The sequence below is a fragment of the Limisphaerales bacterium genome (genome assembly GCA_014382585.1).
Lineage (GTDB): Bacteria > Verrucomicrobiota > Verrucomicrobiia > Limisphaerales > UBA1100 > JACNJL01.
The window spans coordinates 1-100,534 of sequence record JACNJL010000030.1 but is presented as its reverse complement, the minus strand read 5'-3'; the positions used below and the strand labels follow the sequence as shown (position 1 = coordinate 100,534).

65 protein-coding genes and 2 pseudogenes are annotated in these 100,534 nt (G+C 59.0%); 50 read left to right on the top strand and 17 right to left on the bottom strand.

Annotation, left to right across the window (positions count from 1 at the left end; genetic code table 11):
* Window positions 1-23 precede the first annotated feature (23 nt).
* From H8E27_05760 to H8E27_05735, 6 genes are all read left to right on the top strand, one after another.
* Window positions 24-2,447, top strand: a complete 2,424-nt coding sequence (locus H8E27_05760; GenBank protein ID MBC8325113.1) for a DUF1592 domain-containing protein — start codon at window positions 24-26, stop codon at window positions 2,445-2,447.
* Window positions 2,448-2,462: 15 nt separating this feature from the next.
* Window positions 2,463-3,818 carry a DUF1552 domain-containing protein gene (locus H8E27_05755; protein MBC8325112.1) on the top strand — a complete coding sequence of 452 codons (1,356 nt, stop codon included), beginning with the start codon at window positions 2,463-2,465 and terminating at the stop codon, window positions 3,816-3,818.
* 323 nt (window positions 3,819-4,141) lie between these two features.
* Window positions 4,142-4,603, top strand: a complete 462-nt coding sequence (tnpA, locus tag H8E27_05750; protein MBC8325111.1) for an IS200/IS605 family transposase — start codon at window positions 4,142-4,144, stop codon at window positions 4,601-4,603.
* 625 nt (window positions 4,604-5,228) lie between these two features.
* Complete coding sequence (locus tag H8E27_05745) at window positions 5,229-6,518, top strand: hypothetical protein (protein MBC8325110.1); 1,290 nt, start codon at window positions 5,229-5,231, stop codon at window positions 6,516-6,518.
* 15 nt (window positions 6,519-6,533) lie between these two features.
* Window positions 6,534-7,799, top strand: a complete 1,266-nt coding sequence (locus H8E27_05740; GenBank protein MBC8325109.1) for a hypothetical protein — start codon at window positions 6,534-6,536, stop codon at window positions 7,797-7,799.
* Between the two features lie 16 nt (window positions 7,800-7,815).
* Window positions 7,816-9,078 (top strand): hypothetical protein, encoded by a 1,263-nt coding sequence (locus H8E27_05735; GenBank protein ID MBC8325108.1) that lies wholly within the window; start codon window positions 7,816-7,818, stop codon window positions 9,076-9,078.
* 41 nt (window positions 9,079-9,119) lie between these two features.
* On the opposite strand, the gene H8E27_05730 is transcribed toward H8E27_05735, so the two are convergent.
* Window positions 9,120-10,592 carry a CRTAC1 family protein gene (locus tag H8E27_05730; GenBank protein ID MBC8325107.1) on the bottom strand — a complete coding sequence of 491 codons (1,473 nt, stop codon included), beginning with the start codon at window positions 10,590-10,592 and terminating at the stop codon, window positions 9,120-9,122.
* Between the two features lie 13 nt (window positions 10,593-10,605).
* Entirely contained in the window at window positions 10,606-11,871 is a 1,266-nt protein-coding gene (locus tag H8E27_05725; GenBank protein ID MBC8325106.1) for a molybdopterin-dependent oxidoreductase, read from the bottom strand.
* A 281-nt stretch (window positions 11,872-12,152) separates the two neighbouring features.
* Here H8E27_05725 and H8E27_05720 point away from each other — a divergent pair, with 281 nt between their 5' ends.
* The 14 genes from H8E27_05720 to H8E27_05655 all read left to right on the top strand — a co-directional run bounded on the left by H8E27_05720 (window position 12,153) and on the right by H8E27_05655 (window position 29,429).
* On the top strand, window positions 12,153-13,538 hold the full coding sequence (locus H8E27_05720; GenBank protein MBC8325105.1) for a DUF1501 domain-containing protein: 1,386 nt from the start codon (window positions 12,153-12,155) through the stop codon (window positions 13,536-13,538).
* 162 nt (window positions 13,539-13,700) lie between these two features.
* Window positions 13,701-16,118 (top strand): DUF1592 domain-containing protein, encoded by a 2,418-nt coding sequence (locus H8E27_05715; GenBank protein MBC8325104.1) that lies wholly within the window; start codon window positions 13,701-13,703, stop codon window positions 16,116-16,118.
* A 1-nt stretch (window position 16,119) separates the two neighbouring features.
* Window positions 16,120-17,403 (top strand): DUF1552 domain-containing protein, encoded by a 1,284-nt coding sequence (locus H8E27_05710; protein MBC8325103.1) that lies wholly within the window; start codon window positions 16,120-16,122, stop codon window positions 17,401-17,403.
* A 95-nt stretch (window positions 17,404-17,498) separates the two neighbouring features.
* Window positions 17,499-19,628, top strand: coding sequence for a sulfatase-like hydrolase/transferase (locus H8E27_05705; GenBank protein MBC8325102.1), 2,130 nt, complete (start codon window positions 17,499-17,501; stop codon window positions 19,626-19,628).
* Window positions 19,629-19,673: 45 nt separating this feature from the next.
* Entirely contained in the window at window positions 19,674-19,889 is a 216-nt protein-coding gene (locus tag H8E27_05700; GenBank protein ID MBC8325101.1) for a ribbon-helix-helix protein, CopG family, read from the top strand.
* Window positions 19,886-20,299 (top strand): putative toxin-antitoxin system toxin component, PIN family, encoded by a 414-nt coding sequence (locus tag H8E27_05695; protein MBC8325100.1) that lies wholly within the window; start codon window positions 19,886-19,888, stop codon window positions 20,297-20,299. Before H8E27_05700 ends, H8E27_05695 begins: the two co-directional genes overlap by 4 nt.
* A 165-nt stretch (window positions 20,300-20,464) precedes the next feature.
* Entirely contained in the window at window positions 20,465-20,662 is a 198-nt protein-coding gene (locus tag H8E27_05690; protein MBC8325099.1) for an amidohydrolase family protein, read from the top strand.
* A gap of 43 nt (window positions 20,663-20,705) precedes the next feature.
* Window positions 20,706-22,190, top strand: coding sequence for a sulfatase-like hydrolase/transferase (locus H8E27_05685; protein ID MBC8325098.1), 1,485 nt, complete (start codon window positions 20,706-20,708; stop codon window positions 22,188-22,190).
* Window positions 22,191-22,202: 12 nt separating this feature from the next.
* Window positions 22,203-23,786, top strand: a complete 1,584-nt coding sequence (locus H8E27_05680; GenBank protein ID MBC8325097.1) for a sulfatase-like hydrolase/transferase — start codon at window positions 22,203-22,205, stop codon at window positions 23,784-23,786.
* Between the two features lie 23 nt (window positions 23,787-23,809).
* Window positions 23,810-24,787: a PmoA family protein gene (locus H8E27_05675; GenBank protein ID MBC8325096.1), complete on the top strand. Its 978-nt coding sequence runs from the start codon at window positions 23,810-23,812 to the stop codon at window positions 24,785-24,787.
* A 24-nt stretch (window positions 24,788-24,811) separates the two neighbouring features.
* Window positions 24,812-26,191, top strand: a complete 1,380-nt coding sequence (locus tag H8E27_05670) for a sulfatase-like hydrolase/transferase (GenBank protein ID MBC8325095.1) — start codon at window positions 24,812-24,814, stop codon at window positions 26,189-26,191.
* Window positions 26,192-27,688: a sulfatase gene (locus H8E27_05665; protein MBC8325094.1), complete on the top strand. Its 1,497-nt coding sequence runs from the start codon at window positions 26,192-26,194 to the stop codon at window positions 27,686-27,688.
* A complete protein-coding gene (locus tag H8E27_05660; GenBank protein ID MBC8325093.1) occupies window positions 27,685-27,966 on the top strand; it encodes a hypothetical protein in 282 nt (93 codons plus the stop codon). The genes H8E27_05665 and H8E27_05660 overlap by 4 nt, the downstream gene beginning before the upstream one ends.
* Window positions 27,967-27,983: 17 nt before the next feature.
* On the top strand, window positions 27,984-29,429 hold the full coding sequence (locus tag H8E27_05655) for a hypothetical protein (protein ID MBC8325092.1): 1,446 nt from the start codon (window positions 27,984-27,986) through the stop codon (window positions 29,427-29,429).
* Between the two features lie 14 nt (window positions 29,430-29,443).
* On the opposite strand, the gene H8E27_05650 is transcribed toward H8E27_05655, so the two are convergent.
* Window positions 29,444-30,700 carry a PQQ-binding-like beta-propeller repeat protein gene (locus tag H8E27_05650; GenBank protein ID MBC8325091.1) on the bottom strand — a complete coding sequence of 419 codons (1,257 nt, stop codon included), beginning with the start codon at window positions 30,698-30,700 and terminating at the stop codon, window positions 29,444-29,446.
* 324 nt (window positions 30,701-31,024) lie between these two features.
* Window positions 31,025-32,782, bottom strand: a complete 1,758-nt coding sequence (locus tag H8E27_05645) for a sialate O-acetylesterase (GenBank protein MBC8325090.1) — start codon at window positions 32,780-32,782, stop codon at window positions 31,025-31,027.
* 138 nt (window positions 32,783-32,920) lie between these two features.
* On the opposite strand from H8E27_05645, the gene H8E27_05640 reads away from it, so the two are divergent.
* From H8E27_05640 to H8E27_05630, 3 genes are read left to right on the top strand one after another with little or no spacing between them, the layout of a single operon-like run.
* Window positions 32,921-35,413, top strand: coding sequence for a DUF1592 domain-containing protein (locus tag H8E27_05640; protein MBC8325089.1), 2,493 nt, complete (start codon window positions 32,921-32,923; stop codon window positions 35,411-35,413).
* Entirely contained in the window at window positions 35,413-36,762 is a 1,350-nt protein-coding gene (locus tag H8E27_05635) for a DUF1552 domain-containing protein (protein ID MBC8325088.1), read from the top strand. Before H8E27_05640 ends, H8E27_05635 begins: the two co-directional genes overlap by 1 nt.
* Window positions 36,763-36,810: 48 nt before the next feature.
* Window positions 36,811-38,154 carry a right-handed parallel beta-helix repeat-containing protein gene (locus tag H8E27_05630; protein MBC8325087.1) on the top strand — a complete coding sequence of 448 codons (1,344 nt, stop codon included), beginning with the start codon at window positions 36,811-36,813 and terminating at the stop codon, window positions 38,152-38,154.
* Window positions 38,155-38,170: 16 nt separating this feature from the next.
* Here the strand turns inward: H8E27_05630 and H8E27_05625 are convergent, their stop codons facing one another.
* A complete protein-coding gene (locus tag H8E27_05625; protein MBC8325086.1) occupies window positions 38,171-39,148 on the bottom strand; it encodes a hypothetical protein in 978 nt (325 codons plus the stop codon).
* Window positions 39,149-39,153: 5 nt separating this feature from the next.
* Between H8E27_05625 and H8E27_05620 the strand changes: the two genes are divergently transcribed.
* The 27 genes and pseudogenes from H8E27_05620 to H8E27_05490 all read left to right on the top strand — a co-directional run bounded on the left by H8E27_05620 (window position 39,154) and on the right by H8E27_05490 (window position 84,363).
* On the top strand, window positions 39,154-40,287 hold the full coding sequence (locus H8E27_05620) for an exo-alpha-sialidase (GenBank protein ID MBC8325085.1): 1,134 nt from the start codon (window positions 39,154-39,156) through the stop codon (window positions 40,285-40,287).
* A 19-nt stretch (window positions 40,288-40,306) separates the two neighbouring features.
* Window positions 40,307-41,164, top strand: coding sequence for a hypothetical protein (locus H8E27_05615; GenBank protein ID MBC8325084.1), 858 nt, complete (start codon window positions 40,307-40,309; stop codon window positions 41,162-41,164).
* A gap of 71 nt (window positions 41,165-41,235) precedes the next feature.
* Window positions 41,236-42,579, top strand: coding sequence for a DUF1501 domain-containing protein (locus H8E27_05610; protein ID MBC8325083.1), 1,344 nt, complete (start codon window positions 41,236-41,238; stop codon window positions 42,577-42,579).
* A gap of 189 nt (window positions 42,580-42,768) precedes the next feature.
* A complete protein-coding gene (locus tag H8E27_05605) occupies window positions 42,769-44,670 on the top strand; it encodes a prolyl oligopeptidase family serine peptidase (protein ID MBC8325082.1) in 1,902 nt (633 codons plus the stop codon).
* Window positions 44,671-44,713: 43 nt separating this feature from the next.
* Window positions 44,714-45,157: a RidA family protein gene (locus H8E27_05600; protein MBC8325081.1), complete on the top strand. Its 444-nt coding sequence runs from the start codon at window positions 44,714-44,716 to the stop codon at window positions 45,155-45,157.
* Window positions 45,158-45,221: 64 nt separating this feature from the next.
* Window positions 45,222-46,718 (top strand): sulfatase-like hydrolase/transferase, encoded by a 1,497-nt coding sequence (locus tag H8E27_05595; protein ID MBC8325080.1) that lies wholly within the window; start codon window positions 45,222-45,224, stop codon window positions 46,716-46,718.
* Window positions 46,719-46,737: 19 nt separating this feature from the next.
* Window positions 46,738-49,318 (top strand): annotated as a pseudogene (locus H8E27_05590) (sulfatase-like hydrolase/transferase).
* A 265-nt stretch (window positions 49,319-49,583) separates the two neighbouring features.
* The gene (locus tag H8E27_05585) at window positions 49,584-51,104 is read left to right on the top strand and encodes a sulfatase-like hydrolase/transferase (protein ID MBC8325079.1); all 1,521 of its coding nucleotides are present in this window, start codon (window positions 49,584-49,586) and stop codon (window positions 51,102-51,104) included.
* 22 nt (window positions 51,105-51,126) lie between these two features.
* A complete protein-coding gene (locus H8E27_05580; GenBank protein MBC8325078.1) occupies window positions 51,127-51,870 on the top strand; it encodes an acetyl xylan esterase in 744 nt (247 codons plus the stop codon).
* Between the two features lie 25 nt (window positions 51,871-51,895).
* A complete protein-coding gene (locus H8E27_05575; GenBank protein MBC8325077.1) occupies window positions 51,896-54,070 on the top strand; it encodes an NPCBM/NEW2 domain-containing protein in 2,175 nt (724 codons plus the stop codon).
* A gap of 52 nt (window positions 54,071-54,122) precedes the next feature.
* The gene (locus H8E27_05570) at window positions 54,123-55,562 is read left to right on the top strand and encodes a sulfatase-like hydrolase/transferase (GenBank protein MBC8325076.1); all 1,440 of its coding nucleotides are present in this window, start codon (window positions 54,123-54,125) and stop codon (window positions 55,560-55,562) included.
* 43 nt (window positions 55,563-55,605) lie between these two features.
* Complete coding sequence (locus H8E27_05565) at window positions 55,606-57,732, top strand: arylsulfatase (GenBank protein ID MBC8325075.1); 2,127 nt, start codon at window positions 55,606-55,608, stop codon at window positions 57,730-57,732.
* Window positions 57,733-57,767: 35 nt separating this feature from the next.
* Complete coding sequence (locus H8E27_05560; GenBank protein MBC8325074.1) at window positions 57,768-61,673, top strand: PDZ domain-containing protein; 3,906 nt, start codon at window positions 57,768-57,770, stop codon at window positions 61,671-61,673.
* A gap of 16 nt (window positions 61,674-61,689) precedes the next feature.
* Window positions 61,690-63,690, top strand: a complete 2,001-nt coding sequence (locus H8E27_05555) for a sulfatase-like hydrolase/transferase (GenBank protein ID MBC8325073.1) — start codon at window positions 61,690-61,692, stop codon at window positions 63,688-63,690.
* Between the two features lie 37 nt (window positions 63,691-63,727).
* Window positions 63,728-65,281, top strand: a pseudogene (locus H8E27_05550) (arylsulfatase).
* 453 nt (window positions 65,282-65,734) lie between these two features.
* Window positions 65,735-67,303: a sulfatase gene (locus H8E27_05545; GenBank protein MBC8325072.1), complete on the top strand. Its 1,569-nt coding sequence runs from the start codon at window positions 65,735-65,737 to the stop codon at window positions 67,301-67,303.
* Window positions 67,304-67,452: 149 nt separating this feature from the next.
* Window positions 67,453-69,273: an arylsulfatase gene (locus tag H8E27_05540; GenBank protein MBC8325071.1), complete on the top strand. Its 1,821-nt coding sequence runs from the start codon at window positions 67,453-67,455 to the stop codon at window positions 69,271-69,273.
* Window positions 69,274-69,325: 52 nt separating this feature from the next.
* On the top strand, window positions 69,326-70,780 hold the full coding sequence (locus H8E27_05535; protein MBC8325070.1) for a sulfatase: 1,455 nt from the start codon (window positions 69,326-69,328) through the stop codon (window positions 70,778-70,780).
* A complete protein-coding gene (locus tag H8E27_05530) occupies window positions 70,781-72,190 on the top strand; it encodes a neutral/alkaline non-lysosomal ceramidase N-terminal domain-containing protein (protein MBC8325069.1) in 1,410 nt (469 codons plus the stop codon).
* A 46-nt stretch (window positions 72,191-72,236) separates the two neighbouring features.
* The gene (locus H8E27_05525) at window positions 72,237-73,100 is read left to right on the top strand and encodes a ThuA domain-containing protein (GenBank protein MBC8325068.1); all 864 of its coding nucleotides are present in this window, start codon (window positions 72,237-72,239) and stop codon (window positions 73,098-73,100) included.
* 149 nt (window positions 73,101-73,249) lie between these two features.
* Window positions 73,250-76,060 (top strand): c-type cytochrome, encoded by a 2,811-nt coding sequence (locus H8E27_05520; protein ID MBC8325067.1) that lies wholly within the window; start codon window positions 73,250-73,252, stop codon window positions 76,058-76,060.
* Between the two features lie 170 nt (window positions 76,061-76,230).
* Window positions 76,231-77,478 (top strand): PQQ-binding-like beta-propeller repeat protein, encoded by a 1,248-nt coding sequence (locus H8E27_05515; GenBank protein ID MBC8325066.1) that lies wholly within the window; start codon window positions 76,231-76,233, stop codon window positions 77,476-77,478.
* Window positions 77,479-77,480: 2 nt separating this feature from the next.
* Window positions 77,481-79,007 carry a calcineurin-like phosphoesterase C-terminal domain-containing protein gene (locus H8E27_05510; GenBank protein ID MBC8325065.1) on the top strand — a complete coding sequence of 509 codons (1,527 nt, stop codon included), beginning with the start codon at window positions 77,481-77,483 and terminating at the stop codon, window positions 79,005-79,007.
* Window positions 79,008-79,185: 178 nt separating this feature from the next.
* The gene (locus H8E27_05505) at window positions 79,186-80,652 is read left to right on the top strand and encodes an arylsulfatase (GenBank protein MBC8325064.1); all 1,467 of its coding nucleotides are present in this window, start codon (window positions 79,186-79,188) and stop codon (window positions 80,650-80,652) included.
* A gap of 13 nt (window positions 80,653-80,665) precedes the next feature.
* A complete protein-coding gene (locus tag H8E27_05500) occupies window positions 80,666-82,810 on the top strand; it encodes a S9 family peptidase (protein MBC8325063.1) in 2,145 nt (714 codons plus the stop codon).
* 9 nt (window positions 82,811-82,819) lie between these two features.
* A complete protein-coding gene (locus H8E27_05495) occupies window positions 82,820-83,857 on the top strand; it encodes a Gfo/Idh/MocA family oxidoreductase (protein MBC8325062.1) in 1,038 nt (345 codons plus the stop codon).
* The gene (locus H8E27_05490; protein MBC8325061.1) at window positions 83,854-84,363 is read left to right on the top strand and encodes a hypothetical protein; all 510 of its coding nucleotides are present in this window, start codon (window positions 83,854-83,856) and stop codon (window positions 84,361-84,363) included. The genes H8E27_05495 and H8E27_05490 overlap by 4 nt, the downstream gene beginning before the upstream one ends.
* An 8-nt stretch (window positions 84,364-84,371) precedes the next feature.
* Here the strand turns inward: H8E27_05490 and H8E27_05485 are convergent, their stop codons facing one another.
* The 12 genes from H8E27_05485 to H8E27_05430 form a co-directional block, all read right to left on the bottom strand.
* The gene (locus H8E27_05485; protein ID MBC8325060.1) at window positions 84,372-85,775 is read right to left on the bottom strand and encodes a sulfatase; all 1,404 of its coding nucleotides are present in this window, start codon (window positions 85,773-85,775) and stop codon (window positions 84,372-84,374) included.
* 111 nt (window positions 85,776-85,886) lie between these two features.
* Entirely contained in the window at window positions 85,887-87,434 is a 1,548-nt protein-coding gene (locus tag H8E27_05480; protein MBC8325059.1) for a sulfatase, read from the bottom strand.
* 49 nt (window positions 87,435-87,483) lie between these two features.
* Window positions 87,484-88,167 carry a leucine-rich repeat domain-containing protein gene (locus H8E27_05475; protein ID MBC8325058.1) on the bottom strand — a complete coding sequence of 228 codons (684 nt, stop codon included), beginning with the start codon at window positions 88,165-88,167 and terminating at the stop codon, window positions 87,484-87,486.
* A 6-nt stretch (window positions 88,168-88,173) separates the two neighbouring features.
* Window positions 88,174-89,931, bottom strand: coding sequence for a hypothetical protein (locus H8E27_05470; protein ID MBC8325057.1), 1,758 nt, complete (start codon window positions 89,929-89,931; stop codon window positions 88,174-88,176).
* Between the two features lie 144 nt (window positions 89,932-90,075).
* Window positions 90,076-90,483 (bottom strand): PIN domain-containing protein, encoded by a 408-nt coding sequence (locus H8E27_05465; GenBank protein MBC8325056.1) that lies wholly within the window; start codon window positions 90,481-90,483, stop codon window positions 90,076-90,078.
* Window positions 90,464-90,694, bottom strand: coding sequence for a hypothetical protein (locus H8E27_05460; GenBank protein ID MBC8325055.1), 231 nt, complete (start codon window positions 90,692-90,694; stop codon window positions 90,464-90,466). The genes H8E27_05465 and H8E27_05460 overlap by 20 nt, the downstream gene beginning before the upstream one ends.
* Before the next feature lie 45 nt (window positions 90,695-90,739).
* Entirely contained in the window at window positions 90,740-92,080 is a 1,341-nt protein-coding gene (locus H8E27_05455) for a hypothetical protein (protein MBC8325054.1), read from the bottom strand.
* Between the two features lie 9 nt (window positions 92,081-92,089).
* Complete coding sequence (locus tag H8E27_05450) at window positions 92,090-93,544, bottom strand: DUF1501 domain-containing protein (protein MBC8325053.1); 1,455 nt, start codon at window positions 93,542-93,544, stop codon at window positions 92,090-92,092.
* Between the two features lie 156 nt (window positions 93,545-93,700).
* Complete coding sequence (locus H8E27_05445) at window positions 93,701-95,971, bottom strand: PSD1 domain-containing protein (protein ID MBC8325052.1); 2,271 nt, start codon at window positions 95,969-95,971, stop codon at window positions 93,701-93,703.
* A 65-nt stretch (window positions 95,972-96,036) separates the two neighbouring features.
* Window positions 96,037-96,954 (bottom strand): hypothetical protein, encoded by a 918-nt coding sequence (locus tag H8E27_05440; protein ID MBC8325051.1) that lies wholly within the window; start codon window positions 96,952-96,954, stop codon window positions 96,037-96,039.
* A gap of 62 nt (window positions 96,955-97,016) precedes the next feature.
* Entirely contained in the window at window positions 97,017-98,729 is a 1,713-nt protein-coding gene (locus tag H8E27_05435) for a sulfatase-like hydrolase/transferase (protein ID MBC8325050.1), read from the bottom strand.
* A 54-nt stretch (window positions 98,730-98,783) separates the two neighbouring features.
* Complete coding sequence (locus H8E27_05430) at window positions 98,784-100,340, bottom strand: arylsulfatase (protein ID MBC8325049.1); 1,557 nt, start codon at window positions 100,338-100,340, stop codon at window positions 98,784-98,786.
* Window positions 100,341-100,534: the final 194 nt, after the last annotated feature.

Here is a 100,534-nt window from a genome sequence, read left to right as displayed (position 1 = left end):
TTGGTGGGTTAGCCTGACCTTGCATGCGGATCACGGCCGCCATTTTTCTTTTCACACTCGCGGCCCTCAGCCAAGCGGCCGAGCCGTTTGATGGGTTTTTTCAAAAGCACTGCATCGCTTGTCACGGTCCCAAGAAGTCCAAGGGCGATTTGCGGTTGGATCAATTGTCGCGCGACTTCAAATCCGGCGTGGACGGTCAGGTCTGGGCCGAGGTCGTGGAGAAAATCAATGCCGGCGAAATGCCGCCGGAAGATGAACCGCAACCGACCGCTGATGAAATCGGTAAGGTGATCGGCCTACTGGATGCCCGCATCCGTGAAGGCCGCGCTGCGCGCATGGCCGCGCGACCGGCGGTGGCGCATTACCGACTCAGCCGGCAGGAATACCAGAACACCGTCTACGATCTGCTCGGCGTGCGCTACGATCCGGCCAAGCCGGGTGAGTTGAACGAAGACACGCTCTGGCACGGCTACGAGCGCATCGGTTCGCAGCTCTCGCTTTCGCCCTCGCATATGGATCGTTACTATCGCGCAGCCGAAATCGTACTGGACCGCGCCTTCCCCGCCACAACCGGCGAGGCCCGCAAGGTTCGCAAGACGGCCGCGGAGTTGCGCTATGGCGGCGGGCAGAAACAACAGGAGGCCCTCAACCGGCTCGGCATCAAGCGGCCCCTGCGTTACCTGCTCTTTCCCGGCCGGGTGCAACCCGCCTTGTCCTCCAATTGGCTGGGCAAGACAGGCCCGGAACATAGCGGGCTTTACAAACTCCGCCTGCAAGCGAGCGGCATCCGCCCGCCCGGCGGCCAGCCGGCTCACTTGAGCATCGGCGCGCGCACCAGCGAAGAAACCGTGAATGGCCTGCTCGAGCTGGACATCACGGCGTCAGAAGACAAACCGCAGGTTTATGAACTCGAGGTGTTTCTGGAGATGCCGACCCAGCTGCATTTCGCCGTGGTGGCCACGGATGTGATTGACCGCCGCGGCGGCGCGGCCTTCCGCAACGCCATTGCCAGCCGCGATGCCTACATCTTCACGCACAGCAGCGAGACGCTGCTCCTGAATCCCAACGCGCCGCAGATGTTTGACGACAAGGGCAACGGCATTTTCTCCACGGTGATTCTGGACTGGGTGGAATGGGAAGGCCCGCTGGTGACCGACGCGGAAAAATCCCGCCGCCACGGCGTGCTGCCGCCCGAGGAGGCCACCGCCGAGGTCGTCGCCGAACACCTCCAACGCTTTGCCGAACGCGCCTGGCGCCGGGCCGTGCAACCGGAGGAGCTGAAGAATTATTTGGGCTCCTACCAAGCGGCCATCAAGGACGGCGAGAAACCGGCCGCCGCCTATCGGACCGCCTTGCAGGGGGTGCTGACATCCCGCCATTTCATTTACCTCGTGGAAGGCGCCCCCCAACCCCGCGAGCGGCTCTCGGATCAGGAACTGGCTTCGCGGCTTTCCTATTTCCTCTGGAGTTCCATGCCCGATGACGCGCTGTTCACCGCCGCCCAAGAAGGCGCCCTTCAAGGCGATGGCCTGAAACAAACCGTTAACCGAATGCTCTCGGATGACCGGATCAACCGTTTCATCGACGACTTCTCGCGCCAATGGCTGCAGCTGCATCGCGTGGGCATGTTCCCGCCGGACAAGAAACTCTACCCCGGCTACGACGATTGGCTGGAGACCAGCATGCGCCATGAGCCGGTCGAATATTTCCGCGAACTGCTCACCAAGAACCTCGCCATCGAAAGCCTGCTTGATTCGAACTGGACGATGGCCAACGCCCGGCTCTGCGATTTCTACGGTCTGCCCGAGCCGAAGATCGGTGGTTTCCAACGCGTGGCGCTCAAGCCCGAGGATCATCGGGGCGGTTTACTGACGATGGGCGCCGTGCTCGGCCTCACTTCGGACGGCACCCGCCATCGCCCAGTGCATCGCGGTGTTTGGATCAGCGAAACGATTTTCAACAAAACCCCGCCGCCGCCGCCGGCCAATGTCGACCCCATCGAGCCCGTGCCACCCACCGGCAATAAGATTACCATCCGGCAACGCATTGAGGCGCACGCCCAGAACGCCAACTGCGCCGCCTGCCATCGCACTATCGATCCGCTTGGGCTCGCCTTTGATCAATACGACGCCATCGGCCAATGGCGCACCCACGAGCACGTACCCACCGGCGTGGGCAAAGATCCCCGAGTCGATGCCTCCGGTGTGATGCCTAATGGCCGGAAGTTTGCCGATTCGGTTCAGTTTAAACAACTGCTGCTCGAGGAGCGCGACACGATCGCCCGGGCCTTCATCGAGCACCTTTGCACCTACGCGCTGCGCCGCGTGCTGACAGTGGACGACCGCGATGACCTCGATTTAATTGCCGCTGAGGCCAAGAAAAACCAATACCGCGTCAGGGACATCGTCCGCGCCGTGGCACAATCCGATTTAATTCGAAAACGTTAACCCAGAAAAAAGATCATGAGCAACCTTCAGACCCAATCCTGGCTAATCGACCGCCGCCACGCCCTCCGCGCCATGGGCACGTGTATCGCCCTGCCGATGCTCGAATGCATGATCCCGCTCAAGGCCAAGGAGAAAACTGAGACGCCGCGCCGCAGCGCCTTTATGTACCTCGCCAACGGCGTGCATTCACTGAATTACCAGATCACCAAGCCGGGCAAGGACTACACCTTCTCCCGTTCGCTCAAGCCTCTGGAGAAATTCCGCAACGTGATCACGCCGGTCAGCGGCCTGCACCATCCCGGCAGCCTGGGGCATCACCACAACTGCATCGACATCTTCCTGACCGGCGCCAAGATCGGCGCGGCGCATCGCAACTCCATCTCGGTGGATCAGCAAATGGCGCAGGTCAGCGGCCAGCACACACGCTATTCCTCCATGGAAATCGCGCTCACCGGCGGTTCTCTGGCCTGGACGCCGGATGGCGTTCAGCTTCCCGCCATGCGCCGCTGCAAACAGATTTTTGCCTCCCTCTTTGAAGAACCCAAAGGCGGCATTGCCGCCCAACGGAAGGCCCTTCGCCGCAAGGCCAGCGTGCTGGATGACAACCTCGCCGAGGTGCGCGCGCTGTCCCAGAAGATGGGCACAGCCGACAAGGGCCGCCTCGACCAATACCTGACCTCCGTGCGCGAAGCCGAGATTCGCACCCGCCGCGCCGATGCCTGGCTTGATACTCCCTTGCCCAAGATTTCCGCAGCGGATCGCCAACGCACCAATCGCGACGTCGCTAAAACTCAGGCGGGCGATTATTTCCGCACAGTCTATGACCTCATGGTGCTCGCCTTTCAAACGGACGTCACCCGCGTGGCCACCTTCAGCCTCGGTGGCGAAGGCGATGCTTTTGCCATTCCAGAAATTGGCATTACCGAATCGCGCCACCAACTTAGCCACCACGGCGGCGATGAGGGCTACATGGAGAAGCTGACCAACTACGACACCTTCGCCATCGAGCAGTTTGGCTACTTCCTCACGCGGCTGTCGGAAACCAAGGATCTGAATGGCAAATCGCTGCTCGGCTCAACCATGTCGCTCTTCGGCAGCGGCATGTCCTACGGCCACAGCCACGGCAACGCCAACCTGCCGTTGGTGCTCGCCGGCGGCACGGACCTCGGCCTGAAGCACGGTAGCCACATCGATTTCAACCAAGGCCACTTCGACGGCTACACTCTCGATAAGCCCGGCGACCACTACCGCCTCTGCAGTCGCCCCGCGAACACAGATGCCCACATGAGCAACCTCCTCCTTCTCATGGCCCAGAAGATGGGCGTGGAAACGGACCAGTTTGGCGACAGCAACAAAGTATTGGCACTATGAACGAGCGCCCCGTTAGGCCGCGAAGCTTCAAGCATTCGATAGCCTCAACATCATCGAACTCAAATCGTTGTTCATCACCGCTGTGTTTAGTCGCGAAGCGACGTCAGCCTATAGCTGCGGAATGGAACCCACATCGTTGTGCGCCGCCGCTGCATTCATTCGCAAAGCAACGCCAGCCTACAGCTGCGCAATGGACTCCACATCGTTGTGCGTCGCAGCTGCATTTAGTCGCGAAGCGACGTCAGCGTATAGCTGCGGGTGCCAACCCGCAGACCACCAACCCCAAAAACACATAGCCGCGAAGCGGCGACAGCGAACGAACCATGGGTAGCTTCACACATCTAACATACCATATCGTTTTCGCAACCAAGTATCGGAAACGAACCATCAAGGGCGAGTTCCAGGAACGACTCTACAAATACATGGGCGGTACGCTTCGCGCAAAAAAAGGAAACCTGATCGAGATCGGTGGTGTTGAAGATCACGTTCACCTACTTGCGAATTTGTCGTCTTCGCTTGCCGTAGCGGATGTAATTCGAGACCTCAAATCGGGTTCGTCGAAATGGATGCATGACGAGTTGAACATCGGCGGGTTCGAATGGCAAAAAGGATATGGCGCATTCACCGTCAGTGGGGATCGAGTCGAAGCGGTTCAGAAATACATTCAGAACCAGGAGGAGCATCACCAGACACAGACGTTTCAGGAAGAGTATATCGATTTCCTGCAACGTCACGGCATCGAGTTTCAATTAGAACATCTGTTTGAAAATGAACAAAATGGATAGCCTGCATTTCTCACGAAATTTCGTCGCGAGACGCAGCGAACGGCCTCAAGTCAAGGCGCACGCAGCGCAGGACGCCGAGCTGGGTTGGGCACCCTGCCCAAGGGCGAGGCAAGCGCAACGCAGGCAGGGTGCGACTTTTTCAACCGCGCTAGCGGAGGCAGCGTTTAGCCCACGGCGAAGCCGTGGGTTCCACCCTCAAAATCAAACGTTAGCCGCGAAGCGGCGACAGCATCCCCATTCGCTGCCACCGCTTCGCGGTTTGCAAACAATGTTGGTCTCTAATCTGCGGGCTGATAGCCCGCAGCTATTTGCTGCCGTCGCTTCGCGACTCAACACATACGGGCCTTCCCCCGTGCCTTCAGATTTCCACAAAACGCCCCCAATTTCCGCAGCAAGCGGCAGTAATCAATCCTGAGAAATGCAGAATAACACCCAACCACTGTCGCCGCTTCGCGGCTTAAAGATTTTTTGCTCGGTTATCTGCGGGCTGATGCCCGCAGCTATGCGCTGTCGTCGCTTCGCGACTCGGTGCGTGCGGTCAATGTGTGCGCTTCGGGTGACCACATCCCTCAACGGGCTCGCGAGCGCAGCTGCATGCGGTCATCACTTTGCGATCGCATTCGGAATGGAAAGACAGACGCTTGGGTCCTCCAAGTGCTTGATCGCGCTGTGCCTCGGGGCGGTCCTTTTGGCGGTGCCTGTTTCCGCCGAGGAAAAACCGTTCCGGCCCGTGGCGGGGCAATTTCCACCGCTGGAGAAGGCCCACGCCTACCGCGGCGAATTGGTTTTCGTGGACCATGCCAATCGTCGCGGCAGCCTTCGCGTTGAGGGTTCAGGCAAATTTTACAGGAACGATCCCCATCCGTTTGCCATGTTGCCCTACGGGATTGTCCGCTATCATGACGCGCCGGCCGATCTTCGTGATGTTCCGCTGGGCACTGTTCTTCATGCTCATGGGTTCCTGCCGCCGGACCCCAAGACCTCCGCCGTGCCGGTGTTGCCGGTGAATCACAAGGACAAGGACGCCGGCCATTATCGGGGTACCGGCATTTTCCCCGCGGAAAACCATGTGCTCCTGCTCGAAGATGAACCCAGCCATTGCAGACGCAACGGCTTGGTCTGGAAGCTCAACGAAGTGGAGGTCAAGGGCAACCTGGGGATGATCTTGGCAAGCCGCGAAGCCAAAACGGGCAAGACTGAAAAGGGCGAACCGGAAAAAATGACCTTCGACGCCGCCACCCGAATCTGGCGCGGGCGTGAGTCCATTCGGATCTCGGATCTGATCGCCGAAAAACACTGGCCGACAAACGGGAAGAAAGATCTCGGAGGGCAAACCGTCCTGCTCGGCATCACTTGGAAGCCGGCGCCCGGGGATGGCCTCAGTGGCGCTTTCACTCGTTTCCACATATCGGACATCTGGCTGGACGACGCCTCCATCGCGCACGCAGCCCATTTTCAGACTGAGAAACATAAAAGCTTTATCCGAAGCCGTTGGATGCCCGCCCTGGTCGATGACATTGCGTATGGCAAGTTTGGGCGGGCCACCGTGTCCGCCACCCTGTTCGGCGGCATGGATCCATCGCTTTACGCCGACTTTCAGAAAGGGGTCGAGGGACAAATCAATGGAGCCGAAAACACCTTGAAACACACCGCCGGCCACTATGGTCCCGGTCATGTGGCCTCCAATGGCAAAATCCTTGAGGTCACCCGGACTTCCAAACCAATCCCCATGGGCAGCAGCGGCATCCAAATCCAGTTTGAAACCGACCTCATCATCGAAGGCATTCGCCCCGGAAGAGTGGTCCGAATCCGCCCGCAAAGCTGGCCCAAGATGCAGATTCCCCGAGAGGAATATCTGTTCAACAACAGCCCCGAAAACCGGTTCCCGACACCGGCCATCTTCCCGAAATATTAACCCCTAGGATCGACCATGGCTCCGCATCAACTGGCCCGCAGACTCGCCGCACTCTCCTTGAGCCTGCTCGTGCTGGCATTTCCCGCGCACGCTGAAGACCAACCTTTTCGACCCAAGCCGGGCCAATTCCCTTCGCTCGCTCAGGCGCATGGCTTCCGCGGTGAACTGACCTTTGTCGACCACGCCAACCGCCGCGGCAGTCTCCGGATCCAGGGCGCAGGCACCTACTTCCGTAACGCGCCGCACCCCTTCGCCATGTTGCCTTACGGCGTCATTCGCTATCAGGGCGCGCCGGCCGGTTTGCGGGACATCCCCATCGGCACCGTACTCCATGCCCGGGGCTTTCTCCCGCCGGATCCCAAACTCTCTTCTGTGCCAGTCTTCCCCGTCAACAACCGGAACAAGACCGCCGGCTACAGCGGCAAAGGTATTGCCCCGGCCGAGAACCATCTCATCCTGTTGGAAGACGAACCCAGCTTCTGCCAACGCGAAGGCAAAATTTGGAAGCTCCAGGAAGTGGAACTGAAGCTCAACACAGGGAAAATCATCGCTCGCCGCGAAGCCAAAATCGGCGGCAATAAAGGCGAAGAGGAAACCTTAACCTTCGATGCCGCCACCCGCATCTGGCGCGGACGCGAGAAGCTCGCGGTCGCCGATCTCATCGCGGAGGGCATCTGGCCAGCCAGCGGCAAGAAAGCCCTCGGTGACCAAGCCGTTCTACTCGGCATCACCTGGAAACCCACCGCGAGCAACATCTTTACCCGCTTCCATATCTCAGATATCTGGCTGGACAACGTCGCCATGCAACGCGCCGCCCGCAACCAGACCGAGACCCACAAGGCCTTCATTCGCACGCGCTGGATGCCCGGCTGGATCGATGCGGTGGAGTACGGCAAGTTTGGGACCGCCACGGTCACCGCCACCCTGTTCGGCGGCATGGACGAATCGCTCTACGCCGATTTCAAGAAGAACACGCCCGCTCTGATGAACGCCGTGGAGAGCAACCTCAAGCACACGCACGGCGCCTACAGCCCAGCGCACATGGCGAGCAAAGGCCCCATCCTCGAGGTCACCAAAATAAAAGGCGAAATCCCTCTGGGCAGCAGCGGCATTCAGATCCAGTTTAAGACCGATCTCATCATCGAAGGCATTCGCCCCGGGCGCATTATCCGCGTCCGCCCTTGGAACTGGCCCAACGTCAACATTCCCCGCGAGGAATACCTCGGCGGCAACAGCCCCGAAGAACGCTTCCCCACCCCGGCCATCTTCCCGAAATACTGACTCAAGGGAGCCCATCATGAAACCCACGCTCCCTCTCCTGGTTGCTTTGCTTGCGCCCCTGAACCCGCTGCTCGCTGAGGACGCGCCGTTCCGGCCTGAACCTGGAAAATTCCCCCCGCTGGAAAAGGCCCATTCCTACCGAGGCGAATTAACCTTCGTGGATCATCCCAACCGTCGCGGCAGTATTCGGATCCAAGGAAACGGCAGGTTCCGCTTCACCGGCCCATCGCCCTTCGCCCTGCTTCCCTACGGCACGGTTCGTTATCATGGAGCCCCGGCCGATCTCAGAGATATCCCGTTGGGCACGGTCATGTATGCGCATGCCTTTCTCCCGCCGGACCCGAAGATTTCCTCCGTGCCGGTCCTGCCGATCGATAACCGCTTAAAGAAACTAGGCAACGCCGGCATCGGCACGGCCCCGGCCGAGAACCACGTGCTGCTACTCGAAGACGAACCCAGCCATTGCCAGCGGCATGGATTGGTTTGGAAGCTCCAGGAAGTCACCCTCAAAAACCAAGCCGGCTTCATCACCGCCCGACGCGAACGCAAAGCAGGCGGCGGCCAGGCCCATGAGGAAACGTTGACCTTTGACGCCGCCACCCGCTTTTGGCGAGGCCGCGAACGCCTGAACGTACAGGACCTGATCGCCGAAAAAATCTGGCCAGCCAACGGCAAGCGAACCCTCGAAGACCAAACCGTCCAGCTGGGCATCACCTGGAAACCCACTCCCGGCGGCGTCTTCATGCAGTTTCACATCTCAGACATCTGGCTGGACGAGGCCGCCATGGAACGCGCCACTGAAACCCAAACCGAAACCCACAAGGCATTCATCAAAAGCCGCTGGATGCCCGGTTGGATTGATTCCGTCGAGTACGGTAAATTTGGCCACGCAACAGTCACTGCCACGCTCTTCGGCGGCATGGATGCCTCGCTCTATGCCGATTTCAAAAAAGGCCAACGCGCCATGCTCGCTTCCGCCGAGAACACCCTGAAACACTGGGCAAGCGGCACCGCCGGAACCGCCCAGATGGCGAGCAAAGGAATTTTAGCCAATATCACCAAGGCGAAAGGAAACGTCCCCTTGGGAAGCAGTGGCATCCAAATCAGCCTGCAAACCGATCTTGTTACCGAAGGCTTCCGGCCCGGAAGAATCGTGCGCATCCACCCCAGCAGCTGGCCCATCCTCGAAGTCCCTCGTGATGAATACCTCCACGACGCCCGCACCACCCACCAAGACCGCTTCCCCACCCCCGCGATCTTCCCGAAATACGAACGTTGATGAGACCGGTGGCGGGTCCGGATATTTTTAAGAAGTAGGCGTTACTTCGCCTCAAACGCCACTCGATGATGTTGGTTCACCGCCAGCTCCTTCGTCATTGTTTTCCTGCCGCCGGGCCAGGTGATTTCGATGGTGACGGGCGCCTTGTGGAGGCCGAGGCCGAAGTGAAGGCGGGGGTCGTTTTGGTTGCCTTCGCCGGTGCCGGTCTCGACGTGGCGCGTTAAAATCTTGTCGCCGAGTTTGATGCGCGCGATGGCGCCGACGGCGGAGCGATTGATGGTCTTGCCATCGCCGGCGAGGGTGAGCGTGAGCCAGTTGCCCTTGCGGTTTTCGTTGAGGAATATTTTACCGGCAGTGCAGAGGTCGAGGTCGCCGTCGTTGTCGATGTCGCCCCACGCGGCTTGATAGGTGGCGCCAAGTCCGCCGACCTTCTCGGGCGCGGTGACGTTGCGGAATTTCCAGTTGCCGTCGTTGGCGTAGAGCACGGGGAAATTCTTGATGCCGTAGCTGCCCACGGCGTAGACGGTGGTGAAGTAGAGGTCGAGATCGCCATCGTTATCGAAGTCGCCGAGTGTGGGCGAGGCGAAGGACTCCTGCCACGCGAGGCCGGCGCCGGCGGATTTATCCTCAAACTTAAAACCGCCCTTCGGCCCGAGGTTGCGCAGAAACTCCGGGCGATCCTGCACCTTCGGCGGATGACTGAAGTTGCCGACGAACAAGTCGAGATGCCCGTCGTTGTCGAGGTCGCCGAACGCCGAACCGATGGTGTGTCCGCTAATGCCGTACCGGATGCCGCCCGTGTAATTGATGACCGCCTTGGGCTTGCCCGCCGCGCCAAAGGCCGCCGCGACATTCTCCAGCTTGCCCTTGCCGTCGCCGCGCCACAGGTGGTTGGGCTGCAGGCGATAGTTGGAAACAAACACATCCACGTGCCCGTCCTCATTAAAATCCGCCGCCGTCACGCCACGCGCGGAGTAGTTGCCCTTCGCCGAGCGCCAGTGCTCCTTGAACCCGTCCGGCCCGTTCAGAAAAATCGCGTCCGGGTTCACGGACTTCTGCCAAATCTCGTAGCCGCCCACGAAGAGGTCCAGCCGCGCGTCATTGTTGATGTCCAGCCAAACCGCCCCGCGTGAGTTCACTGTGGGCAGCTTGGGAAATTTCACCGGCACAAACTTCCCATTGCCCGTGTTGCGATGCAGCGACCCGCCGCCGGTGAATTGAAACAAGTCCAAGTGCCCGTCATTATCAAAATCCGCGAAAATCACCTCGCCCCCCGGCGCACCGCTCTCCTTCGCCTCGACAAACTTTTTCCCGCCCACGTTGCGCCACAGCTTGCCCGCAAACAAATCCACAAACCCGTCCCCATCAAAATCCCCAAATGCCGCCTTACCTCCGCCGGCAAACCCCCACTCCTTGCTCACATCCCGAAACTGCGCCTGCACTGCATGACTCAACACCAACGCGGCGGAGAGCAGAATCGTCCCTCGAATCCAATGATTGTTTTTCATTTTCATGTTTCTTTCAAATTCAACCCTCCACCGTCAGCTGCGCTTTTGAAATGGCATTGCGGCCGGATTTTTTAAACGGACGCGGCAGCGGCTGGGCGATGCCTTTGTTGTCAATGGTCCGGCAATACACATCGTACTCGCCGGGCTTCAAGCCTTTCAACAGCGTGGCCCAGTGCGCGAGCGTGTAACGTTGGGGCCAATGCTTGGGGCGGCCGGCATCGGTGAAGTTCGAAACGCCCGCGGGCAGTTTGCCGCCGGGCAATTCCTCGCCCCAATGCGTCGGGGCCGGCAGCAGCTGCGCATCGCGCCATGGCGCCTTGGTGAGGTACGGATCCTCAGCCGGCCAGGCTTTGCCGCGGGGCAGCACGCACACCTGAACGTTGCTCACGCCGCCCACGCCCACCTGCGCCATGCCAGTGACGGCCACAGGCGCGCCGGCCTTTTCGCGGCGCGGCAGATAGATGAACCGCGCCATGGATTTCATCCACGTATCGACGTCGTTGTTGCCGCCGGCGTAGGTGTCATTGGCAAACGGTTCGTTGGTGAGCACCACACTCTTAAGCCACTTCACGTTTTTGAATCCGTACGCCTCAGGGATGATCATCCGCACCGGCCCACCGCGCTTGCCGCTGAGCCATTGGCCGTTGAGCTTGTAGCACAGAATCACCGGCAGATCGCCGGGCGGATCCTCCAGCACCCGCCCGATCGGCAGCGAGCCGCGGAACATCTGCTTCGGATCGTCATTGTGATGCCCGTAAAAAAACACGCGGCGCACATTCGCCTTGGGCTGCGTGCGCCACAACACCGTTCGCAACGGCACGCCTTCCCACAGGCCCATCCCCAGCGGCTTGCTCATGTTCAGGCAGGAAATCACTTTCAAGAATTTCACCGAATGCCGCTCGGCCAGCTGCATCAGCGTGGGAAAATCCAGCGCGTTGCCGGCCGCGCGCGAGAGCGGGTTGCCGAGCTGCGCGTTGCTCTTCGGATCGGCCATCACGTCGAGCTTCCACGTCTTGCGCTCCAGCCCCACCTCCAGCCGTTTCTCCAGCGGCAGCTTGTACGGCAGCGGATTGCCCCGCTCCACCGTGCCGAATTCCGCCGCCACCGTCAGATACTCCAAATCCGCCGCCGCCTCGGCAATCAACTTGGCATCTGCAGCCTCATCGGCAAACAACGCCCGCCCGCCCATCGCCGTCACTCCCGCGGTACCCAGTTGGAGAAAGAAACGCCGCGTTACGTCGCGGTGTTGTTGAAAGAGTTCAGGAGATAAGGGAGTGGTTTTCATCAGGATCAGTGGCTGGAATTGTAGTTTCCGGTCTTCCACACGCAACTCGAATTGATACTTGCTCGCCGATCACATTGTTCAGTTCCAATGACGGTGAATACAACCAGTTGTCTCCATTGACCGAGGAACAGACGACGGACAGGGAACTGATTATTAGCTCGGGCATCTTCATTTGCGCTGAATATCTTGCTTTTTTGTGTCTTCTAAATATTGCGTGAGCAGGGTTTTTCGAAACTGGATTGATGGTTTCTGAAAACGAATCATATGTGCACAATCGAAAAATGAGCGAGCATTGCAATCAATCCGAGCACTCCGATAGTGGGATTGCCCCTCTCTTTAGTCCGGCGGGCGGCGACTTGCTGCGTGTCAATTCGCGCCGGTGGTTTTTGCAAACGGGGCTCACTGGTATGGCGGGACTTTCATTGCCGATGCTGTTGCAACAGCGTGCGGCAGCGGCGAAGGCGGGTAAGCCGAAGCGCAAAAAAAACGTTATTCTGTTTTGGCTGTCAGGCGGGCCGAGCCACATTGATATGTGGGATCCCAAGCCTGATGCGCCCAGCGAAATCCGCGGGCCGTTTGGTAGTATTCCCACTCGGCTGCCCGGCGTGCGCGTAAGCGAGCATCTGCCGTTGACCGCCAAGCTAATGGACAAGCTCACCCTCTTGCGCGGAGTGGATTGCAGCGCGAGCAACCACACGCCAATCACCATGCAGGCCGGCAATCCGCTGGCGCGCCGCACCAACGACGGCAAGGATGGCGGTGGCTATCCTTCTATGGGCTCCATCGCGGCAAAGTTTCGCGGGCCGAATCATCCAGGTATGCCGGCCTTTGTGGGCCTCGCCGATTCGTGGCGTTCGGATGTTTGGGAGGCCGGCCACTTGGGTGGAGATTTCGCGCCGGTGAAAGGCAAAGACCTGGCCGGCCGCCTTGCATTGCCTGAGGGCTTCTCCACCACGCGCCTTCGCGAACGCGGCTCGTTGCTTGGTCAGCTCGATCGTATGCATCGTGATCTCGACAACAATCCTACCGTCGCGCAGCTCGATCATTACACGCAACAAGCGCTCGACACGGTTCTCTCCGGCCGCGCCAAGCGCGCTTTCAATCTCGATGAAGAGACCGTTAAGATGCGCGATTTTTATGGGCGCGATAGCATCGGCCAAAAGGCACTGCTCGCTCGCCGCCTCGTCGAAGCCGGCTCGACCTTTGTGCTCGTCAGCGGCGCGTGGGGCTATTTCGACCATCACGGCGACGAAGTTCGTTGGGGCGGAATCACGAAGGGGCTCAAGCCGCTAATGCCCCGTGTCGATCGCACCTTGAATGCCATCGTCACCGACCTTGAGCAACGCGGCCTCCTCGACGACACGTTGATTATAATGATGGGCGAATTCGGTCGATCCCCCGTCATGACCAAAACCGCCGGACGCGGCCATTGGGCGCGCGTCATGTCGATGGTCATGGCCGGCGGCGGTCTCAACCACGGCCGCGTCATCGGCAGCACCGACCGCAAGGGCTACGACGTCGCTACCCGTCGCGTCGGCCCGAGCGACCTTGCCGCCACCGTTTTCCAACACCTCGGCATCGATCTCAATTCCCACTGGACTAACGCGCAAGGCCGCCCCATCCCCATCGTCACCGAAGGCGGTCAGCCAATTTCAGAATTATTTTAACACTGTTCGCAGGGACAAACGCGGGCGATTCTGGTTGCCACTCGCTTGTGGCGCGTCATCCTTTCCCGACCCATGAAAAACATTCATTTCATTCTAATGCTGGCGGGAGGTTGCCTTGCGTGCTTGATCCACGCCCTTTAGTCGCTAGGCTCAGGGCCGTTTATGCGAAGTGCGATTTTCATTGTGTGCCTGCTGAGTGGTGCGGCCGCTTGGGCTTTTGACAAGCCGACGGCGGCGTTTTTGGAGGCGCATTGTTTTGACTGCCACGGCGAGGGCGCGGCGAAGGGCGGGTTGGATCTGGAGAAGCTCGGGCGCGATCTTTCGGATCCGGCGGTGTTTGCAAAATGGGAACGGCTTTTTGATCGCGTGACGGCGGGCGAGATGCCCCCGGCGAAGGTGACGGATCGACCGGAGGCGAAGGAACTGGCGGCGTTTCGGGCGGCACTGGGACCGCGACTGGTGCAGGCGCACGCGGCGGCGAAAGGGACGGTGTTGCGCCGGCTCAATCGGCGCGAGTACGAGAATACCATGAACGACCTCTTCGGCATATCGCTGGAGCTGGAGGAGATGCTACCGGAGGACGGGCGCTCGCATGAATTCGACAACGTCGGCCAGGCGCTCGGCATTTCCATGCAACACATGCAGCGATACCTGAAGGCGGCGAATGTGGTGTTGGACAACGCGATTGCCCGGACGCCGGAGAAGCCCAAGCCGGATAAGATCGTGGGGCGCTACACGCTCGACAAGGGCGGCGAACGATTTCTCGACGACACTTGGCTGAAGCTGAAGGATGATTCCATCGTGCGGTTCCAGCGCACCGGCTACCCCTCAGGCATGATCCGCTCGGCCCGCACACGGACGGAAGGGGTTTACCGGGTGAAGGTCCACGGGTTTGCCTATCAAACCGATCAGCCGGTCACGTTTTCGGTTGGCCTAACCACCTACCAACGCGGCCTGCCCCAACCGGTGGTCGGCTATTTTTCATTTCCGCCCGGCGGCCCGGACAAGATGCACACGGTGGAGTTGACCGTGAAGATCGGCGCGCAATATATGATCAGCGTGGAGCCGTACGGAATCATCGATCCCGATCTCGGCCGACGGCGCAAAGAGAAAATTCCCTTGAGCACGGTGAAAACGCCGGGGCTCGGCATTCATTCAGTGGAGCTGGAAGGGCCGTTGTTCGAGGAGTTTCCCTCGGCCGGACACAAGCTGCTATTTGCGGGCATCCAACGCACGGAGATTCCGCCGCGCAATCCGAACGACCGAAACCGATCATCGTACATACCGCGATTCGAAATCAAATCCACCGACGAACAGGCCGATGCCGAGCAGGCGCTGGGACGGCTAACCACAGCGGCGTTCCGTCGGCCGGTGGATCCGAACGAAGTCGCGCCGTACGTAAAATTATTCGAGACCGAACGCGCCAAGGGCGAGGCCTTTGAACCGGCGCTGCGCACGGCGGCCCGAGCGATTTTGTGTTCGCCGCATTTTCTGTTCCTGCGCGAACCAGCCGGGGCACAGGACGACTTTGCACTGGCCAGTCGCCTGTCCTATTTCCTCACGCGCACCGCGCCGGATGCCGAACTGCTCGCACTCGCCCGCGCCGGCAAACTGCGCCCCAACCTCCGCGCCCAGACCGAGCGCCTGCTGAAAGACGCGCGTTTCGCCCGCTTCATCACGGACTTCACCGAGGCCTGGCTGAACCTGCGCGAGATGGATTTCACCGTGCCCGATCGCACACTCTATCCGGAGTACGAACCCTACCTGCGCTTCTCCATGTCGCGCGAGACGGAGGCGTTTTTGCGCGAACTAATCGCCGGCAATCATCCGGTCGCCAACGTCGTGAAAAGCGACTTCGCCCTGCTCAACGATCGCATGGCCGAGCACTACGGCATCGCCGGCGTGACCGGTTCGCAGTTCCGCAAAGTGAACCTGCCCGCCAACAGTTGGCGCGGCGGCTTCCTCAGCCAGGGCAGTGTACTCAAGGTCTCCGCCAACGGCTCCGCCACCTCGCCCGTGGTGCGCGGCGTGTACGTGATGGAACGCATCCTCGGCATCACCCCCACCCCGCCGCCGCCGAACATCCCTGGCGTGGAGCCGGACATCCGCGGCGCCGCCACCCTGCGTGAGCTGCTGGATAAACATCGGGATGTCGCCAGCTGCGCTTCCTGCCACGACCAGATTGATCCGCTCGGGTTCGCGCTGGAAAGCTTTGACGTCATTGGCCTCCGCCGCGACCGTTTCCGCAATCGCCATTCCGAAAGCGAACGCGTGGATGCCGTCGTGCGCGGCCGCAAAGTGCAGTACCGCCTCGGGCCGCCCGTGGACAGCTCCGGCCAATTCACCGACGGCAGCGCCTACCCGGACTTCGCCGCCTATCGCGATTACCTCGCCACCCACGACGACCGCCTCGCCCGCGCCTTGGCCAGCAAGCTGCTCACCTTTGCCACCGGCCGCGAGCTGGGCTTCTCCGACCGAGCCGAGCTCGACCGCATCGTCGCCGACACTGCCCAAAACAAACATCGCCTTCGCGACCTCATCCATCGTATCATCCAATCCGAAATTTTCCTGAACAAATAACATGAGTTTCATCGCCACCAAGACTTCACTGAACCGCCGCGCCTTTCTGAGAGGCACCGGCGCCTCTGTGGCCCTTCCCTTTCTGAGCGCCATGATGCCCGCCTTTGCCAAGGCCGCCGCCGCGCCGAAACGGTTTGTGGCAATGAATGCCGGGCTCGGCTTTCACGCGCCTAACTTTATCCCCACTGAGGCCGGGGCAAACTACAAAGCGCCGGTGTACCTGCAAAAGCTGGAGAAGCACCGGAAGGAGTTCACCGTGTTCTCCGGCTTGTCGCATCCGAACTCCAACGGCGCCAACGGGCACACCAGCGAACTGACCTGGCTCACCAGCTCGCCTCGCCCGGGCTTGGCCGGGTTTAAGAACACCATCTCGCTGGATCAATTGATGGCCCGCCACGTCGGCGCGGCCACGCGGTTCCCCTCGATGACCATCGGTGCGCGCGGCTCGTCGTTGTCGTGGACGGCCAATGGCGTGCAGATCCCCGCGCAGACGCATCCGGCCAAAATTTTTCGCCAGTTGTTTGTGGACGGCACCGAGCAGGAAGTGGCTGAGGAACTGAAAAACCTCGAGCGCGGCCGCAGCATTCTCGACACCGTGCTGGACGACGCCAAGCTGCTCAGCATTTCCCTCGGCGCGCGCGACCGTGAGAAGCTGGATGAATATTTCACCTCCGTGCGCGAGCTGGAGATTCGGCTGCAGCAAAACAAGGAATGGGCCAAACGCCCCAAGCCGAAGATCAACTACAAAGAACCGCAGGACGTCGCCGACCGCAACGACATCCTCGCCAAGCAACGTCTGTTGAACGACCTCACCCTGCTGGCGTTACAGACCGATTCCACGCGCGTGATCGCCTATTCCCTCGGCGGCATGAACGCCGTGCCCAGCAACATTCCCGGCGTCCGCACCGACTGGCACATGCTCTCCCACCACGGCCGCGATGAGCAAAAGATCGAGGAGCTTACCCGCATCGAGGCGGCCGAGTTTTCGGTGTTCAGCGAATTTCTCACCAAGCTCAAGAACGTGAAGGAAGCCGGCGGCCATCTACTCGACCACACCGCCGTCCTGTTTGGCTCCAACCTCGGCAACGCCTCCTCTCACAGCTGGCACAACCTACCCATTCTGCTTGCCGGTGGTGGTTACAAACACGGCCACCATGCCGCCCACGATCCGGACAACAACACGCCCTTCGCCAACCTCTTCGTCCCCCTTGCCCAACGCATGGGTGTGGAGATTGATCAGTTCGGTAGCAGCACGAAGAGCACCCTCCACGGGCTGGAAAGTTGAAGTCGCGCGTTGCTCAACTGCTGGGGGTACTGATCATTTGGGCCGCGTCCTTGGCCGCGGAACCATCTCGGCCCGCTTTACCCAACATCGTCCTGATGATGGCCGACGACATGGGGATCGGCGATACGAGCGCGTATCTTGGCGTCCGCATGGGACCGAAGGCGGAGCCGATTGCACTCACGCAACGCACGCCGCAACTCAAGGCGTTCGCCCAGCAGGCGGTGGTGTTTAATAATGCCTACGCGCCGGCCTCCATGTGTTCCTCCACGCGGTACGCACTGTTGACCGGCCGCTTTGCTCACCGCGCATATCTCAAGCAACAGGGCTGGTTGCCGCACGGGCCCAATACGCCGATGATCCAGCGCGCGCTCAGCACATTGCCGGAGATGCTACAGACGCGCGGCTATCGCACGGCGGCCATTGGCAAATATCATGTGGGCATGGCATTCGATAACGGCACGGGCAAGCCGGCCACCGATTATTATTACGAGGATGTCGACTTCACGCGCCCCGTGCTCGATGGCCCGACGCATCATGGCTTCGATGAATTCTTTGGCGTGCCCGGCAACACCGAGGATTCGCTCGACACCGAGCCGCGCATTTACATTCGCAACGATCGCTGGACCTATACCGACCGCGACCGGATGCGCCGGATTGGGTTCAAGCACCGCGAGCGCCGCATTTTCGCCGCGCCGGATTGGGATCTTGCCCAGATTGGCCCCGTTTACCTGCGCGAAGCCCAGGCCTTTCTCCAACGCCAAGCCCGCGCCAAGGAACCGTTTTTCCTCTACTACGTTCCCAACGCGAACCACTACCAGCGCAATGAGAAAGACGGCGATTATGCCGTGCCCAAAACCATCGATGGCGAGGCGGTGAAAGGCGTCAGCCGATGGAACGACGGCACACCTGCCGGCGATCGGGGCGACATGATTCTGGAAAACGACATCGCCTTCGGCAAACTGCTGGAAACTTTGCGCGACACCGAGGATCCGCGCTGGCCGGGTCATCGGTTGATCGAAAACACGCTCATCATTTTCACCAGCGACAACGGCCCCAACGTCGGCGACAATCTCGGCCGCAACCGCGAGAGCGGCGGGCTGCGCGGCAAGAAAGCCAAGCTCTGGGAAGGCGGTATTCGCGTGCCGTTTCTGGTGTACTGGAAAGATAAAATCGAGGGCGGGACACTCAATGAATCCATCGTTTCCCTCACCGACCTCTACGCAACGCTGGCCACCATAACCGGCCATCAACTCGCCTCGCACGAGGCGCAGGACAGCCACGATTGTCTCGCGTACTGGACCGCTAAAACCCCCAAGCCGGACTTGCGACCGCGCGTATTCTTCTGCCACCTCGGCCCGCCGTTCTCCAACGATACGCTCGTCATTCGCAAAGGCTCGCACAAACTGCTCGTGGAAGGCGGCCTCGCCCTGCCGTCCATTCGCGACAGCCATCTGGGCGCCGCCGTTCCGCGCGCGTTTTATGATCTGGAGCAAAACCTTTACGAAGACGACGAGGTTGAGACCAATACCATCTTGGCCAAGCAACTGGCCGCCGAGCTATTAGAAATCCACAATCGCGGTCACGCGCGCGATTTGAATTTGAAGCCGGGTCCCGCCCTCATCCAAACTGAAGGCTGGCACAATCTGCGCAACGATGTCACCGGCGAGATTGGTTTTGAATTCACGCTAACCGCCAAGGCAAAGCGCGTCACCCATCTCGGCCTGTGGGATGACCATGATCGCGATCAACCCATCCGACCCGCCCGCGCCATCCCCGACGAAACCCAGCGCGACCAACCCAGCCTACCGGATCCCAATGGCAAACGGCGCGGCCTCAAAACCGCCCACACCATTCGCCTCGTGGCGATGGACACCACGCCGCCCACCGAGATCGCCCGTGTCACTGTGCCCGAGGGAACCAAGGCCGAGCTCGACGGCGCCTTCCGCTACATTGCCCTCCCCAAGCCAATTGCCCTCCAACCCAAGCAACGCTACGCCCTGCTCGCCACCACCCGTGCCGGCGATGGCGATCAGTTTAAATCCCCGGACGCCTTCGACGGTCTCTCGCCGCTCGTTCATCCACACATTAACATCATCCGCAGCCTCCTGATTCGCGACAGTCACCTCACCCGGCCCCAGTCCATCCCCGCCTTTTCCGATCTCTCCCCCGACCACAGCCGCCACCGCCTGCCTGTTGGTCCGACGCTGAAATTTCGGGCGCCGTAGCTTGACGCATTGACGTTCAAGACCAATTGCATTACATTGTCTTGCATGAATTCATTGACCATTCGTTTGCCCGAAGAACTGCGTGAAGATTTGGATGCGATCAGCCGGGAGCAAAGTAAGCCCGTTAGCGACTTGGTGCGGGACTCGTTGCGGCGATATGTGGCGGTGGAAAAATTTCGCATGCTCCGGAGGAAGACATTGCCCTTTGCCGAGGCGCAGGGGTTTCTGACGGATGAGGATGTCTTTAAGGCCATCTCGTGAAGGTGGTGCTTGATGCCAATGTCATCGTGGCGGCCTTCGCCACGCATGGCTTGTGCGCAGCGGTGGTGGAGGTATGTTTGGATGCGCATGAAGTTTACCTGAGCAACGCGCTGGCGAACGAGGTGCGCACAAACCTGCGCCGCAAGATCAAGCTACCGGAAGAAACCGTGGCGGCGATTGATGAGTTGTTTCAGGAAAACGCCCGCTTCCATAAACCCGCCAAAGTGCCTGCGGAGGAATGCCGTGATCCAAAGGATCTGCATGTGCTTGGATTGGCCCGTGCGGCCGACGCGGATTGCATCGTGACGGGGGACAAAGATTTGCTGGAATTGAAGACGTATGGCCGCTGCGCAATTCTCACGCCGCGGCAGTTTTCGGAAACGCTCCGCCGGCAAAAGGGCCAAAGCTGAGCACGAAAGATTGCCTCCGCATCAGTCTGCCCGTAGGGTGCCCGCTCATTCCCGACTGATGAAGACGAAGATTTCTTTGCTCGTGATGCTGAGCCTTGGCTTGGTGTTTGAAACTCCGGCGCAACCGGCCAATGGCCTGCGTGATGGCTTGCCCACCGCCAGCAAATGATCCGCTACTACACCCTCAACAACGCCTGGCTCATGCGCGCCGAAAAGGAAATCGGCTCCCTCGAGCCCGGCAAACGCGCCGACTTCATCATCCTCGACCGCAACCTCCTCACCTGCAAAACCGACGACGTCAAAACCACCCAAGTCCTTTCAACCTGGCTGGATGGGAAACAGGTGAAATTGCCTACCAATTAATCACAGGCTTGCGGTTTGGCTGAGGGCACGGTTTCCTTTGGGCATGCGCTTTTTTTTCCTTTTGGCAGCCTTGTGGGCGGTCACGATTAACGCGGCTGATCGGCCGAATATTATCCTGCTGATGGGCGATGATCATGGTTGGGCGGAGACAGGGTACAACGGGCATCCGCATCTCAAAACGCCGGTGATGGATGAGATGGCGCGGACGGGGCTGCGGCTGGATCATTTTTATGCGGGGCATCCTTCGTGTTCGCCCACGCGCGGGAGTGTGCTCACCGGTCGGCATCCCAATCGCTACGGCACCTTTGCGCCGGGCTATTCGCTGCGGCCGCAGGAAATCACCATCGCGCATCTGCTGGCCAAGGCCGGATATCGTTGCGGACATTTTGGGAAATGGCATGTGGGGCCGGTAAAGAAAAGTTCACCCACCAACCCGCGCGCGATGGGGTTTCATGACTATGTGTCGCACGATAATTTTTATGAGATGGACCCGCCCTTCTCGCGCAATGGCGGTCCGCCTGTCGTCATCAAAGGCGAAGGCTCGGAGGTGACGATTGATGAGACAATCCGATTCATTGAAGACGCGAAGCAACGCGAGCGACCGTTTCTAGCCGTGGTCTGGTTCGGTTCGCCGCATGAACCGTACAGTGGATTACCGAAAGATCTCGCCCTGTACGACAACCTGCCCAAGGAATATGCCGAGCGCACGGTGAGCCTCACCTCCAATGAAACCGGTCGACGGACGAAACGGCCCTTGCGCGAGGTGTTGCGCGAGCGGTACGCGGAGATTACGGCGATGGATCGCGCGATCGGCCAGTTGCGTACGCGCCTGACGGAGCTGAACCTACGCGAGAATACGGTGCTGTGGTACTGCGGCGACAACGGCAGCCCGCCCAGCTACGGCCGGGTGGTGACGCCGTTCCGCAAGGAGAAAGGGCACGTGTACGAGGGCGGTATCCGCGTGCCCGGGCTCATTGAGTGGCCGGCGAAAATCAAGCAAGGCCGCATCAGCAAGGTGAACGGCGTGACCAGCGACATGTTGCCCACCCTGTGCGCGTGGGCCGGCGTGAAGCTGCCGGAGCAACCGCTGGACGGCATCAGCCTCGCGCCGTTGATAGAAGGCAAGATGAAGACGCGCCCTCAGCCGATCGGTTTCTGGAGCTACAGCGCCCGCCGCGCCACACGCAATGGCGCCAAGCCCTACTTCACCGCCGAACAACAACGCGGCACCACGCCTCTCGTGAAGTTGGCGGGCGACATTCCCACACGCAATTTTCGCAACTACCATCAACCGCCCATTGAAGAGGCCGACTACACCGCCGGCCCGCGCGTGTGGCTGGATAACCGCCACAAGCTCGTCCTGACCGGTTCCAAACCCGAGCTGTACGATCTGCAGACCGATCCCGCCGAGGAAACAAACATTGCGGAGCAACACCCTAAACTCACCCAACAGCTCTCCCGCGAACTACGCACCTGGCAAGCCTCCGTGCTCAACAGCCTGCGCGAACAGGATTATCCCAAAAAGTAAACGATGACTCGAATGCCTCACACGACCATTCTATTCAGTCTCGCACTGGCGTGGACTGCCTTGGCAGATCAACGCCCGAATGTGCTGTTCTGTTTCTCCGATGATTGGGGACGTTACGCGAGCATCTATCGGGATGAGGCGCGGCCGGGAATGAATGACGTGATCCATACCCCAACGCTGGATGCGATTGGCCGGAGTGGAGTGGTGTTCAACAATGCCTTCGTCAGTGCGCCGAGCTGCACCCCGAGCCGGGCCGCCGTGGTAACAGGGATGCCGTTCTATCGGTGCGGCTCCAACGCCTTTTTGCGCAGTCGCGAGTATGGCCCGGCCCATGATCCGTATAAGGCCCTGCCCGGCTTCTCGGAGTTGCTGGTGAAGAACGGCTATCACGTCATGCACTGGGGCAAGACGACCAACAAGAACGCCGGTCGACGAGACCGCCACCTTGAGCTGCCCATCAACCATTTCTCACAGGCCGTATCCGCGGCGAACGATCCGCAGGCGCGTAAGCGAGAGATCTTTTCATTCGTCCGGGCCAACTTCCGAAAATTCCTCGACAACAATGCGGACGACAAGCCGTTCTTCTACTGGTTCGGCCCTCACAATTTGCACCGCCAATGGACACGCGGTTCTGCCAAGGCCATCTGGGGGCTGGACCCCGATTCGCTCAAGGGTAAGGTGCCGGCCTTCCTGCCGGACGTGCCCGAGGTGCGGGAAGATCTCGCCGACTATCTGGGCGAAGCGCTGGCGTGGGACGGCATGGTCCATGAGCTGATTGCCGAGCTGAAAGCGCGGGGCGAATTCGACAACACACTGGTCATCGTTTCCGGCGATCACGGCATGCCCGGTATGCCGCGTGGCAAATGCAACCTGCACGACTTCGGCTCCAGTGTCTCCCTGCTCGTCAGCTGGCCGGATCAGGTTAAACCCGGCCGGCGCGTGGACGATTTCGTAAGCCTGATGGACATCGCGCCCACTGTACTGGAAGCCACTAACTCGAAACGGCCGGACCACATGATTGCCCGGAGTTTCATGCCGTTGCTGAAGTCGGCCAAGAGCGGCGTCATCGATACCACGCGGGACCACGTCATCATCGGCCGCGAACGCCACGTGGGCGAAGCACGGCGGGACCGCGCCCCGTACCCCTCGCGCGCCATTCGCACAGCCGACTTTCTGCTGATCCGGAACTTCAAACCGGACCGCATGCCAATGGGCGAGGTCTTCAAGCCCGAAGCCACCGTCGAGCACTTGTTGCAGGACCATTACCTCGCCTATCCGGACATGGACGCGAGCCCCACAAAGGTCTTTCTGATGACTCACCGCGACGCCTACACGAAGCACTTCGACATCGCCTTCTCCCCCCGACCGGAATTTGAGCTGTACGACCTGAAGCGCGACCCCGACCAGATCCAAAACGTCGCCGCGGATCCGCAATATGCAACGACATTGCGCGTGCTTACGAAACGCATGATGAACACCTTGCGCGAGACGGGTGATCCCCGCGTGATCGGCGACGGCGGCACCTTCGATCGCAAACCGTACGTCGATCCCACGTTCGTCCCGCCGCCGAAAAAGCGGAAAGTCCTGAAATTCTAACATCAACCGGAAGACCTAATGCTATGAAGCCATTCCCAATCGCCATTCTCATGCTGTCCGTTGCGTTCAGCATCACCTCACAGGATGCCCGCGGCGGTGAGCTGCGTCTGACGGAGACCGCCGACACAATTCGCATCACCCTGCGAGGAAAACCGGTTCTCCAGTACATTAAAAAAGCGCAACCCGTTCCTGATGGACTGCCAAAATACTTTCGCCGAAGCGGTTACATTCATCCCGTCTACACGCCGACGGGACAGGAACTCACCGGCGATTATCCCGCGGATCATGCCCATCAGCACGCGTTGTTTTTTGCTTGGACGAAGAGCGGCTACAACGGTCGGAACGTCGACTTCTGGAATCAGGCGAAGGATCTCGGGAGAATCGAATTTCGTGAGGTGATGGACTTGAAGCGAGAGGAGCAATGGGTCGCCTTCAGCGTCAAACACGCGTTCAAAGTGAAGACCGGTGAAAAGTGGGTCGATGTGCTCCACGAGGTCTGGACTGTCACCGTCCACCAAACCCCGGCTGACCACTTTCTCTTCGACATCGCCAGCGTCCAGCAATGCGTCACAGACAAACCCTTGAGCCTCGCCAAATACCACTACGGCGGCATGGCGATCCGCGGCAACTATCAGTGGTTAAAGGAAAAGGAAGATCACAGCATCAAGCCGGGCGATGTGCAGTACCTTACAAGCGAAGGCAAAGACCGCTGGAAAGGCAATCACACTCGCCCCAACTGGGTCGCCTTCTCCGGGAAGATCGACGGCCAGGAGGTGTCGGCCGCCGTCTTTTGCAGTCCGAAAAACTTCCGTGCGCCACAACATGTGCGCATCCATCCGAACAAACCCTACTTCTGCTTCGCTCCCATGGTGGAAGGCCCGTTCAAGATCGCTCCGGGTAAGAAATACGTTTCACGCTATCGCTATCTGGTGACGTCCAAAGCGGTCAACTCAAAGATCATCAACGAACACTGGCGGCGATATGCCAAGGGCGGTGAGTAAGGCTACGAAACGAAAACGACCACCATGAATCGAATCATATTGATATTTTTTCTCTTGCTTAATGCCGTCGTGTTTTCGCACGTTCGCGCAGAAGAGACTGAGACGGGACGAAAGCCGAACATCGTTGTCTTTATGACGGACGATCAGGGCTACGGCGATCTGGGTTGCTTTGGCTCCGATTCCCTCAAGACACCGAACATCGACCGACTGTGCCGGCAGGGCATGAAGTTCACCGATTTCTATGTGCATCAGCGTTGCTCGCCGACTCGTCTGGCATTGATGACCGGCTCGCACGCCCACCGCGCGGGTTGCACCAAAGTCATTTACAACAAAGACCGCATTGGAATTCACGCGGACGAAGTGACGACGCCGGAGCTACTGAAAACCGCTGGCTACGCAACGGGAATGGTGGGCAAGTGGCATCTCGGCGAATGGGACGCGTTTAATCCTACTCGTCACGGCTTCGACTTCTTTTACGGATTCATGATCGATCTCGATCAGGGCACGGGGATTTATCGGAACCTGAAACGAGTCGAATCGATCAAGCGGAAAACCGACGGGGAATATTCGCCGAAACTGCTCGACGCCGCGATTGGCTTCATTAAGGAGAACAAGGAACGCCCGTTCTTTCTCTACTACGCATCTCCGTTGCCGCACACGCCATGGATTCCGAACGAGCGATTCAAGGGGACTTCCAAACGCGGGACTTACGGTGACGTGATTCGCGAAGTCGACTGGCAGGTCGGTGAACTCATGAAAGCTCTCGACGAGCAGGGCGTCGCTGAGAAGACGCTGTTCGTCTTCGCGTCGGACAACGGCCCGGTGCTCGGTATTAACGGCGGCGATGCCGGCCCGTATCGCGACGGCAAATGGACGGACTTTGAGGGCGGCATTCGTGTGCCGTGTATCATGCGCTGGCCGGGGGTAATTGAGCCCGGTTCGCGGAACAGTCAGATCACCGCGATCATTGATCTGCTGCCGACGTTTTGTGCGATCACCGGAGTCGACCCGCCGGGCGACCGTGTCATCGACGGCCGAAACATTCTGCCGTACATGAAGGGCGAGAAAGTTGAGAAGCCGATTCACGAATCATTCATCGTGCCCGGCTCGGTGATTCGGCACGGGCACTGGAAGCTGCTTGTTCGAGACCTGAAGCCGGGCGGCAAGAGCGGTCGCGAGGGAAAACGTCCATCAACTCCCGCAGGATCACTTTTTAACCTGAAGGCCGACCCCGGCGAGACTCGCGACCTCTCAGCCGACCATCCCGAAATTGTTGCAGACCTGCGACGCCGGATGGACACTGCGGTCAGGGAACTCAAAGCCAACAGCCGACCGATTGGCAGACTCCCGAGTTTGCCAGTTCCAGCAACAAAGAAAAACAGTAAGCAAAGGGACAGACAGTAGATGCGTTTCACACTCGTATTATCAATCTTCGCCAGCGCGATCATATCGCTATCTACGCATTCGGCCTGCGCAGCGCCGCCGCCGGACAAGCCGATGAACGTGCTGTTGCTGATCGTCGACGATCTCAATACTTGGTTGCTCGAAGATCCAAAGCGTTACGCGGGCAAGGTCGTCGCGCCGAACATTCAGCGGTTGGCGAAACAGGGCGTGCTGTTTCACAATGCTTACACGGCCAGTCCGGTTTGCTCGCCTTCCCGAACGGCGTTCCTTTCCGGGGTCGCGCCTTGGAAATCCGGCGTGTCCCGTAACGGAGTTAAGGTCGGCGACAGCAAAGTGCTGCATGGTCTTCCGTCCTTGTTCAGGACGTTTCAGGATGAGGGCTACTGGATCGCCAAGTTTGGCAAGGTATCGCACGGATACGACACCGGCGTGCAGTACGAAGCGTCAATGAACCACAAGCGAACTCCGCCGCCGCCGGGCGCTCCGCTCAACGGCATCGCTCGCAGCGCAAGCGGAAAGCTCACCGAGCGCGACTGGGGGGCGACGCATCTCGACGAAGACCAGATGAGCGACAAGCGATTGGCTGACGCCGCCATCGAAGCGATCCAGCGAGAGCACGACAAACCGTTCTTCATCTCATGCGGTCTCTTCCATCCGCATTATCCGTGGTACGTCCCTCAAAAATACCTCGATATGTATCCGCTTGGTGAGATCAAGATGCCGCCAATCAAGGCAGACGACCTGAGCGACATTCCCACCTATGGCCAGCAGTTCGTCAACCTCGGCTGGGATGAGAAGATTCAGGACAAGGGACTCGTGCGCGAGGCAATCCGAGGGTATCTGGCAAGCGTCACGTTTTCCGACGCTCACATGGGGCGAGTCATCAAGGCGCTCGATGAAAGCCCGCACCGGGACAACACCATCGTCGTGCTAATCAGCGACCACGGTTTTCATCTCGGCGAGAAACAGCAATGGACGAAGGGGACGCTGTGGGAAGAAGCCACGGACAGCGTGATGATGTGGCGCGTGCCGGGAGTGACTCAGCCGGATCAAATCTGCACGCGGCCGGTTTCGTTGCTCGATATCTACCCGACGCTCGTGGATCTGAACCGCATCGAAAAACCAATCCACCTGGACGGCCACTCGCTGCTGCCTTTGTTGAAAGATGTACAAGCTCCGCGGCCTCAACCAGCCATCACGGTCTATGACGGTCACATGTCCGTTCGCACTCAATCCGCTCGGTTCATCCGCTACTGGGACGGTGCGACGGAACTGTATGACCGCAGCAGGGATCCTCACGAATGGAGGAATCAGACGAACAACCCACAATTCGCCGCGCTGAAAACGAAACTCGCGGGCCTGCTTCCCCCGAAAGAAGAGGTTGTCGAACCGCTGCCGAGCCGGCAGGCGGGGGCAGTCAATTCAACGCCCAAAACGCTAAAGCCTAAACGCGAAAAAAAGAAGCCCAGTCGCAATGAAGGCTCGAATTCAAAATGAAACGATTCAGCCAGGATGAGCTGCCGTCTTACCTGTGGCATTTCATTTGCTTCTGGTTTTCATCTGCAACACCGTACCCGCTGAACAAAACCGACAGCAAGGGCTACGACGTCGCTACCCGTCGCGTCGGCCCGAGCGACCTTGCCGCCACCGTTTTCCAACACCTCGCCATCGATCTCAATTCCCACTGGACCAACGCGCAAGGCCGCCCCATCCCCAACACACCGCCAAGGAAGCCCGCGCCATGGTCGATACCATCCTGTTCCTTAACCAATTGAAAAAGTAACCCAACCTCATGCACCGCCATCCCCTCCTCACCCCACTGTTTCTCCTCCTCTTCATCACCCTCCCCCTCCGGGCCGATGGCCTGCGGGTGGGCACGGCGGTGGTGGATATTTCGCCGACGGTGAAACCGTTCCAGTTGCGCTCGGGCAAATCGACTTACGTGCACGATTCCTTGCATGTGCGGGCGGTGGCATTTGAAAACGGTCAGGGCCGCGCGGTGATTGCCGTGATGGACGCCATCGGCGTGGGCCGCGAGATGTGCGACGAAGCCAAGGCCGCCACCGCCAAGGTCACCGGTTGGAAGCCCGAGCACATGCTCATCGCCGGCACGCACACGCACACCGCGCCCAAAGGCGGCGACACCTTGCCCGGACGGATCGCTTATGAAAAAACCCGGCGCGAGGGACTGCGCAAGGCTCTAATACAAGCCATCCAATCATTGGAACCGGCGAAGGTCGGCTTCGGCTCCGCCGAGGAAGCCAGCGAGGTGTACAACCGCCGCTGGTATCTCAAGCCCGGCCGAATGGATCCCAATCCTTGGGGGCTCCAGGATAAGGTGCGCATGAACCCGCCGCGCGATGCGATTGTAAAACCGGCCGGACCGATTGATCCCGAACTGTGTGTGATCTACGCCCGCACGCGCCGCGGTAAACCGCTGGGGTTGATCGCCAACTATGCCCTGCATTACGTTGGCGGCATTCCGCGCGTCACCGAACAGGATGGCCGCGTGGTCGGCATGGCGTCAGCCGATTACTTCGGGGAATTTGCCCGCATCATGCCGCACCGTGTCGGCGGCCTGAATCCGCCCGACAACTTCGTAGCCATGATGAGCAACGGCGCCTCGGGCGACATCAACAACATCGACTTCGACAGCAAACGCCCGCCCCGCGCGCCCTTCGAGCAAGTGCGCGTGGTCGCCACCAAGACCGCCACCGCCGCCTGGCGTGCCGTGAAAGACATTGAGACCTATCACGACACCCCCATCATCGCCATGCGCCAGCGCGAGGTGGAACTGCGTTACCGCGTTCCCACGGATACCGAGGTGGCTCGCGCCCGCAAGATTCTTGCGCTGCCGGCCAAGGAACGCGCGGAGCTTCACAGCAAGGCCAGTTCCTACGCCGCGCACACAATGCGATTCGCCGAACCGGACGCCCCGCGCACGGAGAAAGTCATCATTCAGGCCATCCGCATCGGCGACCAAGCCATTGTCTCCATGCCCTTCGAAGTGCTGGTGGAGATTGGTTTGGAAATCAAAGACAAGAGCCCCTTCCCGCACACGTTTCTCATCGAACTGGCCAACGGCGGCTACGGCTATCTCCCGCCGCCCAACCAACACGAACTGGGCGGCTACGAAACCTGGCTCGGCACTTCCCGTTTCCTCCCCAACGCTTCCCCCCTCCTCACGCGCAACTTATTGGAGATGCTCAAGGAGCTCACGCAACAAACCGCCCGCTAAACGCCGGCGACCGGTTAGCGCTGTTCGATCCGGTAGAGATGCGTGCCGCTACGCAGAAAGAGCGCGCCATCGGCCACGGCCGGGGTGGCCTTGAAAATGCCGTCGAGCTTGTTCTTGGCCAGCACATTGAAATTGCGGCCGGCGGCGAGGACGGTGGTTTGGCCCTCGCGATTGACGAAGTAGAGCTTGCCGTTGATTTCCGTGGGGGACGCGTCGTGATTACCGCCGAGCCGTTCGCGCCAGAGCTCCTTGCCAGTGAGTGCATCAAGGCAGCCCGCCACGCTACCATCGTGCACGGCAAAGATTTCCTTACCGACCAAGAGCGGTGACGGCACGTGGCCGATGCCGGTGGAGAACTGCCACACGCGTTGGCGTTCGTTGAGCTCGCCCTGACCGGGTTTCACAGCAAAGATGCTAAAGTGATCCTGCCGAATGGAGCCGACGACATAAAACAGATCGTTGCCGTACGAAGGTCGGCCGACGATGGAGAAGCCGTGGTAAGGAAACCACCACAGTTCCTTGCCGGTGGCCGGATCAAAGGCCGCGGAATGAAACGCGCCGGACACAATCATCTGCGGTTTGCCGCCGATGGACTGCACCAGCGGCGTAGAGTACGCCATCTTGTTGATCTTCCGCCGTCCCGGATGCGTTTCCTTGGCCGAGGCCTCCAGGTGCGCGCGGGATTGGTGCCACTTCACCTTGCCGGTGCGCTTGTCGAGCGCGGTAATGAATTGATGATCAATGCCGTCACAGGTGAGAATCAATAAATCCTCGTACAAGATTGGCGAACTGGCCGCGCCCTGAATGACGTTGTATTTGAGGTCCGTCTTCTTCCAAAGCACCTTGCCCCCGGTATCGAGACAGACTGTGCCGCGCGGGCCGAAATGCACATAAACCCGTTCGCCATCGAGCACCGGCGTGGGTGAGGCGAAGCCGTTGAATCGATGCTTGGGCCCGGGATCCGTGGTGGTTAACACCTTCACATCGTGCAGCAGCTTGCCCGTTTTGAGGTCAAGACAAACGGCATGCAGCGACTTGCCGCCCGCGTGCGAACTGGTCATCCAAATCTGTCCCGCACCAATCACCGGCGACGACCAACCCTCGCCCGGTACCGGCATCTTCCAAGTCACGTTCTTGGATTCACTCCATTCGATCGGAATATTTTTCGCGGACGAATGCCCCTGCCCATCCGGTCCGCGGAACTGCGGCCAAGGAAGGGAGGCAGCGGAGAGGTGAGCGGTCGTAAGGAGAAAAGCAAAAAAGTGATTCATGGAATGAATGTGTTCGGGAAAAATTACGGGGGCAGTTGAACGGCGGCAAAACAAATTTACCTTCTTTTTTCCCGCCGAAGAATGCGCCAACGGCGCGTTTCATATCAGCCTTGGGCAACGCCCAAGGAAATTGTGGGTGGGTTAAATGAGCCTTGAAAGGGCGGCACATTCGCACGGTGGTTTGTTTAGCCCTTTCAGGGCTCCCTAATTTTGTGGCGCCAATAACCTAGGGCGTTGCCCTAGGCTAATATGATGCCGCCCCTTTGGGGCTGCTGCACACGGATGACTGACTTCTGATTGCTGGATTATTTCCTATTCCCTTCCTTACTTCGTCTTCGGAATCACGGCGATGCCGTATTTTTTGGTCGACCGGAAATAGCCGAGCTTCTGGTCGGCATCATCCGTCACCACCCAGGTCGCATTCACGTAGGTGTTTTGTTCGCGCTTGGCGCCGGGCTTGATGGTGCCGTAGTAGCGCAGACCGCCGCCGTAGGGTACCCAGTGCACCTTCACGGTTTTGTCGGATTTATTTTCAAACTCAATCGTCGTGCCGCCGCCCGGCGTGGAGTTGGGCGGCGCGGCCGGGCCGATTGGATTCCATTTCAACACCTGCGGTGCGCCCAACCATCGTTCAGTGCGGAAGGGTCCGGCCGGGAGCCCGTCTTTATTGTACAGGTTCGCCTTGTCCGGGTTCATGGCGAAGGCATAGCGCACGCCGGCGGGATTCGGAACCTTGGGCGAATGCACCACCACCGTGTCGCCATCGATGGTCGCCTCGGCCCAATGCCATTGCTGGTCCTTGCCGGCGATGGCGAAATGCTCCAGCTTGCCGTCCTTCACCTCTTGCGTGGGCTCGAGCTTGACCTTCTTGCCGACCATCAAGCCCTTGCCGACGTTATCAAAATACAGGCGAATACGGTCGCCCTCGATCTTGAAGCGTTTGTACATCGGCCCGGCGGGCACGAGATCCTGGCGCTGGTACGTCTGGTGCAACGCCCATTGCGCGAGCCGACCGCCGACGTCCTGTTTGTTGCGCGGGTGAATGTCGCCGGGGTTATGCGCATCGGCCAGATCGATGGCGATGGCCATGCCGGTGTGCGAAATATCGAGCGCCTCGGTCTGCGCTTCGCGAATCTTTGCCCAACCATCGCCGCCCTCCGGATCGGGATTCGGCCGCTGGAAGTTTGCCAACTGCACCCAGTAAAACGCGAAGTCTTTGTTTTGAAACGCCTGCCGCCAACCGTTCACCAGCGCGTGTTTCTTGTGATAATAACTGAGCCCCTCGCCGCCATTGGATTCGCCCTGATACCAAATGCCGCCGCGCATCGCAAACGGCGTGAGTGGATGCACCATGGAATTGTAAATGGTCGCCGGCGTGCCGCCGCCCACGCGCGTGGTGGCCGTGTAGCCCTTCACTTGTTCAGCGAGATTTTCCAACTCGGGCACCGAGGCGAACCCCGCCTGCGTCGTCCACGGCTCAATGCGCGTGCCGCCCCAGTTCGAGCCGATCAAACCCACGGGCACTTTCAATTCGCGATGCAACCGCCGCCCGAAATAATACCCCACCGCACTGAAACCGGACGCCGTGTTCGGCTGGCACACCTGCCAACTGCCCGCGCCCTGATCGCGCGGCAACGGCGCCACCGTGTGGCCCGGCACATTGAAGAGCCGAATCTGCGAATGATTGGCCGCCTTGGTTTCCGCCGCCGCATTGGCCGACTGACTGATGCGCCATTCCATGTTCGATTGACCGGAGCAAATCCACACCTCGCCCACGAGGATGTTCTCCAGCGTCACCGTGTTGTTCCCCTTCACCACCAGCTTGGTCGGCTCTGCACTGGCCTTGAGCGGCGCGAGCTTGACCATCCATTTGCCATTCTCCGCTGTCGTCGTGGATTTTGTCTGGCCACCGAACGTGACCGTCACCTTTTCTCCCGCATCCGCCCAGCCCCACACCGGCACGGGCAAATCATGCTGCAACACCATCCCACTGCCCAACACATTCGGCAGCCGGACATCGGCAAGGGCAATATTGACGAGCGAAAGAAATACGAATCCACGAAGAAGAACATTCAGTTTCATAAGCGAGTGGCAATAGGGTAAATGCCCGTTCCCATTCGGCAACTATTTTCACCACAGAGGCACAGGTACCTCTGTGGTGAATTACGGGCACCATTGACAGGCTCAATGCACGGCGTCAGGATTTTGGAAATGGTTCGGATGAACATGCGGATTTTTACGTGCATCGCCCTGATGCTGCTCGGGACATCGACCCGCGCAGCGAAGCCGTTGGCGTTGGTCCAGGCGCATTGTGTGAAATGCCATGGGCAGGACGGCAAGGTGAAGGGGAAAGTGAATCTGCTGCCGTTCAAGACGATGGCGGATTTGCAGGCGCGGCCGGTGTTGTTGGAGGACATGATCGCCGTGCTCGAAGATCGCGAGATGCCACCGGAAGACGAGCCGGCCATGCGGGCGGCGGATCGACAGCAACTGATCGAAGCCCTGCGCGGCCTATTAAGTGTGGCGGCGAAGGAGCAGGCGTTTTTGGCGACGCCGATGCGACGGATGAACCGGTTTCAGTACAACAACGCGGTGGTGGATTTGCTGGAGCTGGACCGCGATATTTTTCAGATGAACGAAAGGCTGTTGCGCCGCCGGAGCGATTACTTCAATCCGGCTTCTAAAAAGATGCCGAACGAGGTGCGCGTTTCGAGTCGGCCGCTCAGCAAGGATATCGACAACCAGCGGCCGGAAGGGTTTCGCGGCGTGTCGGCCTTTCCGCAGGACAAACGCGCGGAGCATGGGTTCGATAACCGCGCGGATCATTTGACGATGTCGCCGTTGTTGATGGAGTCGTTCCTCAAGCTCAGCCAAACCATCGCCGAGAGTCCGGACATCAACGCGAAGGAATGCAAAAGCTGGAACTGGCTCTTTGCTGCGCCGGGCCAACCGGCACGCGGAGCGGTGCGAGGTCGGCTGGAAGCGGAAGCGGCGGCCCAAGTGCAGGTGGCTCAACCGCCCAAGGATCCGACGGGCCGGCAGGACATGAAAGGTTTTGGCAATCAATGGAGTGGCGATGCGCAGTTGTTTTGGCGTAATGGAGGGGCGGACCGCGAGTTGCAGGTGAAATGGATCGCCACCGAAGCGGCCACCGGCTTGCGGCTCGGCTTCACGCGGGCGGGCGATTACGGCACGTTTGATATTTATCTGGATGGCAAAAAAATCGGGCCAACGGTGAACCTGTACGACACACGCGTAACGCGCATGGAGCATCAGCTAACCGCTGCCATCGCGCCGGGACCGCATACGCTCGCGTTTAAATGCACGGGCAAAGATGAGCGATCCGCGCGGTTCTATTTTGGTTTGGATCAAATCGACCACACCGGTCTGAAGGCGGCGCCCAAGCCGCAGTTGGAAACATCACAAGCCAAAGCCGTGCGGGATCGCATCACCAAGCTGCTGCGGCGGGCCTTCCGTCAACCAGCCGAACCGGCCACGGTGGAGCGCTTTGCGAAATTTGCCGAACAACAACTGGCCGCCGGCGCGACGTGGGAATCAGCCATGCGGCAGGTGGTCAGCGCGGTGCTGGGCATGCCGGATTTTCTGTACATCTACGAGAGCCCGAATCCCGGCAGCAAACCGGCCGGCCGACAGCGCATCAATGATTTCGAGTTGGCCACGCGGTTGGCGCAGTTTTTCTGGAGCAGCATTCCGGATGACACGTTGCTGGAGCTGGCCGAGACCGGCAAGCTGAGCGAGCCGCAGGTGCTCAATGCCCAGATCGACCGGATGATGAACGACAAAAAGGTCAGCCGGTTTCTCGATAATTTCCCCGCCCAATGGCTACAGCTCGACCGGTTGGTGACCTCCATTCCGGACCCGAAACAGTTCCCGTATTTTTACTACCACGGCTACCGCACCAGCATGCACATGATGAGCGAGCCACTGCTGCTGTTCGAAACCGTGCTAGTCGAGAACCGTTCGGTCATGGACCTGATCGCTCCGGATTTCACCTGGGAGAGCACCATGCTGAAAGCCAACTACGCCGGCCACAATCGCGGCGGGCGCGATGTGCAGGTGCAGATATTCAAACGCGTGCCGGTCACCGATCCGCGCCGCGGCGGGTTGATCACCAGCGCGGCAGTGCTCACGATGACCTCCACGCCCTCACGCACGCAGCCGATCACCCGCGGCACATGGATCAACGCCGTGATTTTCAATGACCCGCCCGAACCGCCGCCGGCCGATGTGCCGCCGCTTGATGAATCGAACGAGGAAGATCTCGCCAAGCTCACCATCCGCGAACGCCTCGCGGCCCATCGTAAGCGCGCGGATTGCGCCGGGTGCCATAACCAGATCGACCCGCTCGGGTTCGCGCTGGAAAACTTCGGCCCCACCGGCGTGTGGCGCGACAAGTATGAGAACGGTCGCGAGGTGGATGTCAGCAACGTGCTCTTTAATCAGCACAAGTTTGCCGACTTCAACGAATTTAAAAAACTGCTCGTACAACAAAAACCGCGGTTTGTGCGCGGCTTCATCGCGCATCTGCTGAGCTATGCGCTCGGCCGCGAGCTGGGCCCGGCCGATACGCCGGCGCTGGAGGCCATGGCCGCCCAAGCCGTGACCGGCGAGGATCAACTCCGCGCCATCCTCAAGGCCGTAGCCCTGAGCGAACCCTTTCATCACAAGAACACGTTAAACGCAAAACCATGATTCCTCCCACTTCCCGACGCCAATTTCTCACCTGCACCGGCGGCGCCATGCTCGGTCTGCCGTGGCTGGAGAGCCTCGCACATGCCAATGGCGAAAAGAACGCCCGCCCCGCCAAACGCATGGCGTTTTATTACCTGCCCAACGGCATCACGCGCCGCGGGTTTTTCCCAGGCGAAGGCGACCGCGCGCTGCCAAAGTTTGCAGGGCAAAACAACGTGTGGCGGTTCGAGGGCAAGACCGTGCCGATTGGCACCCATCCGCTCACCTTCACCCCGACGCTCGCGCCGCTCAACACGATGCGCAAAAAGATTTCGCTGATCACCGGGCTCGACCGCACCTTTCAGCACGGCACCGATTCGCACGCGCAATGTGCCTCCTGCTTCCTCACCAGCGTGGCGCCGTTTGAGGTGAAAGGCTCGGCGTATCCGCTGGCCCGCACGCTGGACCACATCGTCGCCGATCACATCGGCCAAGCCACGCCCTACTCCACGCTGGAGTTGAGCTGCAACGATCACAAGAACAACATCGAATCGATCTATTTCGACAACATGTCGTGGTACGCCACCGGCCACGTGGCGCCGTCCATGCGTAATCCGCGCAAGATTTATGACCGCCTCTTCGGCACGCAGGCCCACACGCAATCGCGCAACATCACCGATCTTGCACTGGAAAATGCCCGTGCCCTGCAGCGCCGCCTCAGCACCGGCGATCGCGGCAAGTTCGAGGAATATTTCGAAGCCGTGCGCACCATTGAGACGCGCATGGATAAAATCGAAAACATGAAGACCCAGCTCGCCGCCGCGAGGGTCAAGCGGCCCGCTGAGCATCTACCGCGCAATGAGTACATTCACCTCATGGGCGACCTGCTCGTCACCGCGCTGCAAGCCGGCCTCACCCGAGTGGGCACCCTCATGGTTGGTCCCGAGCGCTGGACCACCGCCACGAACTGGGAAGGCATCCTCGACAAACCGTACAGCCACCACGCCATGACTCACTCTATCGCCCGTCATGTGGAGCAGCTGCTGAAGCTCGATCAGTTTCATGTGCTGGCCTTCACGCGATTGCTCAAGCGGATGGACAAAATTGAGGAAGCCAACGGCACCTCGTTGCTGGACAACACCATCTTCACTCTGGGTGCCGGCATGGGCGACGGCACCACGCACCAGTACAATGATCTGCCCATCGTCGTCGCCGGCGGCACCGCCACGGGCCTTCGGCAAAGCCAACACATCAACTGCCAACGCGGCACTCCTTTAGCCAATCTCTGGCTCACCCACCTCCACGCCCTCGGTATCAACCAGAAAAGATACGCCGACAGCACTGGCAAGATCGCGGATCTTCAGGCCTAACCGCCCCGCACCGTTGACAGCGTTCGTGTGTGCGGGCAGTTTTTTGCCATGAGCAATGTGACGCGGTTTGGGGCGATTGGGGATGGGAAGGCGGATGATACCGAGGCGATTCAGCACGCCTTGGCGATGGGCGACGGCGTGTTGCATTTTCCGCCGGGCACCTATCGCATCACCCAGCCCATCGAGATCAAGCTCGCCGAACGCGGACCGTTGGGCATCGACGGCACGGGCGGCACGGCGCGGGTGGTGATGGCCGGCAAGGGACCGGCGTTCCGGCTGGTGGGCACGCATGGCGGCACGGGCGATCCGGGCAGCCGCAAGGGCAACGTCGCCTCACATCAACGCCTACCAACCATCCGCAACATCGAAGTGGAGGGCGCGCACGCGGAGGCGGATGGATTTGAGCTGATCGAGACGATGCAATCCGTATTCGAAGGCGTACTAGTCACGCGCTGTCGGCATGGCATTCATCTCATCCAACGCAATCGCAACGTACTCATCAGTCATTGCCACCTTTATTTCAACACCGGCGTGGGCGTGTATCTCGATGGCGTGAATCTGCACCAGATCAACATTGCTAGCAGCCACATCAGCTACAACCGGCTGGGCGGCATCCGACTCGACCGGTCGGAAGTGCGCAACCTGCAGATCACCGGCAACGACATCGAGTACAACAACCACAAATCTCATCAGACCGAACCTGAGCCGACGGCCGAGATTTACATCGATACCACTGCCGAAGGCGCCAGCGTGAACGAGGTGACCATCGCATCGAACACCATTCAAGCCACCGGCTCGCCCGAGGGCGCGAACATCCGCATCAAGGAAACGCCCGATCAATCCCGGCCGCCCGGCCTCTTTGCCATTAGCGGCAACATCATCGGCAGCCAGGAAAACAACGTGCACCTCACCGGCTGCTACGGCATCGCCCTGAGCGGCAACACGATTTATTCCTGCGACCACCGCAACCTGCTTATCGAGGACTCCCGCCTTATCAACGTGAGCGGCAACACCTTCCGCCGCCACACCCCAGCGTACGGCACCGGCGTGCGATTCACCGGCTCCAGCGACATCACCTTCACCGGCTGCGGCATCCATGACGAAACCGCCGAAGGCCAACCCGACCTCACTGCGCTACTGGAACTGGAAAAATGCGAGCGCATCAACATCAGCGGCAGCCAGTTCCTCAACGGCGCCATCGGCGTAGCCGGCGACAACTGCAGCCACGTAACCCTCACCGGCAACACCCTGCACGACACCCGAGAGCAACCCGTCGCCCAACACGCCATTCGGTTTATCGGCCCGGGCGAAGGCAACTCTGCAGCGCACAATTCAGTCGGCAAAACTTCCGGCAAGCCCATCGAGGGCAATGTGAAGACGATCGATTCGTGACGTGCGCCGTGACGGCTCACTTGAGCGGCTCGAAGGCGGAGGACGTGCTTTCAAAGCGCACGGTAAAAGGATCAAACAACACGCGCCCGGCCGCCTCGGCCCGCACTTCGCCGTCCGTCCAGACCCGGGATGACAACCGTTTCTGTACGGCCACCACCTTAAACCGCTCCAGCTTGGCGGCCAGCCCGCCGATGGCGTACAGCGGATTGGCCAGTTCGGCCTCCAGCTTGGACAAATGAAATTCCTCCCGGTCGATCCATACCTTGATGATCAGGTGATGCAGCACGAGGTTCACAATCGGGTCCTTGAACACCTCGCCCGGTTTCACAAAAAACTGCAGCTTAAACGCCGGCCGACCTTGCACTGATTCCGTGCCGAGCAGGTGCGGCTCAAACCGTTCCCCGTACTGTTCAATCTGGCGCACGATCAATCGCGCATCGCCTTCATCCGTTTCTTCGCCCGCCGTTCCGCCCTGTTGTTGGGTGCCCAAGAACTTCAATTGCGTTTTGCGGATCTTGCGATGTTCCTTGGCCACCTGTTCCGGGGTCGGCTCCTTGCCGTCGCGCCGCACCAGCACGGGTACACGATTATCGGTGAACGACTGAAACCGCCGGGTCTGCAAGCGCTCCACTTCGCCTTCCGAATCGAAATCGGTTATCCGAATATCCCGCTGGTAGGTGAACACGACCCCCGCTTCCGTGGCACTGGCCCGCGACCGTTCGGCCGCCCGATACCGCGCGGCAATTTCCTCCGCAGTCAATGGCACCGCCCGCTCGTTCGCTTCCGGATCCAGACCGCGCACCGCCGCGCCTCCGGCCGTCAGACAGCCCGTCGCCCCTGATAATCCCAACAGACAGATCAATATGAACCAACACCAGCGCATGGAATGAGCGACCCTAGAAAACCGTTCGAGCCTTGACCAGTGAATAACTCCGATCGAACCCGTTGACAACGGATGCTGTGATGGCACTCTTGGGCCGTATGCAAAAACCATTTCTTATGTTGATGACCGCCGTGATGGTGTGGGGCCAAAGCATTACCACGGCCGCTGAAGTGGAAGGCCCCTTGAAGCCGCATTTGGAAAAACCCCACATGGACCTGCAACAAGTCTTCAAGGGCGAACGGTTCGGCAACATTGTGGTTTCCATGAAAGGCACAGTCATCGCCACTTGGGGTACCAGCCATGTACGCGCCAAGCGCAGCGAGGATGGCGGCAAGACGTGGGGACCGGAAATTATCATCGCCAAGCCCGGCTTCCAACCGGGCGGCGTCACCGTCAACGAAGCCAATGGCGACATCATCGCGTTTGTGGAAGATCGCCATCCGCCCGCCCCGATCCACGTGTACGTGAGCAGCGATGACGGCAAGTCGTGGAAGAAGATTCCCACCAAGATCAAGCCCGATTCCAAAGGCAATGCGCCGTCCATGCACATGAACGAACACGGCATCACCTTGCGCCACGGCAAACACAAGGGACGTCTGATCCGCCCTTCCCGCTGGTACGCTGGCCAAAACAATCGCAGCAAATGGCCCGAGCATTACACCAACGCAATTTACAGTGATGACGGTGGCAAGACGTGGCAGGCCAGTGAGCCCTTCCCCGCCAAGGGCACCGGTGAGGCGACGCTCGCCGAGCTGAGCGACGGTACACTCTATTACAACTCCCGCCGGCACTGGGCCGAGGAAGGCGCCAACCCGCGCCGGCGCTGGACCGCCACCAGCACGGACGGAGGTCATACCTGGAAGAACCTGACCTTCTGCGAAGTGCTGCCCGACGGTCCACAGAACACCAACTACGGCTGCATGGCCGGCCTCACGCGCTTGGCCGTGAAAGGGCATGACATCCTGATCTACAGCAACTGCGACAGCCCTTCCGGCCGTGACCGCGGCACGGTGTGGGCCAGCTTCGATGGCGGCAAGACTTGGCCGATCAAGAAGCTGGTGTACCAAGGCCGCCACGCCTATTCCTCAATGACCTCCGGCCGACCGGGCACCATCACCGAAGGCATGATTTTTCATCATTTCGAAGGCGGCCCCAAAGGCGGCTCAGCCGTGGCACGGTTCAACCTCGCGTGGATTCTCGATGGCGGCAAACTGACCGGCAACGGATCCGTTCCCAAGAATTTAAACTAACCCTCAACAAAATCATTCCATGAAAAAAGCATTGATCATTGGACTCCTCCTAGGCATCGGCCTGCCGGCGGGATTGGCTGCGGATAAATCGGTGGTTTCAGCAATCGAAAAAAGTGGCGGCCTCGTCCTGCCCTGGCCCGGGGAACAGGACGCGTGGGAGGTGGAATTTCACCTACGCGGCCGTGACCTCGAAGATGACGGCCTATCCGCCGTGGCGGCTCTGAAAACCGTGGTGGCACTGAACCTGCGCGACACGAAAATCACCAGTGAAGGCCTCAAGCACCTCAAGGGCCTGTCCAAGCTCAAGCGCCTGCACCTGGAACGCACGGCCGTGGACGATGCGGGCGTCCCTCATCTGGCCGGTCTGGAGAACCTTGAGTATCTCAACCTGTACGGCACCAAGATTACGGACAAGGCGCTGGACCAATTGAGCGGCCTCAAAAACCTCAAGCAACTGTACGTCTGGCAAACCGAGGTAACCGACGACGGCGTGGCCAAGCTCAACAAGGCCCTGCCTAATCTGAAAATCGTGAAGGGCGTCGATCTCAGCAAGATTGTGATCGTGAAAAAAGAGGAACCCAAGCCGGAGGAAAACCTCAAATGGCTGGCCGTCGGCGGCTCGGATAAACCGCCGGCCAAGAGCAAGCCCGGCTCCTTCCTTATCATCACGTTCCAAAACAAGAGTGACCAGAATGTGAAGCTCTACTGGGTTGACTATGGGGGCGGTAAAAAACTCTACGGCGAAATTTCCAAGGGCGCCGAACGCAAGCAAAACACCTACTCCGACGCCGTGTGGATGGTGACCGATAGCAAAGACAAGCCGCTCGGCTATTTTGTCGCAGGCACCAAGTTTGCTCTGGCCGTGATTCCGAAATAATCGGGGGGGGCAAATCTTGAAAAATCCGATTTAATCCGGTAGATTTCTTTCAGTCGGACGTCCAAGAATCGATGTTGAGCCTGAACCATAGCCGAAGAGATTTCCTGCGCACCAGCGTGGGATTAGCTGGGCTGACGTTGCCCACCTATTTCAAGGCCATCGCCAGCACCACCGCGCCGCAGCGCAAGGCCAAATCGTGTATCATCGTCTACACGTGGGGTGGCATGAGCCACTATGAATCGTTCGATCCCAAGCCCGAAGCGCCTTCGGAAATTCGTGGCGAATTCAAACACATCAAGACCGCCACGCCCGGCATTCATTTCTGCGAACACCTCCCGATGCTAGCCAAGCACTCGGACAAGCTCGCCATTGTGCGCTCTGTGCATCACAAGCACGGCGGCCACGGCTCGGCCATGTACGTGAATATGACCGGCCACAACCCCGTGGGGGCCAAGCCCAAGAGCAACAAGAACTGGCCGTCGCTGGCATCGATGATGTCCTATTTCCACAACCCGGCCGCCGGCACCCCTAGGGCCATCCGCATGCCGTACTCGATGTTCGACAACGGCGGCCAGCAATCTGGAGAACACGGTGGCTGGCTCGGCTCCCAGTACGATCCCATTCTCGTGCGCACGCCGGCCGGCGAACCGTGGCGCGGCGTTAACCGCTACACCGACCGCGAGCTGAACCTGAAGCTGAACCTCGACAAGAGCCGCATCGCCGACCGCCGCGCCTTGCTCACCCAACTGGACAACGCGCGCAGTGAAGAGAAGGCCTACGAGCAACTCGATCATTATTCCCGCATGGCCGCCGATATGCTGCTCGGGTCGCCGGTGCGCGATGCCTACGATCTAGAGAAGGAGGATCCCAAGATCCGCCATATGTACGGCGACCACATGGGCGGCCAATCCCTCCTACTTTCCCGACGTCTGGTCGAGGCCGGTGTGCCCGTCGTGCAAACCCTCCTCTCCGCCAGCGACCTTGCTGGCGGTAGTGGGGACAACTGGGATACGCACCGCAATCATTTTCCAAAAATGAAAGACCGGCTCCTGCCTGTCTTTGACCGATCCGTATCCGCCCTGCTCACCGACCTGGAGATGCGCGGCATGTTGGAGGAAACCCTAGTGGTATTCCTCACCGACTTCGGCCGTACGCCCAAGGTGAACGGCAACGGCGGCCGCGATCATTATCCGAATGTCTACTCGCTGGCCTACGCCGGCGGCGGCATTCAGGGCGGTCAGGTGTACGGCGCCAGCAACAAGAAGGGAACGGAACCCGCGGCCGGCGCCTGTTCCCCGGCGGACATCCACGCCACCGCCTTCCGCGCCATGGGCATCGACCCGCGCACCGAACTGCACGATCAACTCGACCGCCCCTTCCAGCTCTGCGACGGCAATCCCCTGCCGTTGTTCTAGGGAATTTCAGGAAGCCGTCCGTTCGCGATCCCCGAATTCAATCATAGGGACTATCAATAGGGACGAGGTGGAACTCGTTCCTCCCACGGCCTCGGGAGGGGCAAGTTCCACCTTGCCCCTGTCTACGCTCTCCGCGCCCGCGCCGCGAAAGAGTTGCGCCCTTTAGTTGGCCCCGCCAAACTAGACCGCATGGTTCGCCTGATCCTCATTCTGTTGGCCGCGGCGCAAACGGTGCCGGCTGCCCTGCGGGTGTTGCCGCCGGATTTTAATGCGGATAAAGAACAGCAGATGATGCGCGCCTATCTGCGAAAACTGGTGCACGCCAAGCTGGATCAGCGCCTGAAGGATCTGGAAATCGCGCTCAAAACCCCCGAGGCACTGGCAGCGTATCAGGCGAAACGAAAAACGTTTCTTCAATGGACTCTCGGGAAAATGCCCGAGCGCACGCCGCTGAATGCGTACGTGACGGGCGTGTTGCGCGAGGAAGGGTTCACGATCGAAAAGGTGCTCTTCGAGAGTCGACCGGGATTTCACGTGACGGCGAATGTCTACCGGCCCGCGGGCAAGGGGCCGTTTCCGGCCGTGCTCCATCCGTGCGGTCACTCGGCCAACGGCAAGGCGTACAAGGAATATCAAAAGGCCAACCGCCTGCTCGTGCAGCACGGGTTTGTGGTGCTGTGTTACGACCCCATCGGCCAAGGCGAACGACGGCAGCTGCTCGATGCCGAAGGCCGCGCGCCGCGCAAGCCTACCAGCGAACACGCCGTGCTCGGGCCGGCGCCCATTCTGCTCGGAGGCGGGCTGGGCCGTTGGATGGTATGGGACGGCGTCCGCGCGCTGGATTATCTGGCCGACCGACCGGATGTGAACGCCCAGCGGCTTGGTTGCATGGGCAATTCTGGCGGGGGCAATTTGACGAGTTTTTTGATGGCGTACGATGACCGCATCGTGGCTGCGGCGCCGGGTTGTTTCATAACCACGCACCGGCGCAAAAATGAATCCCCCGGCCCGGGCGATGCGGAGCAAAATCTTTTCGCGCAGATCCGCGAGGGTTTTGATCATCCGGATTTCATCCTCGCTCGCGCCCCCAAACCCACGCTGATCCTTGCCGCCACCCAGGATTTCGTGCCGATCGAAGGCACTTGGGAAGCCTTGCGTCAGGCGCAACGCGCGTACACCGTGCTCGGCCATCCCGAGCGCGTGACGTTGGTCGAGGCCAATGAAAAGCACGGCTTCAGTCGCCGCCTACGCGAAGGGGCCGCCCGCTTTTTCGCCCGTTGGCTGCAGGGGCGCATGATTGAAATCAAGGAACCGGACAACGTGCCCGTGCGCAACGATGCCGACCTGCAGGTGACGCCGAAGGGGCAAGTGCTCTTGCTCAAGGATGCGCGCTCGATTTTTGATTGGTTTGTTGCCGATGAACAACATTGGGCCGCCCAACGCCCGGCCCTCACGCGGGATCGACTTCAGCAGATCACCGGCATTCGACGCGTTGCTGAACTGCCGCCGGCCGAGGGGATGATGTTCATCCGCCATGCCGGTCAACCTCGCCCGATGGTGTGGCACCCGGAGGCCGGCATTAGTTTGCCCGCCTTGCACTGGCCCGAGGGCGATAAGGTGCCGGTATTGATCACCCCCACCGAGGGGTTAAACAGCGCCCGGGCCGCCGCCAACAAACTACGCGCCGCGGGGCATCCGGTGATGATTGTGGATCTGCGCGACCTCGGCGAAACCGCCACGCGCAACTGGCGATTCCCCGGCGCCGATTGGTATATCGGTTATCTCCTGGGCCGCTCGTTTCTCGCCCTGCGCACCGAGGATATTTTGCAATGCGCCCGATGGCTCGCCGAACATCACAAGACCCAGCGCGTCCACCTCATCGCCCACGGCGAAACCACGACCGCCGCGCAACACGCCGCCGCGCTGGAGCCCCGGCTCATCAGTCCGCTCACCCTGCACAATGGCTTGGCCTCATGGAAAACATTGATGACCGATCGCCAAGCCAACCGCCATCTCCATACCATCCACCCCCGCGCCCTGCAGCATTACGATTTGCCGGACTTGAAAAAGTTGCAGGCCGGCGGCCAATGAATTGATCATTGCACCCCGAGGCACCGCACGGCACCCTTCCTGCATGTCTCCCGAGGAAAAAGCGAAAGAACTGGGCGTTGAATTCACCAAGCTCGAGCCCGGCTATTTGAATCTCTGCATCCGCAGCGGCAACCAGCTCATCACCAGCGGCCACACCAGCACCGCCACCGGCGTGCTCGGCAAGGGCTTGTCCGTCGAGGACGGCTATGCCGCCGCCAAGGATTGTGCGCAGAAAATTCTGAACTCCGTCCACAACGCGCACGGCACCATTAACGGCCTGCGGGTCATCAAGCTGCTCGGCTGCGTGTACTCCGCGCCGGACTTCACCGACCAACACCTTGTCATCAACGGCGCCAGCGATCTGTTGCATGAGATTTACGGCAAGGACGGCGACGGCTACCACGCCCGCAGCGCCCTCGGCTTCGCCGCCCTGCCCACCGGCGCCGCCGTGGAGGTGGAGGCGATTTTTGAGATCGTGCAGGAATAGACAACGCCCCTGCCCCAAGGCCGGACTTGCACGCCGCACAGGCCGCGGGCACAGTGAGGCATCCATGACAGCGTTTCGCGTTCTTCTCCTGCTAGCGTTCCTGTGCCCGCGTGTGGCGCAGGCGGAGCAAAAAACCCGCCCGTGGAATATTGTCTACATCATGGCTGACGACATGGGCTATGGAGACGTCGGCTGCTTCGGCGCCACGAAAATCAAGACACCTGCCATCGATTCGATTGCCCGAGATGGCATGCGATGCACGGCTTTCTACACCCAACCCGTCTGTGGTGCCTCGCGCACGGCCTGTTTGACAGGATGCTATCCCACGCGTGTGAAACAGTATCGACATGAGAGATACAGCCACCACCCCTTCGTTCATCTCGACGAAGTGTTGATCCCGGAGGTTCTCAAGCCCAAAGGCTATGTTTCCGCAGCATTCGGCAAATGGGATCTCAATGGGCATGGCAGAGAGTTTCCGAACGATATCACCCCGATCAAGCACGGCTTCGATTACTTTTACGGTCGCCCTTGCGGCGGACCTCAATTCCGCAACGAGATGTTATCGCCGACGCAAGCGGAGCCGGAAGACTACGACAGAACCTTTACCGACGAGGCGCTCGGCTTTATCGAGAAGAACCGCGACACACCCTTCTTTGTTTATCTGTGCTACTACACGGCGCATACGAGCGGGCCGTTGGCTGCCTCGAAGAAGTTCCGAGGGAGCAGCGAGTTTGGCCTGTACGGCGATTCGGTTCAGGAAATGGATCACCACATCGGGCGGCTGTTGACCAAGTTGAAGGAGTGGAAACTCGATGAACGGACGATGGTCATCTTCACCAGCGATAACGGCCCGTGGCATCTGCATCTGGATCACCCTCAAAGGAGAAACAAAAAGGGCGGCGGCCCCTTTCGCGCCGGCAGCCCCGGACCTTTGCGCGGGCAAAAGACTGAAACCTGGGAAGGCGGCGTGAGAGTGCCGTTCGTGGTCAAGGCCCCGGGGCTGATTAAGCCGGGCAGCGAAACGGATGCCATCATCCGCATCGTGGATATGCTCCCCACCTTCGCCGATCTTGCCGGCGCTGAGCTGACGCAGCCATGGAAGATCGACGGCAAAAGCCAGCTCCCGCTGTTCACTGGCGAGACAAATAAGAGCCCTGTCAAAACGCACTATTACTACTTCCAAGCCCACCTGCAGGCCGTCCGGGATGAACGTTACAAACTGATTCTTCCGCGCCCCGCCAAACCGCTCTGGCAAGCCGGCGGAAATTTCAATTTGGGAGGCCAGTCGGAAGACATCACCGAGCCCGAACTGTATGACCTGAAGAAGGACATCGGTGAAAAGCGAAACCTAGCCGCACAACATCCCACCGTCGTCGAACGCCTCCTGAAGCAAGCCCAACAAGCCCGCGCCGACATCGGAGACTACAATCTGAAGGGCGACAATTGCCGCACCGATGTCCACTGGGCAGGCCCCAGAAGCCAGTGGCTGAAGGCAGGGAAAGCCCAGATTAAATTTGGGGCCAACCCATTAAGAGGAAAGAACAAGCGTCACAACAAGTAACTCAGCCCTTTTGTAACTGATGAAGAATCGAGTCCTGCCGGCTGCGATCGCCGTGTGTTTGATGACGATGGCCATTGTGGCTCCGATGGCGTCGGCAGCCCGACCGAACGTCATCCTCGTGATGACCGACGATCAGGGCTATGGCGATCTGGGTTGTCATGGCAATCCGATCCTGAAGACTCCGCATCTGGATAAGCTGCATGCGGAATCGATTCGGTTTACCGACTTTCATGTGAGCCCGTTTTGCACGCCGACAAGAGCCGCGTTGATGTCGGGCAATCATCCCGGATACACCGGTGCGTATCGCACGAGTTCAGGACGCACCATGATGCACGCGGATGAGAAGACCGTGGCGGATCTGTTTGCAAACGCAGGTTACACCACCGGGATGGTCGGCAAGTGGCATCTGGGTGACAACGCGCCGCACCGGCCGCAAGACCGCGGCTTTCAGGATGTCCTCTGGCATCGGTGCGGCGGGATTGGGCAAGCGTCGGACTATTGGGGCAACGACTACTTTGACGACACCTACGAACACGCCACCGCTGACAACATGCAGGGGACCTTTAAGAAGTTTGAGGGTTACTGCACCGACGTCTGGTTCCGGGAGGGGATCCGTTTTATTGAAGACAACCGAAACAAACCGTTCTTCCTCTACATCGCGCCCAACGCCCCGCACGGCCCGTACTATGTCGCGCCGGAATGGGCGAAGCCGTACCAGGGAGCCAAGGACGTCGCCAACGCCAACTTTTACGGGATGGTCGCCAACATCGATCACAACATGGGAATCCTGCGCCAGCGGCTGAACAAACTCGGACTGGCCGACAACACCATCCTCATTTTCATGACCGACAACGGAACGGCGGCGGGCGCGAAGTTCGAAGGTCTGGATTCCGAAGCAGTGTCCGGCTTCAACGCCGGAATGCGCGGCAAGAAATCTTCGATTTACGACGGCGGCCATCGTGTGCCTTTCTTCATTCATTGGCCCAAGGGCGGACTGACCGGTGGACGGAATATTGATACCTTGTCCGCGCACATCGATGTGCTGCCGACACTGGCTGACCTGTGCGGCATCCCCGTTCCGAAGGCGTATGCGCCGGATGGCATTTCACTCAAGCCGCTGCTGGCCGGCTCCAACAAGCCATGGCCCCGAACACATCACTTCGTGCAATTCCACGGCGCCGCAGGCGGAAACGCCTTGCCGCCACAGCCCTTTTCTCATTCGGTGGTGCTCACCAAACGCTGGCGTCTGGTGAACCATGGCGACCAGTTTCTCTACGACATCCAAGCCGATCCCGCGCAACGCAATGATGTCTCCAAAGAGCATCCTGAGGTGGCGAAACAACTGCGCGAAGCCTACAAGCCATTCTGGGCGAACGTGTCCCCCCCGCATGACCCCGGTGCCAATCGATCTGGGCAATCCGGATCAAAACCCAACCGACCTTTGTTCCCAGGACTGGCACATGGAAAAAGGCAATCCGCCCTGGTGGTTCGGCTCGATCCGAAAACTACCCAGGGTGACCGGCCCGTGGATGGTGAATGTCAAACAAGCCGGCCGCTATTCTTTCACGCTTCGACAATGGCCATCCGTCGCCGAGAAACCCTTGGTCGCCGTGCGGGCCAAGGTGTCGATCGCCGGACAGGAAAAAGAGATGCCCGTTCCCTCTGGCAGCAAAGCGGTTCGGATGGAACTGAAACTTCCCGCAGGCCCGTCCGAGTTGTGGACCTATCTCTACGACGAATCCGGCCGGGCCGGTGGCGCTTACTTTACGGATGTTGAACGGGTGAAAGATGATGGCTCCCCGCTGGGAACCGAAGTCATTGCCCTGCGCGCGCCCGTAGAGAACAAAGCGCCCGTCGCACCGAGCCCACCCGGCAACTACCGCATCGGAGACAACGGCACCATCACGTTCAATGCCGTGGTGGACACGCTGAAAAACCCAAAGGGCATTAAGGCTTGGAGCACGCCGAAGTTCAAAGATGGAAGCAATCTCGCCGGCCTCGACTTTCCATCCCTGGGCATCAAATCGTGGAGCACTGATACGTTGGGTGAATCCGCGAAGACAATCTGGGACGGAGCAAAACTGAACGGGCTGACCCTCAACTTCACCGGCCACAACTTCGGGTACAAGGACACCTTGCGGAATGTAAACTTCTCCGGGGCGACGATCAACACGACGGGAAACCAACCCTTCCTCTTCGTCGACCTCACCGGCGCTGACTTATCCGGCGCGACACTGAACATCGCCGGTTTCTCTGGCCGCATGGCCGCCTTCCGCAATGCCAAACTTGCCGGCGCTGATTTCTCCAACGCGACATGGGGTATCCCAACTAAAGGACTCACCGAGAAAACGGAAAACTTCTTCAGCGGCGGCCCTGGCACAACCTCCGCCACCGACAAGCATCTCGCCGTCACCTTTGCGAACGCCGACCTGAGCCGCATCACCGGCCCCGCCAAGCTCGCCATCATCAAGAACCTCGGCAAGTTCGACGGCGCCACGCCGATCGGAGCCAAATACAACACCGTCACCCTGACCAAATCGGGCTGGACCACGAAGGAACTGAATGCCGCCGGTTGGCAAAAGATCCCGATGCGGCAGTAAGCGCAAACTCGTCATATGAGGCTTCTCTTCACCATTCTTTGTGTCCTTTGCGCCTTCGCAATTCGCCCCCCGCAGCGGGGCCGCATTGCGATCAAGCGGAACGCTCGCCGAACTTATTGGTCGAATTCGCTCGCAACGAAATCGGGGATTAAAACGAAAATAACAGAAACGCCCGCTTCTTCGATCCTAAGCCGCGGCGGCCGGATATCGGCAAAACTAATTATGGAAATAAGAAAGTCCCGTTTAAAAATAGGAGGTGTCTAAGATGAAAATCAAAAAGTCTGTTATTCTGGGAGTACTACTCTCTGGCTCCGTGCTGACCCATCCAGTTTTCAGTGCGGAGCAGACGCGCCCGAATATCATCGTCATTATGGCGGATGATTTGGGGTACAACGATGTCGGCTGCTATGGCTGCAAGGACATCCCGACGCCGCATATCGATTCGCTGGCCAAAGAGGGTGTGCGCTTCACCTCCGGCTATGTAACGTGGCCGATGTGCGGGCCTTCCCGTGCCGGGTTTTTAACCGGAAGGCATCAGGCGAGTTTCGGTTATTACAAGAATGCGTCATTGCCGTTCGACCCGAAACAGGGGCTGCCGAAGATGGAAACGATTGCCAGCCTTTTGCAGAAGGAGGGCTATGTGACCGGCGGGGTGGGCAAGTGGCATCTGGGGACGACCAATGATCAGCACCCCAATGCAATGGGTTTTGACGATTGGTTTGGCTTCCTCAGCGGCGGGCTGATGTATTACCCGCTGGACCATCCATCCTATAGGGGACGGTTCAATCCTCTCAAGCGGCCGGCAAGGTGGCGTGACATCCATCATACCCTGCCGTTGATTCACAATATGAAACCGGTGCAATGGGACCGGTATTTGACTCACGAGCTGACCGATGCTGGAGTCCGTTTTCTGGAGAAGAATGCGTCGGCAGGCTCAGCGGAGGCCAAGCCGTTTTTCCTGTTTATGTCCTACAATGCCCCACACCTCGATTTGGAGGCGCCGGAGGAAACGATCGCGAAGTTCCCCGAGGAGAAGATGAGTCAGGTTCCCGGTGTAAAGCCCAAGGCTCGCTCCATCTATGGGGCAATGGTTTATGAGTTGGACCTAGGCGTCGGGCAGCTCTTGGCAAAGGTCGAAGAACTCGGGCTCGCGGATAATACGGTGGTTTGGTTTCTGAGCGACAACGGCGGGATGGCCAGAACCAGCGACAACCGCCCCTTGAAAGGGGCAAAAGGAAAGGCATTTGAGGGCGGTTTGCGTGTGCCGATGATTGTCAAGTGGCCCGGAAAAACACCGCAAGGCGTTGTGCTGGACGAGCCTGTCACGTCATTGGATATTGGTGCGACTGCGATTGCTATGGCCGGGGGCGATCCGGTGAAAGCCGGACTGCACGGCAAGGATATTCGCCCTTACATGACCCAACAATCCAAAGAAGCGCCGCATGATGTGCTCTTCTGGCATACGGGTCGCGCTCAGACTCGTCAAGGCGTGATGCGTGAAGGAGATTTTAAACTCATGATCGCAAAAGGTAAGGCGGTGCTTTACAATTTGAAAGATGACCTCTGCGAAACGACGGATGTTGCGGCAGCACACCCCGAACAGGTTCAGCGCATGCTTGCCCGTTGGGCCGACTGGAACTCAGGGAATGCTCCGGACTTGTGGGGGAAACCTGACAAGCCATACCAATACGCGGAGTACGAGTGGCTAAAAGGCAGTCAGCACTATGGTTCACCGAATGAAAAGTCGGCCGCTAATTCCGCCATAAAGAATAAAAAAAACAAATAAAGAAACCCAAATGAAAAGTATAATGACCGGTTTAGTCGTTGGGCTATTGGCTTTGGCAGGAGCTGTTTCAGCGGAAAACACGTATCAATATCCGGAAGCGGGTCAAGTGGGGCACGGCAAAGGAAAGGCCCATCTATTCATTCTATCCGGCCAATCGAATATGGAACGACTGGATCCGGCTGTTTCATTCACTCCGGCTGTGATCAAGGCCTTCGGCGCGGATTCTGTGATTGTTGTTAAAGATGCGAAGGGCAGTCGACCGATCAGCAGTTGGTACAAGCAGTGGAAGTCGGTTGAGGGAGGCGCGGCACGGAACCGGGGCGCTTTGTATGATCGGTTGATGGGGAGCGTGAAGGCCGCGATTGCGGGGCGTGAGATTCGAACGGTTACTTTTATCTGGATGCAAGGAGAGCGGGATGCGGTCACTGGGCAGGCAGCGGTGTACAAAGCCAGTCTTGATGGTCTGTTTGCTCAGTTGAAACAGGACTTGAAGCGGGATGATATTCATTTCGTGCTGGGCCGTTTGAGTGATGCTGGTGTGAATGGAAAACATCACGACAACTGGCAAGCGATGCGTGAGATTCAGGTCGCCTATGCGGAGGCCAGCCCAATCGGTGCCTGGGTGAATTGCGATGATTTGAACGATAAGCTGGGCCGGAAGAACGGTAAAAATTCCAAAGGCGCGGTTCACTATACGAAAGACGGGTATCAGCTTCTCGGCAAGCGGTTTGCAGACAAGGCTATCCAGCTGATTAAGGCGCGCTAAGTTGCGACCCGCAGAATTGATTCTGATGAAGTCAATCTCCCTCATCTTTACGGCGCTCATCTTGGTTTCGAGGACCAGTCTTTGGGCCGCCGGTCCGGATTCGCTTCCCCCGCTGAAGGATGGGAAGTCGCCGCAGACGCTGGAGGAGGCTTGGGCAGGCTACGACCCGACGGTTGAGCCGATCGAGGCTGAGATCTGCAAAGAGTGGGAAGAGGAAGGGGTCACGCTGCGGGCCATTCGCTATTGCATCGGCACCTTCAAGGGGCAGAAGGCTTGGATGGGCGCGATCTACGGATTTCCCAAGGGGGAAAAAGATCTTCCCGCGATTGTGCAGATTCATGGCGGTGGTGGGAGCGGCATGAAGGAGCCGTGTATTGAAAATGCCAAACGCGGATACGCCACCCTTTCGTTGAGTTGGCGAGGGGATAAGCGCTATCTTGCGCGTCACGATCTGCCGCAACGCGCCCAGACCGATTGGGGCGCGGTGGAAGGACGGCAGGTCCGGGAATCTCGCGGCATCGAGCCGGACAACGCCAAACGCTTTGACGCCGTGCCTTCGGCGCGTAACAGCGGCTACTTCCTGCGAACGCTGGCCGCCCGCCGGGCGCTGACTTTTTTGGAGCAGCAGCCCGAAGTGGATGGCAACAAAATGGGCGTCGATGGCCACTCCATGGGAGGCGTGATCACGCTCCAGACGGCGGCCATGGATGCCCGCGTCAAAGCCGCGGCTCCGTCCTGCGCGCCACCGCTTGAATTCGAGGACACGCTGAAAGCGCGGACGGCCAGTCCCGGTGCCTACGCCAGGAAGATCCAGGTCCCGATGCTCTTCATGAGTCCCGCCAATGATTTCCACGGTATGGCCGAGTCGGTGGAGTGGATCATCGACAACATGCCGGGCAAGGACTTCCGCATCGCGCGTTCGCCGCACCTGAACCACAAACACGACACCCGTTCTCTCGCGGCGAAACAGCTGTGGTTCGATGCCCGTTTGAAGGGAAGTTTCACCTATCCCGCCCAACCGGAAATCAGCGTAGCGCTCAAGACTGCCGATGGGCGCCCCCACGTGCGGGTGACGCCGGATGCGTCCCTGCCGATCGCGCGGGTGGACGTGTTTTACACCCGCGACGGGAATTACAACCAATACCCGTTGATGAAGCATCGGTTCTGGCAGTTTGTGAAAACGGTGAAGTCGGGCAATGACTATGCGGCTCGCATCGACCTGTTTGATCTGAAGGATCCGCTTTGGGTGTTCGCCAATGTGACCTACCAGCTGGACAAACCGGTTCATGCGCTGACCCACGCGTCGGACACGTTCACGGTGACGACGCGGATGCCGATGTTCTCCCCGGAACAGTTGCAGCAGGCAGGCGTGAAGGCGAATGGCGTGACGACTGAGGTCATTGAAGATTTTGGCGACGGCTGGGAAAGAGAATGGATCCGCTCGACGAGATCCATCCAATCCTGGCGCTTGAACCGCTCCCGCGTCCCGATCCCGAAGGTTGGCAGACTGATCATTGAAACAACGGACCGAATGAGCACGAAACTACAGGTCGACGTGGGCTCGTTCACTGGATCGTTTCCGCTCCAAGGAAAGAACATCGAAATCTATCCCTTTGATTTGAAGGATCCGAAAACGGGAGTCCGGCTGCTCGATTGGCAATCCGTGCAGCGACCGAGTCTCCAGCTCGGCACCCAAAGTGGCGTTCCGGTTTTTCAAAAAATCTCCTGGACCCCAATCCCGATCGCCGAATACATGGCCCAACGCCCCTTCCAATTGGGAGACGCCGCCAAAAAAGACGGGGCAACGCTGCTGACATTCGCTGCGGCGGATCGGGTCGTCGGACGCTTCGATCCCAACAACAAATCTGTTGGAAAGAAAAAGGGGCAGACCGATTCAGGCTACGATCAAGGCTTGCAGGTCCATTCGCACAGCGAAGTGACCTACTTCCTCAAAGGCGCTTTCTCATCTTTTAAGTCCACGTTAGTTCCGTGCTATCAAGCTTCGGTCACCTTCGAGGTTCATGCCGACGGCAAACGGCTGTTCGACTCCGGGAAAACAGGTGGAAAGAGTGCCCCGAAAGAGATTACGATCGATGTTTCCGGCGTTCAGAAACTGAAACTAATCGTCACGGAGGGCGGAAATGGTTGGGGTGGCGACTGGGTGATGTGGGCCAACCCATTGCTCACGCCCAAAAGATAAGCGCAGAGACGCTTCCAAGGCTCAACGGACAACTCACTCACAAAATAGATCCATGAAACTGACTTCACTCATTCAACTATTGAGCATCCTCTTACTGTCGACTTTTACGTCTTTGGCGGTGGACCAATCCGACGATGCGGCCAGTCCCAACATTCTGTTCATCTTTACGGACGACTGGGGCTGGGGCGATCTGGGCTGCCACGGTCATCCGTATCTGAAGACGCCGAACATCGACCGACTCGCAAAAGAAGGAACGGACTTCACGCGGTTCACGGTCGCCAGCGGCGTGTGTTCTCCGAGTCGTACGGCAGTGATGACCGGTCACTTTCCCGCGCGCTACAGCATCGATGGTCACTTTGCGACACCGCGAAGCAATGCGAAGCGCGGCATGCCGGACTGGCTCGATCCGAAGACGCCGACGCTACCGAAGATGTTGCAGTCGGCCGGCTACGCGACGGCGCATTTCGGCAAATGGCATCTTGCGAACAACATGATCCCGGATTCCCCGCTGCCGAAGGATTACGGTTACGACGCGTACGGAGCCTTCAACTGTTCCGGCGAACAAATGCCGGTACACGAGGACGCTGCCCGCGCGATCGCGTTCATCGAGAAGAACGCCGCCGCGAACAAGCCGTTTTTCATCAATCTGTGGATGCACGAGCCGCACACACCGTTTCACACATTGCCGGAATATCGCAAACGATTTCCCAAGCTTGACGACGCACACAATGTTTACGCGGCGGTTCTCTCCCACGCCGACGACCGGATCGGCGAACTGCTCGCGGCGCTGGACCGGTTGAAGCTGTCCGACAACACGCTGGTGATTTTCAGCTCAGACAACGGTCCCGCCGGGAGCGGCCGAGGCGGCAAGCTGACCACAAAGTACGATTCCGCGACCGGCGAAGGGTTCGGGCTTGGCGCTGCTGTCGGGACGACCGGTGGCCGAAACGGGCGCAAAAAGTCGATCCTGCAGGGCGGGATCGGCGTCCCCTTCATTGCCCGTTGGCCCGGAAAGATCAAGGCGGGAGCGGTCGATGACGTTTCGTGGATCTCCGCGGTCGACCTGCTGCCGACTTTCTGCGAAATCGCTGGCACGCAACTACCTGAGGGATACCAGCCCGATGGCATGAGCCAGGTGGCGACACTGCAGGGGACCAAACTTGCAACGCGCGACAAGCCATTGTTCTGGAAGGGAGTTCCTGGTCGCAAAGGTTCCGTCTACTCAATACTCGACGGAAAATGGCGACTGCTGACCAGCATGAGTTTTGACGAACCCGAGCTGTACGACATTCGCGAAGATCCCCTCGAAAAAAACAATGTGCGAGCGTCGCATCCGGAGATCGCCAGCGATCTATTCAAGAAACTTCAAGCCTGGCACGCGACACTGCCCGAGAAACCCAACTCCGACTGCTTCTCGAAGTACCGATCAAGGAACGCGGACTCGCTGCCTCCTGCAGTTAAGCCGACCTTTAATTTTGACCCGTCTCGATAAACGCGCTTTCATCAGGAATCCCGCACTGATTCAAAGTACTCACATGAAACTGATATTACCTGTTCAAGTTTTGAGCCTGCTGCTCCTATCGACTTATACGACGTTCGCAGCAGAGCAACCGCCGAATATCGTTCTGATCTTTGCCGATGACCTCGGCTACGGCGACGTCGGTTGTTATGGCGCGACGAAGGTTAAGACGCCGAACATCGACCAGCTGGCGAGGGAAGGACGTCGATTCACGGACGCGCACTCAGCGTCTGCCGTTTGTACGCCGTCTCGTTACGCGCTTCTGACGGGTGAGTATCCACTTCGGGCGAACGAAGGGAGAGGGACGTGGGGGCCATGTGTCCTGTCAAGCAAGCTGCTTATCGATACCGACAAGGTGACCATCGCCAAAGTCCTCAAGAACAAGGGGTATGACACATCTTGCTTCGGGAAATGGCATCTCGGTTTCGGAAAAGGAAATATCGACTGGAACGGCAATCTGCGTCCGGGGCCGCAGGACGTCGGTTTCGACTACTATTTTGGTCTTCCGGTGGTGAATAGTTACGGCCTGTATGCCTATGTTGAAAACGATCGTGTATTCGGACTCACACCCGATGACCCGCTTGTATATCTAGGTACGAAACCAAATCCCAAATCGACTCCCCTGACTCCTTTGTTGCGCGGGGCCGGCGCGAAAACCCACAACTTTTTCAGTGGAGGAGTAAAAGCTCATAAACTCTACAACGATTATTCCGTGGGGACCACGTTCGCGAAAAGGGCTTCCGCGTGGATTAGGGAACGCAGCGACAACCCATTTTTCCTGTATCTGGCGACAACAAATATCCATCACCCGTGCACTCCGGCTCCGCGTTTTCAGGGAACGAGTGAGTGTGGGTTCTATGGTGACTACATCCATGAACTGGACTGGATGGTCGGCCAGGTCATGAAAGCGATTGAGGAGAAAGGCGTCGCGGACAACACGCTTGTGATCTTTACCAGTGACAATGGCGGCATGTTCAACGAGAACGGTCAGGATGCTTTCAATCACGGGCATCGAAACAACGGTGATCTTCTTGGCTTCAAATTCGGCGCATGGGAAGGCGGTCACCGCGTGCCGTTTATCGCGAAGTGGCCAGGCCGGATCAAACCGGGCAGCACGTCGAAGCAGTTGATCTGCCACGTGGACATGTTGGCGTCCTTTGCGGCGCTCACGGGCCAGAGCCTTGATGAAGAAGAGCAGGCCGACAGTATCAATGTTCTTCCCGCACTGGTTGACGATCCAGCATCGCCGTTGCGTGAGCATCTTATTCTTGCTCCCGTTCGCCCCACCCACCTTTCGGTGCGCAAAGGCAAATGGATGTTTATCGATGCGCAGGGATCAGGCGGATTCAACGGGACGAAGCCCGGCGGGCATACCTTTGCAGGGGCCGCGGCAGCCTCGTTCAGCGGGCACCCGAACAGCGACATCTTGGATGGAAAGGTCAGGCCGGACGCGCCGCCCGCTCAGCTCTACGATCTGGAAGCGGATGTGAACCAGACACAAAATCTGTACCACGAACATCCTGAAGTGGTGACGAAGATGAGAGCGCTGCTTCAGGGCGTTCGCTCTTCCGTCGCAGAACAGGCGAAAGCGTATGCGACGCGTCATGTTGCCCCGAGAATCACGGCAACACCGAGCGAGCGGAGCGCATCCTTTGATTTCGAATCAGGCAAACTGGAGCCATGGAAAATCGTCGAAGGAGAGTTTGGACACCTTATCGGCCGTAGAGACAGATTCTTTGGCAACGGGCAGGAATACAACAAGCAGGGAAAGCACTACCTGACCACACTCGAAGGAAGTGCTGACGCAGCGAGAGGATCGGACTCACAAACCGGAGTGGTCGTCTCACCGTTGTTTATTCCGAAAGGCGGCCAGATGACATTTCGCGTCGGTGGAGGTAACGGCGCTGATGTCTACGTGGCTCTGTGCACTACAGACGGCAAGGAACTTAAACAGGCTCGGGGAGTAAACAACCAGCTCATGCAAAAGGCCAGTTGGGACCTGAAGCCCTACGTCGGCAAAAAGATGTTCATAAAGATCGTCGATAAGGCAACGGGCGGCTGGGGTCATATCACCGCTGACAACTTCCAATTTGACGCTGAAATCCTGACGGAATATCCCGCCGGGCAGATTGAGAACGAGTAACCAATTCACAAGAGAGAACGAATCGAGGAGTCGCAATGCAGGAAAGTATCAGTCCACGGAGGAATCACAGATTGAACACAGATAATCCATGGACTCGCCGCGCGCTACATGTGTGCAAAGGGTTGTTTCATCTGTGGCTCATAGTGGTCCTTCTCGGTTCACCTGTTCTGCCCGCCGCGGAGGACTCAACCCCACCGAATGTCGTAGCATCACCCAAAGCGAGGGCCACCGCGATTTATGTCAGCCCGAATGGCAACGACGCAAACTCAGGAGACCAGCACAGCCCACTGGCTTCCATTGCGGCTGCTCAAAATTCAGCCCGCGAGTATGCGGGAAAAGAGGCGGTCACCGTTCACGTTGCGGATGGCATTTATTACCTGCCGAAAACCCTGATGTTTACACCGGAAGACTCCGGCTCGAAGGACCATCCGATTCTCTATACCTCTCAGACTGAGGGCGGCGCTGTCTTGAGCGGCGGTTCTGAACTCAAACTAACCTGGAAACCCCATAAGGACGGGATTTTCAAAGCCCAAACACCTCCGGATCTGCAGATCGACCAGCTCTTTGTCGATGGCAAAAACCAACGCATGGCGCGCTATCCGAATTATGACGCTTCGAAGAAAGCAGAACCCTATCAAGGCTTTGCGGCCGATGCGTTCTCAAAGGAACGCGCGGCGAACTGGGCGAATCCCACGGGTGGTTATATTCACGCCATGCACCGTGCGGGATGGGGAGGCTACCACTATCTTATCACCGGAAAGGACGCGGGCGGAGGCGTAACCTATGAAGGCGGTTGGCAGAACAATCGCAGAATGGGCATGCACAAAGACCATCGGATGGTTGAAAACATTTTCGAGGAACTCGACGCTCCCGGCGAATGGTTTTACAACGAGAAGACCTCAACGCTCTATTACAAACCAACACCCGGTACTGATCTCACGAAAATAAAAGTCGAAGTGGTTCGCCTACGGCACCTGATTGAATTCAAGGGCTCGGAAAAGACGCCCGTCCGATTCATCACTCTGAAGGGGTTTGCGGTTCGTCATGCAGCACGCACTTTCATGGACTCTCAGGAGCAGTTACTGCGCTCGGACTGGGCGATTTATCGCGGCGGTGCCTTCATGCTGACGGGCACGGAAGACGTGAGCATCCTGGATTGCGAGTTTGATCAGGTCGGCGGCAATGCAATCTTCGTGAATAACTACAACCGCCGCGTGCTTGTGAAGGGATGTCATATCCATGACACCGGCGCTAGCGGCGTTTGTTTCGTGGGCGATCCCGACGCGGTTCGCAACCCGCTCTTCGAGTACGGGCAGAAGAATGATCTGGCAACGATCGACAGGACGCCGGGGCCCAAGACGAATAACTATCCGGCTCAGTCTACAGTGGAAGATTGTCTGATTTATGGCATCGGTCGCGTTGAACGGCAGCCGGCCGGTGTGCAGATCGAAATGGCAGCGGAGATTACCGTGCGTGACTGCTCGGTGTACGACACCGCCCGGGCCGGTATCAACATTGGCGACGGAGCTTGGGGCGGTCATCTGATCGAGCGTTGCGATGTGTTTAATACCGTGCTGGAGACGCACGACCACGGCTCATTCAATTCCTGGGGACGCGACCGTTATTGGCGTTCCGATCATCTGACGGCGTCGCAGAAGGCTGTCGATGCCGAGCCGAATCTGCCGTTTCTCGACGCGATGAAGACCACCGTCATCCGCGACAATCGATGGCGTTGTGATCATGGCTGGGATATCGACCTGGACGATGGTTCCAGCAACTACGACATCTACAACAATCTGATGCTGAACAAGGGTCTGAAGCTTCGCGAAGGATTCCGCCGGCACGCGTGGAACAACGTGATGCCGATTGGAACGCTGCACCCGCACGTCTGGTTTCAGCGCAGCAAGGATCAGGTGCACGGCAACATCATGACAGAGCGATATCACACCGCCCGTATGAATGAGCCCTACACCGACGGAACTTTGGTCGACCGCAACCTCTTCGATTCACAGGACAGCAGAATCCTTGAGCACTCCGCGAAGCTCGGTTGGGACAGCAATTCTGTCATGGGCGAGCCGATGTACGTGGATCCCGCCAACGGAGATTTCCGAGTCAAAGACGGCTCACCGGCGCTGAAGCTCGGCTTCAAGAACTTCCCGATGGACCAGTTCGGAGTCAAGAAGCCAACGCTCAAGGCCATTGCAAAGACACCTGAGATTCCATCTCTTGAACAATCCAAACCCCTTGGGTCACCAGTCAATGTCGCCCCGTTGAAAATGGTCTGGCTTGGTGCAACGCTGAAAAATTTGAAGGGAGAAGAGTTTTCCGCTTTCGGTGTCAGCAAGAAAGCAGGCGGTGTCGCTCTTGCTGCTGTTTCAAAAGCATCCGCGGCCGACAAAGCCGGGTTAAAGGTTGGCGACCTGATTCAAGCCATCAATGGAAAGACGCTTGCGAATACCGATCAGTTGTTTTCTCTCGTAGTGGATTTCTCCAGAAATTCCGAGCGACGTAAATTTGGCGAATCCCACTACCGCCTGAAGGTCATCCGCAACCAGCAATTAATCGAACTAACCGCCACGCCGAAATCCACGATCGTGATCGAGACCGCCGCAAATGCTGGCACGTTTAAAACACTTCCGCCGCTGGCGGCGTCGAAACGAAAAATTGTTGCCAATCAGAAGACCAACAATGATCCGCTCTCGATACTGACCGACGGCAAACTCGCGAAAGGATTTGGTCCTGTCTTTTCAAACACCGTCTACAACGGCGCGTACAAAATGGATCTTGGCAGCGTGAAGCCCGTCATGGCAGTCACAAGTTGGTCGTGTAATCAGGGCAACACGCGAGCGGCCCAGAAGCTGACCATCTACGGCAGCGCCGCCGATCAAGATCCGGGCTGGGATCTAACCCGCTTCACGCCGATCGGTACGGTTCACACCGGCCCACAAAAGTCGGCCAATCTTGCCGCATCTCTTCGCGCCGTGAACAGCAACACGCTCGGCAACTACCGGTGGATTGTCTGGCGAGTTTCACCCGTCTCCAATCTTGGCGGCGGCGAGAACACCGCTTTCCAGGAATTGGCCGTGTCCATCGAAGGCGAAGCTCCCATCAAAATGACGGCACCGCCAGTAAGGGATTCAACACACGGTTCTTTTCCCGGTCAAAAATCAAACTTTCGGGGCTACGACCGCTATGACCGAATCAAGACGTCCGCCGGCCACTTTTCGGTCGTCTGCCCGAAGAAGCCTGCGCCGGGAAAACCGTGGCTATGGAGGAGCCTGTTCTGGGAAGCGATCAGAAAAGTCAGCGATGCGGATCTGAAGCTGGTCGAAGAAGGCTACCATGTCGTTCTCGCCCACGGCGACGTGGCCGGACACCCCAGCGGCAATGCCAATATCGATGCGGCTTATGATCTACTGACAATGGAATACGGCTTCTCGAAGAAGTGTTCGATGGCCTCGATGAGCCGCGGAACGTTATCGCTCTTCCGCTGGGCTTCAGCCAACCCGGAGAAAGTGGACAGCATCTACGTTGACAACGGCGTTTGCAACGTGCTCAGTTGGCCTGCCGGCAAACTTGTCCCGGGAAACAAATCCATCGCCAGTGGCGCCCCGAGTTCGTGGGCAAACTTCAAACGAAAATTCGGCTACACGACCGATGAGGAAGCCCTGAAAACCAAAGAAAGCCCCATCGATCAGTTGAAACCGTTAGCCAAAGCCGGCGTACCGATTCTGATGGTCTGCGGAAACAAGGACACGGCGGTTCCGTACGAAGAAAACGACGCCATCATGGAGCAGCGCTACAAAGCACTGGGCGGCTCCATCAAAGTGATCGTGGAGGACAAAGGCCATTCGCATGGAATGAAAGATCCCACGCCGGTGCTGAAGTTTATTAGGGAGCACACCTCAGCCGGAATGAAACAGACCCAAGGTCACCCATGAATTACGAACAACAACTATGAATAAAAATTCGATCAAGCCCGCAGATGGCAAGCCGATTGACACGAGTAAAGTCAATCCACCTCGGTCACTGAATCTGTACAAATCCGTGTTTCATCTGTGGCTGATTGCCATCTTACTGATTCCGGCTACTCTGTACGCAGAAGCAGAACAGTCCAAACCGAACATCGTGGTCTTCCTGACCGACGATCAGGGTTGGGGCGACTTGGCTTGCTACGGGCACCCCGTGATCAAGTCGCCCAACTTGGATCGATTTGCTGCGGAAGGACTTCGCCTGACACAGTGTTACGCCGCGTGCAGCGTTTGTTCGCCGTCGCGGGCGGCGATCCTGACGGGACGGACGCCGTATCGAAACGGCGTTTGGCGTTGGATTCCGAGCGGTTCACAATACCATCTTCGAAAGAGCGAGATTACGATTGCCTCGTTATTGAAGAAACGTGGTTACGAAACTTGCCACACAGGCAAATGGCATCTAAATGGCAAGTTCAATTCCGACGAGCAACCGCAGCCCGACGACCATGGTTACGACCACTGGATGGCCACGCAGAACAACGCTTCGCCGAACCACTTGAACCCCGACAACTACGTTCGCAACCGCAAAGCGGTCGGGCGAATTGAAGGACCGAGCGCGATGATCGCGGCGAGCGAAGCCGTCTCGTGGTTGAAGACTCGCAAGGACACCAAAACACCATTCTTCATTACCGTGTGGACACACGAACCGCACTTACCAATTGAATCCGCGCCCGAATACATGAAGCCGTACGCTGGCATTGACGACGAAGGCCTGCGGCAACATCACGGCAACATCACTCAGATGGACGATGCTTTTGGAAAGCTCATGGCGGCGGTCGATGAGATGGGTTTTCGCGACAACACCGTGGTGTTTTTTACGTCCGACAACGGCCCCGAAGGCAACGGCACGAGAGGCCGAACACGCGGATCGACCGGCGGGCTGCGCGGTCGCAAACGCCATACGCACGAAGGCGGCATTCGCGTGCCCGGCATCATCCGTTGGCCCGGACACATCAAAGCCGGAACGACCAGCGACACGCCGGTCATCGGCTCTGACATCTTCACGACCATCTGCAAAATCGCCGACATCCCGCTGCCCGACGACCGCACGATCGACGGAGCCAGTTTATTGCCGCTGTTCGATGGCAAACCGGTCCAACGCGAGCAGCCGCTGTATTGGCGAAACCATCTCGCTCCTCAAGAGTTCCGAGTTGGACTGCGAACCGGCGACTGGAAGATCGTTGGCTCGGATGATTTGACCTCGTTCGAACTGTACAACATCGCCAAAGATCCGCAGGAAACGAAGAATCTTGCCGTCACGGAACCGAAACGGTTCGCGGAACTCAAGCAGCGGCTGATCGATCACGATGCATCCGTGCTGAAGGAAGGCCCCGATTGGTGGAAAGATGACGCAAGAAAACCGCGACCTAATAAAACCCGCGGTCGCGGCAAAACGGTTGAACCGCCGCCAGGCAAAGACTCGACCGGTCATTTCAACATCGTGTTGGGCACTGAAATTACCGCCACCGACTTCGGCTATCGCCTGCAATCCGCTACAGAAGGGCTCGCCTTTCAAAAGCTGGACGAGCCGATCACCGGGCAAGCTACGATTCGCTTGAAATACCGCAGCGCCATTGAAGGCCAAATAACCATGAACGGAGCCCTCATCATCGCTGATCAACCCACCAACGCGAACAGCGTCAAAATCGGCACAGCGATCGGCATGAGCCAGCACGTCGCGTTCGAGGGCGGGTGGGGAAACGTGGGCAGCACGGCCGCCAAGCGAGTTGACCTGAAACCGACCGATACGTTCACGTTGGAAGTTCATCTCAACCTCGCCAAGCACACCGCAACGGCGATCATTAACGAAACCAAATTCAATTTCCAATTGCCCGACAACCTCAAGGCCATCCGTCACATCGGCCTCTACAACAAAGCCGCCGCCACCGAATTCACCGCGCCGGTCGTGGAAGTTGATAAACCATAGTTATTCCTTTAGAGAAGCCATAGATCGAACGCACATCATGAAAAACCTTACATTCGTTGCCCAATCCCTTTTTGTTCTCTCGCTGGCGTTGATATCAACTTCTCGCGCTGACGACGCTCCCCCCAATGTCGTTCTGATCTTTGCTGATGATCTCGGCTACGGCGATCTGGGTTGTTATGGCGCGACCAAAGTTCAGACACCTAATATCGACCGGCTTGCGGCCGAGGGTCGTCGGTTTACGGATGCTCATTCTGCTTCGGCGGTTTGCACGCCCTCACGTTATGCACTGCTCACCGGCGAATATCCGTTGCGTGGCAACGGAGGCCGGGGCGTCTGGGGGCCGGCTCCGATTACGTCTCCACTGATCGTCAATACCGAGAGAACCACGATTGCGGATGTTTTCAAAAGCCGTGGCTACGACACAGCCGTCGTAGGGAAATGGCATCTGGGATTCGGCAATGAAAGAAACATCTGGAAGGAGCCGCTACGTCCCGGGCCGCAGGATCTCGGTTTCGATTACTACTTCGGAATGCCTGTGGTTAACAGCGCGCCTCCTTATGTGTATGTGGAAAATGATCGCGTTGTCGGAAGCGATCCTGACGATCCGCTGGTATTGCTCGGCAGAGGCGCGAAGGGGGCAACGCCGATTACTCCAATTCCGCGTGAGGCTGCGCAGCGCAGTGGCAACGTATTTGCCGGAGCAAAGGAAGCTCACAAGCTGTTCAACGACTATCAGGTCGGCACGACGTTCGCGAAGAAGTCTGTCGAGTGGATTAAAGAACGTAAGGACAAGCCGTTCTTTCTGTATCTGGCGACGACCAATATTCATCACCCCTTTACTCCGGCGAAGCGTTTCCAGGGCACCAGTCAGTGTGGCTTATACGGCGACTTCATCCACGAACTCGACTGGATGGTCGGCGAGGTTCTTTCGTGCCTCGAAGACAATGGCTTGAGCGACAACACGCTCGTCATCTTTACCAGCGATAACGGCGGTATGTTCAATTTCGGCGGTCAGGCCGCTTTCAAAGCCGGGCATCGACAGAACGGTGATCTGCTGGGGTTCAAGTTCGGCGTCTGGGAAGGCGGCCACCGCGTGCCGATGATCGTCCGCTGGCCGGGCAAGGTGAAAGCCGGGACGGTCTCAGATCAGGTGATCAGCAATGTCGATATGTTGGCGACGTTTGCGGCGGTCACCGGCCAGAAGCTGGACAAGGCTCAGCTGGCTGACAGCGTCAACATGCTTCCCGCCCTTGTCGGCGAACCCAAGGAACCAATCCGTGACCATCTGGTTCTCGCCCCAAACAAGGGCACGCATTTGTCCATCCGCAAAGGCAAGTGGATGTATATCCCGGCGCGTGGCAGTGGCGGATTTGGGGGAAGGACTCCCAGCAGTCACACATTCGCCGGGCCGGCCGCCGCGAGCTTTGTGGGTTCCGTCAACAGCGACATTGAAAACGGAAAGATCAAGAAGGACGCGCCATCGGCTCAGCTCTACGATCTGGAGGCGGACGTCAATCAAACGAAAAACGTGCACGAAGAGCATCCGGACGTCGTCAAGGAATTGGCGGCGCTGCTCGCTGGCTACAAACCGAAATCGGGAAATAAAAATCCACGCGGAAAGGGAAAGCCCGCTAAGAAGACCGCGGCGGTTCCGAGCACTCGAAGTGCATCGTTCGACTTCGAATCTGGCAAACTGGCCCCTTGGAAGGTGGTGGAAGGGAAGTTTGGGCACGTCATCGGAAGCCGTGCTGAGTTCTTCAGGAACGGGATTGAGTACAACAAGCAGGGCAAGTATTACCTGACCACACTTGAATCCGCAGCCGACGCAGAGAGAGGCATGGACAGCCAGACCGGCGTGATCGTGTCGCCTCTCTTTGTTCCCGAACGAGGATCGATGACCTTTCGGGTCGGCGGTGGCTCGGGCCGGTCGACCTATGTCGCACTGTGCACAGCCGACGGCAAAGAAGTCCAATTTGCGCGGGGCGTGAACGACCAGATCATGCAGGAAGCGGCGTGGGATCTTTCGCCCTACGCCGGCAAAAAGATGTTCATCAAAGTCGTCGACCAATCAACGGACGGCTGGGGGCATCTCACCGTTGATGACTTCCAGTTCGATGCGAAAGTGCTGACGGAATATGCGGCGAAGATCACAAAATCGGACGCGCCCAATCAGACTTCCAAATCGACTGCACACAGCACGCGACCCAACGTCATCTTCATGCTGACCGACGATCTGGGTTACTCAGACATCGGCTGCTATGGAGCCCGAAAAGTTAAGACGCCCCACATCGACCGGCTTGCTGCCGAGGGGGTTCGGTTCACCAATTTCCACACAGCCGCGTCGATCTGCTCGCCGTCACGAGCGGCCTTTCTGACCGGCGCCTATCCGCAGCGTGCTGGACTTTATATGGGGATCAATCCGAAGCGGCCGGCCCATTGGTTTCTCGGCCTGCACCCGGATGAGATTACGATTGCCGAGCAGTTTCAGCAGCAGGACTACGCGACTCATATGGTCGGCAAATGGCACCTCGGCACGGAGCCGGAGTTCCTGCCGCGCAAGCAGGGCTTCGATCATTACTACGGCATGCCCTGCAACTTCTCTCATTCGCCAAAGTTCTTCGATGACGATCAAGAAATCTTCGCCAAGACGCCGCTGAACCGCCTGACGCAGCTCTACACCGAACGCGTCACGTCGATCATTCGCGATCAGGCCAAAAGCGGTGAGCCATTCTTTCTGTACTACTCCCACAACTATCCGCATACGCCCTATCAGGCCGGCAAGGATTTCACAGGAAGTTCGCAAGACGGAGTCCGTGGCGATATCATGCAGGAGCTCGATTGGGGGATCGGCGAGATGATGACCGCACTGAACGAAGCGGGCATCGCGGAGAACACGATTGTGATCTTCACCTCGGATAACGGGCCGACTTCCAACCAGTATGCGAAGCCGTTCCGGGGAACAAAGTACGTCACGCTCGAAGGCGGCCATCGTGTGCCGTTCATCTTCCACTGGCCGGCTCGGATTAAGGAGCCGTCTGTCTCCAGAGTAAGTATCAACGCGATGGACCTCTTCCCCACGCTATCCGCGGCGATTGGACTCGATCTGCCGAAAGAGCGCGTTTACGACGGCGAAAACCTCTTGCCGCTTTTCGAAGGGATGCCCCTCCAGCGCCCCCCAGCCCAACCCTTTTATTATTACAACTGCGAAAATCTTCAGGCGATCCGTCGTGGCCCGTGGAAGATTCATCTCCCGCGACGACAGGACCAATTGCCGTTCTGGGACCAGAACAAGGCGTTCGCCAACCTTCAGCAACCGCTTCTCTACAACCTGAGCACGGACGAAGCAGAAAGCACGGACGTCGCAAAGGAGAATCCCGAAGTTGTGTGGGAGTTAACGAAACTCGCCGGAGAGGCTCGCCAGAATTTTGGTGAGTTCATGCAACGCGGCCGGGAGCAGCGTCCGACCGGCTCGCTGTTTCCAGATGTTCCGGTGATCAGTCACGCAAAAGATTGGGGCACCCTTGATCCGGCCGTGGCCGAAGCAATTACCAAAGAGCGGCAGAAAAGACATCCAAAACACAATACGAAGCCGCCAAGACCCCGGCGGAAGTAGCCGCCAGATCGCCGCCAAAGCAAAGGCAGACGAATCGCGTTTCAAATCGTTGTTGCGTCACCTGCTGTTGAGGCAATCTGATGCGCGACCGGTAAGGAACAATCGAAGGAACCGTAATGAAGGCCATGAAACTAACGTCACTCATTTCGATGTTGTGCCTGTCTCTTGCGACAATCTGCCCAACACTCGCAGCGCAGCCCCTTCAGAAATCGCCCAACGTCGTCTTTGTGATCACTGACGATCAGGGCTATGGCGACCTGGGATTCACCGGCAATCCGATCATCAAGACGCCGCACTTGGACAAGCTTGCCGCGGAATCGGTCTGGCTTGAGGACTTTCATGTCGCGCCTTCGTGTTCGCCGACGCGGGCGTCGATGTTGACGGGACGATGGACAAATCGAACGGGCGTCTGGCACACCTTTTTCGCTCGCGCGATGATGTACGAGGATGAGGTGACGATCGCGGATCATTTCCAAGCCGCCGGTTACTCGACCGGCATGTTCGGCAAATGGCACCTTGGCGATCATTACCCGTATCGACCGCAGGACCGTGGCTTTGACCTAGCGTACTGCATCCGCGGTGGCGCGACCGGTGTGACCGCGGACTATTGGGACAACGATTACTTCGACGATCATCATTTCCGAAACGACAAGCCGACGCCGTCCACCGGTTACAGCACCGACGTGTTCTTCGCCGAGAGCCAGCGCTTCATCAAGGAACAGGTCGCCCGTAAGAAACCCTTCTTTGCCTGGATCGCGACCACCGCGCCGCACAAGCCGTGGGTCTGCCCGCCAAAGTATTCGCAGCTCTACCCAAAAGAGAACCGGCAAGCCGCCGCGTTCTACGGAATGGTGACGAACATCGACGAGAACGTTGGACGCCTGCGCGCTTCTCTGGAAGAGCTGGGCGTCGCCGACAACACCCTCTTTATCTTCACCACCGACAATGGTTCGGTCGGCCCCAAGAAATTCAACGCGGGCATGCGGGGCGGAAAGATCAGTCCGTACGAAGGCGGCCATCGCGTCCCGTTCGCGCTGCACTGGCCGGATGGGGGTTATTCAAACCATGTTCGCGTGAAGGAACTAACCCACATGGTCGACGTCCTGCCGACATTACTGGACCTGTGTGATGTCAAGCCGCACAAGCAAGTCGCCCTTGACGGGCGCTCCATTCGCAAGCTGCTTTCCGGTAAAGGCGATACTTCGTTTGATTGGGAAAGCCGAGTGGTCGTTTCCGATTCGCAACGGATTCAAGTTCCCCGAAAGTGGAAGGACTCATCCGTGATGTCCGGCAAGTGGCGACTGGTCAAAGGCACGGAACTCTACGATATCCGCCAGGATCCGGGGCAACAGAACAACATCGCCAAAGCGCATCCACAACAGTTTGCAAGACTGCACACCTGGTATGAAAATTGGTGGGCGGAACTTGAGCCAACCTTCTCGCGCACATCAAAGGTTTACGTGGGAACACCGCAGACGCCCGAATTGCAAATCACCGCACTTCAATGGATCGACGCGTACCCGCCTTGGAATCAGGGCATTATCAGGCGCGCCAGCCAGCGCCGCGCTCGCGGCCAAAGTTCAGAGCAGCCTATTCAGTTCCCTGGACACTGGGCGGTTCACGTCGCGCACACCGGCCATTACACGTTTGAAGTTCGTCGTTGGCCCGAAGAGTCCGGGCTAAAAATTCGCGAGGGCGTCGAAGCCCTTCCGGTGACACGCGGATGTCTGCCGAGTTACTCGGCCGTTCGCGGAACAGCGTTGCCGGTATTCTCGGCAACACTTCGGATTAACGGCAAAGACCTCGAAACAAAGCCTGTCGGAGAAGACGACGGATCAATTCGCTTTACACACCGATTAACCAAAGGCGACCACAAGTTCTCGCCATATTTTTCGCTCAAACCAACCGGCAAAGCTCGCACGGGAAACGAACTGGGATGTTATTACCTGACCGTGAGATTGCTGCAGTAGCGCAAGGCCGGACTTGCACGCCGCGCGGGCCACGGGCACACTCGGCGCATCCATGAAAGCGTTTCGCGTTCTTCTCCTGCTAGCGTTCCTGTGCCCGGCTGTGGCGCAGGCTGAACAAAAAACCAAGCCGCTCAACTTCGTCTTTTTCCTGGTCGACGACCTCGGCTGGACGGACCTCAAGAGCTTCGGCAGTTCGTTTTACGACACGCCCAACTGCGATCGGCTCGCGGCTTCGGGCATGAAATTCACCAGCGCCTACGCCGCCTGCCCGGTCTGCAGCCCCACGCGCGCGAGCATTATGACCGGCCGCTATCCCACCCGCACGGGCGTCACCGATTACATCGGTGCGTCCGCCGGCAAGGCGTGGCGGCGCAACACCCGCCTCCTGCCCGCGACCTACACACGCCAATTGGAACTCAAGGAATTCACCCTCGCCGAGGCGCTCAAGGAAAACGGGTACGCCACGTTCTTCGCCGGCAAATGGCATCTGGGCAACGAAGGATTCTGGCCGGAGGATCAGGGCTTTGATATCAATCAGGGCGGTCACCATCGCGGCGGGCCTTATGGCGGCAAAAAATATTTTTCGCCTTACGGCAACCCGCGCCTGAAAGACGGCCCTGACGGGGAACATTTGCCCGACCGGCTCGCCAGCGAAACGGTGAAGTTCATGGCCGCCAACAAGAACAAGCCCTTCCTCGCTTATCTTTCGTTTTATTCCGTGCACACGCCGTTGATCTCGCGCACGGATTTGCGTGACAAATATCTCGCCCGTAAAAAAGAGCGCGGCCTTGAGGCCAAGTGGGGCAAGGAACACAACCGTCAGGTGCGCCTCGTGCAGGAGCACGCCGTGTACGGCGGCATGGTGGAGGCGATGGATCTCGCCGTCGGCAAGGTGCTCGAGGGCCTCAAGGAACACGGGTTGGAAGAGAACACCGTTGTGTTTTTCATGAGCGACAACGGCGGCCTCTCCACCAGCGAAGGGCATCCCACCAGCAACCTCCCCCTGCGCGGCGGCAAAGGCTGGATGTACGAAGGCGGCATCCGCGAACCGATGATGGTTCGCTGGCCCGGCGTCACCAAGCCCGGCAGCGTGAACGACACGCCCGTCACCAGCACGGACTTTTTCCCGACCATCATGGAAATGGCCGGTCTCAAGCCGCAGCTGCCCCTGCCCATTGACGGCGTGAGTTTCACCACCGCCCTGCGCGGCAAACCCCAAGACCGCGGCGCGCTCTACTGGCATTACCCGCACTACGGCAATCAGGGCAACGCCCCCACGGCCGCCGTGCGCGAGGGCGACTGGAAGCTCATCGAATGGTACGAGGACGGCCGGCTGGAGCTGTTCAATTTGGCCGAGGACATCGGCGAGAAAAACGATCTCGCCAAGAAGCATCCTGACAAAGTCAAAGATCTCGCCGCCAAACTCGCCCAATGGCGCAAGGAAACCGGCGCGAGAATGCCCACGAAAAACCCCAACTTCAACCCCGACAAACGCGAAGGTCGCTAAATGAAAATCCATCTGCTCGCCACCCTGCTGCTCATCACCACCACTGCTTGGGCGGAATTTCACGCGGGCGCGGCGAAGGTGGATATCACGCCCAAGGTGTGGCCGGTGCAATTGGTCGGCTCCTTCAGCGAACGGCTCGCGGACAAGGCGCATGATCCCCTGCATGCGCGGGCCATTGTCTGCGATGACGGCCAAACAAGACTGGCCATTGTGATCGTGGACAACTGCCTGATCGGCCGCAATTACCTCGACCGCGCCAAGGCCTTGGCAGCGAAGAAAACAAAGGTGCGGCCGGACCGCATCCTCGTCGCCGCCACGCACACGCACACCGCGCCACCGGGCAAGGATCGCCGCACCAACCGCGATGACGCCGCCCATCGCGCCTACTTCAAGCAACTGGTCGAAGGCATTGCCGAAGCCATTGCGCAGGCTGAGAAAAATCTTGTTCCCGCCGAGATGGCGCACGGCGTGGCGCTCGTGCCCGAGGAGATTTTTAACCGGCGCTGGCACATGAAACCCGGCGGCATTGCGGTGAACCCCTTCGGCAGCCCAAACGACATCGTGCGCATGAACCCGCCCCGCAATCTCATCGAGCGACCCGCCGGCCCCACGGATCCGGAAGTGCATTTCATTTCCCTGCGCAGCACGCGGAACAGCCGCCCGATTGCCTTGCTAGCCAATTACTCGCTGCACTACGTCGGCGGTCTGCCGGCCGGCGGCGTGTCCGCCGATTACTTTGGCGTGTTCGCCGGACTCATCGAGCAAGCCCTCGGCGCAGACAAAGGCTACGTGGCCATGATGTCCAACGGCACCAGCGGCGATATCAACAACATCAGCTTCCGCGTCCCGCGCCCACGCCAGAAACCCATGCAACGCATGAACGAGGTCGCCCAAATCGTCGCCGATCGCGTACTCGCCGCGCACAAGCAAGTGACCTTCCGAAAGGACATCACCCTCGCCATGGAGCAAACCTTTCTCACGCTTAAGAATCGGCAACCCACCGCCAAACAAATCGCCTACGCCAAAGCCGTCCTCGCCGGCACCGCGCCCAAGCCCCTCTCCGGCCTCGCCACCGCCTACGCCCACCGCACGCTCGCTCTGGCCAACGGACCGCGCGAAGAGGAAATCGTCCTGCAGGCCCTACGCCTCGGCGAAGTGGGTATCACCAGTATTCCCTGCGAAGTCCTCTGCGAAATCGGCCTCACCCTCAAGGCCAAGAGCCCCCTGCCCCAGGCCACCTTCACCATCGAGCTGGCCAACGGCCACAACGGCTACCTCCCCACCCCGCGCCAACACACCCTCGGCGGCTACGAAACCTGGATGGGCACCTGCACTCTGGAACTCCTCGCTTCGGTGAAAATCCAAAAAGCGCTGTTAGACATGCTGGAAAAAGTGGCGAGTAAAGATTGATTCTCTCGGACGCTGCGGGTAGCGTGAACGCGGAACCCACGAATCCATGCGAGCGATTATCCTGACCCTCACCCTGGCCGGCCTGTTGGCTGGAAATCTTTATGCGGACAACAAGAAGCCGCTGCCCAAACCTCTCCGCGCATTGCTGATCACTGGCGGTTGCTGCCATGATTACGCGAAGCAAAAGGACATCCTGCAGCAGGGCTTGGAGCGGCGTCTGAACATCAAGATTGATCACGTCCATTCGCCCGATAAAAGCACCAAGCCGCCTCTGGCCATTTACGGCAATGCTGATTACGCCAAGGGGTATGATCTGGTGATCCACGACGAATGCTCGGCCGGTATCAATGATCCGAAAACGATCGCCGGCGTGCTCGCGCCACACAAGCAGGGCATCCCGGGCGTGAACCTCCACTGCGCGATGCACTCGTATCGGTTCGGCAATTTTCGCGCGCCGGTAAAGCTCACCGATGCCAACGCGAAATGGTTTGAGTACATCGGCCTGCAATCCACTGGGCACGGCCCGCAACGCCCGATTGATATCAAGTTTGAAAACAACGTGCCTTTCATCACCAAGGACGTGAAGAACTGGACGACCCAGAACGAGGAACTCTACAACAACATTCAGGTACTGCCCACGGCCACTGTGGTCGCTCGGGGTGAACAGGGCAACGCGAAGGCGGTGGTGGCTTGGACTAATGATTACCACGGCACGCGGGTGTTCAGCACCTCGCTCGGCCACAACAACGTAACCGTGGCCGACGCACGCTATCTCAACCTCGTGGCGCGCGGCATTTTGTGGGCTACAAAAAAGGAAGACTGGACGGTGGCCATGCCGAAGAAGGAATCGTTTGATCTGAACACCAAACCGTCGGCGCAGTCCCAAAAAAAAAAGAAACTAAAGCGGTAGCTTCCGTTCCCAAGAGTGCGGCCACCGGCGCTACGGCCAAGGCGAGCTCTGAGGAGGCGAACAAAAACAACTTCGCGAAAAACGCCGTCGACGGCAATCCGGCCACACGCTGGTGCGCCCAAGGCGGATCCGCCGGGCAATGGCTGCAGGTGGAGCTGAAAGAAGCCGCGGATGTGCAACACATCCGCATCCTTTGGGAAAAAAACAACGCTGCCTACCGATACACTGTCGAGGCTTCCAGCGACGGTGAGACCTGGAAAACGGTTGTCGATCAATCCAAGAACCAGGAGGTCCGACAAATCACGCCCCACAAGGTGGAGGCCAAGGGCGCGAAGCATTTCAAAATCACCTTCCTCGGCGCCAGCACCGGCGTGTGGGGCAGCCTTTGGGAATTCGAAGCGCACACGGGCGCCCTGCCCGAGCTGCCGCGCAAGGTGATGAAGGCCGCTGAAAACGGCAGCAACAACGCCGCTACCGGCATCAACGGGGTGCGGGCGCCGGAAGGGTTCGAGGTGACGCTCTTCGCCGCGCCGACTGAGGTGAATTATCCCGTGTGCCTCACGGCCGCCGCCACGGGCGAGGTGTTTGTGGGCATTGATGAGCAAGGCAGCCTCGGCAAGGAGAAAGGCCGCGGCCGCGTGGTGCGCTGCATTGATACTGATGGCGATGGCAAGGCGGATCAGGTGAATACCTTCGCCAAGATGGATCATCCGCGAGGATTGATTTTCGACAACGGCAAACTCTGGGTGCTGCACCCGCCCTTCCTCACCTTGTATGAGGACACCAACGGCGACGGCGTGGCCGATAAGGAGAAGCGCCTGATTGAAGGCATCAGCACCGATTACGTTTCCAAACGCGGCGCCGACCATACCACCAACGGCATCCGCATGGGCATCGACGGCTGGATTTACATCGCCGTGGGCGACTTCGGATTCACCAAGGCCGTGGGCGCCGATGGCCGCGTGCTCAGCCGACGCGGCGGCGGCATCGTCCGCGTGCGTCCGGACGGCACGGACATGGAAATTTACTGCTGGGGCCTGCGCAACATTCTCGATGCGTGCATCGATCCCTACCTGAACATGTTCACGCGCGATAACACCAACGACGGCGGCGGCTGGAACGTGCGCTTCAGCCACATCATGCAAAGCGCCGAGTACGGCTACCCTTCATGGTACAAGAATTTCCCCGGCGAAATCTTCCCGACCCTCAAAGACTACGGCGGCGGCTCCGGTTGCGGCGGCATGTTTTATCATGACACCCGCTGGCCCAAGCCCTTCAACCACGGCGCCTACACCTGCGATTGGGGCCGCAGCGCGGTGTTCCTGCATAACCCGCCCGCCAACGGACCGACCTTTGACGCACATCAGGAAACCTTCCTCACCATCCCGCGCCCGACCGATATCGACGTGGACGCCAGCGGCCGCATGTACGTAGCCAGTTGGCACGGCGGCAAGTTCGCCTACAGCGGACCGAATGTCGGCTTCGTCGTGCAGGTGGTGCCCGAGGATTTCAAACCCGAACCGTTCCCGGACGTCACCAAAATTGACGATGCCGCCCTGTTCGATCTGCTCATCGGCCCGAGCCAACAGCAGAACTTGCACGCGCAATTCGAGCTACTGCGCCGCGGCACCAGCGCCGCCCGCACCGCCAAGCTCAACGCGCTCGCCGCGAACAAAGCCGTGCCCCTCGCCGGCCGCGTCGCCGCCATCTTCACCCTCAAACAACTCAACGGTGCCAAGGCACAGGACGATCTCCTCAAACTCGCCGGCCATGCGGACATCGCCGAGTTCACCCTGCGCGCCCTCACCGATCGCGCCGGCGAATTGAAAGGCCTGAAGAAAGACATCTTTGTCCGCGCGCTCGACAGCAAGAATCCGCGCTTGCGCGCACAGGCGCTCATTAGCCTTGGCCGCCTCGGCGACGCCTCAGCAGCGGCCGCGATCCTCCCTCATGTCGCCACGCCTTTATTCAGCAAAGCGCCTAGCCACAACGAGCCCAATCCTGCCGCCGTCATCCCGCATCTTGCAACACGCACGCTGGTGGCCTTGAAGCCCGTCGACACTTTGCTCGGCGCACTCGACGGCACACGCGACCACGCCGCGCTCACGGTATTGAAATACATTCACGACGACCGAGTCGTCACCGCCCTGAACGCCCGTGCCGCCAAGAATCCCGATCCCGCCACCCTCGCCACCCTCGTGCGTTTGTACCATCGCGAAGGCGGCTACTCCGAAGGTTGGTGGGGCACCCGCCCGGACACCACCGGCCCCTACTACGCCCGCGAAAAATGGAGCGGTAGCGACGCCATTGAGGCCGGCCTCAAGACCGCCCTCGCCAAGGCACCCAAGGCCACCGTCGAGAACGTGAAAGCGCAATTGGCCAGCCACAAAATATCGCTGAAAGATCTCCCCGCCGGCACCGCCGTAGCCGCCAACAACAACGCCAATGCGCCTTTCAAGATCGCCGCGCCCACCGGGGATCCCAAAACCTGGGTCGCCACCCTCGGCGTGGAGAAATCCATCGACCGCGCCCTCAAGGCCAAAGGCAATGCCCAACGCGGCAAAAAATTCTTCACCACCCAAGCCTGCATCGCCTGCCATACCACCGCCGACGGCCAAACGCCCAAGGGCCCGCACCTCGTCGACATCGGAAAACGCTACAAACCCACCGAGCTGTTGCAGTCCATCCTCACACCGAACGCCGTCGTCGCGCAGGGCTTTGACACCTACGCCTTCACCACCAAGGACAAGAAAACGCACGTCGGCTTTGTGACGCTGGAGAGCAACGACACCATCAGCATCCGCACCGCCGTCGGCGTGGCCATGGACATTCCCACCGCCCAAATCGCCAAACGCGAAAAAATTGAGTACTCCTCCATGCCCCCCGGCCTCGCCGCCGGCCTCACCCCCGAACAACTCGCCGACCTGCTGGCCTACTTGCAGTCGTTGAAGTCAAAATAACATCACGCAGAAGGATTAGAAAAGGGACGAGGTGAAACTCGTTCCCTCCCGGGAGGGGCAAGCTCCACCTTGGCCCATATTCCTAAATGCCTCCACGTCTCTGCGTGAGACTTTTCACCTTGCCGCCATCGGGATTTGCCGCGAGGCTTTTGGCGTTCACTCCTTCGCCGATGAAAAAGACGATTCTATTTTCCCTGTTGACCGGAGCCACCATCCTCTCGGCCGCGCCGTTTAAGTTTCAACCCACCGACTGGCCGGCTTGGCGGGGGCTGCAGGGCGATGGGCATGCGCAGGCGGTGGAAGGGTTGCCGGTGAAATGGGGGCCGGAGGAGAATGTGGCTTGGAAGATCGCGCTGCCGGGGCGCGGGCACAGCACGCCGACGATTGTGGGCGACCGCATTTATCTCGCCACGGCGGAGGCGGATTCGCAGGTGCAATCGGTGCTCTGCCTCGCGAAGGCGACGGGGAAACTGATTTGGCGGACGCCGGTACACACGGGCAAGTTTTTGAAGGGCGGCAACAAACACGCGTCGCATGCCTCGTCATCAGTGGTGTGCGATGGGGAGCAGTTGTACGTGTCCTTCCCGAATGACAAGCAGGTCTTTCTCACGGCGCTGGGCATGGACGGCAAGGTGCGCTGGCAAAAATCGGTGAGCGATTACGTGATTCATCAGGGCTTCGGCACCTCGCCGATGGTGTATCAAAACGTAGTGGTGGCCAAGGCGGACAGCAAACAGATCGGCGGCGCGGTGGTCGGGTTCAACAAGCAGACCGGCAAGGAGCTGTGGCGCATTCAGCGGCCGAAGTATCCGAACTACACCACACCGGTGATGGTGACCGCCCATGACCAATTGCAGATGGTGTTTGCCGGTGCGGAACTCATCACCAGCCTCGACCCGCTCACGGGCAAGAAGCATTGGGAGATAAAGGGCAGCACCCAGGAGTGCGTGACCACCACGGTGACCGACGGCAAACGCGTGTTCATCAGCGGCGGCTGGCCGAAGAATCACACCATGGCCGTGGAGGCCGACGGCTCCGGCGAGGTGGCCTGGCAAAACACCGCGCGCGTGTATGTGCCCTCCATGCTCGTGAAGGGCGATCAACTCTACGCCACGATGGATGCCGGTTTTGCAGTGTGCTGGGATTCGGCTACCGGCAAGGAGCGCTGGAAAGAACGACTCGGCGGCGCCTTTTTCGCCTCGCCTGTTCTCGCCGGCAACCGCATTTACGCCACCAATCTCGCGGGCAAAAGCTACGTGTTCAGCACGGACCCGAAAGAGTTCAAGTTGCTGGCCACCAATCAACTTGGCGAGGAAATGTACGCCTCCCCGGTTATCAGCGGCAGCCGCCTCTACCTCCGAGTCACCGCCAAGCGCGGCGGCCGACAGGAGTGGCTGTTTTGCATTGGGAAAAATTAAAAATGAAAACGATCATCACTCTATTTTGTACCGCTAGCATTGCTTGGGCAGCGGAAATGGCTTCGGGGACTGTGTTCAACGATGCCAACGGAAATGACCAGCGCGATGCGGGCGAGAAGGGGCTCGCGGGGGTGGGCGTGTCCAATGGCGAGGCGATTGTGGAGACGGATGCGGACGGGCGCTGGAAATTGCCGGTGACTGACGACACGATTCTGTTTGTGCTCAAGCCCAGCGGCTGGATGACGCCGCTCAACGCGCACAAGCTGCCGCAGTTTCATTACATCCATAAACCGAAAGGCTCGCCGCCCTCGCGTTTCCCGGGAAGCAAGCCGACGGGGCCGTTGCCGAAGTCGATTGATTTTCCGTTACGCAAACAGGCGGAGCCGGACCAATTTCGCGCGGTGTTCTTTGGCGACCCGCAACCGACGTCGCAGACGCAGATTGATTACATCGCCAATGACGTGGTCGCGGAGCTGGTGGGCACGGACGCGAAGTTTGGCGTGACGTTGGGCGATATCATGTTTGATGACCTGTCGCTCTTCAGTAGTCTGAACCGCACCGTGGCGCTGATCGGCATCCCTTGGTACAACGTCATCGGCAACCACGACGTGAACCGTGAGGCGAAGCTCGATCATCTTTCGGATGAAACTTTCGAACGCGTGTACGGGCCGCCGTATTATTCGTATGACTACGGCAAGGTGCACTTCATCGTGCTGGACAACGTGGACTGGTACCACGACGAGGCGCGCAAGCGATCGGCCTACCGCGGCGCGTTTGGCAAGCGGCAGCTCGCCTTCGTGAAAGCCTCCCTCGCGCGGGTTCCAAAAGATCGACTGGTGATGCTCATGATGCACATCCCGCTCACCGGCACGGGCGATCGGCAGGCACTGTATCGCTTGATCGAAAAGCGCCCGTACACATTGAGCATTTCCGGCCACACGCACTGGCAGGCGCACCAGTTTATTGACCGTGGCGACGGCTGGATGGGAGCGAAACCGCATCATCACATCGTCAACGTCACCGTGAGCGGCACGTGGTGGAAAGGCGCCAAGGACGAGCGCGGCATTCCGCACACGACCATGCGCGACGGCGCGCCCAACGGCTATTCGATCATCACCTTCGACGGCGCCAAGGCTACCTTTGATTTCAAGGCCTCGCGGTTCCCCGCCAACCACCAGCTACGCATCCACGCGCCCGTGGCGCTCGCCGCCGCTGATGTGGCCAAGACGTCCGTGTATGTGAATGTGTTTGCCGGTTCGGAGAAATCCACTGTGAAACTGCGCGTGAACGGGGGCAAATGGACACCGCTGAAAAAGACGATCGAGCCGGACCCTTATTACGTGCAACTGCACGCCGCGGAGAAGCTCGCCAAGGTATCGCCCGAACTGAGCCCCGCGCGCGATTCGTATCATCTCTGGAAAGGCCCCCTACCCGCCAAGCTACCCAAGGGAGCCCACCTCCTCGAAGCCGTCACGCGCGACATGTACGGCCGCGAATACACCGCTAAACGCATCCTGCGGGTGGAATGATTTTTTCATCACAGAGGCACAGAGAGCACAGAGAAAAATCAACGGACTCGCAGGCTCGTCCCTCCATTGAGTTTTGCTGGAGGACGAGCCTGCGAGTCCGCTTTCATCAAACACTCTGTGCCTCTGTGGTGAATTGGTTGCAAAACCCCGTCCCAAAGTGGCAAGCTTGCGGCACACCATGAAGCGTCTAGTTTTTCTGTGCCTGTTGACCCTCGTGCCCGCGTTGCTGGCGGATAAGCCCAACATCATTTTCATCATGGCCGATGACCTCGGCTGGACGGAGCTGGGCTCGTACGGACAAAAGAAGATCAAGACGCCACACCTCGACCAACTCGCGCGCGAGGGCATGCGATTCACGGCCAATTACTCCGGCAACGCCGTGTGCGCGCCGTCGCGTTGTGTGTTGATGACCGGCAAACATCCCGGCCACGCGTTCGTGCGCAACAACAAGGAATTCAAGCCCGAAGGTCAGCATCCCATCCCGGCCAACGAGGTGACGATGGGTGAGCTACTGCAAGCGCAAGGCTACGTGACCGGCGCGTTCGGCAAATGGGGCTTGGGCGGCCCGGGCTCCACGGGCGATCCTATGCATCAGGGTTTTAACCGTTTTTTTGGCTACAACTGCCAGCGTGTCGCGCACAGCTATTATCCGCCCTATCTTTGGAGCAACAAAGAAAAGTACGCGCTCAACAATAAGCCACCCGTGCCCGGTCATGCTTCGTTGCCGCAAGGTGCGGATGCCGGCGATCCGCGCAGCTACGATATTTTTAAAGGACAAGACTATGCGCCCGATCGCATCAACAATCGTGCCTTGGCGTTTGTGAAAAAAAACAAGGACCGGCCATTTTTTCTTTATTACCCCACCGTCATACCGCACGTGGCGCTGCATGTGCCCGATGAGGAACTTAAGCCCTACCTCGCGCAGAAATGGAATGATCCGCCCTTCACCCGCGCCAAAGGCTACGGCTACACGCCTCACTTCACGCCGCGCGCGGCGTATGCCGCGATGATCACCCGCATGGATCGCTACATTGGCAACGTGCTCAACCTCGTTAAAGAACTCGGCCTCGAAAAAAATACCATCGTCATCTTCACCTCCGACAACGGCACCACACATTTGAAACTCGAAGTGGATTACGATTTTTTTGAAAGCGTGAAGCCCTTGCGCGGCCTGAAAGGCTCGCTCTACGAAGGCGGTATCCGCGTACCGCTCATCGTCAAGTGGCCCGGCAAAATCAAAGCCGGCAGCACGTCTCATTATCGCACCGGCCTGGAGGATTGGCTGCCCACTGTGCTGGATTTGATCGGGGCATCCGCTCCGGCATCCATCGATATCGACGGCATCAGCATTGCGCCCACGTTGCTTGGCAAAAAACAAGACCCGCGCGATTTTTTGTATCGCGAATTTACCGGTTATGGCGGCCAACAGGCGGTCTGGATGGGGCACTGGAAAGGTGTGCGCCAAAATATGCTCCGTAAAAATAACAAGACCCCGCTCAAGATTCAGCTCTTCAATTTGAAAACCGACATCGCCGAATCCAAAGACGTTGCCGCGCAGCACCCCAAGGTGGTGGACCAAATTCGGAGGCTGATGCAGTCGGAACATAGTCCGTCAGCGGATTTCCCCTTCAAGCCGATCGATTAGTTGCACCCCGTTGATGAATCGTTGGCTGAAAATTTTTTCGTGGCTCGCAGTCAGCTGCTGCGCGGCGGAATCGGCGGAGAAAAAACCGCCGCCCCATCCGCTGGCGCCTTTGCCTGGGTTTGAGAGCTTTCAACGTGTCCGCGAGGCTACAGCGATGTTGAGTGGCGCTGGCCGCGTGAGCCGTGTTGAATGGGCGGACGATGGCCGTTCGATGAGTTTTGTGCGCGGCGGCAAACAGATTCGCTTGGGCCTCGCCGATTTTTCTGAAACAGATCTCGGCAAGCCATCAAAAACCAAGCCAACGCCACATTTGCCGGTGCGTTTTCATCGCGTGGGGCGCGCGTTGCAATCCACTTGGGTGACTTCGCCCGACGGCAAATGGGTGGCGCGGCACGCAAACTTCAATGTGTTCATCGAACCCGCACCGGCGAAGGGCGCCCCCAAGCCCGGCCCGGCGGATGTAAATGCCACGCGCGTGACCTCCGGAGGCGCGGAAAAATTTCGCTACGGCACCGCGTGTTGGGTTTATGGCGAGGAGCTGCATCAACGCACCGCGATGTGGTGGTCGCCCGACAGTCGGCGGTTGGCATTTTATGAAATGGACGAGCGGCACCTGCGCGATTACCACCTTACCACCGGCAACACCGCCAACTACACCGAAGTGCAAACGGTGCGTTATCCGAAATCCGGCGACGCCAATCCGGTTGCGGGTCTGCTGATTTACGACCGCCAAACGCGCCGCACCACGCGCGTGAATGTGGGCGGCGATCCCACGCAATATATTTTCAACGCCCGCTTCGCGCCCGACGGATCGGCACTGCTTTTCAATCGTACCAACCGCCGACAAGACACGCTGGAGATTGTGGCCGCCGATCCTGCCACCGGCCGTACACGCATCGTGGTGACCGAGAAGCAACCGGCATGGCAAAACAACCGGCCATTGCTGCGGTTTCTAGATGACAAAAAACGGTTCATTTGGGAAACTGAACGCACTGGTTGGAAGCAGTACGAGCTGCGCCATCTCAACGGCTCGCGGCTGAGGTCGCTCTCGAACCTGAACGGCAAGCCGGTCACTTCGATTGTGAAGGTGGATGAAAAAGCCGACTGGCTTTATTTCACCGCGCGCAGTGGTGGGAATCCTCTCAACGATCACTTGCATCGTGTACGGCTTGATGGCACCGGCCACACGCGGCTCACGCGCAATGCTCTTTATTATAGTACATTCAACATTTCGCCCGACCACAAATGGTTCGTGGCCCGACGCGAAGCGGTGGGCGTGCCGCCGGTGATGGCGTTGTTTGATACGAAAGGCAACGAAATTGTCGTGCTGACAAAGCGATCGGATGCCGACAAAAAAATGGTGACCGAGTTGAGGCTCGCCAAGCCGGAATTGTTTGCCTGCAAAGCGGCGGACGGCAAAACGATGCTTTACGGCACATTGTACAAGCCCGCAAACTTTGATCCCAAGCGTAAGTACCCGCTGTTGGTGAGCGTGTATGGCGGGCCGAGTTCGCGTGGCGTGTCCAATCATTATTCGGCGGCGAATCCATATTGTGAGTTTGGTTTTCTCGTGGCCACCTTTGCAAACCGTGGGACTGCCGCGCGTGGCAAGGCGTTTGAAACGGCGGGCTATCTCAAACTTGGCACGGTGGATCTCGACGACCAAGCCGCCGGCGTGCGCCACCTCGCCAAGCGCGCGTACGTGGATGCCACGCGCGTGGGCATTGCCGGTCATTCGTACGGCGGCTATATGAGTGCGTTGGCGTTGCTGCGTTATCCGGAAGTTTTCCACGTCGGCGTGGCCGGCGCGCCGGTGACCGATTGGAAAAATTACGACACCATTTACACTGAACGCTACATGCGCACACCCAAGGAAAACCCGGACGGCTATCGCGCCGGTTCCTGCCTTACCCGCGCAAAAAATCTAAGAGGCAAACTCTTGCTGCTGCACGGCCTCATCGACGACAACGTGCACCCCGCCAATACGTGGCAACTCGCCGACGCCCTCCAACGTGCGGGCAAGCAATTTGACATGATGATTTACCCCCGCAGCAAACATGGCCTCATCAGCCATTCAAGCAGCCTTCGCTGGCTGTATCTCCACCGTCATCTGAAGCCCGAGCCGATTATTATAAATGGCGCAAGCAAGACGGACTAAAGGAAGACCATGCCCAAGAAAATCAATGTCGCTATTTTGACCAACCAAACCGGCGCGCATGTGGGCGCGTATTTGAATGCGTTGCGCGACACGGAGGCGTGCGGGGCCGTGGTGTTGGCCGACCCCGACGGGCATTGGGTGGAGCGCGCTCGCAAGGTGCTCGGCGGCAAATTGAAGGCCGTCCATCGGGACGCAAAACAAATGCTCGCAAAGGAAAATCCGTCGATGGCGATGGTGACGATGGAGGCACGCATTGCTCCCCCAGTCATCGATCTCGCGCTGGAGGCGGGGTGCCACGTGTTCGCGGAGAAACCGGCGTGCCTGCGCGCGGAGGATTTCGCGCCGCTGGTGAAGAAGGCCGACGGCAAGCATTTGCACGTCATGCTCGCGCTGGCTAATCGGGTGAATCCGGAAATCACCGCTGCGCGAACGCTTATTGCCGATGGCGCCATCGGAAAGATTTACGGGCTGGAGATGCATCTCATCGCCGACCAAACACGCCTCCAAAACAAAGCGTATCACACCCAATGGTACGCGCAAAAGAAACGCGCAGGCGGCGGGCATCTTGTTTGGCTCGGCATCCACTGGCTCGACCTTGCACAATACGTTACTGGGGCCGACATCGCCGAGGTGACCGGCCACATCGCCAACGTCGGCGGGCAGCCGATTGATGTGGAGGATTCCGCGACTGCCACCCTGCAGTTTGATGCCGGCTTCCTCGGCACCCTCTCCTCTGGATACTATTTAAAACGCGGCTATCATTCTCACATCAAAATCTGGGGTAGCGAAGGCTGGCTGCACCTCCAGCAAATGCTTGATCAGCCCCTCCACTGGCTCTCCCATCAAGGCGATCAAGCCGGCAAGGTGCTGACATGGAAAGGCAACAAACAACCGCGCGGTTACACCCCCTTCGTCCGCGCGTGCATTGAGTCCATCGCCAACGACACCGACCCGCCCATCAGCAACGCAGACAGCCTCCGCGCCGTGCAGGTCGTCTACTCCATTTACGAGGCCGCCGAAAAACGAAAAGCCATCCGCATTTCATGAGACTATTTTTATCTCTTTTAATACTCGCAACGAGTGCCGCCGCAGCCGACTGGCCCGTGTACAAGGCGCCTGATGGCAAATTTACCATTGCCCTCCCCGGCAAGGTGACTGTGAAGCAGGGCCAAAACCGTTATTCGTTCGGCCTTGTCACCATCACAGCCCACACCCATAAGGCGGACAAGGACACCGTGTGGCGCGTGGCCACGCACGATTATCCCGCCGCTTTCGTGAAACAAATCACGCCCGCCAAGCTCATGAACGCGATGGCCACCGGCATGCCCAAGAATGTGAAAGGCAAACTCATTGGCCCGAAACCCGTGAAGCACGCTGGACACGAAGGGGTGGCGTTCCAAGTCGCTGACGCCGCCCCCAACGGCTACGACATCCACGTCCGCCTGTTCACCGTCGACTCGCGCGTGTACCAGCTCACGCTCGTCGGCAATCCCAACTCGCCTGCGTTCAAGCAAGTCGACAAGTTTTTCGAATCATTCAAGCCGGCGAAATAACGTCGCCCTTACTGTTTCGTCTTTCCACTACGCTCACCCGGCAAGCCCGCCTGGCGCAGGCGATTGTTCAGATGAGTGTCCAGCTGCGCGACGGTCTGGGCGTGTTGCGGGTGCTTGGCGAGGTTGGTGAATTGATGCGGATCGGCCTTCATATCGTACAACTCGGCGGAACCATCCTTGTAACGGAGGTAGGCCCAGTCGGCCGTGCGCAGGCCGTAGTTGCCGCGGTTGAGGGATAACGCCCCGCGGCGCACGCTGGCGGCCGGGTTCTTGAGCACTGGCACCAGACTTTTGCCCTGCACCTCAGCGGGCACCTTGAGTCCCACCAGTTCGGATACGGTCGGGTAAATATCCATCAACTCCGCCAACGCAAGGGAACGGCCGGGCTGATAACCGGGAGCGTCGATGATCAGTGGCACGCGGGTGACTTCCTCGTGCAAGTTGGATTTCTGCCAAAAGCCGTGCTCGCCAAGGTGATAGCCATGGTCGCTGGTGAACACCACTGCCGTACTCTCGCGCAGACCGAGGCGGTCCAGCTCATCGAGGATGCGCCCCACTTGCGCGTCCATGAACGCCACCGACGCGTAGTAGCCGGTCCACATCCGCTTTTGGTTGTCGGGATAGTTGCCAATCGAGTTCGTCTCCGACCGCGTGCCGGCCAACCCGGCTTTTGGGATGTCCTGCGCGTCGCCCTTCACCGTCTTGGGCAGCTTGATCTTCTGCCACGGGTACGGGTCAAAATAGTGCTGCGGCGCCACCATCGGGTAATGCGGCCGAACCAAGCCTACCGCCAGGAAGAACGGCTGATCCTTGTGCTTCTGCAACAGCTCAACGGCCTTCGTGGCCGACTTGTGATCCGGCTGATCAGAGCCGTCGCCTTCGTACCGCACAGTCACAAACATCCGGTGCGGCATGCGTGTGGATTGCCGATTTGCTTCAGCGGTCGTGAATACATTCAGGTTCAGGCACGCATACAGCCCCAGTGTATGCGCCTCTTTGCCGGGCGAATTGAAACGCTCCGTCCACGAGGACGCGATGTCCAGGCCGTGCGTGCCGGCAATGATATCGCCCGGGACGCGCATGTGATAAATCTTTCCCACCCGCGCGCTGTACCAGCCGTATTCGCGAAAATGCTGACCGAGATTCACCTTACCGGCGCCCTGATAACGGCTGTGCATGAACGACGTCCGCGACGGCGCACACATCAGCCCCTGGCAATACGCACGCTCAAACACCATTCCTTCCCGCGCCAGCTTATCGATGTTCGGCGTCTTGCAAACCCGATCCCCGTAGCAACCAAGCACGCTCGCCTTGAGATCGTCACTAATGATAAAGAGCACATTCTTGATGGCCGCCTCGGCCGGAATACTCAGCGCCGCCAAAAAAAGAATCGCAAGAAATTGCCGTTTCATAGGAACACGAACGTACGTGGAACGGGCGGAGTTGGACACAAAAAACCGGCCTTCGGAATAGTCTCCAAAGGCCGGTGAGAAGGTGGCAGACGCTGCGAGTCCAAGCGCGAATTACTTCGCAAAGCCCGGCGCCTCGAATTGCTGGCGCAGGCGATTAAATTCCTTCGTCAACGCCGCGCGGGTTTTGGCGTAGGCCGGATCGGTATAGACACTGCGCATTTCGTTCGGATCCGTTTTTAAATCAAACAGATTCCACTCATCGCTGCGCGGAAAATACATCAGCTTGTGCCGCGCCGTGCGCACGCCGAAGTGTTGCGGCACGCGGTGCTCGCCGAATTCATAGTAGGAATAATAGAGCGAGTCGCGCCAGCTCTCGGCCTTGCCTTTGAAGAGCGGCACCAGCGAACGGCCCTGAACTTCGGCGGGAATCTTGAGACCGGCGATCTCCAGAAAGGTCGGCGCGTAATCGATATTTTGAATCAACTGCTCCGGCTTGGCACCGGGCGCAATCACGCCGGGCCAACGCGCGAGGAAAGGCATGCGAAAGGATTCCTCAAACATCCAACGCTTGTCGTACCAACCGTGCTCGCCCAGAAAGAAGCCCTGATCGGACGAGTAAATGACGATCGTGTTTTTCGCCAAATCATTGTCGTCCAGATACTTGAGCATGCGCCCCACGCTCTCGTCCACGGCCTTCACCGTACCGAGGTAGTTGCGCATGTAACGGCGATATTTCCAGCGCACCAAATCTTTGTGGCTCATTTTGCCGCCGGCAAATTCTTTGAGGAACGCCTGATTGCGCGGGCCGAAGTGCGCATCCCACTTGGCCTTTTGCGCGAGCGTCATGCGGTTATACTCCGGCGTGCCGTAGCGGTCAGGCTTGGGCAGCTTCACCTCGCCGCGCTCATCCTTACGCACCTTGGCGTCGTACGCCCAGTCGAAGTGCCGATCGATCTCCATCTCGTTTCCGGCCAGCGTGGCGCTACGATTCTTGTATGAATCAAACAACGTCTCCGGCTCCGGGATCACCACGTCATCAAACGCCCCCAAGTGACGCAGCGCCGGCGCAAAGGTACGGTGCGGTGCCTTGTGCTGGCACATCAGGAAAAACGGTTTCTGCCGACCGGCCACCTTGCGGCTCTCCAGCCACGCGATCGCCTTGTCCGTCGTCAGATCCGTCGCGTAACCCTCGAAGCGTTGGCGCGAATTATCCTGCTGGATGAACACCGGATTGTAGTAACTCCCCTGTCCCGGAAATACCTCCCAGTGATCAAACCCCTGCGGCGTGGTGTTCAGGTGCCACTTACCGATCACCGCCGTGTGATAGCCGCCCGTCTGCAGCGCCTTCGCCACTGTCCACTGATCTGCGTTAAACTTATTTCCATTCCGCATGAACCCATTCTTATGACTGTGTTTGCCCGTCAAAATTGTCGCCCGTGACGGCCCACAGATCGAGTTGGCACAGAACGAATTCAGGAACACCGCCCCCTCCTTCGCCAACCGGTCAATATGCGGCGTCGGCGCCACCTTCGCCAACGGCCCACCATAAGCCGAGATCGCCTTCACCGCGTGATCATCCGAAAACAAAAACAGAATGTTCGGCCGTTCAGCAGCCGACACGCCAATGGTTAGCAGTAATAAAAGGAGTACGCGCTTCATTTACGCCAAGCTATCATACCGTTTCCGGCGTGGGAATCTTGAAGGCTGACTACCGGCGGATCGTGCAACCGGGCAGAGCTTTGCGCAACTTGTCGACTTCCTCATCGGGCAATCCCTCGATGTTCATCAGGATCACTTCATCGAGCTTCTTCAAGCCCAGTAACGGCTCCAAGCGGGTAATTCGATTGGTGTTTGCGCCGTAGGGGTTATTGCCGATGCTGAGAAACTTGAGATTGTCCAGCTTGCTCAAGTGTTTCAACTGCTCATCGGTGAGTTTGTTGTCCGTCAACGTCAGGTGATTCAGCTTCGTTAAACCGGCCAACGGGGAGAGGTTTGCGATGTTGTTTTGCGAAAGCCGCAGCTGGGTCAGGTTTTCCAATTCGGCCAACGGCTTCAGGTCGCTGATGCCGCATCCAGAGAGGTCTAGTTGTTCCAGCTTGCTCAATTTCGCCAACGGCGCGAAGTCATCAATCTTTTGCTGACGGCTCAAGCTGAGCATCCAGAGATTAGGCAACGATTCCAAAGGCGACAGATCATACACGTCCTTTCCCAAAATAGTCCGGCCCAGCGTCAGGCCCTCCACTTTGGCAAGATTTTCCTTCGTGAATCCGCCATCGCCAATCTGCCGTTTCACTACCTCCCCGATGGGTCCGTCTATTTCGACCGCGGATTCATGGTTGCTACAGCTGGCGAAGGCCAAGGTCAGTAACAGCCCAATCATGTGTTCTTTCATAGAGCTTTACTCCCCCTCCATCGCTTCCACCAATTGCTTGGCGAAGGCCTGCTCCTCGGGGGTGAAGGATTTTTTCAGACGCGAGATACCAACTCCACGGTCCATGGTTCCATAGTGCCCATAATATTTCTCACTCGTGTAAGCGAACCACTTGGCCCGGGTCTTCGTTTCATCTTTTCGTTGGGCATCATTGGTGATCTTCTGAATCGTTTCCCACGACTGCTGGTATTCCCCCAGATTTGCGAGGGAATCTGCTGTTGCAGAAAGGGCCAGTGCTTGTCTGAGGGGATCCTTAATCCCTTCTGCCAACCCTAATTCCTGTTTCAAGAGTGCCGCCGCCCCTGTTTCGTCGCCGATCTGGTTCATCGCCTTCCTCACTTCCCGCAATCGACTCGCCAAGAATTGATCTTTTACCATGAAGTTCGGAATATGCTTTTCGTTGATATTCATCGCTTCCGCTGCGGCCTCCTTTAATTTTGCGGCCGCCATTTCATTATCACCTGCTTCCGCATATCCGAACGCACTTGCAATCAACACATCCCGCTTGGGGCGAAACATATCCGCCACCTTGTCGGCCGCTTCATCCGCCTGCTTCAGCGTTGCCAGTGCTGCTTCCATTTGGCCGGCCTTCACTTGCGCCGAGGCAATGGCCCGCAAGGCCGGTTCCTTTGCCATACCGCCGCGCATTTGAGGCACCAACGCAAGGGCCTCGTCGATTTTTCCTGCCCGGGCCATTTCCACAGCAATGTCTCCCATAGCCTGTGACTTTGAAGAAAACATGGACTTGTCGTTTTTCAACACCTCCAAGGCCTCCTCGAATTTTCCTTTTTCAGCCAAACCCTCGGCAATTTTGCCATAAGCTTCAGCCTTCTTTTGGTCGCTCCGGCCGGGGAATCGCTTGACCCATTCCAAGGCGAACGCCACCTCGCCTTCCTCGGCCATAATCACGGCGATATCCGTGCGCGCGGAGGCGTTCAATGTCCTCGTAAACATATCCTTGCCTGGTTGGATCAATTCCTTGGCCTTTTGGATTTCCCCGGCCCCAACCAATACCCGGGCGAGGCGTTTGTAACGGCTGGCATTTCTAAATCCATTCTTGTCAGCCCGAATCGACTTTAAGGCTTGAGCGCCAGTCGTCACCGCCTGCTGCTTCTGACCCGCCGCCAACAGGGCGGAGGCAATTTCAATCAAGACATTGGCTGTTTCATTTTGTGGAATGTTGCGAGCCAATCCTCTGGCCTTTTGAAGCGTGGCCATGGCCGCGGCTGAATTGCCCTCCTTGGTCTGAGCCTTTGCTACCTGGCAAAGGGCCACGGCGCGATCCCCCGCAGGCTCAATCCATTGCGCAACCTTCAAGGCCAGCGTCGCATCACCCGCCTCCGATGCCTTCTTAGCCAAATAGACTAATCCCATCGACCCTTGTCCGGATGGAGAAAGCAAAGCCACCTCCGTTGCAGATTCCAAATCTCCCGATTCCACCAAAGCAACCGTCAGCTGCGTTACCGCTCCCCCGTAACCGCGCTTGCCTTTTTTCTCCTGAAGCAAAAACAAGGCAAAATTCAGCGGCGATTTTCCTGCCTCGGCAGCCTGCACTACCTTCAATTTCGAAGCTGGCCGGCTGGGCCGCGTTGAATGGGATTCACCTGAATCGCCGCCTTCTTCGCCTTCTTCTTCATACGCGTGATCGTGCCCGTGGTCATCTCCCTTGCCACAACTGACAAGAAACAGGCTGGTCATTAATATCGAAAGAAATGCGATCTTCATCGCCGAAAACTAACACCCCTCCGAGTAACTGCATACTGTAATTTTGGAGAAATTTTATAGTAGGCATCGTTTCGGTGATGGCCGAAAATTTGTGGGAAATCGGCAGGCAACCAAAACGATGCCATAGCCACTATCAAACACCGGTCATTTGGAATCCGAAACATTCGGAAAATATTTCTGGGGAAACCCATCGAGTTTTTTGAGGACGGTGTCCGTGTGCACGAGCAGCAAATTCTGCTCATTCGCGATGGCCGCCAGCACGCGGTCGACGAGGTCTCCATGATCCCAGTCCCATTGCCCCGCCTGTTGCGCGGCGGCGGCGGAGGGATTCTCCAGCACAAAATTCTCCAGCGCGTGTGGCACCCATTGTTTCGGATTGGGCACACCTTTCAGTCGCCCACGCCGCCACTTGAAAGTGATTTCCGCCACGCTCAACGGGCAAAGATGGAACTCCGTGATTTCCTGATCCAAGAACCGCCGCAACGCCGGCCGCATCGGCAAGCCGTGATAACGCCGCAACCACACGCCCGTATCAAGCAGCGCCTTCATCATCCAATGGCGCGAAGGCCGGCTCGTCCAAGTCGATGCCGCGCAGAGCAGTGCGCTTCAATGCCCGCTTCGCCACCGGCGGCTTGGCCTTGGCCACTGGTTCGAGCTTGCGCAGAAGAATATGCCCCCCGCTCGACACACACTCAAAGGCATCGCCCGCCACCGCCGGCTTGGGCAGTACCACCCGCCGTTTCTGATCCACGATCACCTTCATGGTGGGAATATCCCACCAATTCCATAAATCGTCAAGGGCGGCCGGTTATTTGACTGGTTTCGCTGTGAATTTCACCTGCAAGCTGCGCTTGCCGGCGTCCTGTTTCGGGCGCGGGACGAGAATGAAATCATCTGCAATCACCGGACTGAGATCGCCGCCTTCGAGCAATTGCACCTGACTGACGCGGTGCGGCAGAAAGGCCACGATCGGCCGACCGCCTCGTTGGGAGCCATTGTTGTTCACGGTGGCAAAGCTTGCATCGCCCTGCTTCGGTGTGATGGTGAGCGTGTAGGTGTTGCCCTGCCGCTTGAGTTTCTGGCCGTAGGCGAGTTTGCCCGGGGCGAGCTTGGCGGACCATTTGGGATCGCCGTAGTAGGCCACCACGTCGCGGTCGAACGCCAGACCGCGCAGGTCGCCGCGCGGGGTGGCTGAATCGCGCAGGCGATGGATCAGCGCGTGGTGGTTGGCGAAAAACGCCTCGGTCAACGTGTAGCGCCCCGGTTGTTCCACGTAATAATCCAGCACGCCCCAGCCTTGGTAGCCGAACCATGTGGGCTTGGTGTAGCCGATCATTTGCATCACGCTCACGTCATTCATCCACGCCAACGCCATCGCATCCGGCCCGTTGATGTTGCCCATCAGGCAGTTGCCAATCGGCAAATAGACTTTGGGATTGGTGGACTTGATCTCAAACCGCTCGCGTCGGGTGTTCTCGCCAAACATCTGGCCCGCCTTGGATTTCAGGAACCCGTTCCGGTACCGAAACCCAATCTGCCAACCGCCCTCAGTCGCGTGCCCGGACGTGATAAATAAATCCGGCTCATAATCCGCCAACACTTTGGTGAACGCCTCGGTGGTGTCATCGGGCCCGCGCAATTCCTCCGCCGGTCCACCGGGTTTTTTGCGCACAAATTTATTCTTCACCAGCTCGTCGTACCACAAACCTTCGGTCACACATTCCAGCGCGATCTCCGTGCCCGACGCCACCTTGCGCACGGTGAGCGGCTGGGCGTGCTGGGCAATGGCCAGCGCGTTGGCGGCATTGTAGCCGGTCAGGATCCCCCACATCGTGTCTGTGTAGGGATCATCATCGAGCTTGCGCGTGAGCTGATGGACCTGTGCCACAAACGTGCCGGTCGCTTCCTTGGGCGTGGCCACAAAACAGGTGTAGCGCGGGAATTGCCCGCGCAGTTTACCGAGCGCGCCGGCAACATCGCCATCGTGCTCGATGACCTTTGCCTCGTGCTTTTTCACCAACGCGGTGACGACCGATTGCCAGTCCTTGTTCGCATACGTAGCCTTGGATACCACCACGGCGTAGTCATCCGCCGTGGATGTCAGAGACAGCGCGAGTGTGATGAGGAGTAAATGGATGAATGATTTCATGGTTTTTATTTAACTCAAAATATCCTTCACCACTTTTCCGAACACATCGGTGAGGCGGAAGTGGCGGCCTTGGTGGCGGTAGGTGAGGCGTTCGTGGTCGATGCCGAGTTGATGGAGGATGGTGGCCTGCAGGTCGTGGACGTGGACGGGGTTCTCGGCGACGTTGACGCTGTAGTCGTCGGTCTCGCCATAGGTGATGCCGCCGCGCACGCCGCCGCCGGCGAGCCAATAGGTGAAGCAGTTGGGATGATGGTCGCGGCCGTAGGTGGTCTTGGTGAGCTTGCCCTGGCAGTAAATGGTGCGGCCAAATTCTCCGCCCCAAACGACGAGGGTGTCGTCGAGCATGCCGCGTTGCTTGAGATCGCGCAGGAGTGCGGCGGTGGGCTGATCGGTGTCGCCACATTGCACGCCGACCTGTTTGGGCGTGTTGCCGTGGGCGTCCCAGCCGCGGTGATAGAGCTGAATGAACCGCACCCCCCGCTCGGCCAAGCGGCGGGCGAGCAGACAGTTGTAGGCGTAGCGGCCGGGGGTGGCGACATCGGGACCGTACATTTCGCGGATGTGTTGCGGCTCGCTTTTCAGGTCGATCAGCTCAGGCACACTCATCTGCATGCGGTAGGCGAGTTCGTACTGCGCAATACGGGTGGCGATCGCGGGATCGTTGAAGCGGCCGGCTTGTTCGCGGTTGAGCTGGTTCAACGCATCGAGCATCCGGCGACGCTGGGTGCGCGTGACGCCGGCGGGGTTGTATAGGTCCAAAATCGGATCGCCCTGCCCGCGGAATTTCACGCCCTGAAAACGGCCGGGCAAGAAGCCCGCACTCCACAGGCGATCGTACAGCGGTTGCCCAGCCTTGGCGCGGCCGTTGGAGGTCATGGCCACAAACGCCGGCAGATTGGCGTTCTCGCTGCCGAGCCCGTAGCTCACCCACGCGCCCAAGCTGGGGCGGCCGGGGATGACGGAGCCGGTCTGGAACAAGGTCGCGGCGGGATCGTGATTGATCGCCTCGGTGTGCATGCTCTTAATCACGCACAGGTCATCGGCGAGCTTGGCCACGTGCTGTTGCGGCTCACTCACCCACGTGCCGGACTGGCCATGCCGCGCAAAGTTCAAGGTGCTCGGCGCGCAGGGAAACGATTTCTGCCCAGCCGTCATCGTGGTCTTGCGTTCGGCGGGGTAAATGGACTCGGGCACTTCCTCACCATGTCGCGCGGCGAGGTGCGGTTTGTAATCGAAGAGATCCATCTGAGCCGGCCCCCCGGACTGAAAGAGATAAATCACGCGCTTCACCTTGGGCGCGAAATGCGGCAGATCCTGCAGGCCTCCAATGCGGTTGCGATGTTCGGTGGCCACGTTGCGCGCGTTGAGCAGCGATCCCAACGCCATCGCACCCAGCCCCAGCGTGCCGCGCTCCAGAAAGGTGCGGCGAGTTTGTTGCGTCAGGATTTCGTTCAACAGGTTCATGTGAGGAGGGGAAGTGAGCAGTGAATGGGGAGTGGTTCGAAAATGGAATAATCTATACCGGACTCGCAGGCTCGTCCCTCCAGAACATGCACGTACATGGAGGGACGAGCCTGCGAGTCCGTTGGCGGGCACAAAGAATTATGATTATTCATCGTTTCAATTCTGCGTGATCGCTTCGTCGAGGTTAAGAATGGTGTTGGCTACCAGCGCGTAGGCGGCGAGTTGGGCGGGCGGCAGTTTGGCGTCGGCGGGTTTTTCGCCGACCTTTAACAGCTTGGTAGCCTCAGCCGGTTGCGCGGCAAAATCCTTTTCGTAGAACGCCAGATCCGCCTCGAGCAATTTCAACTCGCCCGCCGTGGGCGGCCGACTGACCACCGCGCGGAAGGCCCACGCGATGCGCTCCTGCGGCGTGGCGTCCTGCTGCAACATCCGCTCAGCCAGAAACCGCGCGGCTTCCACGAACGTTTTATTGTTCATCAAGGTCAACGCCTGCAACGGCGTGGTCGTGAGGTCCGTGCGCACGATGCACACCTCGCGCGCGGCGGCGTTGAAGGCCATCATCGTAGGCGGCGGCACGGTGCGACGCCAGTAGGTGTACATCCCGCGCCGATACAGCTTGTCGCCTTTGTCCTGTTTGTAGCTGGCGTTGGAGATACTGCGCCAAATGCCCGGCGGCATGTAGGGCTTCACCGAGGGGCCGCCGATTTGGCCATTCAACAAACCGCTCGTGAAGAGCGCGGCATCCCGAATGGCGTACGGCGTGAGGCGCTTGCGCGGGCCGCGGGCGAGCAGACGGTTTTCCGGATCGCGCGCATCGGGAACAGCGCTGGCTTGCCGATAAGTCGCGCTGGTGACGATGAGTTTGTGCATTGCTTTCACGTCCCATCGCCGGCGAATGAACTCGGTGGCCAACCAATCGAGCAATTCGGGATGACTCGGGTGCTCGCCTTGCACACCGAAATTTTCACTGGTCTTCACCAAGCCGAGGCCAAAGTAATGCTGCCACATACGGTTGACGGTGACGCGCGCGGTGAGCGGGTGCGTCGGATCCATCAGCCATTGCGCCAGGCCGAGGCGCGTGCGCGGCCACTTGGCGTTCCACGCGCCGAGCACGGGCGGCGTGGCGGGCTGGAGTTTCTCGGTCTTGTCCGGTTGATCGTACATGCCGCGGTTCAACAAATACGTCAGGCGCGGCTGGTCCCGTTCGTGCAGGACCATCACGGTATCCGGCGCGCCGGGTTGCGGCCGCGGCACGGAGGTTTGCACCACCTTGATTTTCACCGGATCGGGCGTGACGAATTTCGCCTCGGCCTCCGTCAAATCCGGCCAGCTCTTGGGGACCTTGATGAACGGCGGGCTATTGCCGTTGTTCGGTCCAAGCCCGGCTTCGTCGATGTTATTGAAGAATGCGAACAGCCGGTAAAAATCCTTCTGCGCAATCGGATCGTATTTATGATCGTGGCAGCGCGAGCAGGTGAGCGTGAGGCCGAGGAACATCGTGCCCATTGTCTCCACGCGATCGGCCACGTATTCCACAATCCACTCGTCCGGAATCGAGCCGCCCTCGGAGTTGATGCGATGGTTGCGATTAAAGCCCGTGGCCACTTGCGTGAAAAAATTTCGGTCCGGCAACAGGTCACCCGCCATCTGCTCCGTCACAAACCGATCAAACGGCACATTGTCGTTGAGCGCCTTGATCAACCAATCGCGCCAGACCCACATGTAGCGCAGGCGATCATTTTGGTAGCCGTCGGTATCGGCATACCGCGAAGCCTCCATCCAGCCCAGCGCCATGTGCTCGCCATAGCGCGCCGAAGCCAGCAGCCCGTCCACGGCTTTTTCATAAGCCTGCGGCGAGTTGTCTTTCAGAAACGCGTCCAACTCCGTAATCGTCGGCGGCAACCCGGTCAGGTCGAAGCTCACCCGGCGCAGCAGCGTCGCCTTATCCGCGGGCGGCGAGGGCTGCCGTTGGGCTGCCTCCAGTCGCGCCAACACAAAGGCATCGATTGGGTTGTGTCCCCACGCAGGGTTTTCCGCCTTCGGCACCGTCGGCCGCTTCGGCGGCACAAACGCCCAATGCCGGTCGTCCTCCGGCCAATCGGCCCCGGCCTTCAGCCACTGCACCAGTTTGGCGCGATCGGCCGGGCGCAATACGCGGTTGAAATCCGGCGGCGGCATTTGCAAATCCGGATCGGTGCTCGTCAGTCGCTTGAGCATTTCGCCCTCATCGAACACGCCTGACTCCAGCGCAGCCGCGCGGTCATCCAACCGCAGCTTCGCCTTGCGCGCCTTGGCATCGGGCCCGTGGCAGTTGTAACACGCATCGGACAACACCGGCCGAATGTCCCGTGCGAAATCCAATGGAGCCGCCGCCAGACCTCCCAGTCCCGCCAGCCAAATCACCCCAATAATGCGCCAATCCATCATGAATTCAGAACCGAAAGCCTATGCCAGATACGGGTACAACTCAAGTTTAGGCGACCCCTGAACCCCTACTCGCCTTTGGCTGGCAGGCCGGTGGCCAGGGCGATGACGGCCCAGGTGGTGCCCCAGTAGGTGGCCGTTTCTTCGACGGATTTTTTCTTGTTCGCCTTGGTGCCGCGCACGGGCCAGGAGCCGTCTTTGGACTGGGTCCGAAGTAGAAACGCGCGGGCCCGAACTGCGGCCTTGGCCTCGGGCGACAGACCGGCGCGTTGCAAGGCGTAGAGCGCGAGGCCGGTGCCGAGGGCGTCACTGGGATCCTGCGTCAACCAACCCCAACCGCCATCGGCGCGTTGATGCTGAAGCAGCGCCTGCTGCGCGCCAGCCCGAGTCTTGAAGGTCTCGGCCAATAACAGTTTGAGGGCGTAATACTCGGTGCTTTGACCGGCCGGACTACTCCCTGCGGCTTTCCGGGCGCGGACAGCAACGGGGCCGTCGGCCAAAGCCAGCGCAAGCCATTGGGCCGTGACGACGCTGGTCTCGGCTGCCGGCCGTTTCTGGCCGGGCAATTGGCCGCCGGGTTTCCAAGTGCCGTCCTCGCGCTGGGCATGCGGCAGCAACGCGGCGAGCTTCGCGCGTTTGGCTTTGGGCAATTGCGGCAGGCCGAGCAACAGCTGCGCCACGCCTTCCTTGTTCAGCTGACCGACGATCTTGCCCTTATCGTTTTTGCTGAATGAAGCGGTGATCGACCAGTCGATCCATTCATCCAATTCCTCGCTCACGACAAAGCCTTTTTCACGCGCCAGATTCAGGCTCCAAACCATGGTGTTGATGCGGTGACAGGAAACACAGTTGCGTTTCTCGATCCATTCGACGCCCTGCTCCTCAATAAACGGGATCGCGCGCTCAATGGCCTGCCGCGCGGAGGAGGCCGCGGACAGCGGCACCACAGAGATACAGAGTGCGCAGAGAAAGAGGAGGCGGTTCATGATTTGGATTTGATGGAAAACAGCCTCGGCCAATTCATGAATACCGTCAACGCGGTATTCGGTTAACGCGGCACCACGGCCTTGGCCGCGCGGTCGTCCACCCGGAAGTAGCCCAGCGGACGGGCGGCTTGGGTGCCATCGGCGATTTGCCAAACGGCGCCGGGGCGGGTTCGTTGGCGCTTGGTTTTACCGGGCTCGATGGTGGCGTAGTGGCGTCGGTCGCCTTTGGGGGTCATCCAAAACAGTTGCACGGGTTGCGGGCGGCGATTGACGAAGATGACGTCGAAGCCGCCACCGACCGGCTTGGAGGCGGGCACGGTGGCCTCGGCCTTGATGGGCATCCATTTCAGGGAGGGCATGGCGTCCAGCGAAGGTTGAGCGGCGGGGGCGAATTTCTTCGGAGCCAGTGCGCGGAGGCGGCGCAGGGTCGCGGCGTGTTGCTCGTTCTTGGCGAGGTTGCGCCACTCAAAAGGATCAGTGCGGATGTCGTAGAGTTCCTCTTCGCCGGCAGCGTAGCGGATGTAGCGGAAGCGTTCGGCACTGAGGCCGAAACTGCCGGGCTGGGCCAAATGCGTGAGGGCGACGTGCGGCCAATCGGCGTTGGAGTTTTTCAGCAGCGGCAACAGACTCGGGCCATGGTGATGCGGGTGCGCCGGCAGACCGGCGAGTTGGGTGAGCGTAGGCGCGAGGCTAAGTAGGCTGACGGGTTTGGCGCTGACGCCAGGACGAGTGCCCGTCGGCATGCCGGGTACCCCCTTGGGCACGCGTAGGATAAACGGCACGCGCGTGCACACACGCCAGGCGGTGAATTTTTGCCAATGCTGTTTCTCGCCAAGATGCCAGCCGTGATCGGACCAGAGCGCGACGATAGTGTTGCCCGCATTGGGCCCTTTCTCTAGGGCATCAAGCACATGGCCGAGCATGGTGTCAGCAAAGTAAATGGAGGCGAGGTAGCCTTGCACGGCGGGCTTCCATTGCGCGTGCTTGCGGATATGGGCGAAGTAACGGTTGGGACCGCGGCGTTTGCCTTCGGGCGGCAGATCGTCGAGATCGTCGGCCTTGTAGCCGGGCGGCAGTTGAATGGACTCCAGCGGGAAAGGCTCGAAATATTTCTTGGGCACAAACCACGGCTCGTGCGGGCGGTAAATGCCGCAGGCGAGAAAGAAGGGCCGATCGTGTTTCTTGGCGAGCTGTTGGCCGACCCATTGCGCGACGAGATGGTCGCCGCCGTATTCCTCGTCGGTGGCATCCAACGGCGCCCAGTCGGTTTCGACATATTGCCACGGCTCGCGCGGAATGCTTACCGGTCGTTTCTCGGGATAAAGCGTGCGGGGAAAAGGATTCTCCGTTTCCTTTTTCGGGAAGTACTCATCCCACGATGGGGCGTCGATGAAGTAGTGCAGCATCTTTCCGGAACCACCGGCCCAGTACCCGGCGCGGGAGAAGGTCTTGGGCAGCAGCTCGGCTTTGGGCAGAATTTCGCGCATGCTTTGGTTGTTGGCGTATAGGCCGGAGCGGTGCGGGGAACGGCCTGTGAAAATCGCCGTGCGCGAAGGGTTACACGCCGGCGCCGGGCAATGGGCGTTGGTGAAGAGGACTCCCGACGCGGCCAGCCGATCGAGATTGGGCGTCTTCGCCTGCGGATGACCGCCGAGACAACCGACCCAGTCATTCAAATCATCGATGGCAATGAAGAGAATGTTCGGCTTGTCGGCGGCTTCCGCGTGAAGCACGGAAGTGCTGAGAGCGCAGAAAAGAAGGAGGAATCGCTTCATGACATTGATAATGTGATCGTCGAGGTTCCGTACCGACCGTTCGGCATCCGGCCACTATTTCTTCGGCGCGGCCAAAGCCGGGAATTGATCGGTCACACTTTGATGAAAAGTCGCCGGCCAACCTTCGTTCGATTGGGTGGGGCCGGGGTTGGTGCGGCCATTACGGATGGCGGTGGCGAGTTGGGCGACGAGTTCCTGAACACGCTTCGGTTCCTTGGCGCTCAGATTGGTTTGCTCACCGGGATCGTTGGCCAAATTAAAGAGCTGCACGGACGGCAATTCCTTGTTCTTCAACGCCTGCGCGGGGCGCGGAGCACTCCAACCGCCGGAGCCGGGGCAAAGGATGAGTTTCCACGGGCCGCGGCGGATGGCGAAGGAGCCGTTGATGGAATGATGAATGGTGAAAGGCCGGAGCGGTTGGCGATTGGCTTGGCCCCGCAGCGTCGTGAGCATGGAAAAGGAATCCTCGGCGGCCCGGGCGGGAACGGCATCGCGTTGGCCGAGAATGTCGGCGAGGGTGGCGTAGAGGTCAGTGGTGCAGATGGTTTCGCTGGAGGCGCTGCCGGCTTTCACCTTGCCGGGCCAGCGGACGAGGAAGGGCACGCGATGGCCGCCCTCATAGATATCGGCCTTGTGCCCGCGCCAGTCGGCGTTGGGTTTGTGCCCCTTGGCGATGAGATCGGGAATGTTGGCCTGAGGCGAGCAGCCGTTGTCTGCCGTGAAAATCACAAGGGTGTTGTCGGCGAGATTTTGTTGATCCAACTCGGCCAACACTTCGCCGACGACCCAATCGGTTTCCATCAGGAAATCGCCGTAGATGCCGAGGCCCGATTTGCCCTGCCATTTTTTGGACGGCACAATCGGCGTGTGCGGGCTGGTGAGCGGCACGTACAGGAAGAAGGGCTTCTTGCTCTCGGCGCGCGAGGCAATGTACGCGCGGCTTTCGCGCGCGAAATCGATGAGACAATTGACCGCTTCAAAATCCTCCGCTGCCGGACCGGGCCGATGGAAGGCTTTGGTGGTGTTGGCCCAGGCAGTGGGTTTGTCGTTTTTCAAATACAGATACGGAAACATATCGAGCGACGCGGGGATGATGTAGGATTCATCAAACCCAATCGCCAACGGGCCGCCGGTGACTTTTTTGTCGTAATCAATCTGCCAACCGTCGCCCTTGGGCGCGCCGGTTTTGGGTTTGCGTTTTTCGCCATTGGGCAACATCTGCCAGCCGAGCCCGAGGTGCCATTTGCCGACCACCGCCGTGTGATAGCCGTGCTGCCGCAGGAAGCCGGGCACGGTCAGGCGTTTCTTTTCGATGAGCGGCTCGGACATGCCCCAAAGCACACTCTTCTTCAGCGTGCTGCGCCAGTTGTAGCGCCCGGTTAGAATCCCATAGCGCGTGGGCGTGCAGACGGACGACGTGGTGTGTGCGTCGGTGAAGCGCATTCCCTCGCGCGCCAATCGGTCACAATGCGGTGTAGCCGCCTTGCCTCCCGCGTGCGAGAGATCGCCATAGCCAAGATCATCGGCCAGGATATAAATGACATTCGGCGCCTCTTTCGCTGCCAAAGCGAACACTGAAGCGCACAAGAAAAATAACAAACGAATCGGCATGCCCTGAGTTAACACGCAAGTGCGCGACTAGCAAGGCGCGGGGACGCCGTTTGGGCAAGGGAGGGACAAGGTCCACCTTGCCCCGTTTACGATGGAAGCCTACGCCTTGGTAAACACTTCGCGGGCGCCGGTCTTGGCGCTGTCGGCGAAGCGTTCTTCCTCGATGCCCATGCTATGCAGGATGCTGAGGAAGA

Excerpts from the sequence above, each read along its gene's own strand:
- H8E27_05760 (MBC8325113.1), top strand. The coding sequence starts at position 24 with ATGCGGATCACGGCCGCCATTTTTCTTTTCACACTCGCGGCCCTCAGC.
- H8E27_05755 (MBC8325112.1), top strand. The coding sequence starts at position 2,463 with ATGAGCAACCTTCAGACCCAATCCTGGCTAATCGACCGCCGCCACGCC.
- tnpA (MBC8325111.1), top strand. The coding sequence starts at position 4,142 with ATGGGTAGCTTCACACATCTAACATACCATATCGTTTTCGCAACCAAG.
- H8E27_05745 (MBC8325110.1), top strand. The coding sequence starts at position 5,229 with ATGGAAAGACAGACGCTTGGGTCCTCCAAGTGCTTGATCGCGCTGTGC.
- H8E27_05740 (MBC8325109.1), top strand. The coding sequence starts at position 6,534 with ATGGCTCCGCATCAACTGGCCCGCAGACTCGCCGCACTCTCCTTGAGC.
- H8E27_05735 (MBC8325108.1), top strand. The coding sequence starts at position 7,816 with ATGAAACCCACGCTCCCTCTCCTGGTTGCTTTGCTTGCGCCCCTGAAC.
- H8E27_05730 (MBC8325107.1), bottom strand. The coding sequence starts at position 10,592 with ATGAAAATGAAAAACAATCATTGGATTCGAGGGACGATTCTGCTCTCC.
- H8E27_05725 (MBC8325106.1), bottom strand. The coding sequence starts at position 11,871 with ATGAAAACCACTCCCTTATCTCCTGAACTCTTTCAACAACACCGCGAC.
- H8E27_05720 (MBC8325105.1), top strand. The coding sequence starts at position 12,153 with ATGAGCGAGCATTGCAATCAATCCGAGCACTCCGATAGTGGGATTGCC.
- H8E27_05715 (MBC8325104.1), top strand. The coding sequence starts at position 13,701 with ATGCGAAGTGCGATTTTCATTGTGTGCCTGCTGAGTGGTGCGGCCGCT.
- H8E27_05710 (MBC8325103.1), top strand. The coding sequence starts at position 16,120 with ATGAGTTTCATCGCCACCAAGACTTCACTGAACCGCCGCGCCTTTCTG.
- H8E27_05705 (MBC8325102.1), top strand. The coding sequence starts at position 17,499 with ATGATGGCCGACGACATGGGGATCGGCGATACGAGCGCGTATCTTGGC.
- H8E27_05700 (MBC8325101.1), top strand. The coding sequence starts at position 19,674 with ATGAATTCATTGACCATTCGTTTGCCCGAAGAACTGCGTGAAGATTTG.
- H8E27_05690 (MBC8325099.1), top strand. The coding sequence starts at position 20,465 with ATGATCCGCTACTACACCCTCAACAACGCCTGGCTCATGCGCGCCGAA.
- H8E27_05685 (MBC8325098.1), top strand. The coding sequence starts at position 20,706 with ATGCGCTTTTTTTTCCTTTTGGCAGCCTTGTGGGCGGTCACGATTAAC.
- H8E27_05680 (MBC8325097.1), top strand. The coding sequence starts at position 22,203 with ATGCCTCACACGACCATTCTATTCAGTCTCGCACTGGCGTGGACTGCC.
- H8E27_05675 (MBC8325096.1), top strand. The coding sequence starts at position 23,810 with ATGAAGCCATTCCCAATCGCCATTCTCATGCTGTCCGTTGCGTTCAGC.
- H8E27_05670 (MBC8325095.1), top strand. The coding sequence starts at position 24,812 with ATGAATCGAATCATATTGATATTTTTTCTCTTGCTTAATGCCGTCGTG.
- H8E27_05665 (MBC8325094.1), top strand. The coding sequence starts at position 26,192 with ATGCGTTTCACACTCGTATTATCAATCTTCGCCAGCGCGATCATATCG.
- H8E27_05660 (MBC8325093.1), top strand. The coding sequence starts at position 27,685 with ATGAAACGATTCAGCCAGGATGAGCTGCCGTCTTACCTGTGGCATTTC.
- H8E27_05655 (MBC8325092.1), top strand. The coding sequence starts at position 27,984 with ATGCACCGCCATCCCCTCCTCACCCCACTGTTTCTCCTCCTCTTCATC.
- H8E27_05650 (MBC8325091.1), bottom strand. The coding sequence starts at position 30,700 with ATGAATCACTTTTTTGCTTTTCTCCTTACGACCGCTCACCTCTCCGCT.
- H8E27_05645 (MBC8325090.1), bottom strand. The coding sequence starts at position 32,782 with ATGAAACTGAATGTTCTTCTTCGTGGATTCGTATTTCTTTCGCTCGTC.
- H8E27_05640 (MBC8325089.1), top strand. The coding sequence starts at position 32,921 with ATGAACATGCGGATTTTTACGTGCATCGCCCTGATGCTGCTCGGGACA.
- H8E27_05630 (MBC8325087.1), top strand. The coding sequence starts at position 36,811 with ATGAGCAATGTGACGCGGTTTGGGGCGATTGGGGATGGGAAGGCGGAT.
- H8E27_05625 (MBC8325086.1), bottom strand. The coding sequence starts at position 39,148 with ATGGTTTTTGCATACGGCCCAAGAGTGCCATCACAGCATCCGTTGTCA.
- H8E27_05620 (MBC8325085.1), top strand. The coding sequence starts at position 39,154 with ATGTTGATGACCGCCGTGATGGTGTGGGGCCAAAGCATTACCACGGCC.
- H8E27_05615 (MBC8325084.1), top strand. The coding sequence starts at position 40,307 with ATGAAAAAAGCATTGATCATTGGACTCCTCCTAGGCATCGGCCTGCCG.
- H8E27_05610 (MBC8325083.1), top strand. The coding sequence starts at position 41,236 with ATGTTGAGCCTGAACCATAGCCGAAGAGATTTCCTGCGCACCAGCGTG.
- H8E27_05605 (MBC8325082.1), top strand. The coding sequence starts at position 42,769 with ATGGTTCGCCTGATCCTCATTCTGTTGGCCGCGGCGCAAACGGTGCCG.
- H8E27_05600 (MBC8325081.1), top strand. The coding sequence starts at position 44,714 with ATGTCTCCCGAGGAAAAAGCGAAAGAACTGGGCGTTGAATTCACCAAG.
- H8E27_05595 (MBC8325080.1), top strand. The coding sequence starts at position 45,222 with ATGACAGCGTTTCGCGTTCTTCTCCTGCTAGCGTTCCTGTGCCCGCGT.
- H8E27_05585 (MBC8325079.1), top strand. The coding sequence starts at position 49,584 with ATGAAAATCAAAAAGTCTGTTATTCTGGGAGTACTACTCTCTGGCTCC.
- H8E27_05580 (MBC8325078.1), top strand. The coding sequence starts at position 51,127 with ATGACCGGTTTAGTCGTTGGGCTATTGGCTTTGGCAGGAGCTGTTTCA.
- H8E27_05575 (MBC8325077.1), top strand. The coding sequence starts at position 51,896 with ATGAAGTCAATCTCCCTCATCTTTACGGCGCTCATCTTGGTTTCGAGG.
- H8E27_05570 (MBC8325076.1), top strand. The coding sequence starts at position 54,123 with ATGAAACTGACTTCACTCATTCAACTATTGAGCATCCTCTTACTGTCG.
- H8E27_05565 (MBC8325075.1), top strand. The coding sequence starts at position 55,606 with ATGAAACTGATATTACCTGTTCAAGTTTTGAGCCTGCTGCTCCTATCG.
- H8E27_05560 (MBC8325074.1), top strand. The coding sequence starts at position 57,768 with ATGCAGGAAAGTATCAGTCCACGGAGGAATCACAGATTGAACACAGAT.
- H8E27_05555 (MBC8325073.1), top strand. The coding sequence starts at position 61,690 with ATGAATAAAAATTCGATCAAGCCCGCAGATGGCAAGCCGATTGACACG.
- H8E27_05545 (MBC8325072.1), top strand. The coding sequence starts at position 65,735 with ATGTTCATCAAAGTCGTCGACCAATCAACGGACGGCTGGGGGCATCTC.
- H8E27_05540 (MBC8325071.1), top strand. The coding sequence starts at position 67,453 with ATGTTGTGCCTGTCTCTTGCGACAATCTGCCCAACACTCGCAGCGCAG.
- H8E27_05535 (MBC8325070.1), top strand. The coding sequence starts at position 69,326 with ATGAAAGCGTTTCGCGTTCTTCTCCTGCTAGCGTTCCTGTGCCCGGCT.
- H8E27_05530 (MBC8325069.1), top strand. The coding sequence starts at position 70,781 with ATGAAAATCCATCTGCTCGCCACCCTGCTGCTCATCACCACCACTGCT.
- H8E27_05525 (MBC8325068.1), top strand. The coding sequence starts at position 72,237 with ATGCGAGCGATTATCCTGACCCTCACCCTGGCCGGCCTGTTGGCTGGA.
- H8E27_05515 (MBC8325066.1), top strand. The coding sequence starts at position 76,231 with ATGAAAAAGACGATTCTATTTTCCCTGTTGACCGGAGCCACCATCCTC.
- H8E27_05510 (MBC8325065.1), top strand. The coding sequence starts at position 77,481 with ATGAAAACGATCATCACTCTATTTTGTACCGCTAGCATTGCTTGGGCA.
- H8E27_05505 (MBC8325064.1), top strand. The coding sequence starts at position 79,186 with ATGAAGCGTCTAGTTTTTCTGTGCCTGTTGACCCTCGTGCCCGCGTTG.
- H8E27_05500 (MBC8325063.1), top strand. The coding sequence starts at position 80,666 with ATGAATCGTTGGCTGAAAATTTTTTCGTGGCTCGCAGTCAGCTGCTGC.
- H8E27_05495 (MBC8325062.1), top strand. The coding sequence starts at position 82,820 with ATGCCCAAGAAAATCAATGTCGCTATTTTGACCAACCAAACCGGCGCG.
- H8E27_05490 (MBC8325061.1), top strand. The coding sequence starts at position 83,854 with ATGAGACTATTTTTATCTCTTTTAATACTCGCAACGAGTGCCGCCGCA.
- H8E27_05485 (MBC8325060.1), bottom strand. The coding sequence starts at position 85,775 with ATGAAACGGCAATTTCTTGCGATTCTTTTTTTGGCGGCGCTGAGTATT.
- H8E27_05480 (MBC8325059.1), bottom strand. The coding sequence starts at position 87,434 with ATGAAGCGCGTACTCCTTTTATTACTGCTAACCATTGGCGTGTCGGCT.
- H8E27_05475 (MBC8325058.1), bottom strand. The coding sequence starts at position 88,167 with ATGAAAGAACACATGATTGGGCTGTTACTGACCTTGGCCTTCGCCAGC.
- H8E27_05470 (MBC8325057.1), bottom strand. The coding sequence starts at position 89,931 with ATGAAGATCGCATTTCTTTCGATATTAATGACCAGCCTGTTTCTTGTC.
- H8E27_05465 (MBC8325056.1), bottom strand. The coding sequence starts at position 90,483 with ATGATGAAGGCGCTGCTTGATACGGGCGTGTGGTTGCGGCGTTATCAC.
- H8E27_05460 (MBC8325055.1), bottom strand. The coding sequence starts at position 90,694 with ATGAAGGTGATCGTGGATCAGAAACGGCGGGTGGTACTGCCCAAGCCG.
- H8E27_05455 (MBC8325054.1), bottom strand. The coding sequence starts at position 92,080 with ATGAAATCATTCATCCATTTACTCCTCATCACACTCGCGCTGTCTCTG.
- H8E27_05450 (MBC8325053.1), bottom strand. The coding sequence starts at position 93,544 with ATGAACCTGTTGAACGAAATCCTGACGCAACAAACTCGCCGCACCTTT.
- H8E27_05445 (MBC8325052.1), bottom strand. The coding sequence starts at position 95,971 with ATGATGGATTGGCGCATTATTGGGGTGATTTGGCTGGCGGGACTGGGA.
- H8E27_05440 (MBC8325051.1), bottom strand. The coding sequence starts at position 96,954 with ATGAACCGCCTCCTCTTTCTCTGCGCACTCTGTATCTCTGTGGTGCCG.
- H8E27_05435 (MBC8325050.1), bottom strand. The coding sequence starts at position 98,729 with ATGAAGCGATTCCTCCTTCTTTTCTGCGCTCTCAGCACTTCCGTGCTT.
- H8E27_05430 (MBC8325049.1), bottom strand. The coding sequence starts at position 100,340 with ATGCCGATTCGTTTGTTATTTTTCTTGTGCGCTTCAGTGTTCGCTTTG.